We start from the raw sequence: 114,532 nt of genomic DNA on the forward strand, positions 1-114,532 counted from the left end.
GGCCGGGACGCGTGTACGGCAACCGTGTGGGGAAGCGACGGGACACCGTTACGGGCGGTAGGGATTCGTTACGCTCCGTGCTTGGGTCGGTCGTATGCACAACCGAACCAGGCTCGAAGCCGTCGCCGCCGTCGCCGTCACCACCCTGCTGGCGGCGGCCGGACCCCTGTCCGCCACGGCCCAGTCCGCCGCACCCGCTCCCGAACTCGCTCCGCTGCACCGGTCGGCGAACGCCGTTCCGGGGCGCTACATCGTGACACTCTCGGACACTGCCGACTCCGCCGCGATGACGGGCGAGGTCGGTGTCAAGGCGCTCTTCACCTACAGCTCCGCGCTGCGCGGGTTCGCCGCCGACCTGAGCGCCGAGCAGTTGCGGCAGGTCCGGCTGCTGCCCGGTGTCGTGGCCGTCGAGGAGGACGCGACCGTCAAGGCGGTCGCCGGCGCCCCGTCGTCGCTCGCCCCGGCCGCCTCCTGGGGCCTCGACCGGATCGACCAGCGGAGACTGCCGCTCGACGACGGCTTCACCGCGGGCGGCAGCGGCCAGGGGGTCAACGCGTACATCCTCGACACCGGCATCGACTACGCGCACAGCGAGTTCGGCGGCCGGGCCACCTTCGGCTACGACGCCGTAGGGGACGGGCGCAGGGGGCAGGACTGCCAGGGACACGGCACCCATGTCGCGGGCACCGTAGGAGGCAGGACGTACGGTGTGGCCACCGAGGCGTCTCTGGTGAGTGTCCGCGTGCTGGACTGCGAGGGCGGGGGCACCGCGTCGGAGGTCATCGCCGGGATGGACTGGGTGGCGGCCAACGCCGTGCAGCCGGCCGTGCTCAACGCCTCCCTCGGCGGCGGCAGGTCCATCGCCGTGAACAACGCGGCCGACGCGCTCGCCGACAGCGGCGTCCTGCCGGTCGTCGCGGCCGGCAACGAGGCGCAGAACGCCTGCAACGTCTCTCCCGCGTCCGCGGAGCGCGTGCTCACCGTCGGCGCGACGAACTCCTCCGACCAGGAGACGGACTTCTCCAACCACGGCGCCTGCCTGGGGCTCTACGCCCCGGGCGCCTCGATCGTGTCCGCGAGGCTCGGCGGCGGCAGCGTCTCGCTGAACGGCACCTCGATGGCCTCGCCGCACGTGACAGGCGTCGCCGCCCTCTACAAGTCGGAACACCCGACGGCGAACGCGACCGAGGTGGCGGGCTGGATCATCGACAAGTCGACCAAGGGGTTGGTGACCGGCATCAGCCCCGGCTCGCCCAACCGTCTGCTCTACACCGGCGGACTCTGACCCGGCGCCCCGGCCCCGCCCTGGCACGACGCACGCCGGCGGGGCCGGGCGAGTCCCGGCCCCGCCGTGGCGGTGCGTGCGGTCGGGCCGGCCTCGGGCCGGACGGTCTCCGGTCGGGCGGCCTCCGGTCAGGCGGCCGGGGCCGCGGCCTTGATCGCGGAGATGTCGAAGGTCAGCTTGACCTTGTCGCTGACCATCACGCCACCGGCCTCCAGCGCCGCGTTCCAGGTCAGGCCCCAGTCGGAGCGCAGGATCTGGGCGCCGCCCTCGAAGCCGACGCGCTCGTTGCCGTAGACGTCGGTGGCCGCGCCCTGGAACTGCAGGTCGATGCTGAGCGGACGCGTGACGTCCTTGATCGTCAGGTCGCCGGTGATCCGGTAGCGGTCGCCGCCGAGCTGCTCGGCGGCGGTGGAGCGGAACGTCATCTTCGGGAAGTTCTCCGCATCGAAGAAGTCGCCGCTGCGCAGGTGGCCGTCACGGTCCGCGATGCCCGTGTCGACGGACGCGATGGCGACATCGATGGAGGCGGAGGAGCGGGACGGGTCCGTGCCGTCGAGACGCAGGGTGCCCTCGTGCTCGCCGAAGCTGCCGCGGACGTTGGTGACCATGGCGTGCCGGACGGTGAAGCCGATGCTGCTGTGCGCCGGGTCGATCGCGTACTCGCCGGTCAGCGCCGCGAGCGCGGGGTCCACGGTGGCGACGGCGGTGGTGGTGGTGTCGTCCTTGCGGTTGAAGAGGCCCATGACTGCTCCTTGGGGGACGGGCGCCGGGGGAGTCCCCGCGCTGTTGTTCAAGCTTCAACGATTTCGACTGTAGAGGCATTCCGTTGAAGATTCAACATCTGTCGAGGTATGGCGCTCGTCACACAAAGACGTGCGGGCGTCCGGCCCCCCGGACCGGACGCCCGCACGGGCTGCTGTGGAATACGCGGGATCAGGACCCGACGCTCACCGTGAACCGCTTCGGATTTCCGTCGTGCGCCGCACCCGAGACGTCCGGCTGCCCGTCCGGGCGGACGTCGTCGTAGGGGAAGGCGTAGCCGATGGGCGCGGCGGCGTGGACGGCGCGTGCCCAGTGGTTGGTCGACGGGTCGCGGTAGTAGTCGGCCGCCGTCGCGCCGTTCGGTTGGTCGGGGTGGGTCAGCAGAGTCGTCCGGTTGAAGGCGGCCGAGATCCGCGCCAGCAGCGCCTTCTTGTCGTCCGGGTCGCCCGGGTTGTTGGAGAACGGCCCGTGGTTGCAGGTGAAGACGTCCCGCGACGACGGCTTGGTGAAGGTGTGGCCGCCCGCGAAGGTGAGGACATCGCCGCTGACCCGCCCGGCGATCACGCCCCGCCCGCCCTGGAGGTCCACCCGCAGGTCCTCGGAGCGGTACTTCTCCCAGACCCGGTCGATGTAGCCGTCGAAGGCGTCCCGGAACGGCATCTCGGCCGGGCGGTCGAAGTACGGCGCCATGACGGTCTGCGGGGAGGTCACCCGCAGCACCCGGCCGTCGCCGCCGCGCACGATCAGCTTGTCCCAGGGCTGCCCGTCCTTCGCCGCCTGGGCGGTGAGGTCGTCCGCGATCCTCTCCATGGCCCCGGCCGGCAGCGGGGCGACGGCATGGGTCGCGTCGCCGGTCAGGGTGAGCCCGATGGGCAGTGCGGTGACGAGGTCGACGTAGCTGATGTTGGCGTACAGCTGCTGCGCGTTGAAGGTGAATTCGCAGAACGACCAGGTGCGGCCGTAGTTGGGGTCGGCGGGCGTGGCGAAGGCCGGTTCGACCAGCGACGGGCCGGGGTTGACGAAGAAGTCCAGCCTGCCGTCGCGCACGAAGTACACCCGTGCTCCGAACATCCGCGGCAGCGTGAGGACCACGGGCCCCTCGCCCGCGCCCTTGAGGGGGATGGCGCAGTCGACGCCCAGCGGGGTCTGCGGCGCCGAGGGGTTGGCGGGCTTGTGGACGCTGCCGTCGGCACGCAGCAGCACCCAGTCCCCGGAGCCGTCCTCGTGGCCGGTGACATAGGCGTGGACGGTGCCCGGCAGTGACTTGTTCTCCAGTGCCAGTTCACAGGTGGCGGGCGCGGCTCCGGCGCCGGGGCTGAGAGCGCTTCCCCACGCGGGGTAGCTGAGCGCGGTCGCGGTCGCGGCGGCGCCGGTCAGGAACATACGACGGGATATCACGGGGTGAACTCCTGCTGCTGTGGGGGGGAGTCGTGGGGGACTTCCACTCTTGCGACGGGTCCGGCAGGCGTCAATAGTTATGACTGAGAGCGCTCTCAGTGTGGGGGTGTATTCACAAGTCGTCACGATTAGAGGCCACTTGGACTTACGGACGGCGGTTGTTGGACTGCCGGGCACCCCAGCCGCCGTCTTCGTTGACGCTCCGGAGAGCCGAGGGCTACCCAGTCCCCATGCCTCGTAGATTCCGAGCGGCCTGCGCGCTGGCCGCCGCCCCCTGTGCCGTCCTCGCCCTGGCCGGGCCCGCGTCTGCGGCCCCACCGGACGACGGGCCCGGCGCCGTGTCCGCCTCCGGCGCCGGGCCCGTCCTCAGCTCCGGCAGGCTCACGGTGGCCGTCGCCGACGACTTCCCCCGCGTCCTGTCGTACACCGACCGCGCGTCCGGAGCCTCGCTGCTCGGCAGTACGGTCCCGGTCACCGCGGTGACCCTCAACGGCAAGGCGTACGAGGTCCGCCTCGCGGCCGCGCCCCGCATAGAGTCGTCCGCCGCGCACTACACGCTCGTCTTCCCCGAGCTGCCCGGCGTGGCGATGGACGCCGCGCTGACCGTCTCCGGCCGTGCCGTGACCTTCAGGATCACCGCCGTGCGTGACACCGAGGCCTTCCGGGTCGGCACCATCGACATACCCGGCCACGACCTGGTGTCCGTCGGAAGCACGGACCGGGGCGCGGCCACCGCGTTCACCCGGCTGGACCCGGACTCGACGCGGACCGCCGACGTGTTCGCGGACGTCACCGACGCCACCCCCGCCGACGCCGGCCCCGTCGGCGCCTCGTACGCCATCGTCAGCACCGCCTCCCTCGCCGCCGCCGTCGAGTCCAACTCCTCCTACGACCGGCCCAGCGGCCCGACCGGCGGCGACGACGCCCGCTTCTGGCACCGGGCCCGCAAGGGAGCCGACGGTTCCACGCGCGTCGGCGTCTGGTCCGGCCAGTGGACCTACCGCGGCGACGGCGCTCCGAGGCCGGAGAGCGGCGGGAACCTGCCGTGGGCGAAGGTCGTCGTCACCCCCGACGCCAACGGTGACAAAAAGGTCGACTGGCAGGACGGCGCGGTCGCCTTCCGCACCATCGGCGTCACCGCGCCCGGCAGCGAGGACACCCCGGACCGGGTCGTCACCCACATCCCGTTCAACTTCGCCAGCCAGGCCACCCACCCCTTCCTGCGCACCCTCGACGACGTCAAGCGCATCTCGCTCGCCACCGACGGGCTCGGCCAGCTCGCCGTCCTCAAGGGCTACGGCTCCGAGGGCCACGACTCGGCCCACCCCGACTACGGCGGCAACTACAACAAGCGCGCCGGCGGGCTCGCCGACCTCAACAAGCTGCTCGAGGACGGCGAGAAGTGGGGCGCGACCTTCGGCGTGCACGTCAACGCCACCGAGTCCTACCCGGAGGCGAACGCCTTCGACGAGCAGCTCGTCGACAAGAACAAGCCGGGCTGGAACTGGCTCAACCAGAGCTACTACATCGACCAGCGCCGCGACATCAACAGCGGTGACCTCGCCCGCCGCTTCCAGCAGCTCCGAGACGAGACCCACCCGAATCTGAACTTCCTCTACATCGACGTCTACTACACCCACGGCTGGATCGCCGACAAGACGGTCCAGGCGGTCCAGGACCAGGGCTGGCACGTCGGCACCGAATGGGCCGACAAGTTCGAGCGGGCCTCGCTCTGGTCCCACTGGGCCAACGACCTCGACTACGGCGGCGCCACCAACAAGGGCCTCAACTCGCAGATCATCCGCTTCATCCGCAACGGCGAGAAGGACATCTGGAACAACCACCCGGTCCTCGGCCAGACCGCCCTCGAGGACTTCGAGGGCTGGACCGGCGAGACCGACTGGAACGCCTTCTACGACAACATCTGGCAGCGCGACCTGCCCGCCAAGTACCTCCAGCACGAGCGGATCACCCGCTGGGACGGCAACGACATCCGCTTCACGGGCGGTCTGCGCGGCACCGTCGAGGACGGCCGCCGCACCTTCTACGACGACGGCCGCAAGGTCCTCGACGGCGACCGCTACCTGCTCCCGTGGGACGGCGGCAAGAAGCGGTACCACTACAACAAGGCGGGCGGCACGACCAGTTGGGCCGTGGACGGTCCCGGCTCGTACACCGTGTACGAGCTCACCGACAACGGCCGGGTGAAGACCGGCACCGTCCGCCCGGAGGGCGGCCGGATCACGCTCACCGCGACCGCCGGACAGCCGTACGTGCTCTACCCGCAGCGTGCGCCCGAGCAGCGCGACGCCCGCTGGGGCGAGGGCGGCCCGGTCGCCGACCCCGGCTTCAACGACGCCGCCCTCGCCGGCTGGACGAAGGAGGGCACGGCCCGCCGCGACACCGACGGCCGGGGCCGCAACAGCGCAGCGCTCGGCGGTCCCGGCGCCGCGTCCCTCACCCAGCGGATCACGGGACTGGAGGCGGGGAAGCGGTACTCCGCGTCCGCGTGGATAGAGATCGAACCCGGGAAGTCCCGCCGCACCACGCTGTCCGCCGGCGGTGAGTCAGTGACCGTCGAACGCTCCACGGCGAGGAACCAGGTCGCCGCCTCCGACTGGCACAGCACCTATTTCCAGCGGGCCAAGGTCGCCTTCACCGCACCGGACGACACCGCGACACTGCGGATCGAGTCCGCGCCCGGCAGCGACGCCCGGGTACGGATCGACGATGTGCGCGTCGTCGCAGGCGCGCCCGCCACCCGGCCGGGAACGCTCGTGCACGAGGACTTCGAGGCCGTCGACCAGGGCTGGGGCCCGTTCCTGAAGGGTGACGCCGGCGGGGTGACCGACCCCCGCACCCATGTGAGCCAACTGCACGCCCCCTACACCCAGTCCGGCTGGAACGGGAAGCTGATCGACGACGTGCTCAGCGGGAAGGAGTCCCTCAAGGCCCACGACGAGAACACCGGCCTCGTGTACCGCACGGCGCCCTGGACCGTACCGATGAAGGACGGCCGCAGCTACCGGGTCGAGTACGACTACCAGTCCAGCCACGCCGGCGCCTACGAGTGGGTGACCGGCTACGACCGGGCCACCGGCGGCTCGGTCGAGACCCGGCGCACCCCGGTCGGACAGCAGAGGACCACCGGCCGCTTCTCCGAGACCGTGACCGCGGGCTGCGGCGACACCTGGACCGGACTGCGCAAGCGCGGGGACGCTCCGGACGGCGCCGACTTCGTCATGGACGCCTTCACGGTCACCGACCTCGGCCCCGCGGCGCAGCAGACCGCGTGCGGCACCCTGGCGGTCAGCGCCCCACAGACCCTCGAACCCGGCGACAGGAACGAGATCAAGGCCGTCTTCACCAACGACGAGACCACCGCGGCGGGCGACGTCCGCCTCGGCCTCAGGCTCCCCGAGGGCTGGACCGCGGAGCCGGCCGGACCGGTGTCGTTCGAGACGGTCCCGCCCGGCGCCAAGGTCACCCGAACCTGGCAGGTGACGCCTCCGGCCGACGCCGAGTACCGCACGTACTCCATCGGCGCCGCGGCCGACTACACGGTGGGCGGCTCGGCGCGCGGGCTCACCGCCGCCATCTCGGTCCGCACCCTCCCGCCGCCACCTGCCGCCGACGCCTGGGCCAGCGATCTGGACTGGACGTCCGCCGAGAACGGCTGGGGCCCGGTCGAACGCGATCTGTCCAACGGCGAGACCGGCGCCGGTGACGGCACCCCGCTGCGGATCGGGGGAATGGCGTACGAGAAGGGCCTCGGCAGCCACGCCCCCGCGAAGATCCGCTACTACCTGGGCGGGAAGTGCACGTCCTTCACCGCTCAGGTGGGTGTGGACGACGTGCAGACCTCGCGCGGCAGCGTGCGTTTCGAGGTCCGTGCCGACGGCACGCAGAAGGCCGCCTCCCCGGTGCTGCGCGCCGCCGACCCGGCCTGGTCGCTGACCGCCGACGTCACCGGCGCCGACTACGTCGAGCTGGTCGTCACCGACGGCGGGGACGGCAACGGCAACGATCACGCCGACTGGGGCGCCGCACGCTTCCACTGCGGCGGCTGACGACCCCGGGTGGGCGGCCCGGTACGGTGGGCCGCCCACCCGGATTAACCCGAGCAGCGCACAGCGCCCGGCGTGGCTGTGACGTGACTCTCGGCCGGAGAGCTTGTCGGACCTCAACAAAGGGCCACCGCGCTGAGCTGGTGGTTGGCGCTCTGGGCCCAATGGTTCTGTCCAAGTCCGACAGGAGAACGGGCGCGAGACTGTACGGAGTCAACGGCGGGGTTTCCTTGGTCGGATCCGTAGGGTCGATGCATGACCGTTTTGGACGAGACCACCAGCGAGCCGAGCGACGCACGCGGCCGGGTGGCCGAGCTGCACGAGATCCGTGAGCAGGCGCTGGGCGGACCGAGCGAGAAGGCGACCGAGGCGCAGCATGCGAAGGGCAAGCTGACGGCTCGGGAGCGGATCGCGTTGCTGGTGGACGAGGGTTCGTTCCGTGAGGTGGAGCAGTTGCGCCGGCATCGGGCGACGGGTTTCGGCCTGGAGGCGAAGAAGCCGTACACCGATGGTGTGGTGACGGGCTGGGGGACGGTCGAGGGCCGGACGGTCTTCGTGTACGCGCATGATTTCCGGATCTTCGGCGGTGCGCTGGGCGAGGCCCATGCCACGAAGATCCATAAGATCATGGACATGGCGATCGCGGCGGGTGCGCCGCTGGTGTCGCTGAACGACGGTGCGGGCGCGCGTATCCAGGAGGGTGTGTCGGCGCTGGCCGGTTACGGCGGGATCTTCCAGCGCAACACCAGGGCCTCCGGGGTCATCCCGCAGATCAGTGTGATGCTGGGTCCGTGCGCGGGCGGTGCGGCCTACAGCCCGGCCCTGACGGACTTCGTGTTCATGGTCCGTGACACCTCGCAGATGTTCATCACCGGTCCGGACGTGGTCAAGGCGGTCACGGGCGAGGAGATCACGCAGAACGGCCTGGGCGGTGCGGACGTGCACGCCGAGACCTCGGGCGTGGCGCACTTCGCCTACGACGACGAGGAGACCTGCATCGCCGAGGTCCGCTACCTCCTGTCGATGCTCCCCTCGAACAACCGGGAGAACCCGCCCACTGCCTCGTGCGACGACCCGGCCGAGCGCCGTTCGGACGTACTCCTCGACCTGGTCCCCGCCGACGGCAACCGGCCCTACGACATGGCCAAGGTGATCGAGGAGCTCGTCGACGACGGCGAGTACCTGGAGGTCCACGAACGCTGGGCCCGCAACATCATCTGCGCACTGGCCCGGCTGGACGGACAGGTCGTGGGCATCGTCGCCAACCAGCCCCAGTCCCTCGCGGGTGTGCTGGACATCGAGGCCTCCGAGAAGGCCGCCCGCTTCGTTCAGATGTGCGACGCCTTCAACATCCCGATCCTCACCCTGCTCGACGTACCCGGCTTCCTGCCCGGCGTCGACCAGGAGCACGGCGGCATCATCCGCCACGGCGCCAAACTGCTCTACGCGTACTGCAACGCCACCGTCCCCCGCATCTCGCTCATCCTGCGGAAGGCGTACGGCGGTGCCTACATCGTCATGGACTCCCAGTCCATCGGCGCGGACCTCACCTACGCCTGGCCGACGAACGAGATCGCGGTCATGGGCGCGGAGGGCGCGGCGAACGTCATCTTCCGCCGGCAGATCGCCGACGCCGAGGACCCCGAGGCGATGCGCAAGCGCATGGTCAAGGAGTACAAGGCCGAACTCATGCACCCGTACTACGCGGCGGAGCGCGGCCTCGTCGACGACGTCATCGACCCGGCCGAGACCCGCGAGGTGCTCATCCGCTCCCTCGCGATGCTGCGTACCAAGCACGCCGACCTGCCGTCCCGCAAGCACGGCAACCCCCCGCAGTGATCCTGCGACCGGACTGGAGCCCCACATCATGAGCACTCCCAGCGATCCGTCCTCACTCCTGCGCGTCGAGAAGGGTCACGCCGACCCCGAGGAGCTGGCCGCCATCACCGCGGTCCTGCTGGCCCGCGCGGCCGGCCGGCCCGACGAGACCCCGGCCCACCGCGGCCGCACCACGGCCGGCTGGCGCCGCCTGGAACGCCAGAGCGGCTTCCGCCCCTCCCACAGCTGGCAGGGCTGATCCCCCGACCCGTCAGGCCCCGCACACGACCGTGTGCGGGGCCTGACGCATGCCGCACCGGCCGCTCTGCCATCACGAGGGCGGCCGCCCCTGCTTCCACCTCCCAAGGGCCGGCGGCGCTGCCGTCCGGTTCGACGCCGTACTTGCGAAGTCGCTCCGCCTCCGGGCGCTGTCCCGTCCGTGCCCGCAGCTCCGCCATGATCCAGAGGGCCCCTCTCGTTGCGGTCATCAGCTCGCGCCGGACCCGGCCGGCCCCGCCCACGACGAAGGCCCCGTACTCCACAGGCAGGAGCACGGGGCCTTCGTCACAGGCGTTCGGCGCGCGAGCGCGGGCCGCCGGTGACCGCAGGGACGGTTACCGCAGACGCGCCATCAGTGCGTGCTCGACGAGGGTGATGAGGGCGCTCTTGGCGTCGGCGCGGTGGCGGGCGTCGGTGGTGATGATGGGGGTGTCGGGGCCGATCTGGAGTGCTTCGCGGACTTCTTCGGGGTTGTAGGGCTGGTGTCCGTCGAAGCCGTTGAGGGCGATGACGAAGGGCAGTCCGGAGTTCTCGAAGTAGTCGACGGCGGGGAAGCAGTCGGCGAGGCGGCGGGTGTCGACGAGGACGACGGCGCCGATGGCGCCGCGGACGAGGTCGTCCCACATGAACCAGAAGCGGTCCTGTCCGGGGGTGCCGAACAGGTACAGGATCAGGTCCTGGTCGAGGGTGATGCGGCCGAAGTCCATGGCGACGGTCGTCGTCGTCTTGTCGCCGGTGTGGGTGAGGTCGTCGATGCCCGCGGACGCGGAGGTCATGACGGCTTCGGTACGCAGCGGGTTGATCTCCGAGACGGCGCCGACGAACGTGGTCTTGCCCACGCCGAAGCCGCCCGCCACCACGATCTTCGCGCTGGTGGTTGAGCGGGCAGCACCGCCGCTAGAGCTTGCGAAGTCCACTGAGCACCCTTTCGAGCAGTGTCACGTCTGGCTGGCCGCCGGCGGACTCGTCGCCGCCGGGCTGATGGATGGCGACAAGTCCGGCCTCCGCCAGGTCGGCGACGAGGATCCGGGCAACGCCGAGGGGGATGGAGAGGAGGGCCGAGATCTCGGCGACCGACTTGATCTCGAAGCACAGCCGGCAGATCCGCTGGTGCTCGGGCAACTGCCCCTGCAGCCGGGACGGATCGGCCGTGGTGCTGACCAGCGCCTCGATGGCGAGCTGGTATCGCGGCCGGGTCCGGCCGCCGGTCATGGCGTACGGACGGACCAGCGGGTTGTGCCTGCCGGACCCGCCGCCCGACGCGTTGGAGGGCCCCTGTGCCCGCCGCGGCGACGTCGGCTGGTCCCTGGGTGCTCCTCCGGGGCCCTGCGGCCCCGTGGGCGTACCCGGCTGGTGCTGACCGTACGCAGGGTCGTAGGACGGCTGGTAGGGCGACTGCGGCTGCTGATAGGGCGACTGGGCGCCCTCTCTGCCCGGCGCAGGAGGAAAGTTGAAGCGGTTGTCTGTGTGCTCACCGTGCGGCTGATGACCACCCTCGTAAGGGCGCCCGCCTGGGGGTGTTGCCACGATTCCTCCTCCGACTGCCTGTCGCCGGTCCCTGTCCCTGTGGAGCCCGCGCCACCGCACCTTAACGGTGCGGTGGCGTGAAACGCACTGTCTGTCTACTGATCAAGAAGCACGAACGCTCAGTTGAGCAGGCTTCCCTGGAGCTCCGCACGCAGGTCTGGGGTGAGGACGCTGCCCGCACGGTCGACCAGGAGTGCCATCTCGTAGCCGACGAGGCCGATGTCCGCCTCGGGGTGGGCGAGGACGGCCAGCGAGGAGCCGTCGGAGATGGACATGATGAAGAGGAAGCCGCGCTCCATCTCCACGACCGTCTGGTTGACGGCGCCGCCTTCGAAGATCCGGGATGCTCCCGCGGTCAGCGAAGTCAGGCCGGAGGCCACGGCCGCCAGCTGATCGGCGCGGTCGCGCGGGAAACCTTCGGACATCGCCAGCAGGAGTCCGTCGGCGGAGACCACCACCGTGTGGGACACCCCGGGGGTGTTGTCCACGAAGTTGGTGATCAACCAGTTCAGATTCTGCGCCGCCTGGCTCATCGGGCTCACACTAACGCTCCTGGTTGTAGGTACTGCCCGGGCCGTGGCCCGGTCCGTTCGTGTCCGTTCCCGCGCTGCGTCCCTGCTGGACACCGCGCCGCAGGTTGCTCAACCTGCCGCGCACGTCCTCAGGGGCACGGGAGACCTGTGGGCCGCCCTGCGGGGTCTGCTCGGCCGTGCCCTCGATCAGGTTGGCCTTGGGCACCCGCCGGGGAAGACCGGACGAGGTGACCCCGCCCGCCTTCGGGTCCCGAAGCTTCTCCGCCCGCTGCCAGCGCTCGTCGTTGGCCGAACGCCAGGAGTCGGAGCCCGCCTCGCCGCCGAAGCCGCCCGCGTCGCTGCCGTCCGCTTCCGCGGTCTGCCCGTTCTGCCCCGTGGAGGGAGGCTGCTCGGACCCCTGCGGCCACGGCGACTGCGACTGCGACTGCTGGGCCGGCGGCGTCTGGCTGCCGCCGCGCCGGGGGAGGCCGGCATCCGTCAGCTCGTGGCTGCTGCTCGGAGACGGTCCCGGACGGTCGAAGCCTACGCGGTCCTGACCGTTCGTGGGAACGCCGGCTGAAGATTCCGCTTCGGCCCGGTAATCCGGCTGCTGCGCGTCCTCGTAGCCGCCCTGACCGGCCCACTGCGCCTGCTGGGACTGGGTGTTGTACTGGCCGTCGTACTGCGGCTCGGCGCTCTGCGGTTCCTGGTATGTGGCTTCCGCATATGCCTGGTGCGAATCCTGGCGCCCGCCGTGCTCCGGGTAGCCGCCGGCTGCCGGCCGGTACGCGTCCTCGTAGCCGCCCTGGTACTGGTCGTACCCGGACTGCTGGTTCTGCTCGTACGACGGCTGCTGGTTCTGCGCGTAGCCCTGGGCGTACTCCTGGCCGTACTCGGAGCCGTGCTCCTGCTGAGGCTCCTGGCGCTGCTCGTACGGCATCTCGTCGCGGTACAGCGGCCGCTCGCCGCCCTGTGCCTGGGCCTCCAGGGCCGCGCGGCGCTCCTCGCGCATCAGGGAGCGGCCCACGGGGTCGAGCTGGGCCGAGGAGTCCTCGGAGGGCTGCTCGTAGCGGGAGTCGTCGAAACCGAGCTCCGCCGCGGTCCGCAGCGGGGCGGACTCGTACGACTGCTGCTCCGGGATGATCTGCGAGACCGTGAAGTCGTCCTCCGGCAGCGCCTCGCCACCGCCACCGTGGGTGATGGCGTCGGGGAGCATGACCAGCGAGGTGGTGCCGGCCTGCTCGCCGGAGGGGCGCAGCTGGACACGGATGCCGTGCCGGTCGGCCAGGCGGCCGACCACGAACAGGCCCATGCGCTGGGAGACGGCGGCGTCCACGGTCGGCGGGTTGGCCAGCTTGTGGTTGATGTCCGCGAAGTCCTCGGCGGTGAGGCCGATGCCCTTGTCGTGGATCTCGACCATCACACGGCCGTCGGGCAGCCGGGTCGCGGTGACGCGGACCTTGGTCTGCGGCGAGGAGAACGTGGTGGCGTTCTCCAGCAGCTCGGCGAGCAGGTGCACGAGGTCGGTCACGGCCTGGCCGTGGATCTCGGTCTCCGGGACGCCGGTGAGCTCGATGCGCTCGTAGGACTCCACCTCGGAGGAGGCGGCGCGCAGCACGTCCACCAGCGGCACCGGCTGGTTCCAGCGGCGGCCGGGCTCCTCGCCGGCGAGGATGAGGAGGTTCTCGCCGTTGCGGCGCATACGGGTCGCCAGGTGGTCCAGCTTGAAGAGGTTCTCCAGCTGGTCCGGGTCGGCCTCGTTGTTCTCCAGGTCGGTGATCAGGGTCAGCTGGCCCTCGATCAGTGACTGGTTGCGCTGGGACAGGTTGGTGAAGATCGCGTTGACGTTGCCCCGGAGCATGGCCTGCTCGGCGGCGAGCCGGACGGCCTCGCGGTGCACCTGGTCGAAGGCGCGGGCGACCTCGCCGATCTCGTCCTGGGTGTTGATCGGGATCGGCTGCACACGGGTGTCGACCCGGCCCGGCTCGGTGCGGGACAGCTGGTCGACGAGCATCGGCAGGCGCTGCTCGGCGATCCCGAAGGCGGCGGTGCGCAGCTGGCGCATCGAGCGGCTCATCTGGCGGGCCATGAGGCCGGCCAGGATGAAGGCGGCGAGCAGGGCGATGACGACGATGAGGCCGGTGGTGATGGCGTCGGTGCGGGCGTCGTCGGAGATCTCGGCGGCCTCGGCCACGGCCCGGTCCACGAGGTCGTTCTCGATCTCCGTGTAGCCGTCGAACTTGGCGGTGGCGGCGCCCATCCACGTCTCGGGCGTGACGTCCTGCGTCTTCAGCTTGTCCGGGCTGGTGCCGGAGCCGATCGCGGTCGCCATGCCGGTGAAGACCGAGCCGTCGGGGCCCTTCGGCGGGTCGAGGCCGGCGGCCGCCAGGCGCTTGCCGCCCTCGGTGGCCTTGGCCGTCATGATTTCCTTGAGCCGCGCGGTGTCGGCCTCCGTACCGCCGGAGACGTACTCGCCGATCGCGATCTGCTCGAGGTAGTTGTACGAGTTGAAGGCGATCGTCTGCTTCTCGAGGACGTTCTCGTCCTTGCTCGGCCGCAGCAGCAGGTGCATACCGATCGAGCGCTGCAGCGACGCGGCGGCCTTGGCGAGCTGGACCGCGTAGACGGTACGGCCGTAGCTGGTGACGTTGCCGGTGCCGAGGCCGAGCTCGTTGGCGAACTCCATCAGCACGTGCTGGATCTTGACGTAGCCTTCTTCGGTCTGCACCGGGTCGAGGGCCTTGGTGTAGGCCGCCTTGCGCAGATCGTCGAGCTTCGGCTCCTCCTGCCGGAACAGCTGGAGACGGCGCTCGAGACCCTGCCCGTCGGGCATGTTCTCGACGGCCTCGTCGAACTTGACCGCGGCCGCGTCGGTGGTCTCGTACGCCTCGGTGACGACCGACACCTGGCGGGCGTCCTCGCTGGTGGCCAGCAGCAGGGGCTGTGCGGTCAGGTCACGCTCGTTGAGGAGGGCCTGGCCGTACTCGGAGGCGGCGCGAACGATCAGCGCCGTCTTCTCCGCGTCCTGCGCCTCGCTCCAGGTGTCGATCGACTGCTTGACCTGGAAGCCGCCCATCATCAGGCCGACGAGCACGGGTATCAGCAGGATCGCGTTCAGCCGGGTGGGCACCCGCCAGTTGCGTGGGGACAGGCGGCTGGAACCGCCGCCGGAACCGCCGCTGAAACCGCCGACGGCCGGGGAAGTGCCGGAAGCTCCCGCCGCATCCACAGGCGACGCCGCGGTGCGCGACGGCGGCGGGGTGAAGTTGCCCCGTTCCTGCTGCTCTGCGGAGCTCGTCTTGCTTCGCCTCACTCGACCAACAACCTCTCGGCGTCGGCACCTACGCTGTGCCGTGTTTCGTTCAGAGCCGTACTACTCGGCAGTTCGAGGAATTCCAGCACGTCGAGCGGCTCCATTCCAAACACTCGGAATCAGGGATTCCGAGTGGCTCACGCCCCACATAAAACGGGCATAAAGAACGAGCCCCGTCAAAAGGCGAGGCTCATGTGAGCACAGTGGTACCGCGCGTGTGCGCCGGGTGTCCGCTGCGCTGGAATTCTCTGTCGAAATGTTATGAACACGGAGGCGGGCCGTGTCAAAAGACACAGCCCGCTCCGGCGTCAACTACGACAACTACCGTATTGCGCTGTCTACTTGGCCAATCTACTTGAGCCGGGCCATCAGTGCGTGCTCGACGAGGGTGATGAGGGCGCTCTTGGCGTCGGCGCGGTGGCGGGCGTCGGTGGTGATGATGGGGGTGTCGGGGCCGATCTGGAGTGCTTCGCGGACTTCTTCGGGGTTGTAGGGCTGGTGTCCGTCGAAGCCGTTGAGGGCGATGACGAAGGGCAGTCCGGAGTTCTCGAAGTAGTCGACGGCGGGGAAGCAGTCGGCGAGGCGGCGGGTGTCGACGAGGACGACGGCGCCGATGGCGCCGCGGACGAGGTCGTCCCACATGAACCAGAAGCGGTCCTGTCCGGGGGTGCCGAACAGGTACAGGATCAGGTCCTGGTCGAGGGTGATGCGGCCGAAGTCCATGGCGACGGTCGTCGTCGTCTTGTCCCCGGTGTGCGTGAGGTCGTCGATGCCCGCGGACGCGGAGGTCATGACGGCCTCGGTGCGCAGCGGGTTGATCTCCGAGACGGCGCCGACGAACGTGGTCTTGCCCACGCCGAAGCCGCCCGCCACCACGATCTTCGCGGAGGTCGTCGACCGGGCCGAACCGCCGCTAGAGCTTCCGAAGTCCACTGAGCACCCTTTCGAGCAGTGTCACATCCGGCGTGCCGCCGGCCTCTCCGTTGCCCGGCTGGTGAATGGCCACCATGCCGGCCTCTGCCAGGTCGGCGACGAGGATCCGCGCGACACCGAGCGGCATCGACAGCAGCGCCGAGATCTCGGCGACCGACTTGACCTCCCGGCACAGATGGCAGATCCGCTGGTGCTCGGGAAGCAACCCGGCGAGCAGAGCCGGGTCGGCCGTGGTGCTGACCAGCGCCTCGATGGCGAGCTGATAGCGCGGCCGGGTCCGGCCGCCGGTCATGGCGTACGGACGTACCAGCGGCTGGTCGCCCTCGTCCCCGTACGCGTCTACCGACGTGCCGTACGGATCGTGAGAGGCGGGTGGCGGGGTCATGAATCCTCCGGGCGTGACAGCAAGTGGTCGGCTGTGCCGTCTGGCTGGGCCGGTGGGGGGCCGTTGGCGGCCGTGCAGGGACGGTGCAGTGGCGTACGGGCGAGCCGGTGCGTGGGGTACGTCTCGCCGCTCGAGGATCAGTGCAGAAGGCTCCCCTGGAGCTCGGCGCGCAGGTCCGGAGTGAGGACGCTGCCCGCACGGTCGACCAGCAGTGCCATCTCGTAGCCGACGAGGCCGATGTCGCAGTCGGGGTGCGCGAGCACGGCCAGCGAGGACCCGTCGGAGACGGACATCAGGAACAGGAATCCGCGTTCCATCTCGACAACGGTCTGGCTCACCGGACCGCCCTCGAAGATCCGGGACGCCCCCGCGGTCAGCGAGGTCAGGCCGGAGGCCACGGCCGCCAGCTGATCGGCGCGGTCGCGCGGGAAACCTTCGGACATCGCCAGCAGAAGACCGTCGGCGGAGACCACCACCGTGTGCGACACCCCGGGGGTGTTGTCCACGAAGTTGGTGATCAACCAGTTCAGATTCTGCGCCGCCTGGCTCATCGGGCTCAACTAACGCTCCTGCTGGTGAGAGGGGCCGAGGTCGAAGCTTCCGGTCGTCGAGCTGTTCTGCTGACGGCCTTGCTGGATGCCCCGGCGGAGATTGGTCAGCCGGCCGCGCACGTCGTCGGGCGCGCGCGAAACCTGCGGACCGGCCTGGTGGTTCTGCTCCTGAGCGGTTCCCGCCACAAGGTTGGCGCGGGGGACCCGCCGGGGCAGGCCGGAGGTGGTGACGCCGCCGGCCGCGGGCTTTCTGACCCGCTCGGCCTGACGTACCAACTCGTCGTTGGGCGAGGAGCGCCAGGCACCGCTCGCGTGGGACGCGCCCGCCGGGGTCACCGGGTTCGGCGCGGGGTTGCGCTGCGGCATCGGCTGAGCGGGACGCTCGGCAGGCGCCGGCGCCTGCTCGGCGGACCGGTCGCCGCCGTGCGCACCGCGGAACCAGTTGGTCTCCAGAGTGTCGTACAGCGGGGTACGGCCGTCACCCGGGCCGGCCGGCGGCAGTGCTTCCGGCTGCTGCGGAGCGGGCAGCCCGGCCACCGGCTGACGCGGCGGCGCGAAGCCCGACTCGTCCCGCCGCTGCGGAGCGGGCGGCTGCGGCGCCCCGAGGTCCGGCCGGGCGAACCGGTCCGTGGAAGCCGGGTCCTGCGCGTCCGGACGGCCGTACTGACCGGCGCCGGACGGGTTCGGCGCTCCGAACACGTCGGGGCGTACGAACTGCTCCTGCGCGGCCGGGCGGTCGGCCCGCGGCGGACCGGCGTTGAAGTCGGGACGCGCGAACTCGGCCGTCGAACCGGGGCCGCGGTTGCTGTCGTGGTCCTCGTGACCGCGCGGCGTGTCCGCGGACGGACGCTGCGGCTGCGACGCCTGGTCGCTGCCCCAGCTGGTGGCCTGCGGGCGCTGCGGCCGCGGCGGAACGGGCTTGTCGCGCCGCGGGGCGAGCGGGCCACCGGGCAGCTCCGCGCGGGTGCCACCGGCCGCCGGCAGCTGCCGGTCCCGGTCGCCGCCTGCGGGCCCGGCAGCCTGGAAGCCGTTCTGCGGAGCCTCGTTACGGACCGGGGCGCCCTGCGCGGGGCCGGAGCCGAAGGGATCGCCCTGGCGGGCACCGTCCTGCATGGAGCCCTGCCGGCCGGTGCCCTGGCCGTACTGGCCCTGACCCTGGCCGTACTGGCCCGAGCCCTGGCCCTGGCTGTGCCGGTCCTGGCCGTACTGGCCCGGTCCCTGCTGGCCCTGCCTCTGCTGGTTCTGACTCTGCTGGCCCTGGCCGTGCTGGGCCTGGACGGGACGTCCGGAGCCGTCGCGGGCGGGCAGCGCGACACGAGGCGCCGCACCGGCACCCACCTGACCGCGCGCCGTACCGGCACCGAGCAGGCCACCGGGCGCGTTGCCCGCGCCCGAGGGGGCGCCACCGGGCCGGCCGCCGTTGCCGTTGCCACCATCGGGACCCGATCGGCCGGCGCCGCCGGGCCGGCCGGGCAGACCGGCCGGAGCACCGCCGTCGGCCGGCGCAACGGCGCCCTGGCCGCCCGCACCGGGCTTCGACGGGGCCTTCTTGCCGCCCTGGGCGACGTCCACGGGCAGCATGACCAGCGCGGTCGTGCCGCCGGAGTCGGACGGACGCAGCTGGATACGGATGCCGTGGCGCAGCGACAGCCGGCCGACCACGAACAGACCCATGCGGCGCGAGACCGAGACGTCCACGGTGGGCGGCGACGCCAGCCGCTCGTTGATCGCGGCCAGGTCCTCGGGGGAGAGGCCGATGCCGGTGTCATGGATCTCGACGAGGACGCGGCCGTCGGGCAGCGCGTGACCGGTGACCTTGACCTTGGTCTGCGGGGAGGAGAACGAGGTCGCGTTCTCCAGCAGCTCCGCGAGCAGGTGCACGAGGTCGTTGACGACGCGGCCCGCGACCTCGGTGGCGGGCACGGAGGCCAGTTCGATGCGCTCGTACTGCTCCACCTCGGAGGCGGCGGCACGAAGCACGTCGACCAGCGGCACGGGGCGGGTCCAGCGGCGGCCCGGCTCCTCACCGGCGAGGACGAGGAGGTTCTCGCCGTTCCGGCGCATACGGGTCGCGAGGTGGTCCAGCTTGAACAGCGAGGACAGCTGGTCCGGGTCCGCCTCACGCGACTCCAGCTCCGAGATGAGCGAGAGCTGACGCTGGATAAGACCCTGGCTGCGGCGCGAGAGGTTGGTGAACATCGCGTTGACGTTGCCTCGCAGCAGCGCCTGCTCCGCGGCGAGGCGGACCGCCTCGCGGTGCACGTCGTCGAAGGCCGCGGCCACCTTGCCGATCTCGTCGCGGGAGTGGACACCGACGGACTCGACGGAGGTGTCGACGTCCTGCGGGTCGGACTCCGAGAGCTGCTTGACCAGCTCGGGCAGTCGGTCCTGGGCGACCTTGGTCGCCGTGTCCTGCAGCCGGCGCAGCGAGCGGATCATGGAGCGGGCCACGACGAAGGCGCCGACGAGGGACACACCGAGGACGATGAGGATCAGCGCACCGTTGATGATCGCGTCGCGCTGGGACGCCTCGCGCAGATTGCGGGCCTCGGCCTCCATCTGGCCGAGCAGCGTCTGCTCGATGGTCTTCATCGCGTTGATGCGGACCGAGTAGTCGTCGGTCCAGTCCAGGTGGGACCGCTCGTCCAGTTCCTTGAGAGCGCCCTGTGTGCTCAGCACCCGCTTGGCGTATTGCTCGGCCGCGGTGATCGTCGGGTTCTCGTTCTCCAGCGGAGCCATCAGCTCCTGGGAGTCACCGCCGATGGACTCGTAGATCGACCCGAAGCTCTTGAGCTCCGTCTCACCGTTCTCGAGGGCCGCCTGTCCGTAGAGGCGGTCGTTCTCGGTGAGTCCGGGGACGTCCTTGGTGTCGCCGCCGGGGAGGGCCGCCGCGATCACCGCACGCTGGATGGACGCGTACTCCTTGGCGGACGAGAAGGCCGCGAGGGCGCGGGTCCGCTTGATCATCTCCGGGTTGCTGGTCGCCTGCGCCATGTCCGCGGAGAGGCTCAGCAGCGACTCGATCAGCCGGCTGTAGCTCTCGATGGTCTGCGACTTGGGGATCTTCCCCTTGTAGGCGTTGGTCCGGATGTTCTTGAGGTTGTTGACCTGGACCGCGATCTGGTTGGCGTTGGCCCGGATGGACTCCAGCGCCTCGTCGTCGTCCTTGTTCGGGATCGAGCGCGTGGCGTCGAGGAACGCCTTGCGGGCGCGGTCGGTCTGGGTACGCGGGCCGGAGACCTTGAAGTCGGTGTCGACGGCGCCGTTGACCAGCGGACCGGCGGACAGGTCGCGCTCCTGCTGGAGCGCGTGCGCCAGCTCGGTCGCTTCCGTCGTCATCTTGGTGAGCAGCTGCATGTGATCCAGCTGCTTCATGTCGTCCATGGACTCGTTGATACGGAGTCCGCCCAGCGTGGTCGCCGCGACGACCGGCAGGGTGAGCAGCGACACCAGACGCGTGCTGATGCGCCAGTTGCGCAGCGCTATTCGCGATCCGGTGTCCGTGGGGCCCTTCAGCGGGGCGGGGGAGCCCGCCGCGTCGCCGGGGGGTGTCTTGGCACCGGAAGCCTTGCCGCCGGGCGTCCTGGCACCGGCGCGGCCTGAGCGCTCGCCGCCGTCACCGGACGCCGTCGGTCCCTGGTTGTGGGTGTGCTGGGGTGAGGAGCCGCGGTCGGTTCCACCGCGCGGCTCCTGCTCAGATGCGGCTTCCCCTTGGCCCTGGTGGGCCTGGGGACGCCCCATGCCATCCCTCTTGAAACGTCCCTGCACTAGCGTCGCAACCTCTGGACCAGGCGTCCCTCCGCTTGTACGGCGGGACGGTGTCGGCGTCGTGGGGCATGGATCGAGCCCCATGGTGGTCGTGATTGACCGGCGCTGCTCCCCCCTTCCCGCCGCAACTCGGCGCTGCGTTGCGCCCATGCGCGCCGGCCTTGAACCCGCGGCGGTCCGTGGAATTCCAGCACAGTGCAGGATCTCCAACAAGGGCCCCGTACCGGGCTGTGACCTGTATGACACCGTGTAAGCAACAGGTCACAAGTCGTAGAAGCCGTTCTCGGAGGAAACGGACTTTACGCTATGAGTCGCGTAGGGGTGGGGGGTGTCCCAGTCGCGATGATCAGGAGCGGAATGGTCGCTTCAGGGGCTTAATGTCCGATTCCGGATCGAGGGTCGACGGTCCGGTTTGCCGGAATTGCCTGTCCGCTCGTGAGCAAACTCACACGATGATCGTTGAGTCTTCCTGGCTTTCGACGGGAATTCGCTGTTTAGCCTGACGCTTTACAAGGATCGGCACCCCGTCAACCGCGCTGCTCCGCAGCGCCGCACCCCGACAAGGTCAGACACCACACATGAAGACGACGACGATGTTCCGCAACATAGCCAACCCCCGGCGCACCACCCTCGCCCACCTCAAGGACGCGGAAGAACTCCAGACGCCGGAGCAGCCGGAGCACGCGCTCGATCTTCCCACCCAGACCGCCAACCCGCGCCGCACGATCCTCATGGACGCGCCGGCTTCTTAGGGGCTCGGTTCGCCTCCGGGGCGCTCTGTGCGTGTGCCGACGGTCGATCGTGCTCGGTCCCTCGTTCCTCGGGACCTCCGCGTGTTCTCCCTTTCGGCACCCGCGGGCCCCTTCGGCTCACTCGCCCACGGCGCCGGCCCGGTCGTGAGCGCGGCCCACGGGCACAGTCCGGACGTGTCTCGGCGCTCTGGGGCGGGTCCGGTCGTAGCCGTGGCCGACGGGGCCGTCCGGCGGGTGGACCCGCCGCGGGAGCCCACCGGGCCGACCCGGCGGTAATGGGGACGAAGGGCGACCCCTCACCGCGTTAGCCTGGAGCGTCAGTCTCCGGCCAGCGACCAAGTAGTGAGGGGCGACAGCATCCCGTGCGCATCGCCAGGTTCTCCATCGACGGCAATGTCGCCTTCGGCGCGGTCGAGGACGGGCCCGACGGCCTCGTCCTCGACATCATCAAGGGCATTCCGTACGCCGACTTCGAGCTCTCCGGCACCAAGGTCCCGCTGAGCAAGGTCCGGCTGCTGCCGCCCGTGCTTCCCAACAAGGTCGTGGCCATCGGCCGCAACTACGCGGAACACGCGGCGGAGCTCGGCAACGAGGTCCCCGACGTACCCGTCGCGTTCTTCAAGCCCACCACCTCGGTGATCGGCTCCGGCGACGCCATCGAGTACCCCTCGTTCTCCAACGAGCTGCACCACGAGGCCGAGCTCGCCGTCGTCATCGGCCGCATGTGCCGCGAGGTCCCGCGCGAGCGCGTCAAGGACGTGATCCTCGGCTACACCTGCGCCAACGACGTCACCGCACGCGACGTGCAGAAGCGCGAGAAGCAGTGGGCCAGGGCCAAGGGCTTCGACACGTCGTGCCCGCTCGGCCCCTGGGTGGAGACCGACCTCGACCCCGCCGACGTGACCATCCAGTGCACGGTCAACGGCGAACAGCGCCAACTGGGGCGCACCAGCGAGATGGTCCGGTCCGTCGAGGACCTGATCGTGCACATCACCGAGGCCATGACGCTGCTCCCGGGCGACGTCGTCCTCACGGGCACCCCCGCGGGGGTCGGCCCGATCAACGTCGGCGACGAGGTCGCCGTCACCATCGAAGGTATCGGCACTCTCACCAACAAGGTGATCAAGCGTGGCTAACGACGGCTCCGTCCGCGTACGTTTCTGTCCCTCCCCGACCGGCAACCCCCACGTGGGCCTGGTCCGCACGGCGCTGTTCAACTGGGCCTACGCCCGGCACACCGGCGGCACCATGGTCTTCCGCATCGAGGACACCGACGCGGCCCGCGACTCGGAGGAGTCGTACGAGCAGCTGCTCGACTCGCTGCGCTGGCTCGGACTCGACTGGGACGAGGGCCCCGAGGTCGGCGGCCCGCACGGCCCCTACCGCCAGTCGCAGCGGATGGACATCTACCAGGACGTCGCGAAGAAGCTCCTCGCCGCCGGCCACGCCTACCACTGCTACTGCACCGCCCTCGAGCTCGAGGCCCGCCGCGACGCCGCCCGCGCCGCCGGCAAGCCCTCCGGCTACGACGGCAAGTGCCGCACGCTGACCGCCGAGGAGCGGGCCGCGTACGACGCCGAGGGCCGCGAGTCGATCGTCCGCTTCAAGATGCCCGAGGAGCCGATCACCTTCACCGACCTGGTGCGCGGCGAGCTGACCTTCACCCCGGACAACGTCCCGGACTACGGCATCGTCCGCGCCAACGGCGCCCCGCTGTACACGCTGGTCAACCCGGTCGACGACGCGCTGATGGAGATCACCCACGTCCTGCGCGGCGAGGACCTGCTCTCCTCCACCCCCCGCCAGATCGCGCTCTACAAGGCGCTGATCGAGCTGGGCGTCGCCAAGGAGATCCCCTCCTTCGGCCACCTGCCGTACGTCATGGGCGAGGGCAACAAGAAGCTCTCCAAGCGCGACCCGCAGGCGTCGCTCAACCTCTACCGGGAGCGCGGCTTCCTCCCCGAGGGTCTGCTGAACTACCTGTCCCTGCTCGGCTGGTCCTTCTCCGCCGACCAGGACATCTTCACCATCCCCGAGATGGTGGCGAAGTTCGACCTCGCGGACGTCAACGCCAACCCGGCGCGCTTCGACCTGAAGAAGGCCGAGGCGATCAACGCCGACCACATCCGCATGCTCGACGTGAAGGCGTTCACCGAGGCGTGCGAGCCGTGGCTCCGGGCGCCGCACGCCAACTGGGCGCCGGAGAACTTCGACCGCGCCGCGTGGGAGGCCATCGCCCCGCACGCCCAGACGCGCCTGACGGTCCTCTCCGACATCACGCAGAACGTCGACTTCCTCTTCCTGGACGAGCCGGTCGAGGACGAGGCGTCCTGGACCAAGGCCATGAAGGGCGACCCGGTGGCCCTGCTCACCACCGCCCGCGCCAGGCTCGAGGCCGCGGACTGGAGCAGCCCCGAGTCCCTCAAGGAGGCCGTCCTGGCCGCCGGTGAGGAGCACGGCCTGAAGCTCGGCAAGGCCCAGGCCCCGGTCCGCGTCGCGGTCACCGGCCGCACGGTCGGCCTGCCGCTCTTCGAGTCGCTGGAGATCCTGGGCAAGGAGAAGACCCTGGCCCGCATCGACGCGGCCCTGGCGAAGCTCGCCGCGTAATCCCGCACATCCCTCAGGGGCGGTGGCCGGACAGGCTGCCGCCCCTGAGGCTTGTCCATGCCTGGGGCTAGTGTTCGCGGTGATCCCGAACGACACGGCTCCCTGGGGGACCTCCATGCCCATGCGCGCGCCCGACTTCTCCTGGCACTTCACACCGGGCAACCGGTTCGAGGAGGAGAGCGGGCACATCGGCACCATGTCCCTGGTCACCGGCGGTGAACTGTGGCTGCCCACGGGCAGGGTCGTGGCGTGCGACCCCTTCGTCGCGCTCGGCACCGGTGAGTCCGAGCCGTTCACCGCGGGCGTCGCACCCGGCCGGTATCACGTCGAGTGCGCCGTCGCCACGATCACCGAGCCCGACGAGCAGCTCGCCGACGACGAGCCGCCGCATCTGCGGATCGCCGCCGCCCGCCTGGTGATCAAGGACAGCACGCCGGTCAGCTGGGAGATCGCCCACCAGGCCGGCCAGGACCCGGCGGAGCTGGCCGACGACGAGTTCTTCGCGTACGGGGTCGACGCCGGCACCGGCTGCTTCTACGACGCCGCGTGCGACGAGTCCTTCCCGGACTGCGTGGGCGACGAGGGCCCCCTGTGGGACGCCTTCGACGCGGGCGGTGACTCCTACCTCGGCCCGCACACGATCACCGCCCCCGCCACGGGCCACCAGCTGGTCGCCTTCATGTCCGGCTGGGGCGACGGCGCCTACCCGACCTGGATCGGCCGCGACGCCGACGGCGACGTCGCCTGCTTCGTGACCGACTTCTTCGTCGTCCCCTCGGAGGAGGACCGCGCCGCGTAACCTCGGCGGCATGCCGATCCGCGCCGTGCTCTGGGACATCGACGACACGATCTTCGACTACGCGAGCGCCGACCGGATAGGCATGAGCAAGCACCTGGAGAGCGAGGGCCTGCCCGCCGGTTACGGAACCGTCGAGGAGGCCCTCGTCGCGTGGAAGCGGATCACCGACGTCCACTGGGCCCGGGTCGCCGACGGGCTCACCGACTTCCAGGGGCAGCGGCGCGACCGGGTGCGGGAGTTCCTCGACAGACCCGGCATGAGCGACGCCGAGGCGGACGAGTGGTTCGGGCGGCACGTGGTGCACTACGAGACGGCGTGGGCGCTCTTCCCCGACGCCGTGCCCGTCCTGGACCTCCTCGCGGATGACTATCGTCACGGCATCCTGTCCAATTCGAGCCTCCACAACCAGGAGCGGAAGCTGCGCACGCTCGGCGTGCGGGACCGTTTCGAGACGGTCGTGTGCGCCGTCGAGATCGGGATCTCGAAGCCGGAGGCAGGCGCCTTCCTGGCCGCCTGCGAGGCCATGGGACTGGCTCCCGCCGAGGTCGCGTACGTGGGGGACCAGCCGGACATCGACGCCCGCGGCGCCGTGGAGGCGGGGCTCGCCGGTATCTGGCTCGATCGCGGCGGGCTCGGCGGGCGCCCCGAGCTCGTCAGGATCACCGGGCTCGACGAGCTGCCCGCGCTGCTGCGCGGTGATACCCGTTTTGGAGCGCCGTCGACCTTCGGGTAATGTTCTTCCTGCGCCAAGGAGAGCGGGCCGAAAGCCCGGGAGCCGGAAGCGCAGACCGAACAAGACCCCCGCTCGGGGGTTGAGTTTTGGTGGCCTATGGTGTAATTGGCAGCACGACTGATTCTGGTTCAGTTAGTCTAGGTTCGAGTCCTGGTAGGCCAGCTCGCAGAGCTTATCTGCAAAGCCCCCGTTGTGTAGCGGCCTAGCACGCTGCCCTCTCAAGGCAGTAGCGCCGGTTCGAATCCGGTCGGGGGTACAGATCCATCCCGCGTGATCATCCGGGTCGCACCCGATGCGTCGCACGGTGACAACACCCGGCTGTCGCCGGGTGAGGATCGCTAGGGCCCCCGTTGTGTAGCGGCCTAGCACGCCGCCCTCTCAAGGCGGTAGCGCCGGTTCGAATCCGGTCGGGGGTACTGGTCTAAACCACCATGGGCTATGGTGTAATTGGCAGCACGAGTGATTCTGGTTCATTTAGTCTAGGTTCGAGTCCTGGTAGCCCAGCGCGTCGCAGGATGCACGCCCCCGTTGTGTAGCGGCCTAGCACGCCGCCCTCTCAAGGCGGTAGCGCCGGTTCGAATCCGGTCGGGGGTACGTGAACAGCAGGCCCTCCCCGTTCGGGGAGGGCCTGCTGTCATGTGTAGCGTCGGTACGACTCCTCGGCCTGGGCCAGCCTCCGCAGACTCAGCAGCACCGGCTCGTACAGCACGGTGAGGGCCACGGCCGCCTCCACCTGCTCCTCCTCCCGCTCGTAGCGCTCGGTCAAGTCGAGGTCGGCGGAAGCGACTTCGCCCGCGGAGCGGGCGTACGGCAGCAGCTCCGCCACGTCGCAGGGGTATCCGAGCCGGCGCATGGCACTGATCGCCTCGACCAGCATCCGGTAGGCCGGTGAGTCCGCCCCGGCCCCGCGGCCGAAGGTCCAGCCGAGCCGCTCCAGCAGCTCGTCGGCGGTGCCGCGGGCTGCCTCCGTCACCGGATCCGCCGGGTCGGGTTCGGCGCCGTGCGGAATGGCCCAGGCCGCGGCGCCCAGCCGCATGTGGTGGTCGAGGGAGTCGTCGTCGACCGCGGCCAGCACCTCGCGGGCGGTGGTCACCGGCACCCGCCCCACCTGGATCAGGGCCCGGACCAGACCGAGCCGGCGCAGGTGGCCCTCGCCGTAGTCGGCCCGGGTGGCGCTCAGCCTGTTTCCCGGCGGCAGCAGTCCCTCGCGCAGGTAGTACTTGATCGTGGCGCTCGGCACGCCGCTGCGCTCGCTGAGCTCTGCCAGTCGCATGTGCTTGCTTCCTTTATTGGAGAGTGGCACTATCCAAGTACTCGGATAGCTCCACTATCCAACCATGATCGCAGGGGGAGCGCGATGAACGACCAACCGAACCAGGGGCGCACGACCGCCCGATCACAGGGCGGAGTGACCGTCTTCCTCATCGGGATGCGTATCAACAGCCTTGTCGCGGTGCGCAGTTGGTGGCCCACGCTGATGGCCATGCCCCGGATGCTCAAGGAGCTTTCGAGCGACTCGGGCAGCGGCATGCTCGGATACCGGCTGTTGCTGGGCGGCCCCAGGCTGGTGTGCGTCGTCCAGTACTGGGAGTCGCAGGACAAGCTGCTCGCGTATGCCTCGGCCACCGGCAAGGAGCACCGGCCCGCGTGGGCGGCCTTCAACCGCCGGATGCGCCAGGGCAGGGGCAAGGTCGGCTTCTGGCACGAGACATATGTCGTACCGGCCGGTTCGTACGAATCCGTCTATGTGAACATGCCCGCGTTCGGCCTGGGCGCCGCGACCGGGACCGTGCCGGTGGAACTGCGCGGCGAGCGGGCCGCGGACAGACTGCGGACGGCGGGCTGACGCCACTGCGGCCGGGCCCGCGTCCCGGGCCCGGCCGCAGCGCGGTTGTCGCGGGGCTCACACGGTGAGCGGCACCGGGTGGATCTCGTCCGCCGGGTGGCCCGTGCGCTCGTGGATACGCTGCACGGCGTCGGCGGAGGGGGCTTCGGACAGGCAGTAGACGGTGCCGGTGTCCGGGTCCGCCCACGCCTTCTTGAAGTGGACGCGCTCCTCGCCCTCGATCGCCAGGTCCGCGTTGTGCGCCTCCATCAGCTTCTCGCTCGTGATGCCCACCATTCCGCGGTGTACGTCCATGAACTCGGCCATCGGTCCTGCACCTCCATCGGTCGCCGGTACCTCCATGCTGCACCCGTCCGGGGCGCAGAACACGTCCGGCCGGCCCCTGCGGCGTTGAAGGGGCCGGCCGGTGTGGATGTACGGGACGGAGAGGGGGTCAGCCGCTGCGGCGCAGCGCCTCGCTCAGGCGGGCGGCGGCGTCGATGACGGCCTGGGCGTGCATACGGCCCGGGTGGCGGGTCAGGCGCTCGATCGGTCCGGAGACCGAGACGGCGGCGACGACGCGGTTCGAGGGCCCGCGGACCGGCGCGGACACCGAGGCCACGCCCGGCTCCCGCTCGCCGATCGACTGGGCCCAGCCCCGGCGCCGTACGCCGGACAGGGCGGTCGCCGTGAAGCGGGCGCCCTGGAGTCCGCGGTGGAGGCGCTCCGGCTCCTCCCAGGCCATCAGGATCTGCGCCGAGGAGCCGGCCTTCATCGTGAGCGTGGAGCCGACCGGTACGGTGTCCCGGAGTCCGGACAGCCGCTCGGCGGCCGCCACGCAGATGCGCATGTCGCCCTGCCGGCGGTAGAGCTGCGCGCTCTCGCCGGTGACATCACGCAGATGTGTGAGTACGGGCCCGGCCGTGGCCAGCAGCCGGTCCTCGCCGGCCGCGGCGGCGAGCTCCGCCAGTCGCGGACCGAGAATGAACCGGCCCTGCATGTCGCGCGCCACCATACGGTGGTGCTCCAGTGCCACTGCCAGGCGATGTGCTGTAGGTCGTGCGAGTCCCGTGGCCGCGACCAGCCCCGCGAGGGTGGCCGGACCGGACTCCAGGGCGCTCAAGACAAGGGCTGCCTTGTCGAGGACGCCGACGCCGCTAGAGTTGTCCATGCAACGATACTCGCGTCTCACTCTGTGAAACGCAAGTTCAATTTTCTCCGGAACTTGCCACGCTGTAGTGGCGGCCCGCGGACCAACGGGCACTGCACAAGATCTCTAGATGCGTCGGCGGCACAGCCGGCCGGAGGGAAAGCGATGGGTAGGACACTCGCGGAGAAGGTCTGGGACGACCATGTCGTCCGGCGCGCCGAGGGCGAGCCCGACCTCCTCTTCATCGATCTGCATCTGCTGCACGAGGTGACCAGCCCCCAGGCCTTCGACGGTCTGCGGAAGAACGGCCGCCAGGTGCGCCGCCTCGACCTCACCATCGCGACCGAGGACCACAACACCCCGACCCTCGACATCGACAAGCCCATCGCCGACCCCGTCTCCCGCGCCCAGCTGGAGACGCTGCGCAAGAACTGCGCGGACTTCGGCGTACGGCTGCACCCCCTGGGCGACGTCGAGCAGGGCGTGGTGCACGTCGTCGGCCCCCAGCTGGGCCTGACCCAGCCCGGTACGACCGTGGTCTGCGGCGACTCCCACACCTCCACGCACGGCGCGTTCGGCGCGCTGGCGTTCGGTATCGGCACCTCCCAGGTCGAGCATGTGCTGGCCACCCAGACACTGCCGATGGCCCGCCCGAAGACCATGGCGATCACCGTCGAGGGCGAGCTGCCCGACGACGTCACCGCCAAGGACCTGATCCTCGCCGTCATCGCCAGGATCGGCACCGGCGGCGGCCAGGGCTACATCCTCGAGTACCGCGGATCCGCCATCGAGAAGCTGTCGATGGAAGCGCGGATGACCATCTGCAACATGTCGATCGAGGCCGGTGCCCGCGCCGGCATGATCGCCCCGGACGCGACCACGTTCGACTATCTGCAGGGCCGCGACCACGCCCCGCGGGGCGCGGACTGGGACGCGGCGGTCGAGTACTGGAAGACGCTGCGCACCGACGACGACGCCGTCTTCGACGCCGAGGTCTTCATCGACGCCACCGAACTGGCCCCGTTCGTCACCTGGGGCACCAACCCCGGCCAGGGCGCGCCCCTCTCGTCGAACGTCCCCGACCCGGCTTCGTACGACGACGCTTCGGAGCGCCTCGCCGCGGAAAACGCCCTGAAGTACATGGGGTTGACCGCGGGGCAGCCGCTGCGCGACATCAAGGTCGACACCGTCTTCGTAGGCTCCTGCACCAACGGCCGCATCGAGGACCTGCGCTCGGCCGCCGCCGTCGTGGGCGGCCGCAAAGTCGCCGACGGGGTACGGATGCTCGTCGTCCCGGGCTCGGTACGGGTCGCGCTGCAGGCCGTGGAGGAGGGCCTGGACAAGGTCTTCAAGGAGGCCGGCGCCGAATGGCGGCACGCGGGCTGCTCCATGTGCCTGGGCATGAACCCCGACCAACTGGCTCCCGGTGAGCGTTCCGCCTCCACCTCGAACCGCAACTTCGAAGGCAGGCAGGGCAAGGGCGGCCGTACGCACCTCGTCTCGCCGCAGGTCGCCGCCGCCACCGCGGTCCTCGGCCACCTCGCCTCGCCCGCCGACCTGTCCGAAACCCCTGCGCCCGCCGGAGTCTGAACACGATGGAAGCCTTCACCGCACACACCGGCCGTGCCGTCCCGCTGCGCCGCAGCAACGTCGACACCGACCAGATCATCCCCGCGCACTGGCTGAAGAAGGTCACCCGCGACGGCTTCGAGGACGGCCTGTTCGAGGCCTGGCGCAAGGACGCCGACTTCGTCCTCAACCGCCCCGAGCGGGACGGCGCCTCCGTACTCGTCGCCGGCCCCGACTTCGGCACCGGCTCCTCGCGTGAGCACGCCGTCTGGGCCCTGCAGAACTACGGTTTCAAGGCCGTCATCTCCTCACGGTTCGCCGACATCTTCCGCGGCAACTCCCTCAAGAACGGTCTGCTGACCGTGGTTCTCGAGCAGTCCGTCGTGGACACGCTGTGGGAGCTGACCGAGGCCGACCCGACCGTGGAGATCACGGTCGACCTGGAGAAGCGGCAGGTCCTCGCGCCGGGAGTCACCGCGGACTTCGAGCTCGACGAGAACGCCCGCTGGCGGCTGCTGAACGGTCTGGACGACATCAGCCTCACTCTTCAGAACGAAGCGGACATCGCGGCCTACGAGGCGGGGCGACCCGCCTTCAAGCCCCGCACAATTGAGGTCTGAGCAGCGCTTTTCCCGAACTGCGCCCTCCATCGCAAGATGGGGGGCGCAGCCGTATGTTGAGGCCCTGTCGGGCGACAACTCGCCCCAGATGGCACAATCGGTGCATGGAACGCGACAGCCAACTCGAGCTCTACTCGGAAGTCGCGGCCCGATTGAAGGAAGCGCACACGAAGGTGCGTGAACTGCAAGTACCGGAGGGCGTGAGGACGGCGCTGACCCGGAAGCTGATGGTCGTCACGGCGGCCACGAAGCACGATCTCCCGGGCGCGGCAAGGCGTCTGGACCAGTTGATGAAGGACCTCGACGAGGGCCGTTTCCCTGAAGGTGACTGACCCGAAGAACTCCGCCAAGGTCGACTTCGTTGCGGCACTAGGGTGATTAGCCCGTTTCGTGTTTGATTTGCGGTATATATCTGCCTAACGTGCGAAAAAGCCAGGACGCCATCGTTCCGGCCAAATGTCTCCGAAGGGGAAGACGTGAACAAGGCGCAGCTCGTAGAAGCGATTGCCGACAAGCTCGGCGGCCGGCAGCAGGCCGCGGACGCTGTCGACGCGGTGCTTGACGCGATCGTCCGCGCAACGGTCGCCGGAGACCGGGTGTCGGTCACCGGCTTCGGCTCGTTCGAGAAGGTCGACCGCCCCGCCCGTTACGCCCGTAACCCGCAGACGGGTGAGCGTGTGCGGGTCAAGAAGACGTCCGTTCCGCGGTTCCGCGCCGGTCAGGGCTTCAAGGACCTGGTGAGCGGCTCGAAGAAGCTGCCCAAGGGCGGCGAGGTCGCCGTGAAGAAGGCGCCCAAGGGCAGCCTCTCCGGTCCGCCCCCCACCATCGCCAAGTCGGCGGCCAAGAAGGCCGCGGCGAAGCGGACCGCGGCCAAGAAGACGACGGCGGCCGCGAAGAAGACCACCGCGAAGAAGACCACGGCGGCCGGCAAGAAGGCCGCCGCGAAGAAGGCGCCCGCCAAGACGACGGCGGCCGCGAAGAAGGCGACCCCGGCGAAGACCACGGCCAAGAAGACCACGGCGAAGAAGACCGCCCCGGCCAAGAAGGCCACGGCCAAGAAGGCGCCCGCCAAGAAGACCACGGCACGCAAGACCACTGCCAAGAAGACCACGGCGAGGAAGAAGTAGCAGCGCGGGCGCGACGCCCCCACGAGCAAACAGCACACAAGTAAGCGGCACCAGGCCGCACAGCCACTCACGCGCCGGGCCGGTCTCCTGCTGGGAGACCGGCCCGCGGCGTGTTCGGCCCCGGCCGGTTCAGAACGTGTACAGCGTCACCAGTGTGATGCGGCGGCTCTCGCCCTCGCCCTCGGTCTCGATCCGCACCCGCTGCCCCGGCCGCAGCAGCCGCAGACCGCCCGCGTCGAAGGCCGCCGCGTCGAACTCGACCGGGGTTCCGTCGTCCAGCAGCACACTCCCGCTGCGGGTCTCCGGGTCGTATGTGTACGAGGTCGCCTGCATGCCCGCCAGCCTAGTGGTCCGCCGCCGGGCGGGTTCCGTGAGGACCGGCCGCCGGTGGACTCTCCGCGCGGCGCCCGACGCGTACGGTGCGGGCGCCGGCCGCGAGGCGCCGCGCGGTGTGGGGGCCCACGCCCAGCGCGAGCGCGGCCGCCAGATCGTCCGCGGTGTCCACGTCCTGCCGTACGGAATCCACAGCGCCGGAGGCGATTTCCACCGCGCCGGAAGCCAAATGCGCACGGCGTGAAGGGCCGCCGAAAGCAGGGCGCAATTCACTGCCGGGCCGGGCGCAGAGCAATGTTGTGCCGATTCCGGCCGCATCCGTCAGAAATGCCCGGGTAAATACCGAAGCGGCAGTCAGCGCCCTGCCCAATTCGGCACTGCGCAATGCGGGCAGGTCGGCGTTGAGCGCCGCGACCGCTGCCGAGGGACGCGCCGAACGCACCATGCCGGCCCCGTACGCCAGCGCCGCGTTCAGACCGGCGGCCGGGGCGTCCGGCACGATCCTCGCCCCCAGCGCGGCCAGCTCCGCCGCCGCGGCCCGGTCGTCCGTGACGACCACCACATCCCGCACGCCGGAGCACGCCAGCGCCGCCGCCACGGTGTCCTGGGCGAACGCGAGGGCCAGCCGGGGGCGCAGCCTGCCGTCCGCCGCCCCCGCCAGTCTGCTCTTCGCCAGGGCCAGTGGTTTCAGCGGTACGACCAGGGACCAGAGGAGGGCCGGCACGGGGACCGGCTTCGTGTCCGGGGCGAGCTCCGAGTCCATGCGCATCGGGCCCATTGTCGCCCGGATCCCAGAAGGCCCCGGGGGAGGGGCGGTGGCCGGGGCGTACCGTGTTCTCGACAGACCAGAGGCCTGGGGCGACACTTGACCCCCGGCAGCCAGGCAATGGCCCGGTCGTAAGAGGAAGGTGTCCGAGTGTCCCGCCGTAGAATCGGCTTCTGGTACCGCCTGGCCGCGGTCATCTCAAAGCCGCCGCTGTTGCTTCTGTTCAAGCGGGACTGGCGGGGAATGGAACACATTCCGGCCGAGGGCGGATTCATCACCGCCATCAACCACAACTCGTACCTCGACATGTTCTCGTACGGGCACTTCCAGTACAACACCGGACGGGTTCCGCGGTTCCTTGCCAAGGCCGCGCTCTTCAAGGCCCCCGTCGTCGGGACTCTGCTGCGGGGCACCCGCCAGATCCCCGTCTACCGAGAGTCCTCCACCGCCGTCGGCGCGTTCCGCGCCGCCGTGGACGCCGTCGAGCGCGGCGAATGCGTCGCCTTCTACCCAGAGGGCACCCTGACCCGCGACCCGGCCATGTGGCCGATGACCGCCAAAACGGGTGTGGCGCGGGCCGCCCTGCAGACCAGGGCGCCCGTCATTCCCGTCGCCCAGTGGGGAGCCAACTTGGCGATGCCGCCGTACGCCAAGGAGAACAAGGTCCGGCTCTTCCCGCGCAAGACGCTCCAGGTGCAGGCCGGCCCCCCGGTCGACCTCAGCCGCTTCTACGGCATGGAGCCCACGCCCGACGTCCTCAAGGCCGCCACCGAGGCCATCATGGCCGCGGTCACGGAGCAGCTCGAGGAGCTGCGCGGCGAGAAGGCGCCTTCGAAGCCGTTCGACCTGCGCGAGATCCGCGCGGAGCAGCGCCGCAAGGCCGCCGGGGAGGAAGTGAAGTGACACAGTCCGTCAAGGCGGCCGTCTTCGGGACGGGCTCGTGGGGCACGGCGTTCGGCATGGTGCTCGCCGACGCGGGCTGCGAGGTCACCCTCTGGGGCCGTCGCGCGAACCTGGTCGACGCCGTCAACACCACCCGTACCAACCCCGACTATCTGCCCGGGATCGAACTCCCGCAGAGCCTCCGGGCCACCACCGACCCGGCCGAGGCCCTGCACGGAGCGGACTTCACCGTCCTCGCCGTCCCCTCACAGACCCTGCGCGCCAATCTCGCCGTATGGGCGCCGAAACTGCCCGCCGGCACGGTCCTCGTCTCCCTCATGAAGGGCGTCGAACTCGGCACCGCCAAGCGGATGAGCGAGGTCGTCGAGGAGGTCGCGCAGGTGCCGTCCGAGCGCGTGGCCGTGGTCACCGGCCCCAATCTCGCCAAGGAGATCGCCCAGCGCCGGCCCGCCGCCGCCGTGGTCGCCTGCCGTGACGAGGCGGTCGCCCAGCGGCTCCAGACCGCCTGCCACACCCCGTACTTCCGTCCGTACACCAACACCGACGTCGTCGGCTGCGAACTGGGCGGCGCGGTCAAGAACGTCATCGGCCTCGCGGTCGGCATCGCCGACGGCATGGGCCTGGGCGACAACGCCAAGGGTTCCCTGATCACCCGCGGCCTCGCCGAGACCACCCGCCTCGGCCTGGCGATGGGTGCCGACCCCCTCACCTTCTCCGGGCTCGCCGGGCTCGGCGACCTGGTCGCCACCTGCTCGTCGCCGCTGTCCCGCAACCACACCTTCGGCACCAACCTGGGCCGCGGGATGACGCTCGAGCAGACCATCGCGGTCACCAAGCAGACGGCCGAGGGGGTCAAGTCCTGCGAATCGGTGCTGGACCTGGCCCGCAGGCACGGCGTCGACATGCCCATCACCGAGACGGTCGTCGGCATCGTCCACGAGGGGAAGCCGCCGGTCGTTGCGCTCAAGGAGTTGATGTCCCGCGCCGCCAAGCCCGAGCGACGCTGACGTCGTTCGGACCAGCGGGTAGTCTCATCGCGATATGAGCACCGAGAACCTCCCCCAGAGCCCCGAGCAGCCGCTCCGCAAGCCGCGCGTGGCGGTCGTCTTCGGCGGCCGCAGCTCCGAACACGGGATTTCCGTGGTCACCGCGGGCGCGGTGCTGCGGGCCGTCGACCGGACCAAGTACGACGTCCTGCCGATCGGCATCACCGCCGACGGCCGGTGGGCGCTCACCGCCGACGAGCCCGAGCGCATGGCGATCACCGACCGCCGCACGCCGAACGTCGACGAGCTCGCGGAGTCCGACGAGGGCGGCGTGGTCCTCTCCGTGGACCCGGGCAGCCGTGAGGTCGTCTACAGCGAGCCCGGCTCCGTGCCCAAGGTGCTGGGCGAGGTCGACGTCGTCTTTCCGATGCTGCACGGCCCCTACGGCGAGGACGGCACCCTCCAGGGCATGCTGGAGCTCTCCGGCGTCCCGTACGTCGGCTCCGGCGTGCTGGCCTCGGCCGTCGGCCAGGACAAGGAGTACATGAAGCGCGTCTTCGTCTCCTTCGGCCTGCCGGTCGGCCCCTACGAGGTGGTCCGGCCGCGTGAGTGGGCGAACGACCCGGCAGCCGCCCGCAAGAAGATCGTCGACTTCGCCGGTGAGCACGGCTGGCCGCTGTTCGTGAAGCCCGCCCGCGGCGGCTCGTCCATGGGCATCACCAAGGTCGACTCCCTCGCCGGCCTCGACGACGCGATCGCCGAGGCACAGCATCACGACCCGAAGGTCCTCGTGGAGTCCCTGCTGCGGGGCCGCGAGATCGAGTGCGGCGTGCTCGAGTTCGAGGACGGTCCGCGCGCCAGCGTGCCGGCCGAGATCCCACCGGTCACCGCCCACGACTTCTACGACTTCGAGGCCAAGTACATCGACTCGGCGGCCGGCCTGGTGCCCGCGCCGCTCACCGAGGAGCAGACCGCCGAGGTGCAGCGGCTCGCGGTCGCCGCGTTCGACGCGGCCTCGTGCGAGGGCCTGGTCAGGGCGGACTTCTTCCTCACCGAGGACGGCGAGTTCGTCATCAACGAGATCAACACCATGCCGGGCTTCACGCCGATCTCGATGTACCCGCGGATGTGGCAGGAGAGCGGCGTGACCTACCCCGAGCTCGTGGACCGGCTGATCCAGGCCGCCCTCAGCCGCTCGACGGGGCTGCGGTAGGCCGACGCCCCGACGGGGCGGCACGGATCAAAGCGAGGCCGGGACCGTCTTCTTGACGGGCCCGGCCAGATCGGCCAGTGGGCCGATGTCGTGCATGTACTGCTTGCCCAGGGTGACCTCCACATACGTCTCGCGGTACGTGGTGGTGAACCGGGGACCGGCGTCACGCTCCTCCAGCAGCCAGTTGACCCCGTCCACCTCGACCCCCTGGCCCTGCGGATCGCTCATCCCCACCGGCCGGGGGACACCGCAGCGCAGTACGATCGCGGCGTCGCCCCAGCGGGCGGTGAATTCGGACGACGGCTCCGGGTCGTCGCGGTCCTGCCCGGCCACCGAGTCCGGCAGCTCCCCGTCCAGCGCACGGCACAGGGCTGCCTCCTCGGCCGGGGGGCTGGGAACCGCGATCGACGCCGACGCGTCGGTGGAGGAGCAGCCCGTGGCAGCGGTCAGCACGGCGACAGCGGACAGGAACAGGGACCGGCGGGCGAAGGACGTCACCGGCCAAGCGTAGACGGGGGCTACAGGTGCACTACGGGGCAGGTCAGAGTCCGGGTGATGCCGTCCACTTGCTGGACCTTGGCGACCACCATGCGACCCAGGGCGTCGACGGTGTCGGCCTGTGCGCGCACGATCACGTCGTACGGGCCGGTCACATCCTCGGCCTGGATCACACCGGGGATCTTCGCGATGGTCTCGGCGACGATCGACGCCTTGCCCACTTCGGTCTGGATGAGGATGTACGCCTGTACCACGGAGCCTCCAGGGCGGCACGAGGATCATGTCCCCTACCGTCGGTGGGGAGATCCCGGGAAGAGGGGTCGCCACGGTATCGCGTCGTCGCGGCCTGCGGGGAGACCCTCGCGGCGGACGGCGCCCGCAGCGTGGCGTACGGCGAGCAGAAGTTGACGTGTCCGATGACGGTACCGACAGCGGTGGCGGTTCGCGACCGCGTGCACAGTGCGGGGCGTCCACGACAAGGAGAGGTGACTCGGTGAAGGGAACTGTGGGCGAGTTGGGGGAGTTCGGCCTCATCAGGGAGCTCACCTCCAAGCTCACCACCACCCCCGCGGTACGGCTCGGACCGGGCGACGACGCCGCGGTCGTGGCCGCGCCCGACCGACGGGTCGTGGCCAGCACGGACATCCTGCTGGAAGGGCGGCACTTCCGCCGCGACTGGTCGACCGCGTACGACGTGGGACGCAAGGCCGCCGCGCAGAACCTGGCGGACATCGCGGCGATGGGCGCGGTCCCGACCGCCCTGCTCCTCGGGCTCGTCGTCCCGGCCGAACTACCGGTGACCTGGGCCACCGAGCTCATGGACGGTATCCGCGACGAGTGCCAGGTCGCCGGAGCGGCCGTCGTCGGCGGCGACGTCGTGCGCGGCGACACCATCACCGTCGCGATCACGGCCCTCGGGGACCTGCGGAACCACGAGCCGGTGACCCGCGCGGGCGCGCAGCCCGGCGATGTCGTCGCCTACACCGGCTGGTTGGGCTGGTCCGCGGCCGGCCACGCGGTCCTCTCGCGGGGTTTCCGCTCCCCGCGCGCCTTCGTGGAGGCCCACCGCCGGCCCGAGCCGCCGTACCACGCGGGCCCTGCGGCCGCCGGACTCGGCGCCACCGCCATGTGCGACATCAGCGACGGGCTCGTCGCCGACCTCGGGCACATCGCGGAGGCCAGCAAGGTCCGGATCGATCTGCGGTCCGGGCTGATCGACATCCCCTCGCAGATGAACGACATCGGCCAGGCCGTCGGCGTCGACCCGCTGCAGTGGGTGCTTACCGGGGGAGAGGACCACGCGATCGTCGCCACCTTCCCGCCGGACGCCAAGCTGCCCGCCCGCTGGAAGATCATCGGCGAGGTGCTCAACCCGTCCGCGCTGCCGCAGGTGACCGTCGACGGGGCGCCCTGGACGAACAAGGGCGGCTGGGACCACTTCGGGGATATCGAGGACGGCAAGTAGATTCCGGGTATGGACATACCCCCTCGCGTGCTCACCGTCGCCGGTTCCGACTCCGGCGGCGGTGCGGGCATCCAGGCCGACCTCAAGACCATGCTGGCCCTCGGTGTGCACGGCATGAGCGTGCTGACCGCGGTCACCGCGCAGAACTCCCTGGGAGTCCAGGGCGCGTGGGAGCTGCCCGCCGAGGCGGTGCGCGCCCAGTACCGGAGCGTCGTCGACGACATCGGCGTACAGGCCGTGAAGACCGGCATGCTCTCCTCCGCCGGACTCGTCGAGACCGTCGCCGAGCTCCTCGCCGGCACGGACGCACCCGTCGTCGTCGACCCGGTGGGCGTCTCCAAGCACGGCGACCCGCTGCTCGCGGCCTCCGCGCTCGACTCCGTACGGACCAAGCTGCTGCCCGCGGCGACCGTGGCCACGCCCAATCTGGACGAGGTGGCCCAGCTGACCGGCATCGAGGTGCACGACGAGACGGGCATGCGGCAGGCCGCCGACGCCGTGCTCGGTTTCGGGCCGCGCTGGGTCCTGATCAAGGGCGGCCATCTGCCCGGTGACGCCGTGGACCTGCTCACCGACGGCGGCGTGGAGCTGTGGCTGCGCGCCACGCGCCACGACAACCGTCACACGCACGGGACGGGATGCACGCTCGCGTCGGCGGTGGCATCGGGACTGGCGCAGGGCCTGACCGTGCCGGCGGCGGTACGGACGGCCAAGGAGTACGTCACCGGGGCGATCGAGGCCGGCTTCGCGCTGGGCGCGGGCATCGGACCGGTGGACCACGGCTGGCGCTTCCGGACGGCGCCGTAGAGCCTGCCCGGTGGATCGCCGGACCGGTGGCCGGTGGACCGGGGCGGGAAAAGGCGAAAGCCGGTCCACCGAGGTGGACCGGCTTCCAAGGCAACCGCAGGGGCTGCGCTACGACGAAGCGTCGGCGGGATCATCCCCGCGAACGCGGGGAGCATCACTTAGCGCGAGACCTTGCCGGCCTTGATGCACGAGGTGCAGACGTTGAGCCGCTTCGGCGTCCGACCGACCACTGCACGCACACGCTGGATGTTCGGGTTCCAGCGACGAGACGTACGGCGGTGCGAGTGCGAAATGTTGTTGCCGAAGCCCGGCCCCTTGCCGCAGACGTCGCAGTTGGCAGCCACGGGTCACTCCAAAGACTTCAGATGCACTTACAGTGAAATCCGGCGCGCCGGATTCAGAGGTCTGAAGTGGCTTGCCGGGGGAATGGCCCGATTCTCATCGGGCAACTGGAGCAGCATACATCCACTGTCTCCGAGAGAAGAAACTAGCACGCCCCCGCCCGCCCCCGGCCCGCCGCCGGACCCTGCCCCGGTCTACGCTGCGGGGCGAACCGCGGTCCACGACCTGCGGCCCACGGCCCGCAGCCCCCGTGCGGCCGACCAGGCCCTGCCCGGCCGCACAAGGAGGATCACCCGGTGCCGCAGAGTCTCGACGCCCCGGCCGTACGCGCCTGGTGCTCACTGGCGCTGGAGTCCCTGGGCCGGGAGCGCGAGGAGATCGACGCGATCAACGTGTACCCCGTCGCGGACGGGGACACCGGCACGAACCTGTATCTGACCGTCGAATCGGCCGGCCAGGCCGTGGAAGCGGTGTTCGCCGCCCACGAGACCGGCGGCTCGGCACCCGACCTCACCGATGTGATCCGGGCGATGGCCCACGGGGCGCTCATCGGCGCCCGCGGGAACTCCGGCACCATCCTGGCGCAGCTCCTGCGCGGCATGGCCGAACGGATCGGTGACGGGGACCATCTCGCCGCGGCCCTGCGGCGGGCCGCCGAACTGGCCCGCGAGGCCGTCGCCCACCCCGTCGAGGGGACCATCCTCAGCGTCGCCGGGGCGGCGGCGGACGCGGCTTGCGCGGCCTGCGCTGCGGAGACGGCCGGCGGGACGGCCGGCACCGCCGATGCCGTACGGGCGGCGTACGCGGGCGCCCGCGCCGCGCTGGACGCCACGCCTCAGCAGCTCGCCGTACTGGACCGGGCGGGGGTCGTGGACGCGGGCGGGCGCGGACTCCTGGTGGTCCTCGGCGCCCTGGTCCAGGCGGTCTGCGGTGAGGCGCCGCAGGTTCCCGCGCTCGCCCACCACCGGCCCACCCGACCGGTCCCGCAGCCCGCGGCGGACGCGCAGTCCTGCGCCGGCGGCGGCCCGGCCTTCGAGGTGATCTACCTCCTCGAGGCGGACGACGAGGCCGTCGCCCGGCTCCGCACCCGCCTGGACCGCCTCGGCGACTCCCTCGTCGTCGTCGGCGGCGACGGCCTGTGGAACGTCCACGTCCACGTGGACGACGCCGGCGCGGCGGTGGAAGCGGGCGTCGAGGCCGGCCGGCCGTACCGGATCCGCATCACGCACTTCGACACGGCGGCGGAGCCCGGTCCGGACCCGCGCGAGCAGGCGCAGCGGGGGGTCGTCGCCGTCGTGCAGGGAGAGGGACTGGCGGCCCTGTGCGGCGAGGCCGGCGCCACCACGGTCCTCGCCCGCGCAGGGGAGCCGCCGGCGAGCGGCGAACTCGTCGAGGCGATCCGCCGGGCGCACGCCCGCGAGGTGGTTCTCCTCCCCAACGACACGGCCCTGCGCCACACGGCCGCCGCGGCGGCCGAACAGGCCCGCGCGGAGGGCGTCCGCGTCGCCCTCATCCCCACCCGCTCCGCGGTCCAGGGCATCGCCGCCCTCGCGGTCCACGCACCGGACCGCCGCTTCGACGAGGACGTCGTCGCCATGACGGCCGCCGCCGGCGCGACGCGCTACGCCGAACTCGCCGTGGCGGAGAGCCGGTCCTGGACCTCGGCGGGCGTCTGCCAGGCCGGAGACGTACTGGGCCTGATCGACGGCGACGTCGCCGTGATCGGCAAGGACCTCACGGAGACGGCCGTGACCCTGTTGGACCGCATGCTCTCCTCCGGCGGCGAACTGGTCACGCTCGTCCTCGGCGGGACCGCGCCGGAAGGCCTGTCGACCCGCCTGGAGACGCACGTCCGGGAGAGGTACCTGGCGGTGGACACGGTCGCGTACGAGGGCGGCGACCGGGCGACGCCGCTGCTGATCGGGGTCGAGTAGCGGGCGCGTGGCGCCTGCGGGGGCGGCTACGGGTGCGGGCGTGTGGCGCCTGCTGCGGGCTGTTCCCCTCCCCGCCCCTTCCCGCTGTACCGATATGCGGCTCCGCTGCGTGGCGGGGCAGGCCCCGGACCCTCGGGCCGCCCTGCGCGCGGCGTTCGGGGCTCCGTCCCGGGCCCTCGGGCCGCCCCTGCGGGCGGTGTTCGGGGCTTTCCCCGGCCCCCGGTACCGCGCTTCGCGCGGTGGCCTCGAACTCCCCCTACGGCCTGGCGGCCGTGGGAGGTGCCCCCCAGCCGGGCTGGATTTCGCTGCGCGAAATCAGCCCCGCCGGCGTTTGAGGCGCGGAGGTACGGGGGCGGAGCCCCCGGAAACACCGCGCGGAGCGCGGTGGTCGGGTCCTGGGGGTCCCCCACGCCGCCAGGCGTAGGGGGAGGAGCCGGGGAGGAGCCCGGTTCGGGAAGGGGGGTGGGGGAACGCCCGCGCAGCGGCCCCGTGACTACGCCGCGCCCACCTGCTCCAGCACCGCCCGCGCCTCCGCGCACCGCGACGACGGCACCTCCCCGTCCCCGTCCGCGTACACCGCCAGGACCGCCCGCGCCAGCCCCCTCGCCGCCGCGGCGTCGGACAGGTCCGCGTGGAGCCACGCCGCCATGAGCTGCGCGCCGGTACGCAGGTCGGTGAAGTCCTCGCCCGCCTCCTCGAAGGCCGCCACCGCCCGCAGCACGAAGCCGACCGCCTCCTCGTACGCGGCCCGGCGACGCGGGCCTTCCGGCTCGTCGCAGGAGCTCGCGATCAGGTCGCCGGTCTGGCGATGGGTGTCCGCCAGTTCGGCGCGCAGCCGGGCCAGGACGTCCGCGTCCCCGGCGGAGCCCGCCGCGGCGAGGGCCGACTCGCACTCGGTCGCCGCCGCGGCCATCAGTTCACGCGCCGCGCCTACACCCGCCTGCCCCTCCCGCACGGCGATCCACGCCCGTACCCGCAGGGTGCGCACGAGCGCGTGCACGTCGCCGAGGTCGCGCCACAGGTCGCCGGCCCGCCGGTAGGCCAGTTCGGCCTGCGGGTCGAGCCGTGCGCGGTACAGCGCCTGGCCCGCCAGGTTCGCGAGCATCGCGTGGTCGCGCTGCTCCGGCCAGCCCTGTGCGATGTCCGCCGCCTTCAGCCAGTGCTCGGCGGCCTCGCGCGGCTCGTTCAGTGCGGTGCAGCAGTCGCCCAGCCACCACAGCGTCTGCACGATCACCCCGTCGCCGTGGTCCTCCGCCGTCAGGTCGGACAGTACGGACTCCAGGACCGCCGCGGCTTCGGCGGTCCGCCCGAGCTGCAGCAGGAAACCGCCGAGCCGGTGCCTGGCGTACGCCCCGCTGCCGGCGCTCTCGCCCGCCTCATCGGCCCAGTGAGCCGCTTCGAGGGCGTGGTCGGCCGCCTCGTCGAGCTTGCCGATGTCCGCGAGCGTCTCGACGAGCTGCAGGTGGAGGCGGGCCCGGCCGCCCGGGGCGGCGAAGGGGGCGGCGTGCTCCAGGGCGGCCCGCGAGGCACGCTCGGCGGTCTCCAGGTCGCCGAGGTGCCGGCTGACGCCGGCCAGCTGGGTCTCGGCCTCCACGGCGTACCAGGGCCGGCCCGCCTGGACGTACGCCTCGGCTGCGCGCGCGTACAGCTGTGCCGCCCCTGCCGCGTCGCCGCGGAAGGCGGTGACGTTGCCCGCGTGACCGAGCGCCTCGCCGATGACGACACCGACGCCGGGGTCCTGCCGCTCCGGCTCCGCGAAGGCGAGGAGCGCCTGCACGGCCTCGTCCAGGGACGTGACGGCCGCTTCCGCGGCCTCCCGCACCCGCATGTCGCTGATCATGTCGTTGAGGATCCGTACCCGGCACAGCAGCGCCCGGCCGGTCTGCCGTGCGGTGGACCGGCCCTCGGCGTACAGCGCCAGCGACCGGTCGCAGGGTTCCTGCACCGCGGCCAGCGCCTCGCCGAGCCGGCCGTCGAGGCCGATGCAGAACGCGGCCCTCGCCAGCGCGGACGCCGCGCGTCCGGGTTCACCGGCCGTCTCGTACAGCCCGGCCGCCGACGTGAAGAGACCGACCGCCTCGGCCGGTGGTGTGGCGGGGTCCATCCCCCGGTGTTCCTCGCTCTCTGCCCGTTCCAGGGCGTCGAGTTCGACGCCGCCCCGGTCGGCGGCCGCGGTCACGGCGGCCCATGCGGCCGTCGCGTCCGGGTGCTGCGCCTCCGAGAGCCGGCGCGCCTCGGCCAGCAGCTCCGAGAGGCCGGCGGGTCCGGCGACGGGCGTGCTCTTTGCTGCGGACGCGGACGCCTGACGCGGCACGGACACCGGCCGTGCCGCCCGGACACCCAGCGGCAGCCGTTCCAGCAGCGGCGCACGGTCCATGCGTTCGGCGCTCTGCTCGCCGAAGTACGGCGTGCCGTTGCGTGCGTCGAAACGGGCGGCGATGGCCCGCGCCTCCGTACGGGCGTGGACGGCGAGTTCCCGTGCCGTCCAGGAGCGGCTCCCGGGGCCCGGCACGCTCTGCTCGCCGTGCCCGAGGGCGGTGAGCCGGTCGGTGAGCAGCGCGGTGACCTCCAGATAGCTGAGCAGACTGCTCGGCTCGCCGGTGTCCGTGAAGTACGCGGGCCGCTCGGCCAGGATCTCCAGCCCCCGCGCCTCATTGCCCGTCAGCGCGCAGAACTCGACGTGCCGGGCGGTCGCGCTGCGCATGCTCTCCTTGGTGCGGACCAGCCGGTAGCCGCGCAGGTGGTTGGCGCGGGCCTCCTCCGCGCGCCCCAGCCGCAGCAACGGCAGCAGTGACGCGGAGAGCACGGCGTGCGGCTCGTGCGCGCAGGTGAACTCGCTCTCCAGCACCGGCCGCCAGCTGACGAGCGCGCCCTCGTCGTCGCCGCGGTGCGCCTGCCAGGACCCCTGCGCGTGCAGTTCGCAGGCGTGGCAGTCACTCTTGTCGTCCCGGTCGGCGGCCTGCCAGGCGTCGTACGCGCGCTGCGCGCGCTCCATGTCGCCGAGGTGCCGGGCGATCCGCAGTTCGCCCTGCCGCACCGCGCGCTCGGAGTGGCCCGCGAGCCGGTAGCGGTGCTCCATCTCCGCCTGCCACTTCTCGATCGAGGCGAGCGGGATGTGCGGCTGGTCGATCATGCCGCTGGAGACCCACTTGAACATCCAGAACAGCGAATGGACCTGCCGCCCGCCGAAGTCCTCCGGCCGGTCGTCCCACATCCGCAGCAGCCTCGCGAAGGGGACGAACATCTTGTCCGCCTCGGAGCTGTAGTTGTAGACCTGCATCAGATGGTCGAGGCCGTCGATGACCAGCGACGTGTCGCCGAGCTGCTCGATCTCGGCGAACAGCCGCTCCGCGCGGGCGTTGCGCTCGGGGCCCTCCGGCTGCGCGTAGTTGTCGTTCAGCGCCTGCCGCAGCGCGTCGGCGTCCCAGGGGGTGTCGGGGCTCATCGGCCGTTCTCCTGATCGTGGGTGGCCCACTCCAGCAGGCCCATGAACGCGCGGTTGAGGAGCGCGGAGTCGGCCGGCCGCAGCGGCCGCTGCGCCATCAGCAGCGCCTGCCCGTACAGTGCCTCGGTCGCCGTCCCGGCCAGCTCACCGTCGAGGGAACTGATCCTGCGGATCAGCGGGTTGAGGTGGTTGAGCACCAGCCGGGCGCGCGGCGCGCTGCCGCGCAGCGATCCGAGGATGCCCGCCCACAGGTCGTCCGCGCGGGCCTCCTCCTCCGCGCGCGCCTGCTCGTGGCGGGCGGCCCGGTCGTCGAGGTGGAGCGCCGGGACGGTCAGCGGGTGGAAGGCGCGCAGCGCCACGTCGCAGCCCAGCGGGTCGAGCCTGGCGCGGGCCGCGGCGAGGAACCCGGCGAGGGCCAGTTCCTCCGCCGGGTCGACGGCGTCGAGGTGCGCGGTGACCGTGTCGGCGTCGAGCTCGGCGACCACCGTTCCCGGCCGGACCTGCGGCAGCCGCTCCACCAGCTCGGCGTCGTACGTGTAGCCGCCGTTGACCAGCCCGATGCCCTGCGCGGAGGCGATCGGCGCGACCTGCCGGTACTCCTCGACCGTCCGCGCGAAGTGCACCACGCGGTGCCGCTGGGCGAACTCCTCCAGCGACAGCTGCCCGTCCGTCGTCTCGAACGGCAGCCACGGCAGCATCGTGCGCAGCATGTCCGTGTCGTGCCGGGCCAGCGACTTCACGCCCAGGTGGTGGACGGACAGGAACTGCGCCAGCCGCTCCGGGGCGCCCGCGGCCAGGGAGGTCAGCCACTCCCGGATGCGGCCGCCGAGGGCCTCCCGTACGGCGGCGAGCGTCTCGTCCGCGTACAGCGACTCGCGGGACGCCGTGGGCCGCAGACTGTCGGTGTCGATGACGCACCGTACGAAGAACGCCCACTCCGGCAGGAGTTCGTCCGCCCGGTCGGTGAGCAGCATGCCCTTGAGGTGCACCCGGTGTCCCGAACGCTGCGCCGGACTGACCGCCGACGGCAGCACGTACGCGACCCCGCGCACCCCGGCGACCGGCAGGTCGAGGTCCACCGAGTCGAGCGGGGTGAAGCCGAACAGCTCGTGGCAGTGGCGGGCGAGGGCCACCCGCCGCGCCGCCGGACCCGGATACGTACGGTCCCACGGCGCCGGCAGCTCGCTGACGGGCGTGTCGCCGACGCGGACGTCGTAAGGGAGCAGCGAACCGAAGTCCCGCGCCAGGGCGGTCACCCGCTGCTCTGTGAGCCAGTCGGCGCTCCCGGGCCGGGCGGTGAGGTACACGGTCGTGCCCGGCTCGGGGCGGGCGCTGTGGGGCAGGACGCGCACGGTGTACGAACCGTCGTCGCGGGCCGACCACTCCACGGGAGGCGCGTCGGGCGTGCGGGCGCTGCGGCTCACCACCCGGATCTCGGCCGCGACGACGAAGCAGGCGAGCAGCCCGATGCCGAACTGCCCGAGGAACTCGGCCCGCGCGGACTCGAGCCCTTCCCGCTTGGAGCTGCGGCCGATGGTCGCGAGCAGACTGTGCACATCCGTCTCGGTCAGGCCGATGCCCGAGTCCTCGACGCGCAGTCCGCCGTCCGCGGCGTACAGCCGCACCCGCGCGGGTGCGGCTGGGTCCTCGGCACGCCTGGCGGTGATCGCGTCCACCGCGTTCTGCAGAAGCTCCCGCAGATAGACCTTGGGGCTGGAGTAGAGGTGATGGGACAGCAGGTCCACCAGGCCGCGCAGATCGACCTGGAACATGTGCGGTGCTGCCGCATCCGGTGTGGTCGCGTGCGGTGTCGTCGTACCGCCGGACGGTGTCGTCTCAGATGTCATCGTCGCTGCGCCGGTGGGGGGTGGGGCGACGGCGCGGGTCGGGCGATCCCGTACGGGCGGTGATCGCGGAGAAGGGGTGGGGGAGGGATCATCGTAGGGGTCACGGCGCCGCCTTGACCAGGACTTATCAACAGGTGCGCGACGACTGTCGGTGGTGTGGTGTGCAATGGAACGCGTGCCCGCGCTCGACGAACCCCTCAAGAAGACGCTCGGCGCCGCCACCGCGAAGGTGATGGCCGAGCATCTCGATCTGCACACCCTCGGTGATCTGCTGCACCACTACCCGCGGCGGTACGCGGAGCGCGGGGAGCTGACCTCCCTGTCGGAGCTGCCGCTCGACGAGCACGTCACGGTCGTGGCGCAGGTCGCCGACGCGCGGATCCACACCTTCAACCAGGGCCGCGGCCGGCGTCTGGAGGTGACCATCACCGACGGCAGCGGTCGGCTCCAGCTGGTCTTCTTCGGCAAGGGCGTCCACAAGCCTCTGGGGGACCTGCTGCCGGGCACCCGCGCGATGTTCGCCGGCAAGGTGTCCGTCTTCAACCGCAAGCTGCAGCTCTCCCACCCGGCGTACGAGCCGCTGAGCGGCGGCGCGAGCGCGGCCGACGCCGTGGACGCCTTCGCCAATCAGCTCATCCCGATCTACCCGGCCTGCAAGCAGCTGGAGTCGTGGAAGATCTCCAAAGCGATCGACGCCGTGCTGGACCGCGCCGTCGAAGCCGTGGACCCGCTGCCGCCTGCGCTGCGCGAGGGCCGCGGCATGACGACCCTGCCCGACGCCCTGCGCAAGATCCACCGGCCGCGCACCAAGGCGGACATCGCCGAGGCCAGGGAGCGGCTCAAGTGGGACGAGGCATTCGTCCTCCAGGTCGCCCTCGCCCGCAGACGGTACGCCGACACCCAGCTGCCCGCAGTGGCCCGCCGGCCCGTCCCCGGGGGACTCCTCGACGCCTTCGACGCCGAGCTGCCCTTCACGCTCACCGAGGGCCAGCAGTCGGTCAGCAAGGAGATCTTCGACGATCTGGCGACCGAGCACCCGATGCACCGCCTCCTCCAGGGCGAGGTCGGTTCCGGGAAGACCATGGTCGCCCTGCGGGCGATGCTCGCCGTCGTCGACGCGGGCGGCCAGGCCGCGATGCTCGCACCCACGGAGGTCCTGGCCCAGCAGCACCACCGGTCGATCACCGAGATGATGGGCGAGCTGGCGGAGGGAGGCATGCTGGGCGGTTCCGAGCAGGGCACCAAGGTCGTTCTGCTCACCGGCTCCATGGGGGCCGCTGCCCGCCGCCAGGCGCTGCTCGACCTGGTGACGGGCGAGGCCGGGATCGTCATCGGCACCCACGCCCTGATCGAGGACAAGGTGCAGTTCCACGACCTGGGCCTCGTCGTCGTCGACGAGCAGCACCGTTTCGGCGTGGAGCAGCGGGACGCCCTGCGCTCCAAGGGCAAGCAGCCGCCGCACCTGCTGGTCATGACCGCCACGCCCATTCCGCGTACGGTCGCGATGACCGTCTTCGGCGACCTGGAGACGTCCGTCCTGGACCAGCTGCCGGCCGGCCGCTCCCCGATCGCCAGCCATGTGGTGCCCGCCGCCGACAAGCCGCACTTCCTCGCCCGCGCCTGGGAGCGGGTGCGCGAAGAAGTCGAGAACGGCCACCAGGCGTACGTGGTCTGCCCCCGGATCGGCGACGCGGAGGACGAGAAGCCGAAGAAGAAGTCGGCGGAGGACGAGGCGGAGAAGCGCCCGCCGCTCGCCGTCGTCGACGTCGCCGAGCAGCTCGCCAAGGGCCCACTGAGCGGCCTGCGCGTCGAGGTGCTGCACGGGAGGATGCAGCCCGACGACAAGGACGCCGTGATGCGCCGCTTCGCCGCGGGCGAGGTGGACGTTCTGGTCGCCACCACCGTCATCGAGGTCGGGGTGAACGTCCCCAACGCCACCGCCATGGTGATCATGGATGCCGACCGGTTCGGCGTCTCGCAGCTCCACCAGCTGCGCGGCCGCGTCGGCCGCGGCTCGGCCCCCGGGCTGTGCCTGCTCGTCACCGAGATGCCCGAGGCCAGTCCGGCGCGTCAGCGGCTGACCGCCGTCGCCGCCACCCTCGACGGCTTCGAACTCTCCCGTATCGACCTCGAACAGCGCCGCGAGGGCGATGTGCTCGGCCAGGCGCAGTCCGGTGTGCGCTCCTCGCTGCGGATGCTCGCCGTCATCGAGGACGAGGAGGTCATCGAGGCGGCCCGCGAGGAGGCGGTCGCGGTCGTCGCCGCCGATCCGGAGCTCTCGGACCTGCCCGGACTGCGCACCGCGCTGGACGCCCTGCTCGACACGGAGCGCGAGCAGTATCTCGACAAGGGCTGAGAGACTGGGCACGTCGGCCCGTACCGACGACCGGGTCCGCACGGACCCGCCCGTACCTGTGTCAGCCCGCACAGCCCGCACAGCCCGCACAGAGAGGCAGAGAGGCCCTTCATGACCCGCGTGATCGCCGGCACCGCCGGCGGACGCCGCCTCGCCGTCCCGCCCGGCACCGGCACCCGCCCCACCTCCGACCGGGCCCGCGAAGGGCTGTTCTCGAGCTGGGAGTCCCAGCTCGGCTCCATCGAGGGCATCCGCGTCGCCGATCTGTACGCGGGCTCCGGCGCCGTCGGCCTGGAGGCGCTGTCCCGTGGCGCGTCCCACGCCCTGCTGGTCGAGGCCGACGCCCGCGCCGCCTGCGTCGTACGGGAGAACGTACGGGCGCTCGGCCTGCCCGGTGCGGAGGTCCGTACCGGCAAAGCGGAACAGATCGTCACGGGACCGGCGCCGGAGCGCCCCTACGACGTGGTCTTCCTTGACCCGCCGTACGCCGTCACCGATGACGGACTGCGCGAGATCCTGCTCACACTCCGCCTTCAGGGCTGGCTCGCCGACGATGCTCTCGTCACCGTGGAGCGCAGCACAAGGGGCGGGGAATTCAAGTGGCCAGAGGGCTTCACGCCACTGCGCTCCCGTCGTTACGGCGAGGGGACGCTTTGGTACGGTCGCGCCGCCACGTGCGAAGACGCACCATGACCGGACCGGAGAGCGAGGGACCTCAGTTGCGCCGCGCAGTCTGTCCCGGGTCGTTCGACCCCATCACCAACGGACACCTCGACATCATCGCCCGCGCCTCCAAGCTGTACGACGTCGTACATGTCGCGGTGATGATCAACAAGTCAAAGCAGGGGCTGTTCACGGTCGACGAGCGGATGGCGATGATCCGCGAGGTCACTGGTGAGTACGGGAACGTCGTGGTGGAGTCCCACCACGGCCTCCTCGTCGACTTCTGCAAGGAGCGCGACATCCCCGCGATCGTCAAGGGGCTGCGCGCGGTCAGCGACTTCGACTACGAGCTGCAGATGGCCCAGATGAACAACGGCCTCTCGGGGGTGGAGACCCTGTTCGTCCCCACCAACCCGACCTACAGCTTCCTCTCCTCCAGCCTGGTCAAGGAGGTCGCGGCCTGGGGCGGCGACGTCTCCCACCTGCTGCCGGCGACGGTCCACCGGGCCCTCGTCCAGCGGCTCGCGGAGAAGGGCTGACTGACCGTCACCCGGTGTCGGACGGCCGCGGACAGCCCGTACAGTCGTCCCCGTCCGTGACGGAAATCCGCAGGAGAGAGTGGCGAACCACGGTGGACGTGCAGAAGAAGCTCGACGAGATCGTCGAAGTGGTCCAGAGCGCCCGCTCCATGCCCATGTCGGCGTCCTGCGTGGTCAACCGCGCCGATCTGCTCGCCATGCTCGAAGAGGTGCGTGACGCGCTGCCCGGCTCCCTGGCGCAGGCCCAGGAGCTCATCGGCGGCCGCGAGGAACTGGTCGAACAGGCCCGCCGCGAGGCCGAGCGGATCATCGAGTCCGCGCACGCCGAGCGCGGCTCCCTGATCTCCGACACCCAGGTCGCCCGCCGGTCCCAGGACGAGGCCGACCGCATCCTCGCGGAGGCCCGCCGTGAGGCCGACGAGATCCGCGCGGAGGCCGACGACTACGTCGACTCCAAACTCGCCAACTTCGAGGTCGTCCTCACCAAGACCATCGGCTCGGTCGACCGCGGCCGCGAGAAGCTCCTCGGGAGGGGCCCCGGTCTCGACGAGCAGGGCTACGCCGACGAGGACGCGCCGGAACACAGCAGCGACCCGCAGACGCTCATCCAGCGCGCCGACCAGTACGTCGACGCCAAGCTCGGCGCCTTCGAGGCCGTGCTCTCCAAGACGCTCGACGCCGTCGGCCGGGGCCGCCAGAAGCTGCACGGACGTATCGCCACGGACGATCTCGGTGCGCACATGGCAGCGCAGGACGCCGCGGGCCACCAGCACACGAGCGACGCGGACTACCTCGCCGGTCTCGCGGAGATCGCCGACCCGGCCCCCGAGCGTGAGCAGCAGGACGCCTACTCCTACGCCCAGCCGCAGCCCGAGCCGCAGATGCCCGCCGTCCAGCCGGACCCGTACCCGTACCAGCCGCAGGAGGCGTACGCGGGCTACCAGCAGCCCGACCCGTACGCGGCCGGCGGCTACGGCGGCCAGGAGCAGGGATACGGGCAGTACCCGCACCAGGACGCGTACATCTACGAACAGCCCCAGCCGCAGCCGCCCGTCCCGCCGCAGCACCCGCCGCAGGCCGCAGCGCTGGACGAGACCAGCTTCTTCGACACCGGCATGATCGACCTCGAGCAGCTGAACCGCTACGAGCAGGGGCGCTGAACGGCCCGGATTGGGATCGTCGCGGCTGTTGAAGTACCCTGGTCCTTCGGTCGCGCGTAGCTCCGCGATCCCGGCTGCCCGCTTCGCACCACGAACCGGGACGGCCCTCCCCACGAACCGAAAGCAGGAAGACCCCTGAGCACGCGCCTCGACCATCGCAACCCCCTCGTGTTCGACACGCACGAGCTGGGGCGGCGGCCCGGTGCGCTCCAGCGGATCTCCCGCACGGTGGACGCTCCGAACGACCTCGGCATCGCCGATGTCGTCGGTGTGCCGGAAGGCGCGCCGGTGGAGCTGGACCTCCGCCTCGAGTCCGTCATGGAAGGTGTGCTCGTCACAGGCACCGCCCGTGCGAGCGCCGAGGGGGAGTGCGTAAGGTGTCTGGAGCCGCTGCGCCATGAGGTCGCCGCGGACTTCCAGGAGCTGTTCACGTACCCCGACGCCGACGACAGGGGCCGCACCGCGGAGCCCGTCGACGACGAAGAGGACGAGGACAGGCTCTTTCTCGAGGACGGCCTGTTCGACCTCGAGCCCGTGCTGCGTGATGCGGTGGTGCTCGCACTGCCGATGCAGCCGGTGTGCCGGGAGACCTGTGAAGGCCTGTGCCCCGAGTGCGGGGTCAGGCTGGACGAGAACCCGGACCACCACCACGACGCCGTCGACATCCGTTGGGCGGCACTGCAGGGACTCGCCGAGACCATTCAGGACGGCGAGAAGGACAACATGGGCGGCGCCGAAGCGGGCGTCGACGAGAAGCAGGAGAAGTAGCCGTGGCTGTTCCGAAGCGGAAGATGTCGCGCAGCAACACGCGCCACCGCCGGTCGCAGTGGAAGGCTGCGGTCCCCACCCTGGTTTCGTGTGAGCGTTGCCAGGAGCCGAAGCAGCAGCACATCGCGTGCCCCAGCTGCGGCACCTACAACAAGCGCCAGGTCCTCGAGGTCTGAGCGGCCGGTGAGAGGCGCGATGTCTGAGTCCAGCAAGACGGACAATGCCTCGTCCCACACGCTTCTGGAAGGGCGGCTCGGGTATCAACTCGAGTCCGCCCTTCTGGTGCGTGCGCTGACCCATCGTTCGTACGCGTACGAGAACGGCGGTCTGCCCACCAACGAGCGCCTCGAGTTCCTCGGGGACTCCGTGCTCGGCCTGGTGGTCACCGACACGCTGTACCGCACCCACCCTGACCTGCCCGAGGGCCAGCTGGCCAAGCTGCGGGCCGCGGTGGTCAATTCGCGTGCGCTGGCGGAGGTCGGCCGCGGTCTGGAACTCGGCTCCTTCATCCGGCTCGGCCGTGGTGAAGAGGGCACGGGAGGCCGGGACAAGGCATCCATCCTCGCCGACACCCTTGAAGCGGTGATCGGCGCGGTCTATCTCGACCAGGGCCTCGACGCGGCGTCCGAGCTGGTACACCGGCTCTTCGACCCGCTGATCGAGAAGTCCTCCAACCTCGGTGCCGGCCTGGACTGGAAGACCAGCCTCCAGGAGCTCACCGCGGCCGAGGGCCTGGGTGTTCCGGAGTACCTGGTCACCGAGACCGGTCCGGACCACGAGAAGACCTTCACTGCTGCCGCCCGCGTCGGTGGTGTCTCGTACGGCACCGGCACCGGCCGCAGCAAGAAGGAAGCGGAGCAGCAGGCGGCGGAGTCCGCGTGGCGGGAGATCCGTACCGCCGCGGACCAGCGCGCGGCAGCGGCCCGGGCCGCCGCCGCGAGCGGGACGGCCGCCACCGACGGAGGGGACGCCGACGCCCCGTCCGACACGGCGCAGACGGACCGGGCCTCGGCCTGAGTCCGGCACTCCGCCGAACGAAAAGCAGTACCGGTGCGGCCCCCGCCTTCCTGGATGCCGTTGGCTAATTCGCCCCGTTGAGCTTGTGCTCGGCGGGGCGAAGTGCTGTCAGGTGGGAGGTGCGGGTTCGGGCTCGGGCCCTGTTGGTGCTCCAGGCGTCCATGCGTGCGAGGTTGATCGCGGTCGCGGTGAGTTGGTGCTGGAGCCGGGTCTTGGCGAGCCCGTGGTAGCGGCATTGGCGCAGGCCGGTGACTCGGACGGCGTGGGAGATGGTGCCCTCGATGCCGTTGCGGGCCGCGTAGCGTTCCCGCCACTCGGGGGTTCCCTCTGCGGCGCGGGCCTGCCGGATTGCTTCGTGTTCGGCGCGGGGCCGGAGCGTGATCTCCCGGTGGGGCCGGGTGGTTGAGTTGATGCACTGGGGCCGGGAGGGGCAGGAGCGGCAGTCCTTGGGTGAGAACTGGATCCGGATGACAGGGGTGCCGCGGTGCGAGAGCGCGTCACGCCACTGGCTGGTGGTCATGCCGTTCGGGCAGGTCACGGTCTTGTTGTCCCAGTCCACGGTGAACGCATCCTGCCCGTAGGGTCCGGCGGCCTGGGCGGTGGTGTTGCCTGCGATGGGGCCGGTCAGGGTGACGTCGTGCCGGGTCTGGGCGGTGACGATGCGGGGACCGTCGAGGTAGCCCGCGTCCAGCAGGTGTTCGCCGGGCAACAGGTCTTTGTCGGCGAGACTGTCGTGGACGGTGTCGGTGGCCTTGATGTCGGGGACGGTGGCGTCGCTGGTCAGCACGTTCGTGATCAGGTGAACAGTGTCCGGGTCGCAGGTCTCGGTGAGATGGACTTTGAACCCGTCCCATTTGATGTCGCGCTTCACGCTCGCGCGGGCCTCGGTGTCATAGGGACTGACCAGGCGCAAAGCGCCCGGCGGGCACTCTTTTGGGTCCCGCCACCTCACCTCGCCCTCCATGTCGACCGCGTACTGCTGCACCCACGCGCGACGCAGAATCTGGACGGCGGGCAGCTCGCGCAGCCAGCAGGGCGCGTGAGCGGCGTGCACGTTGGTGAGCAGGCGCATTCCGTCCCGGCCGGTCTGTTCCGCCAGCTCAGTGCGCCTGCCGCGGCCCGAGGGCAGCCAGTAGTCCTCCGGCCGGGCGGCATACCGGTCGAACCATGCCGGATCGGCATGGCCGGTCAGCCACTCAGGGGCGGCTGCCGCGACCGCGTTGAGCGCCGCCCGCAGTGTCTCGATGACGAACTCCAGCCGGTTCAGCGACCGGATCGCGGCCAGCACATGCGTGGAGTCCGTCCGCGCTCGCCCCGGCGGCTTCAGCACACCCGCCTGCCGGGCGGCGTCCAGGACCCGGTCGAAGACCATTTGCCCGGCCTCGGCCTCGACCAGCCGGGCACGGAACTCGCACAGCACGGAGTAGTCGAACCCCGCATCGGTCAGTTCCAGGCCCAGGGCGTACTTCCAATCGATCCGGGCCCGCACCGCCAAGGCCGCCTGCCGGTCGGGCAGGCCCTCGGCGAACTGGAGCACCGACACCAGCGCCAGCCGGCCCGGCGACACCGCGGGCTTCCCCCGGGCCGGGAACAGACCGGCGAACTGCTCATCGGTGAACAGCACCCCCAGCTCGTCCCGGAGCCGGATCGCCAGACTCCCCTTCGGGAATGCCGCCCGAGCCACCCGCACCGTCTCCGCCGGAACATCCCCCGGCTCCTCCGGCTGCATCGACATCGACACCCTCCCCAAACGACAACGTCGGCCTTCAAGACCACAACCAGGTTTTGAAGGCCGACGTCACGCCCGGCCCCGGATTAGCCAACGGCATCCTTCCTGGCGGGGGCCGCACCGCCTTTCCGCCCTGTGTCCCCCTGTTTCCCGCCGCTCTTCCCGCCCGTCGGCGCCCCGCCGCGGGGCGGTACGCTGCGGGCGTCACCCGAGTGAGTCGCTGAAGGAGACCCGTGCCCGAGCTGCCCGAGGTGGAAGTCGTACGCCGGGGCCTGCAGACCTGGGTCAGCGGGCGCACGATCGCCGAGGTGCAGGTGCTGCACCCGCGAGCGATCCGCCGGCACCTGGCCGGGGCGGAGGACTTCGCCGCGCGGCTCCGGGAGCGGACCGTCGGCGACGCCGGCCGGCGCGGCAAGTACCTCTGGCTTCCCCTCGCGGACACCGACACCTCGGTCCTCGGCCACCTCGGCATGAGCGGCCAGCTCCTCGTGCAGCGGCAGGGCACCGCCGACGAGAAGCACCTGCGCGTCCGCATCCGCTTCGCGGATCCGCTCGGCACGGAGCTGCGCTTCGTCGACCAGCGCACCTTCGGCGGTCTGTCCCTGCACGAGAACGCGCCCGACGGGCTGCCCGACGTCCTCGCGCACATCGCCCGCGATCCGCTGGACCCGCTCTTCGACGACGCGGCGTTCCACGCGGCGATACGGGCCCGCCGGACCACCGTGAAGCGCGCCCTGCTCGACCAGTCGCTGATCAGCGGCGTCGGCAACATCTACGCGGACGAGGCGCTGTGGCGGGCCAGGATCCACTACGAGCGGCCCACCGCCACGCTCACCCGCCCCCGCTCCGCCGAACTGCTCCAGCATGTCCGCGACGTCATGACGGCGGCCCTCGCGGTCGGCGGCACCAGCTTCGACAGCCTGTACGTCAACGTGAACGGGGAGTCCGGCTACTTCGACCGGTCTCTCGACGCCTACGGCCGGGAGGGCGAGCCCTGCCGGCGCTGCGGCACCGCGATGCGCCGCCGCCCCTGGATGAACCGGTCCAGCTACTTCTGCCCGCGCTGCCAGCGACCGCCGCGCACCGCTTCCTGACGACACCGCCCCGGCCGCCGGCCCGGGCACCTGTGCGAGAGGGCCCCGACACCGAGGTGTCCGGGGCCCTCCTCACGGAACGCGTATGCGGTTCAGTAGCCGAAGTTCTGAGTCCACCACGGGCCGCCGTCACCCATGTGCACACCGACCCCCATCGTCGTGAAGTCGCAGTTCAGGATGTTCGCGCGGTGACCCTCGCTGCTCGTCCACGAGGCCATGACCGCCTCGGCGTCGGCCTGGCCGCGGGCTATGTTCTCGCCGCCGAGACCGCTCACGCCGGCCTTCTCCGCACGGTCCCACGGTGTCTCGCCGTCGGGGTTGGTGTGGTCGAAGAAGCCGCGGTCCGCCATGTCCTTGCTGTGGGCGCGGGCCAGGTCGGAGAGGGCACCGCTCGCCTTCAGCGGGCTGCAGCCGACCTTCGCGCGCTCCGCGTTGACCAGGTCGAACACGTCGGCCTCCGCTGCGGCGGCGGCCGAGGTGGCGGGGGCGGCCGTCCGTGACGGGGGCGCGGTGGGCTGCGGGGTGCGGGTCACCTCGCGCGTCGGCTCCGGGGCCGGCTTCTTCTTCGCCTCGGGGGGCCGCGTCGTCTCCTTGGACGGCGCCGCAGAAGGCGAGGTCCGGGGCTTCTCGGGCGTCCTGGGCGTCTTCTTGGGTTTCTCCGCCGTCTTCGACGGCTTGGGAGAGGCCGACTTGGAGGGGGTCTTCGACGGCTTGGGAGAGGCCGACTTGGACGGGGTCTTCGACGGTGCGGCGCTGCGGCTCGGTGTGGTGGACGGGCTCGCCGTCGGATCGGAGGTCGCATCGCCCTGCGCCTGCAGCCTCGACGGCACCTCGCTGCGCATCTCGGCCTGCAGGTCGGAGCCCGCGCCCACGGTGTACCGGTCCTCGCCGCCGGGCAGGACGCCCGTGGTCACGGCCACGACACCGACGGCCAGGGCGGCAGACGCCCCGAGCAGTCCGGTGCGTACAGGCAGCCCCGCCCGCTTCTTCCGGCGGACACCGCCGCCCCGGTGCCTGCCTGCCGAGCCTGCCGCCTGGTCGGTTGCGGCCGGCGCGGGGGCTGAGCGTCGATGGCGACCCATCTGCTGTGCCTTCCTGGTGCGCGACGTCGAGCGTCAAAACGGACTCACCCGTTCGAGTGAGGCTGATTGCGTCCGGACTGTACGCCATGCGGCACGGGGGCGAGGCGATGCGGAAGCAATCGGCCGGATACCGTGCAGGCATGAACGACACCGCACGACTGACCGCCTGGGTACGCGGTCGAGTACAGGGCGTGGGCTTCCGCTGGTTCACCAGGGCAAACGCTCTGGAGATCGGGGGGCTCACCGGGTTCGCCCTCAATCTCGACGACGGAAGAGTGCAGGTGGTGGCCGAGGGGTCACGTGAGAATTGCCACCGTTTGCTGGAGTGGCTTCGCTCCGACGACACACCCGGCCGCGTCGACGGAGTCACTGAGATCTGGGACACGCCCCGGGGCGGTTACCCGGACTTCGCCATCCGGTGACGAGTGCCGCGGCATACCCCCGATGGGTGCCGGCGGAAGGCGTCCCGGGCACCGGTCGAGGGCGGAAACCCCCTGGTGGTTGCCAAGAAGTGGCTCGCCGTGCCAGGCTGCGCCAATAAGGTGATCGTCACGCCCCCAGGGCCCCGCAGGTCAGGCAGCGCCGCAGTCTTCAGCGGCCGTACGCCCCCGGGCCGCCCGCCGATACGGGGCGTGATCGTGTTGACCGTCAAACTTTTTGGTGAGACTCTGGAAGCCCCGCGCACCTCAGCTGTTTGGCAGTAGGAAAAACGCAGCACGGCAAGCAGTACAACGAAGACTGCCGAGCACCGCGGGTGCGAATCCCTCACGACCCACACCGCTTCGGTCGGTCACTCAGTGTGGAGGACCATCCATCATGGCAAAGGCGCTTCTCGGTTACGTCGGTGGTTCCGACCCGCGACTCCTCGCCGAGATGCGACGGCTTCAGCAGCGTGTCCAGGACCTCGAATCCGAGCTTGTACGGATCCAGTCCGAGAACGACGCGCTCAACGCTGCCGTCGCTCAGCACCCCGGAGAGTCGCTGCTCGACGACATGGACATCGACGTACCCCGGGCGGAGCCGGCGCTCACCTGAGCACGGCGTCCGTCAGAGTTATCGCGCAGCAAGATATGCAAGGGACGCCTCGGCGTCCCTTCTTTCTTTTCTGCCCCGCTCCGCCCCCGTATGCCGAAGTGGCTTCTTCAACATCTGATGTGCCCTGCATGTTCAGGGGTGAAACCGCAAGTGAAAGGTAGAGTCCGGCGGCGTGCACCTCAAGGCCATGACCCTGCGCGGTTTCAAGTCGTTCGCCTCGGCCACCACCCTGCGGTTCGAGCCCGGGATCACCTGTGTCGTGGGACCGAACGGCTCCGGCAAGTCCAATGTCGTGGACGCGCTGTCCTGGGTCATGGGCGAGCAGGGTGCCAAGTCGCTGCGCGGCGGCAAGATGGAGGACGTCATCTTCGCCGGGACGACCGGCCGGCCGCCGCTCGGCCGCGCCGAGGTCTCCCTGACCATCGACAACTCCGACGGCGCCCTGCCGATCGAGTACGCCGAGGTCACCATCACGCGGATCATGTTCCGCAACGGCGGCAGCGAGTACCAGATCAACGGCGACACCTGCCGCCTCCTCGACATCCAGGAACTGCTGTCCGACTCCGGCATCGGGCGCGAGATGCACGTCATCGTCGGCCAGGGCCAGCTCGATTCCGTCCTGCACGCGGACCCGATGGGGCGCCGGGCCTTCATCGAGGAGGCCGCCGGTGTCCTCAAGCACCGCAAGCGCAAGGAGAAGGCGCTGCGGAAACTAAACGCGATGCGGGCGAACCTGGCCCGTGTCCAGGACCTCACCGACGAACTGCGCCGCCAGCTCAAGCCGCTCGGCCGGCAGGCGGCGGTGGCGAGACGGGCCGCCGTCATCCAGGCCGACCTGCGCGACGCCCGGCTCAGGCTGCTCGCCGACGATCTCGTACGGATGCGCGAGGCACTGCGTACCGAGGTGGCCGATGAGGCGGCGCTCAAGCAGCGCAAGGAGGCGGCGGAGGCCGAGCTCAAGGCGGCCCTGACCCGTGAGGCGGACCTCGAGGACGAGGTGCGGCGGCTCGCGCCCCGGCTCCAGCGCGCCCAGCAGAGCTGGTACGAACTCTCCCAGCTCGCCGAACGGGTGCGCGGCACGATCTCCCTGGCGGACGCCCGCGTGAAGAGCGCCACCGCGCCGCCGGTGGAGGAGCGGCGCGGCCGCGACCCGGAGGACATGGAGCGCGAGGCCGCCCGTGTCCGCGAGCAGGAGGCGGAGCTCGAGGCGGCGCTGGAGGCGGCGGAACGCGCCCTGGAGGACACCGTCGCGCACCGCGCGGAACTCGAGCGGGAGCTGATCGCCGAGGAGCGGCGTCTCAAGGACGCGGCGCGGGCCATCGCCGACCGCCGCGAGGGGCTCGCCCGGCTCAGCGGGCAGGTCAACGCGGCCCGTTCGCGCGCGGCGTCGGCCCAGGCCGAGATCGACCGGCTGGCCGCCGCCCGCGACGAGGCCCGGGAACGTGCCGTCGCCGCGCAGGAGGAGTACGAGCAGCTCAAGGCTGAGGTCGACGCGCTCGACGCCGACGACTCGGAGCTCGCCGGACGGCACGAGGCGGCGAAGCGTAAACTGGCCGACGCGGAGGCGGCGCTGAGCGCTGCCCGCGAGGCGCTCACCACGGCGGAACGCGAGCGCGCGGCCGTGGCCGCCCGTCGCGAGGCGCTGGCGCTGGGCCTGCGGCGCAAGGACGGGACCGGGGCGCTCCTCGGCGCGCACGACCGGCTCAGCGGCCTGCTCGGCCCGGCCGCCGAGCTGCTCACGGTGACGCCCGGCTACGAGATCCCGGTGGCGGCCGCGCTGGGGGCCGCGGCGGACGCGGTGGCCGTAGCCGACCCGTCCACGGCGGCCGAGGCGATCCGACTGCTCCGTAAGCAGGACGCCGGCCGCGCGGCGCTGCTCCTCGCCTCCGGGGACGACGCGCACGGTGCGACCGCGAACGATGCGGCCGCGGACGGCCACGGCGGCCCCCAGGACCCGCAGGGGCCGCACGGGATCGACGCCGTGGGGCTCGTGCGCGGACCGGCGGAGCTGATGCCCGCCGTGCGGCGGCTGCTGCGCGGGACGGTGGTCGTGGGAACGCTCGAGGACGCGGAGGATCTGGTGTACGCGCGGCCCGGGCTCACCGCCGTGACCGCCGAAGGGGACGTGCTCGGGGCGCACTTCGCGCAGGGCGGGTCCGCCGGGGCTCCCAGCCTGCTCGAGGTGCAGGCCTCCGTCGACGAGGCGGCGGCCGAGCTCGAGGAGCTGGCGGGCCGGTGCGACGAGCTGGCCGCGGTCCAGCGGCAGGCCACCGCACGCCGCGCCGAATGCGCCGCGCTCGTGGAGGAGCTCGGGGAGCGGCGGCGCGTCGCCGACCGCGAGAAGTCGGCCGTCTCCGGACGGCTCGGCCGGTTGGCCGGTCAGGCCAAGGGCGCGGCCGGCGAGGCCGAGCGGACCGCCGCGGCCGCGGCGCGGGCCCAGGAAGCACTGGAGCGGGCGGCCCAGGAGGCGGAGGAGCTGGCCGAGCGGCTGCTCGTCGCCGAGGAGGCCCCGGTCGAGGAGGAGCCCGACACCCATGTGCGCGACCGGCTCGCCGCCGACGGTGCCAACGCCCGCCAGACGGAGATGGAGGCCCGCCTCCAGGTCCGTACGCACGAGGAGCGGGTTAAAGGCCTCGCGGGGCGCGCGGACGCGCTCGACCGGGGTGCGCGCGCCGAGCGCGAGGCGCGGGCCCGCGCGGAGCAGCGGCGCGCCCGGCTGCGGCACGAGGCCGAGGTCGCGGCGGCCGTCGCCGCCGGCGCCCGTCAGCTGCTGGCCCACGTCGAGGTGTCGCTGGTGCGGGCCGAGGCCGAGCGCACCGCGGCCGAGGCCGCCAAAGGGGAGCGGGAGCGGGAGCTGACCGCAGCCCGCGGCGCCGGACGCGACCTCAAGAGCGAGCTCGACAAGCTGACCGACTCGGTGCACCGCGGGGAGGTGCTGGGTGCGGAGAAGCGGCTGAGGATCGAGCAGCTGGAGGCGAAGGCCCTGGAGGAGCTCGGTGTCGAGCCGGCCGGGCTGGTGTCCGAGTACGGCCCGGACCAGCTCGTTCCGCCGTCGCCGCCCGCGGAGGGCGAGGAGCTGCCCGAGGACCCGGAGCACCCCAGGAACCAGCCGCGGCGTTTCGTCCGCGCGGAACAGGAAAAGCGCCTCAAGTCGGCCGAGCGGGCGTATCAACAGCTCGGAAAGGTGAATCCGCTCGCACTGGAGGAGTTCGCGGCGCTGGAGGAGCGCCACCAGTTCCTGTCGGAGCAGCTCGAGGACCTGAAGAAGACGCGCGCCGACCTTCTCCAGGTGGTGAAGGAGGTGGACGAACGCGTCGAGCAGGTCTTCACCGAGGCCTACCGGGACACCGCCCGCGAGTTCGAGGGCGTCTTCTCCCGGCTCTTCCCCGGCGGGGAAGGGCGGCTCGTACTGACCGACCCCGACAACATGCTCACCACGGGTGTGGACGTCGAGGCGCGGCCGCCCGGCAAGAAGGTCAAGCGGCTGTCGCTGCTGTCGGGCGGGGAGCGGTCACTGACCGCCGTGGCCATGCTGGTGTCGATCTTCAAGGCCCGGCCGAGCCCGTTCTATGTGATGGACGAGGTGGAGGCGGCGCTCGACGACACGAACCTCCAACGGCTGATCCGCATCATGCAGGAGCTCCAGGAGAGCTCGCAGCTGATCGTGATCACGCACCAGAAGCGGACCATGGAGGTCGCGGATGCGCTCTACGGCGTCTCGATGCAGGGCGACGGCGTCTCCAAGGTCATCAGCCAGCGTCTTCGCTGACGCTCCGCTGCCGCCTGTCCAACTCTTCATTACTTGAAAGCAAGCCGACTCGCCGTCACGTAAAGCTGATTCCAGTCAAGGTCTTGACTTCGAAACTTGAAGGCATAGTCTCTGCAACGTTGCTTTTACCTTCAAGTGGTGCGCGACCTGTACCTGTGCGCCACTTGAGGGGCTCGCCCCCCACGCCCGGCGACGCGGCCGGGCGCCCCCAGGAGTACACGTGACCAGCACTGCGCAGCCGCCACCGGAATCCGGGGCCCGCACGGCCCACCCCGACCACCTCGGGCATGTCATCTTCATCACGGCCGCCGCCGCGATGGGCGGTTTCCTCTTCGGTTACGACAGCTCAGTGATCAACGGCGCCGTCGAAGCGATCCGCGACCGCTACGAGATCGGCTCCGGAACACTCGCCCAGGTCATCGCCGTCGCCCTGATCGGCTGCGCCGTCGGCGCCGCCACCGCCGGCCGGATCGCCGACCGCATCGGGCGCATCCGCTGCATGCAGATCGCGGCCGTGCTGTTCACCGCCAGCGCCATCGGCTCCGCGCTCCCGTTCGCGCTCTGGGACCTCGCCCTGTGGCGGACCGTCGGCGGCTTCGCCATCGGCATGGCCTCCGTGATCGGCCCCGCCTACATCGCGGAGGTCTCCCCGCCCGCGTACCGCGGACGGCTCGCCTCCTTCCAGCAGGCCGCGATCGTCATCGGCATCGCCGTCTCCCAGCTGGTGAACTACGGCGTCCTGCAGCTCGCCGACGGCAAGCAGCGCGGTGAGATCGGCGGCCTCGAGGCCTGGCAGTGGATGCTGGGCGTGGAGGTCGTCCCGGCTGTGCTCTACGGACTGCTGTCCTTCGCGATCCCCGAGTCGCCCCGCTTCCTCATCTCCGTCGGCAAGGTGGGCCGGGCGAGGCAGGTCCTCTCCGAGGTCGAGGGCAAGAAGGTCGACCTCGACGCCCGCGTCGCCGAGATCGACCACGCGATGCGCCGTGAGCACAAGTCCACTTTCCGCGATCTGCTCGGCAGTCGCTTCGGCTTCCTGCCCATCGTCTGGATCGGCATCGGGCTCTCGGTCTTCCAGCAACTCGTCGGCATCAACGTCGCCTTCTACTACTCGGCGACCCTGTGGCAGTCCGTGGGCGTGAACCCTTCCAGCTCGTTCTTCTACTCGTTCACCACGTCGATCATCAACATCATCGGCACCGTGATCGCGATGGTGCTGGTCGACCGGATCGGCCGCCGGCCCCTCGCACTCATCGGCTCCACCGGTATGGCGATCGCGCTGGCCCTGGAGGCCTGGGCCTTCTCCGCCGACCTCGTCGACGGCAAGCTGCCCGAGACACAGGGCGTCGTGGCCCTGATTGCCGCCCACGCCTTCGTGCTCTTCTTCGCGCTCTCGTGGGGCGTCGTGGTCTGGGTCCTCCTCGGCGAGATGTTCCCGAACCGCATCCGCGCCGCCGCCCTCGGCGTCGCCGCCTCCGCGCAGTGGATCGCCAACTGGACCATCACCGCGAGCTTCCCGAGCCTCGCGGACTGGAACCTCTCCGGCACCTATGTGATCTACACGGTCTTCGCCGTGCTCTCGATCCCCTTCGTACTCCGGTACGTCAAGGAGACGAAGGGCAAGGCGTTGGAGGAGATGGGCTAATCCCCGCTGCCCCTCTCCTCGGCACGGAAACTGCCCCGGCTCAGCGCGTGAGCCGGGGCAGTACCCGTTCGCACAGCAGCCGGAGGCTGCGCCTGCCCTCGTCCAGTGGCATACCGCCGCACAGCGGATGCAGCACCAGGCCGGCGGCGCCCAGCCCCACGCACTCGTCCGGTGTCACGATCCGGTACACACCCTCGCCGCGCAGCTCCTCGACCGTCGTCGCCGAGGAACGCACCGCGGAGCGGATGCCGTGCGACTGCCAGGAGGCATAGGTCCGCGCCTCGTGCAGGAAGTGTTTCCCGTACAGCGCCCACGCGCGGTCCGGGTCCTGTGAGAGGTGCAGCAGCGGCGTCTTCTCCGCGGGCATCATGCAGAACCCCCCGGTCCCGTACTCGGCCCGCCGCTCCTCGTAGTACGCCTCCAGTTCCGGCAGATGGGCGCTGGGGAAGAACGGCAGCCCGAAGCGGGCCGCCCTGCGCGCCGCCGCCCGTGAGGACCCGCCGACCAGCAGCGTCGGGTGCGGCCGGCTGTACGGGCGCGGGGTGACCCGCACGGTACGGCCCCGGTACCTGAAGCTCTCACCGGTCCAGGCCGCCAGCAGCGTCTCGAGCAGCTCGTCCTGGAGCGCCCCGCGCCGGGTCCAGTCCACGCCCAGCTGCTCGTACTCCCGCGGCCGGTAGCCGATGCCGGCGACGGTGACCAGCCGGCCCTCGCCGATCAGGTCCAGCACGGCGAGATCCTCCGCCAGCCGCAGTGGGTCGTGCAGCGGGCCGATGATCGCGGAGATCGTCACCGCGATACGGCGGGTGGCTCCGAGGACCGCGCCGGCGAAGGTCAGCGGGGACGGCAGCCAGTTGTCGCCGGCGCCGTGGTGCTCCTCGGTCTGGACCGTGTCGACGCCGTGGCCGTCGGCGTAGGCGGCCATCTCCAGGGCCGCCCGGTAGCGGGCCGCGAGGGTCTTCGGTGTCGCGGCAGGGTCGGCCAGGTTGAACCGGACCACCGTGAAGGCCATGGGACGTCCCCCTCCGCCGGGTGTGGGCATGGCGAAGGGGGACGTTAGCTGACATGGCGTCAGATGGGCAGGGGTGCGGCCTCCCGCTCGGACGCGGCCTCCTCAGGTCCGGCCGCCGGTCCCGCCGTCGCGGCCGGCGTCCGCGGCAGCACGGCGTACAGCGCCGCCGCCAGCACGATCGTCGCGGCCCAGCCCAGCCCGTTCTCGCCGATCCACGACGAGGCGAGCGGACCGGCGAACCAGTCGACCCTGGTGAACAGCAGCCCCACCACCAGCGCGACGGCCCACGCGATCATCGCCTGCCAGGCGAACCCGCCGCGGTACCAGTAGGCGCTGGTGCGGGTGGTGTCCATCAGCGCCTCGCCGTCGTAAACGGGCCTGCGCAGCATGTCGACGCCGAAGACCCCGATCCATGCGGAGAACGCCACCGCCAGCAGAGTCAGGAACGAGACGAACGAGCCGATGAAACTGGTGGCCACGACCATCAGCAGGAAGCCGAAGACCAGGCTGATCAGCGCGTTGACGCTGACGGCCCAGGCCCGAGGCACCTTGATGCCCAGGGTCTGCGCGGTGAAGCCGGCCGAGTACATCGACATCGAGTTGATCAGCAGCATGCCCACGAGCGCGATGAGCAGGTACGGGACCGCGAGCCACATCGGCAGGATCTCGCCGATGAAGGCGACCGGGTCCTGGGCGCTCGCCAGGTCGGGTGTGGCGACCGCCATCACCGCGCCCATCAGCACCATCGGCAGGACGACGATGCCGGCGCCGCCGACGGTGGCGCCCACCATCGCCCGGCCGGACGCGGTGCGGGGCAGGTACCGGGTGAAGTCCGGGCCCGAGGGAACCCAGCTGATGCCGCCCGCCGCGATGGTGCCGATACCGGCCACCATCATCGCCGTCGAGCCGGCCGGCTTGTCGAAGACGGCGGACCAGTCGGTACGGGCGACCAGGTAGACCAGGACCAGCACGCTGAACGCGCCGAACAGGTACGTCGACCACTTGCTGCACACCTGCAGGGCGTTGATGCCGAGACCGGAGACGAGGAACGTGCAGGCGACGAAGAGCAGCAGCGTCGTGACGATCAGGGCCGTGTTGCCGCGGACGCCGAAGAGCAGATCCAGCACGGTCAGCACCGCGTAGGCGCCGGTGACCGCGTTGATCGTCTCCCAGCCCCAGCGCGCCACCCAGATCAGCGAGCCGGGGAAGAGGTTCCCGCGCTGCCCGAAGACGGCGCGCGACAGGGCCATGCCGGGGGAGCCGCCGCGCTTGCCCGCGATCGAGATCAGGCCCACGATCCCGTACGAGAGGACGGGGGCGGCGACGGCGACGACCAGCACCTGCCAGAAGTTGAGACCGTTGAAGACGATCAGGCCAGCGCCCATCGTCAGCAGCAGCACGCTGATGTTGGCGGCGACCCAGGTGGGGAACAGCTCACGGACGTGACCGGTGCGCTCGCCGTCGGGGACGGGTTCGAGGCCGCGGGTCTCTATCGCGCCTTCGGATTCGGAGGCGTGGGGCATGGAAGGGCTCCGTAGCGGGGTGGGGGACACCGGAGGGGGCAGCCGGGAGAGGACCCGGAACCCCCAAGCATCGTACGAACAGCCCAAAACGTCCAAATGGGTGAGGTCGGCTTTGTGGGATCGTCCGAGGGCCTCGTGCGCGGGCGCCGGTGGCCGATACTGGACCGCGTTATGGAAATCGTCATCCTTGCCGTAGTCATCGCCCTGGTCGCGATCGGCGTGATCAGCGGCCTCGTAGTCAGCAGCCGCAAGAAGAAGCAGCTGCCCCCGCAGGCGCCGCCGAGCTCGCCGACCATCACTGCTCCGCCCGCCGAACCACATGTCGGCGACGAGGCGGAGACACCGCGGGAGGAACCCCGCCGCACCATCGAGGAGGTCGACCTCCCGACGGCCGAGGAAGCCGTCGAAACCCCTGTGGCCGTCGAGGACCCGGTCGTCGCCGAGGCCCCCGCGCCCGCCGTCGAGATCCCGGAGCCGACCGCCGGCCGGCTCGTCCGGCTCCGTGCCCGTCTCGCCCGTTCCCAGAACACCCTCGGCAAGGGGCTCCTCACGCTCCTGTCCCGTGAACACCTCGACGAGGACACCTGGGAGGAGATCGAGGACACGCTGCTCACCGCCGACGTCGGCGTCGCCCCCACCCAGGAGCTCGTCGAGCGGCTGCGCGAGCGGGTGAAGGTGCTCGGCACGCGTACGCCCGAGCAGCTGCGCACCCTGCTCCGCGAGGAGCTGCTGCACCTCGTGGGCACGGACGCCGACCGCGCGGTCAAGACCGAGAGCGGTCTCGACACGCCCGCCGTCGTCATGGTCGTCGGTGTGAACGGCACCGGTAAGACCACCACCACCGGCAAGCTCGCCCGCGTTCTCGTCGCGGACGGCCGCTCGGTCGTGCTGGGCGCCGCGGACACCTTCCGCGCCGCCGCCGCCGACCAGCTGCAGACCTGGGGCGAGCGCGTCGGCGCCCGCACCGTACGGGGGCCCGAGGCCGGCGACCCGGCCTCGGTCGCGTTCGACTCGGTCAAGGAGGGCATCGCCGAGGGCGCGGACGTCGTACTCATCGACACCGCCGGCCGGCTGCACACCAAGACCGGCCTGATGGACGAGCTCGGCAAGGTCAAGCGGGTCGTGGAGAAGCACGGTCCGCTGGACGAGGTCCTGCTCGTCCTGGACGCCACCACCGGCCAGAACGGCCTGGTGCAGGCGCGGGTCTTCGCCGAGGTCGTCGACATCACCGGCATCGTGCTGACCAAGCTGGACGGCACCGCCAAGGGCGGCATCGTCGTCGCTGTCCAGCGCGAGCTGGGTGTGCCCGTCAAGCTCGTGGGTCTGGGCGAGGGCGCGGACGACCTGGCGCCGTTCGAGCCCGAGGCGTTCGTCGACGCGCTGATCGGCGACTGACCGGGGCCGTTCGCCTCGCCCGCGGGGGAAGCGCCGTACCGGAAAGCGCCCGGCCGACATGGCGGCCGGGCGCTTTCGCGCGCGAGGGGTCAGGACCGGCTGCGGTGGCAGATGTACGCCAGCGTGCCGAGCAGCAGCCGGGCCTCGGGCGGAGCGGTGGCCGTGTCGGGGGACGGGGGCCGCAACCACCGGACCGGGCCCAGTCCGCCGCGGTCCGACGGCGGGGCGGTGATGTGGTCGCCGGGGCCCAGGCAGCGCAGGTCCAGGTCGGCGTCGTCCCAGCCCATCCGGTAGAGCAGCCGGGGCAGTCCGGCCGCCGCGCCGGGAGCGACGAAGAACTGGCAGCGGCCGTCGGGCGTGGCGGTGACGGGGCCGAGCGGCAGGCCCATGCGCTCCATCCGAACCAGTGCGCGGCGGCCCACGGGAGCGGCCACGTCCAGGATGTCGAAGCTCCGCCCGACCGGCAGCAGCAGTGACGCGCCGGGCACGTCGGCCCATGCCTTGCCCGCCTCGTCGAGCGTCGCGCCTGCCGGGACCTCGAGTGCGAAGTCGAGCGGGTGTGCGCCGGGGGCCGCGCAGCGGGCGTCCCCGCAGGAGCACTTGCCCGAGGCGGCGCGTGCGCCCGGGATCACCGCCCAGCCCCACAGGCCGGTGTACTCGGCCACCACGGTGGCCTCTGTCGTGCGCCCGCGGCGCCGGGAGCCCGTCCGGATCTGTCCGATCCCCCGGGTGCCGCCGATCGTGAAGCCCATGCCCCCTCCAACGGGTCGTAGGCGCGGGTGGTTACGACCCGGATCTCCCCTGTGACTCTCCGTGATGCCTGTCCGGAGTGCCGACGGTGTGCGGTGGTGCGCGGGGGAGTGTGGAACGGGGCACGCGCCCGAGCGCGCAACGCTCCCACAGCTCCTGATCGTCATATGTCAAGTGAATCGCGCCTGGCCGTAAGTGAGTTCACTCGGAGGGGTGGCGAATGGTGGCGTTTCTGCAATCCCACTCGCTGAGGCCGTGATCGAAGGATTACCGTCGGTGCATCAACCTGCAATTGCAGTCCGCCTCCGGGTATGCCGGAGGCAAAGCGGTTTCCTGTTCGACGGGTGCGACAGCGTCACCACAGGCCGCGATCGGCGTCATTCTGGTAGGGGTTCGGGCAATTGAGGCATCGACGGACGGGGACATTCCAGTGAGCGGCAGCGGCGCAGACGGTACGAACGCCGGCAAGCGCCCCAACGAGCAGTTGAGTTCCTGGTTCCTGCGCAGCGGCTGGTCGAAGGGCGAGCTCGCCCGGCAGGTGAACCGCCGGGCACGCCAGATGGGCGCCCACCACATCAGCACGGACACCTCCCGGGTGCGCCGGTGGCTGGACGGCGAACAGCCGCGTGAGCCCATCCCCCGCATCCTGTCCGAGCTCTTCTCCGAACGCTTCGGCAGCGTCGTCACCGTCGAGGACCTCGGGCTGCGGACCGTCCACCAGTCACCCTCGGTGTCCGGCGTGGACCTCCCCTGGGCCGGTGACCAGACGGTCACACTGCTCAGCGAGTTCTCCAGAAGCGATCTGATGCTGGCGCGCCGCGGCTTCCTCGGCAGCTCGCTGTCCATCGCCGCGGGATCCGCCCTCGTGGAGCCGATGCAGCGCTGGCTCGTCCCCGTGCCGGTGCCGGAGGCCGCACAGCAGGAGCCGCCCGTCCCCCTGCGGCGGGGAGCCCGTCTCTCCAAGCCCGAACTCGACCTGCTCGAGGCCACCACCGCCATGTTCCGCCAGTGGGACGCCCAGTGCGGCGGCGGCCTGCGCCGCAAGGCGGTCGTCGGCCAGCTCCACGAGGTCACCGACCTGCTCCAGGAGCCGCAGCCCCCGGCCACCCGGCGCCGCCTCTTCAGGACCGCCGCCGAACTGGCCGAGCTCGCCGGGTGGATGAGCTACGACGTGGGCCTGCAGCCCACCGCCCAGAAGTACTTCGTCCTCGCCCTGCACGCCTCCAAGGAAGCGGGCGACAAGCCGCTCGGCTCGTACATCCTGTCCTCGATGAGCCGCCAGATGATCCACCTCGGCCGCCCCGACGACGCCCTCGAACTCGTCCACCTCGCCCAGTACGGCAGCCGTGACTGCGCCACCGCGCGCACCCAGGCCATGCTGTATGCGGTGGAGGCCCGCGCCTACGCCAACATGGGCCAGCCCAGCAAGTGCAGGCGGGCGGTCCGGATGGCCGAGGAAACCTTCGCCGACGTCGGCCTCGACGGCGAGCCCGAGCCCGACTGGATCCGCTTCTTCTCGGAGGCCGAGCTCCACGGGGAGAACTCCCACTCCTACCGGGACCTGGCCTATGTCGCCGGCCGAAGCCCCACCTACGCCTCCCTCGCCGAGCCCGTCATGAAGCGTGCCGTCGAGCTCTTCGGCCAGGACGACGTGCACCAGCGGTCGTACGCACTCAATCTGGTGGGCATGGCCACGGTCCATCTGCTCAAGAAGGAACCGGAACAGGCCACCGCCTTCGCCGACCGGGCGCTCACCGTCGCCAAGCGGGTCCGCTCCGAGCGGGTCAACACCCGGCTGCGCAAGACCGTCGACACGGCCGCCAGGGACTTCGGCGACGTCGCCGAGGTCGCCCGGTTCACCGACCACCTCACCGCCCAGCTGCAGGAGACCGCGGAAGCGGTCTGACCGGCGGCGGCACACCGGACCCCGGCCACGACACCCACCCCGAACCGCCCGACTCGGCTCCCCCCGTGCCAAGTCACCCGGGCGGGTGTCGTGGCCGGTTCGCACTGTGCGCAGAGGATACGCTCGGTGACCCCGGGCGACACCCGCGTTCATGACGGCGTAACACGCCGGACCTCTTCGTCACCGTCACGAAACATCGTGCGGCATCTGCGGAAACGGCGCTCCGCCAGTCTCATGCGGCATAACGGCCCGCCCTTCCGCCGCACAGGCTCCGCCCGCACGCGGCCGCACGACGACGAGGAGACGCCGATGCCCCCAGGCATCTCGACCCTTGCCGCAGACGCCCCAGAGCTGTCTGCCGCCAACACAGGGTTCATGCTCATCTGTTCCGCCCTGGTGATGCTCATGACGCCGGGACTGGCCTTCTTCTACGGAGGCATGGTCCGCGTCAAGAGCACCCTGAACATGCTGATGATGAGCTTCATCAGCCTCGGGATCGTCACCATCCTGTGGGTGCTGTACGGCTTCAGCATGGCCTTCGGCACCGACATCGGCTCGATCGTCGGATGGAGCTCGGACTACGTCGGCCTCGGCAACATCGGCGTCACCGAGCTGTGGGACGGCTACACCATCCCCGTCTACGTCTTCGCCGTGTTCCAGCTGATGTTCGCGATCATCACGCCGGCGCTGATCAGCGGTGCCCTCGCCGACCGGGTCAAGTTCACCGCCTGGGCGCTGTTCATCACGCTGTGGGTCACCGTCGTCTACTTCCCGGTCGCGCACTGGGTGTGGGGCGCGGGCGGCTGGCTCTTCGAGATGGGCGTCATCGACTTCGCCGGCGGCACGGCCGTCCACATCAACGCCGGTGCCGCGGCGCTGGGCGTCATCCTCGTCATCGGCAAGCGCGTCGGCTTCAAGAAGGACCCGATGCGCCCGCACAGCCTCCCGCTGGTCATGCTCGGCGCGGCCCTGCTGTGGTTCGGCTGGTTCGGCTTCAACGCCGGATCGTGGCTCGGCAACGACGACGGCGTCGGTGCGGTCATGTTCGTCAACACCCAGGTCGCCACCGCCGCCGCCATGCTCGCCTGGCTCGTCTACGAGAAGATCCGCCACGGCGCCATCACCACCCTCGGTGCCGCTTCCGGCGCCGTCGCCGGCCTCGTCGCCATCACCCCGGCGGGCGGCTCCGTCTCCCCGCTCGGCGCGATCGCCGTCGGCGCCATCGCCGGTCTGCTCTGCGCCATGGCCGTGGGCCTCAAGTTCAGGTTCGGCTACGACGACTCCCTCGACGTCGTCGGCGTCCACCTCGTCGGCGGTGTCATCGGCTCCCTGCTGGTCGGCTTCTTCGCCACCGGCGGCGTGCAGTCCGATGCCAAGGGCCTCTTCTACGGCGGTGGCCTCGACCAGCTCGGCAAGCAGGCCGTCGGCGTCTTCGCCGTCCTCGCCTACTCTCTGGTGGTCTCCGCCGTCCTGGCCTTCCTCCTCGACAAGACCATCGGCATGAGGGTCGACGAGGACGTCGAGGTCTCCGGCATCGACCAGGTCGAGCACGCCGAGACCGCGTACGACTTCAGCGGAGCGGGCGGCGGAGCCGGCTCCCGCAAGGCCGTGCCCGCGACGGGCGAGACCGTGGCAGCCGCAGCGCAGAACAAGAAGGTGGACGCATGAAGCTCATCACCGCAGTCGTGAAGCCGCACCGGCTGGACGAGATCAAGGAGGCCCTCCAGGCCTTCGGAGTCCAGGGGCTCACCGTCACGGAGGCCAGCGGCTACGGCCGGCAGCGCGGCCACACCGAGGTCTACCGGGGCGCCGAGTACACCGTCGACCTCGTCCCCAAGATCCGCATCGAGGTGCTGGTGGAGGACGACGACGCCGAACAGCTCCTGGAAGTGATCGTCAAGGCAGCCCGCACCGGGAAGATCGGCGACGGCAAGGTCTGGAGCGTCCCGGTGGACACGGCGGTACGCGTGCGGACCGGCGAGCGCGGGCCCGACGCCCTCTAGAACGTCCGACACACCGTGAGCGAGCCTCCGGGCGCTCCAGCGTCGGCAGGAGCGCCCGGAGGCGAGCGCACACAGGAAAAGGGAGCTGCCGGGTGAGCCTGGACGTGACCGGAGAAACCGAAGAATCGGGACCCAGCGGCTACGCGGCGGCCCGGCTGCTCCTTCTCAACGAGAAGGAGCGGTCCGGGCCGCCGCGCCGTGCGGCCCTCGCCCGGCTGACGGACACCTGGCTGTCCGCGCTGTTCACGACGGCCGCTGCGGAGCAGGGCGTACGGGGCGCCGCCCTCGTCGCCGTCGGCGGCTACGGCCGCGGCGAACTCTCCCCGCGCAGCGACCTCGACCTCCTGCTGCTCCACGACGGCAGCGCGTCCCCCGCCGCCGTCGCCGCGATCGCCGACCGGATCTGGTACCCCGTATGGGACCTGGGCCTGGCCCTCGACCACTCCGTACGCACCCCGGCAGAGGCCCGGAAGACCGCCGGTGAGGACCTCAAGGTGCAGCTCGGACTGCTCGACGCCCGGCCCGTCGCCGGCGACGCCGGGCTCGTCGCCTCGCTGCGTACCACCGTCCTCGCGGACTGGCGCAACCAGGCGCCACGGCGCCTGCCCGAGCTCGACGAACTCTGCCGCGAACGGGCCGTCCGCCAGGGCGAACTGCAGTACCTCCTCGAACCCGACCTGAAGGAGGCCCGCGGCGGACTGCGCGACGTCACCGCGCTGCGCGCCGTCGCCGCCTCCTGGCTCGCCGACGCCCCCCGCGAGGGACTCGCCGAGGCCCGCCGCACCCTGCTCGACGTACGCGACGCGCTCCACCTCACCACCGGGCGCGCCACCGACCGCCTCGCCCTCCAGGAACAGGACCAGGTCGCCGCCGAACTCGGCCTCCTCGACGCCGACGCCCTGCTGCGCCAGGTGTACGAGGCCGCACGGACCGTCTCGTACGCCGCCGACGTCACCTGGCGCGAGGTCGGCCGCGTCCTGCGCTCCCGCGCCGTGCGGCCGCGGCTTCGCGCCATGCTCGGAGGCCGGGCGCCGCAGCCCGAACGCACCCCCCTCGCGGAGGGCGTCGTCGAACTCGACGGCGAAGCGGTCCTCGCCCGCACGGCCCGGCCCGAACGCGACCCGGTGCTCCCGCTCCGCGCGGCGGCCGCCGCGGCCCAGTCCGGCCTGCCGATCTCCCGGCACGCCGTCCGGCGCCTCGGCGAGGCCATGACCGCCCGGCCGCTGCCCGTGCCGTGGCCCGCCGAGGCACGTGAGGAACTCGTCACCCTGCTCGGCGCCGGAGAGCCGACCGTCGCCGTGTGGGAGGCCCTGGAGGCGGAGGGGCTGATCACCCGGCTCGTCCCCGACTGGGAACGCGTCCGGTGCCGGCCCCAGCGCAACGCCGTCCACACCTGGACCGTCGACCGGCACCTCGTCGAGACCGCGGTCAAGGCGTCCGAGCTGACCCGCCACGTCGGCCGCCCCGACCTGCTGCTGGTCGCGGCCCTGCTGCACGACATCGGCAAGGGCTGGCCCGGGGACCACTCCGTCGTCGGCGAGACCATCGCCCGGGACGTCGCCACCCGGATCGGCTTCGACCGCGCCGACGTAGGCGTCGTCACCACCCTCGTCCGCCACCACCTGCTGCTCATCGACACGGCGACCCGGCGCGATCTCGACGACCCCGCGACCGTCGCCTCCGTGGCCTCGGTCGTCGAGTCCGCCTCCACACTGGAACTGCTGCACGCCCTGACCGAGGCGGACGCCCTCGCGACCGGTCCGGCGGCCTGGTCGTCCTGGCGCGGCTCGCTCGTCGCGGATCTCGTGCGGCGCGTCGCCGCCGTGCTCGCCGGAGACGTCCTGGCAGAACCGGACCAGGCAGCGCCCAGCGTCGAACAGGAACGCCTCGCGGTCGAAGCCCTGCGCACCGGCGAACCCGTGCTCGACCTGCACACCCGGCCCGAGGCTCCGGCGGAGGACGGCGGGCCGGAACCCGTCGGCGCCGAACTGCTCATCGCGCTGCCCGACCAGCCGGGCGTCCTGCCCGCGGTCGCCGGAGTCCTCGCGCTGCACCGGCTCACCGTCCGCGCAGCGGACCTGCGGGCGATCGACCTGCCCAGCGCGGCCGGCGACGGGGCCGTCCTGCTCCTGAACTGGCGCGTGGCGGCCGAGTACGGCTCCCTGCCGCAGGCCGCCCGGCTCCGCGCGGACCTCGTCCGCGCACTCGACGGCGACCTGGACATCGCCGGCCGCCTCGCCGAACGCGAGGCCGCCTCTACCCGGCGGCGCGGCGTCAAGGCGCCGCCGCCCAGAGTGACGGTCGCGCCGGCCGGTTCACGTCTGGCCACGGTCATCGAGGTCCGCGCCCAGGACGCACCGGGCCTGCTGCACCGCATCGGGCGGGCCCTGGAGGGCGCGGCGGTACGGGTCCGCAGCGCCCATGTCTCGACGCTGGGCGCGAACGCGGTGGACACGCTGTACGTCACAGGACCGGACGGCGCTCCGCTCGGCGACGCGGAGGCGGCGGCGCTGGCCAAGGAGGTGGAGGAGGCTCTGCGGTGAAGCTGCGGCCTGCTCGGCGGCTCGCCGGGCACGGCGTGCTTCCCGCGTGCGGGGCCCGGTTCCCGCCCCCCGATCCGGTGGGCAGGGACGATTCCCTTGCCGGGCCCGATACTCTGGAGGGCGATCCACCGCCCCCGACTCCTGAGGACCGACGCCGCCGTGTTCGACACTCTCTCCGATCGCCTCTCAGCGACCTTCAAGAACCTGCGCGGCAAGGGGCGCCTGTCCGAGGCCGACATCGACGGTGCGGCTCGGGAAATCCGGATCGCGCTCCTCGAAGCGGATGTCGCTCTTCCCGTGGTCCGGGAGTTCATCAAGCAGGTCAAGGCCCGCTCACTCGGCGCCGAGGTCTCCAAGGCGCTGAACCCCAGCCAGCAGGTCATCAAGATCGTCAACGAAGAGCTGATCGGGATCCTGGGCGGGGAGACCCGCCGTCTGCGGTTCGCCAAGACCGCGCCGACCGTGATCATGCTCGCCGGTCTCCAGGGTGCCGGTAAGACCACCCTCGCCGGAAAGCTCGGTCTCTGGCTGAAGAACCAGGGCCACTCGCCCCTGCTCGTCGCCTGTGACCTCCAGCGCCCCAACGCCGTCAACCAGCTGTCGGTCGTCGCCGAGCGCGCCGGTGTCGGCGTCTACGCGCCCGAGCCGGGCAACGGCGTCGGCGACCCGGTCCAGGTCGCCAAGGACTCCATCGCGTACGCGCGCGGCAAGCAGTACGACATCGTGATCGTCGACACCGCCGGCCGCCTGGGCATCGACCAGGAGATGATGCAGCAGGCCGCGGACATCCGGGACGCGACCTCGCCCGACGAGATCCTCTTCGTCGTCGACGCCATGATCGGTCAGGACGCCGTCAACACCGCGGAGGCCTTCCGCGACGGGGTCGGCTTCGACGGCGTGGTCCTGTCCAAGCTGGACGGCGACGCCCGGGGCGGTGCGGCGCTCTCCATCGCGCACGTCACCGGCAAGAACGTCATGTTCGCCTCCAACGGCGAGAAGCTGGACGACTTCGACGCGTTCCACCCGGACCGCATGGCGTCCCGCATCCTCGGCATGGGCGACATGCTCTCGCTGATCGAGAAGGCCGAGCAGACCTTCAGCCAGGAAGAGGCCGCCAAGATGGCCTCCAAGCTGGCGAGCAGCAAGGGCAAGGAGTTCACGCTCGACGACTTCCTGGCCCAGATGGAGCAGGTCCGCAAGATGGGCTCCATCAGCAAGCTGCTCGGCATGCTGCCCGGCATGGCGCAGATGAAGGACCAGATCAACAACATCGACGAGCGTGACGTGGACCGTACGGCCGCGATCATCAAGTCGATGACGCCGGGTGAGCGCGACGACCCGACGATCATCAACGGCTCGCGCCGTGCCCGTATCGCCAAGGGTTCCGGCGTCGAGGTCAGCGCGGTGAAGGGCCTGGTGGAGCGGTTCTTCGAGGCGCGCAAGATGATGTCGCGGATGGCCCAGGGCGGCGGCATGCCCGGTATGCCCGGGATGCCGGGCATGGGTGGCGGCCCCGGCCGGCAGAAGAAGCAGCAGAAGCAGGCCAAGGGCAAGCGCAAGAGCGGCAACCCGATGAAGCGCAAGGCCGAGGAGCAGGCGGCGGCCGCCCGCCGCGAGCAGGCGGCGCAGGGCGGTGCCTTCGGGCTGCCGGCCGGTGAGCCCGGCAAGGACTTCGAGCTGCCCGACGAGTTCAAGAAGTTCATGGGCTGACGTCCGGGAAACTCATGGGCCGACGCCGGCCCGCGACGCGGCAGAGGGCCCGCGACCGTCACGGTCGCGGGCCCTCGTCGCACCGTGGTCAGGGCGTGCGGGCGATCAGATAGCGGAAGACGTTGGGCATCCACACCGTGCCGTCGGGCCGCCGGTGGTCGTGGAGCGCCTCGGCGATCTCCTTCTCGACCTGTGCCCGGTCGTTCTCCCGCACAGCGCCGTCGTAGAGCCCCGTCGACAGCAGTCCCCGCACCGCGCTGTCCACGTCGGCATAGCCGAAGGGGCAGGCCACCCGGCCCGAGCCGTCCGGGTTGAGCCCGGCGCGCCCGGCGACGTCCTCCAAGGCGTCGCGGTGGGCGGGGCGCCGGCGTTCGCCGGCCACACGCAGCACCTCGGACGTGGCGCACCGGTCCGGCGGGCCCCACGCGGTGAGCACCACGACGCTCCGGCGCTCGGCGAGGCCGACCGCCTTCCGCAGCGCCTTCTCCAGCCGCTTCGCGTCGCCCGCGCCGGAGCCGATCGGCTCCAGGGCGGTGATGAGGTTGTACGCGGGCCGGCCGGGCCCCGCCGCCGCGGCGGCATCGCCGTCGAGCAGCCGGGTCGTCGGGCTGCCGTCCAGGCGTTCCCGTGCGAGGGCGAGCCGGTCACGGTCCGTGTCGACGCCCGTCACGGTCGCCCCGCGGGCCCTGGCCATCAGCAGGGCGAGTCCGGAGCCGCAGTCCAGACCCAGGAGCTGTGTACCGGTGCCCACCTCGAGACGTTCGTAGACCGCTTCGTAGAGCGGCACCAGCATGCGTTCCTGGATCTCGGCCCAGTCCCGGGCGCGTGTGCTTGCCTCCGCAGAGTGCGCCGACGCCTTGTGGGGTCGGTGCCGGACGAGCGTGGATGTCATCGAAAGCGCCCCAATCCGCCGAGAGGTCGGTCTGTTCCCTGAAGGTCAGCCCCCGTGTGCGTACGCTCCGCGCTTCCCTGTATGCCAGAGAACTCCGCAGGCGTCCCCACGTCCAGGGGTTGTGCGGCACTGCTTCTGCGCCCGGGGCGCGGGGCCCCGGCGACCTGGCTGATTCACGCCCAGGTCCGGTGTCGCCGTACGATGCCCGCCATGGCTAAGGCACCCGTTCTCACGCCCCGGTCGGAAGACTTTCCGCGGTGGTACCAGGACCTGATCAACAAGGCCGAACTGGCGGACAACGGACCGGTGCGCGGCACCATGGTCATCCGACCGTACGGCTACGGCCTGTGGGAGCGGATGCAGCAGGAGATGGACGCCCGCATCAAGGACGCGGGTGCGTCGAACGCCTATTTCCCGCTCTTCATCCCCCAGTCTTACCTGACTCGCGAGGCTGAGCACGTCGAGGGCTTCGCGCCCGAGCTCGCGGTGGTGACACACGGCGGGGGCAAGGAGCTCGACGAGCCGGTCGTGGTGCGCCCCACGTCCGAGACGATCATCAACGACTACTTCTCCAAGTGGGTGCAGAGCTACCGGGACCTGCCGCTGCTGATCAACCAGTGGGCGAACGTCGTCCGTTGGGAGATGCGGCCCCGGGTCTTCCTGCGGACGACCGAATTCCTCTGGCAGGAGGGCCACACCGCGCACGCCACCTACGAGGACGCCAGGGACTACGCCGCCCACATCCACCGGAACGTCTACGCGGACTTCATGGTGAACGTCCTCGGCATCGATGTGCTCCTCGGGCGCAAGACGCCCCGCGAGCGGTTCGCCGGTGCGATCAACACCCTCACCCTGGAAGGGATGATGGGCGACGGCAAGGCCCTGCAGATGGGCACGAGCCACGAGCTCGGCACCAACTTCGCCAAGGCCTTCAACACCTCGTACCTCTCCAAGGACGGTCAGCAGGAGCTGGTCTGGCAGACCTCCTGGGGAACATCCACCAGGATGGTCGGCGGGCTGATCATGTCCCACGGCGACGACAGCGGTCTGCGCGTGCCGCCCCGCCTGGCGGCCGTCCAGGTGGTGGTCATGGCCATCAAGGGCGACGAGGCGGTCGCCAGGGTCCGTGAGATCGGCGAGACGCTCAAGGCCGCCGGCCTGCGGGTGCACGTCGACGACCGGGTGGACACGCCGTTCGGCCGCCGTGCGGTCGACTGGGAGCTCAAGGGTGTGCCGGTACGGATCGAGATCGGGCCGAGGGACCTTCAGGCGGGCACCGCGGTGCTGGCCCGCCGCATTCCGGGAGGGAAGGAGCCGGTGAGCATCGAGTCGCTCGTCGCGCTGCTGCCGAAGACCCTGGAGGACGACCAGGCGCTGCTGCTCGAGCAGTCCCGGGTGCGGCGCGAGTCGCGTACGAGCGACGTCGCCACGATCGAGGAGGCGGCCGAGGCCGCGGCCGCGGGCGGATGGGCGCGTATCCCGTGGGCGACGCTGGGCGAGGAGGGCGAGGCGAGGCTCGCCGAGCAGGCGGTCTCCGTGCGCTGTCTCGTCGCGGAGGACGGGTCGGTGCCCGACGCGGACGACGCTCCGGGTACTGTCGCCGTCGTGGCCCGCGCGTACTGAGCGCCGCCCGCTCCGCGGCCGGCGCCGCTACGTACCGCCTTGCGGTGAGCCGCGAGGATTCTCCGCAGATCGGCGCACCCGACCGCGATCGGGACGCATCAACGGCAAGTGACGGGAACTGACGGGTACGTGCAAATTATTTGGGATGGCCCGGAATGGAACCCGACGGCCCTCCGGCTCGTTATCACGACGTGAGCACGACACCACCTGTTCTCGCCGCAGAGCTGGCACAGGCGTGGGCCGACATTCAGCGGCACCACCCCGAGCTGCCGGATCTTGCCGCGCCCGAATCCCTGATCGGAGAGTCCTCGTCCGCCTGCGGCGCCGAACTCTCCTTCGAGCGACTGCTCCATGAGGCAGTCCACGGCATCGCCGCCGCGCGAGGAGTCCGCGACACCTCGCGTGCCGGCCGCTACCACAACCGCCGCTTCCTCGCGATCGCCGAGGAGATGGGCCTCGACCACGTGGAGGAGCCGCACCCCAGCAGCGGTTTCTCGCTGGTCGCGCTCAACCCGGAGGCGAAGCGGCGGTACCGCCCCACGATCGAGCGGCTGCAGCGCGCCCTGAAGGCGCACACGGTCGCGACGGCTTCCGACACCAAACGCAGCTTCCGCGGGCCGGCCGCACGGCACGGCTCCTCGGGGGGCGGCGTGCGGGTCAAGGCCGTCTGCGACTGCGGTCGCAACGTCAGAGTCGTCCCCTCGGTCCTCGCCCAGGCGCCGATCGTCTGCGGGGGCTGCGGAAAGCCGTTCCGGATTCCGGAAGCCGTGGGCGCGGCGAGCTGATCGCCCGCGCCCGCGGGGCACGCAGGCCACCGGTGAGGCCGGCGGCCTGCGCGCCGCGCTGCCGTCGGGGTGCGTGTGCCTGCCCGGGCGGGTGAAGAACCGCCGCGGGTGTGTGGCACAATGACTAGCTGTACTCGACAGCCGCACAGGAACCCTCTCGCCTCCGGCTGACGCGTCCATCGGGCACTGACGAGTACCGCAACCCCACGTGGCATCCCGTTGTGCCCAACCACGTCAAGACCAGGAGACACCACTCCCGTGGCAGTCAAGATCAAGCTGAAGCGTCTCGGCAAGATTCGCCAGCCCCACTACCGCATCGTCGTCGCCGACTCCCGTACCCGCCGTGACGGCCGGGCCATCGAGGAGATCGGTCTGTACCACCCGACGTACAACCCGTCGCGCATCGAGGTCGACTCGGAGCGTGCGCAGTACTGGCTGTCCGTCGGCGCCCAGCCGACCGAGCCGGTCCTGGCCATCCTGAAGCTCACCGGCGACTGGCAGAAGGTCAAGGGTCTGCCCGCCCCGGAGAAGCCGCTGCTGGCCCCGGCGGCCAAGGAGGACAAGCGCGCCTCCTTCGACGCCTTCGCCAAGGCCCTCGAGGGTGACGACGCCAAGGGTGAGGCCATCACCCCCAAGGCGAAGAAGGCCGACAAGAAGGCGGACGAGGCTGCTGACGCGGCTGCGTCCACCGAGTCGACCGAGGCCTGAGCATGCTCGAGGAGGCTCTCGAGCACCTCGTGAAGGGCATCGTCGACAACCCGGACGATGTGCAGGTCGCTTCCCGCAACCTGCGCCGCGGGCGTGTGCTCGAGGTCCGGGTCCACCCCGACGACCTCGGTAAGGTGATCGGCCGCAACGGCCGCACCGCGCGCGCCCTGCGCACCGTCGTGGGCGCCATCGGCGGCCGTGGTATCCGCGTCGACCTCGTCGACGTGGACCAGGTCCGCTGAACAAGTTGGCTGTTTTTGCTTAGATGCGCCGGCTCGGGCCGGGGAGGGCCGTCGGCCCTCCCCGGCCCGTAGTCGTATCGAAGGAGACATTCAGGTGCAGCTGGTAGTGGCGAGGATCGGCCGCGCCCACGGCGTCAAGGGCGAGGTCACCGTGGAGGTGCGCACGGACGAGCCGGAGCTGCGGCTCGGGCCCGGCGCCGTGCTGGCCACCGACCCGCCCACCGTCGGGCCGCTGACCATCGAGACCGGCCGGGTGCACAGTGGACGGCTGCTGCTGCGCTTCGAAGGCGTGGCCGACCGCACCGCGGCGGAGGCGCTGCGCAACACCCTGCTGATCGCCGAGGTGGACCCGGAGGAACTGCCCGAGGACCCCGACGAGTACTACGACCACCAGCTGATGGACCTGGACGTGGTGCTCGCGGACGGGACGGCGGTCGGCCGGATCACCGAGATCAGCCATCTGCCCTCGCAGGACCTGTTCATCGTCGAGCGGCCCGACGGCAGCGAGGTGATGATCCCGTTCGTCCACGAGATCGTCACCGAGATCGACCTGGAGGAGCAGCGGGCCGTGATCGACCCGCCGCGAGGGCTGCTCGACGAGGGTGAGGCAGAGGTCGCCTCCGGCCGGGACGACGCCGCGAAGGGCGAGTCCTGATGCGGCTCGACGTCGTCACGATCTTTCCCGAGTACCTGGAACCGCTGAACGTCTCCCTGGTGGGCAAGGCCCGGTCCCGCGGACAGCTCGGCGTCCACGTCCACGATCTGCGCGAGTGGACGCACGACCGGCACAACACCGTCGACGACACCCCGTACGGCGGCGGCCCCGGCATGGTCATGAAGACGGACCCGTGGGGCGACGCCCTCGACGACGTCCTGGCGAGCGGTTACGAGGCGGGCGCCCACGGCCCCGTGCTGGTGGTCCCCACCCCCAGTGGACGTCCCTTCACCCAGGAACTCGCCGTCGAGCTCTCCGAACGTCCCTGGCTGATCTTCACCCCCGCACGTTACGAGGGCATCGACCGCCGGGTCGTCGACGAGTACGCGACCCGGGTACCGGTCTTCGAGGTGTCCATCGGGGACTACGTGCTGGCCGGCGGCGAGGCGGCCGTGCTGGTCGTCACCGAGGCCGTCGCGCGCCTGCTGCCGGGCGTCCTCGGCAACGCCGAGTCCCACCGGGACGACTCCTTCGCGCCCGGCGCGATGGCTAACCTGCTGGAAGGCCCCGTCTACACCAAGCCGCCCGTCTGGCGCGGGCGAGAGATCCCCGAGGTGCTGGTCAGCGGTCACCACGGGAAGATCGCGCGCTGGCGGCGGGACGAGGCACTGGCCCGCACGGCCGCCAACCGGCCCGACCTGATCGAGCGCTGCGACCCGGCGGCCTTCGACAAGAAGGACCGGGAGACCCTGTCGATACTGGGTTGGGCGCCGGAGCCCGGCGGCCGATTTTGGCGCAGGCCCGAGGCCGTGGAAGAATGAGCCGTTGCCGTACGTCCGGCCGGCGCCCCTGCCACAGGGGGAACGACGCCCGCCGGACGAGCGAGCACCTTTTTCTCATCACGACATTCCGCTGATGACCTGTGGCATCGGCGAGGAAGCAGACCACCATGGCTCACCTGCTCGACACCGTCAACGCGGCTTCGCTCCGCAGCGACGTCCCGGCCTTCCGTCCCGGTGACACCGTGAACGTCCACGTTCGCGTCATCGAGGGCAACCGCTCCCGTATCCAGCAGTTCAAGGGCGTCGTCATCCGCCGCCAGGGCGCGGGCGTGAGCGAGACCTTCACGGTCCGCAAGGTCTCCTTCTCCGTCGGCGTCGAGCGCACCTTCCCGGTGCACAGCCCGATCTTCGAGAAGATCGAGCTCGTCACCCGCGGTGACGTCCGTCGCGCCAAGCTGTACTACCTCCGTGAGCTGCGCGGCAAGGCCGCGAAGATCAAGGAGAAGCGCGACAACTGAGCCTGAGCTCACAGCCGCGACGACGCTTCGGTTCCACCGGTCACAGGGCGGCCGGATAGGCTCTGCCCCCGATGGACACCCAAGCACAGCACACGGAGCGCGACCGCTCTTCCACCCCCGCGCACGGGGCCGGGGAAGAGGGGTCGCGCTCCGTGCGTCGTTCCCGCCTTTCCCGGCGGGGCGGCCCGCGACGCTCGCCGATGTCCCTGCGTGCGGCCGGCCTGACCGGCGCCGCCTGCGCGGTCTTCCTGCTCCTGCTGAGTCACTTCGTGCTCCAGCCCTTCCAGATCCCCAGCGGCTCCATGGAACCCACGCTCCAGGTCGGGGACCGGGTGCTGGTGAACAAGCTGGCGTACGGTTCCGGTGCAGGGCCCCGACGCGGTGACGTGATCGTCTTCGACGGAACGGGCTCCTTCGTGCAGGAGGAAGTGACGGAAAATCCCGTCAGTTCCGTAGTACGAGAGGGGCTCGCCGTGTTCGGACTCGCCGAGCCGGCCGAGACCGACTTCGTCAAGCGGGTGGTGGGCGTGGGCGGTGACCGGGTTGTCTGCTGCGACAAGGGGGGCAGGGTCGAGGTGAACGGTGTTCCGGTCGACGAGACGTACCTGCACCCCGACGGCGTGCCGTCGGAGGTGGCCTTCGACATCGTGGTCCCCGAGGGAACGCTCTGGGTCATGGGAGACCACCGCAGCAACTCGCGCGACTCCAGGGACCACCTCGGCAGTCCGGGCGGCGGCATGGTGCCCGTCGACATGGTGATCGGCCGGGTGGACTGGATCGGCTGGCCCGTCGGCCGCGCGTCGGGCATCGACACGACGGAAGCCTTCTCCGGCGTACCCGACGCGCCCCCGGGCGGCGCCCATGGGTAACCGCGGGCGCAGTCCGAGCCACCGGGCGGACACCCGACTGCCGACCGGCACACGCCCCACCGACGGGGCGCGGCCGCTGCCCGGCCGGGCCGAACGGCGCCGGCTGGCGAAGAAGGTCAGGAGAAAGCGCCGCCGCTCCGCCGTCAAGGAGATACCGCTCCTGATCACGGTCGCGCTGCTCATAGCCCTGGTGCTGAAGACGTTCCTGGTGCAGGCCTTCGTGATCCCGTCGGGCTCGATGGAGCAGACGATCAGGATCCAGGACCGGGTGCTGGTGGACAAGCTCACCCCGTGGTTCGGCTCGAAGCCCGAGCGGGGCGACGTCGTCGTCTTCAAGGACCCCGGCGGCTGGCTGCCGCCGGAGGAGAAGGCGAAGAAGGACGACCCGATCGTCGTCAAACAGGTCAAGCAGGCCCTGACCTTCATCGGGCTGCTGCCGTCGGACGACGAACGCGACCTGATCAAGAGGGTCGTGGCAGTCGGCGGCGACCGGGTGGTGTGCTGCGACAAGGAGCGCCGGGTCACCGTCAACGGCGTCCCGCTGAACGAACCGTATCTCCATCCGGACGGCGTTCCCTCCACGATGCAGTTCGACGTGCAGGTGCCAGAGGGGCGGCTCTTCGTGATGGGGGACCACCGGTCGAATTCCGCTGATTCCCGTTTCCACCTCGACGAGGAGGGCAATGGCACGGTGGCGGAGGAGCAGGTCGTCGGCAGGGCGGTCGTGATCGCCTGGCCGCTGGACCACTGGCGGAGGCTGGAGGAGCCCGAGACGTACGCATCGGTACCCAACGCGCGCGCCGGGTCGACGGCGGCACAGCCCCCGTCGAATAGTCTGTCCTCCCAGGACCACAACGGAATGGTCCTGCTCCCGACCCCTGCGGAACTCCCGCTCGTTATGGGAGTGGTGGGCCTGTACCTGATATGGCACAGGCGGTTCGCACGGAGTGAGGAGTGGATGTGGGGGACGTGGCGGTCGGCGCACGGTCCGGGCACGACGATCCCGAGGAGAGGCGCGGGCTCCCCGAGACGCCCCCGGACATGACGGACGACGCGCCGCCGGCGGGCGGCGGCGACGGTGACTCCCCGGAGGGCAGCGGTACGGACCGGAAGAAGCAGAAGTCCTTCTGGAAGGAACTGCCGCTCCTCGTCGGTATCGCACTGCTTCTGGCGCTGCTGATCAAGACGTTCCTGGTGCAGGCGTTCTCGATCCCGTCGGAATCGATGATGAACACCCTGCAGCGGGGCGACCGGGTGCTGGTGGACAAGCTCACTCCGTGGTTCGGGTCGGAGCCCGAGCGCGGCGAGGTGGTCGTCTTCCACGACCCCGGCGGCTGGCTGGAGGGTGAGCCGACCCCGGAGCCGAACGTCGTGCAGAAGTTCCTGAGCTTCATCGGCCTGATGCCGTCCGCAGAGGACAAGGACCTCATCAAGCGGACGATCGCCATCGGCGGCGACACGGTGGAGTGCAAGAAGGGCGGCCCGGTCAAGGTCAACGGCAAGGCCCTCGACGAGCCGTACGTCTTCCCCGGCAGCTCGGCCTGCGACGACATGCCGTTCGGGCCCTTCAAGGTGCCGGACGACAAGATCTGGGTGATGGGCGACAACCGCCAGAACTCGCAGGACTCCCGCTACCACATGGAGGACGTGAACCGGGGCTTCGTCCCGGTCGACAAGGTCGTGGGGCGTGCCGTGGTGGTCGCCTGGCCGCTGGACCGCTGGTCCACGCTGCCGGTGCCGGACACCTTCGACCAGCCCGGGATCGGTTCCGTGGCCGCGGCGCTGCCCGCCGCGCCCGCCGCGCTCGGTCTGGCCGGCGCGGTGCCGGTGGTCCTGTGGCGCAGGAGGCTGACCGCCGGGCGTACCGCCGGGTAGGGTGCCGCCCAGATCGCCGATCCCCGAGTGCCGGATTCTCAGGGATCGAATCTCCGAGGTGGGGAGCGCCGGGATGGGCGGAACGGGACGTGACGACGACGGCCGCGGACGGCTCGGCAGTGCGCTGTCGGGACTGGCCGTGGCCGTCGGCTGTGTGCTCTTCCTCGGGGGCTTCGTCTGGGGAGCCCTCGTCTACCAGCCGTACGCCGTGCCGACGGAATCGATGGCGCCGACCGTGAACTCGGGCGACCGGGTGCTGGCCGAGCGCATCGACGGCGACGAGGTGCGCCGCGGGGACGTCGTCGTCTTCCGCGACAAGCAGTGGGGCGACATGCCCATGGTCAAGCGAGTCGTGGGCGTGGGTGGTGACGAGATCGCCTGCTGCGCCGCGAACGGCCGGCTGACCGTCAACGGCGAGGCCATCGAAGAACCGTATCTGCTGCAGGACGACCAGCCCGCGTCACAGGAATTCACGGCGACCGTGCCCGAGGGGCAGCTCTTCCTGCTCGGTGACGAGCGCCTGGGCTCGCTCGACTCGCGGTCGCACCTGCAGGACCCCGGTCACGGCTCCGTACCCCGCTCCGCGGTGTCCGCCCGGGTCGACGCCGTGGCGTGGCCCCTCGACGGCGGCATCGTCGAGCGCCCCGAGGGCTTCGCCGGCCTGCCGGGAGGGGTGTCGCAGCCCGGGCCGGTCAAGCTCATGGCCGGGGCGGTGGTCGCCGGTGCCCTGCTGATCTTCGGCGGGGCGGCGTACGGGCCGGTGGCGGGCCGCCTCGGGCGCAGCCGGCGCGGCAAGGCGGTCTCCCGTGGCGTCTGACGCCCCATTGACCCGGCTGCGCAAGGTCTCCAGGGTCGTGCTCCTCGACCCGCAGGACCGCATCCTGCTCCTGCACGGGTACGAGCCGGCTGATCCGGCCGACGACTGGTGGTTCACCCCCGGCGGCGGTCTGGAGGGCGACGAGACGCGGGAGGAAGCGGCGCTGCGGGAGCTCGCGGAGGAGACCGGGATCACCGACGTGGAACTGGGGCCGGTGCTGTGGCGGCGGCACTGCTCGTTCCCGTTCGACGGCCGCCGCTGGGACCAGGACGAGTGGTACTTCCTGGGGCGTACGGCTCAGACCGTGACCGCGCCCGGCGGGCTGACGGAGCTCGAGCGGCGGAGCGTCTCGGGCCTGAGGTGGTGGACCTCCGCGGAACTGTCGGCGGCGCGTGAGACGGTGTACCCGACCAGGCTCGCCGAGCTGCTGCGCACGCTGCTCGACGAGGGACCTCCGAGTGCCCCGGTGGTCCTGGACCCGGAAATCGTCTGAGGACCCAGGGTGACTGGCGCACAATGGGGGGACGCAAGGCTGAAGGGGAACATGCCATGAGCGCCGAGGACCTCGAGAAGTACGAGACCGAGATGGAGCTGAAGCTCTACCGGGAGTACCGAGATGTCGTCGGGCTGTTCAAATACGTGATCGAGACCGAGCGGCGGTTCTACCTCACCAACGATTACGAGATGCAGGTGCACTCGGTTCAGGGCGAGGTCTTCTTCGAGGTGTCGATGGCCGACGCCTGGGTCTGGGACATGTACCGGCCGGCCAGGTTCGTCAAGCAGGTCCGGGTGCTCACCTTCAAGGACGTGAACATCGAGGAGCTGAACAAGAGCGACCTCGAGCTTCCGGGGAGCTGAATCCCCTCCCGGTCCGCTCCCGGACGACTCCCGGTCCACTCCCGCGGGTGACGCCGTTGTCCACAGTCCAAGGGTTGTCCACAGTTCTCGACCAAGATCCACATTGAGGGGTCCCAAGCGTCAGAGTCGGTGCCGGAGGTGGTGCCGAAATGAACGCGACGGGGGCACTGGGACGGTACGGAGAGGACCTGGCGGCACGGCTGCTGACCAGGTCCGGCATGCGCCTGCTGGCGCGGAACTGGCGCTGCGGGCGGACCGGGGAGATCGACATCGTCGCGCGGGACGGTGACACGGTCGTCGTCTGCGAGGTCAAGACCCGCAGAGCGGGTGCCTACGAGCATCCGATGGCCGCGGTCACGCCGGTGAAGGCGCGTCGTCTGAGACGACTCGCCGAGTGCTGGGTCGAGCGGCACGGCGGCGCCCCGCCAGGGGGCGTGCGCATCGACCTCGTCGGCGTGATGCTGCCCAGGCGCGGCGCGGCAGTCGTCGAACATGCCCGCGGGGTGGCCTGATGGGGTTCGCGCGAGCGTGTTCCGTGGCCCTGGTGGGCGTCGAGGGCGTGGTGGTCGAGGTGCAGGCCGACCTGGAGCCGGGGGTGGCCGCCTTCACGCTGGTGGGCCTGCCCGACAAGAGCCTGGTCGAGAGCCGCGACCGGGTCAGGGCGGCGGTGGTCAACTCGGGTTCCGAGTGGCCGCAGAAGAAGCTCACCGTGGGGCTCAGTCCGGCGTCCGTGCCGAAGGGGGGCAGCGGTTTCGATCTCGCTGTGGCATGTGCCGTCCTCGGGGCGGCCGAGCGGATCGACCCGCGGCAGATCGCCGACCTCGTGATGATCGGGGAGCTCGGGCTCGACGGCCGGGTCAGACCGGTGCGCGGGGTGCTCCCTGCGGTGCTCGCGGCGGCGGAAGCGGGGTACGAACACGTCGTCGTGCCCGAACGGACCGCGGGAGAGGCATCACTCGTACCGGGGATCTCCGTCCTCGGCGTGCGCAGCCTGCGCCAGCTGATCGCCGTGCTCGCGGACGAGCCGGTGCCCGACGAGGAAGCCGTCGAGGAAGGCAGACCCGACGCCATGCTGGCGGGCCTGCTGGTGCCGGGCGCCGGTGTCGGGACGGGACTGTCGGCAGCCCCGGGCGAAGGGCCGGACCTGGCCGATGTCGCGGGCCAGCACCGGGCGCGCACCGGACTGGAGGTCGCGGCGGCCGGCGGCCACCATCTGATGCTCTCCGGCCCGCCCGGCGCCGGGAAGACCATGCTGGCCGAGCGGCTGCCCGGTGTGCTGCCGCCGCTGAGCCGCCGGGAATCACTCGAAGTGACGGCGGTGCACTCGGTGGCGGGCATCCTCCCGCCGGGAGAACCGCTGGTGCGGACCGCTCCGTACTGCGCCCCGCACCACTCGGCGACGATGCAGTCGCTGGTGGGCGGGGGCAACGGCCTGCCGAAACCGGGTGCCGTCTCGCTCTCCCATCGGGGCGTGCTCTTCCTGGACGAGGCCCCCGAATTCTCCGGCAAGGCGCTGGACGCGCTGCGGCAGCCACTGGAGTCCGGCCATGTCGTCGTGGCGAGGAGCGGGGGAGTGGTGTGCCTGCCCGCGAAGTTCCTGATGATGCTGGCCGCCAACCCCTGCCCGTGCGGCCGGCACACCCTGCACGGCGCCGGCTGCGAATGCCCCGCCTCGGTCATCCGGCGGTACCAGGCCAGACTGTCGGGCCCGCTGCTGGACCGCGTCGACCTGCGGATCGAGGTCGAGCCGGTGAGCCGGTCCGACCTCCTCGGCCAGGGCGGCCGCGGCGAGTCCACGGCAGTGGTCGGCGACCGGGTCCGGGAGGCCAGGGCACGCGCCGCCGCCCGGCTGGACGGCACACCCTGGAGCGTCAACAGCGAGGTCCCCGGCCATGAACTGCGGACCCGCTGGACGGTCGCCGCCGGTGCCCTGGCGGCTGCCGAGCGGGACGTGGAGCGCGGTCTGCTCACGGCCCGCGGCCTCGACCGGGTGCTGAGAGTCGCCTGGACCGTCGCCGACCTCGCCGGCCGGGACCGGCCCGAGCCGTCCGACGTGGCCCTGGCGCTGGAGCTGCGGACCGGCATCGCCAGAGGCGTACCGGCGGTCGCGGGTACGGGAGCGGGAGGCGGGTCGTGATGCCGCCGGCGGCACCGAACGGACCACCGGACGCACGGGAGCGGACGGCGCGCGCCGCCCTGACGCGCATCCTCGAGCCGGGTGACGAGCACGGCGGACGATGGCTGCGGGAGTTCGGGGCGGAGGACCTGCTGTGTCGGCTGACGTCGGAGGACTGCGCGGCCGGGGCACTGCCCGGCGTCACCGGGCGACGGGTCCGAGGACTGCGGGCGCGTGCCGTCGGGGTGGAACCGGAGCGGGATCTGGACGCGGTCCGCGCGGCCGGCGGCCGGTTCGTCGTCCCGGGCGACGCGGAGTGGCCGAGCCAGCTCGACGATCTCCACGACGCCAGACCCGTCGGCCTGTGGGTGCGGGGCCGGCCCGACCTGAGGATGTGGGCGCTGCGCTCGGTCGCGGTGGTCGGGTCACGGGCGTGCACACCGTACGGGGCGCACATGGCGGCCTGTCTCGGCTCCGGCCTCGCGGAGCGCGGCTGGGTCGTGGTGTCGGGGGCGGCGTTCGGTGTGGACGGCTCCGCACACCGCGGCGCGCTGGCGGCGGGCGGAGCCACGGTCGCGGTCCTCGCCTGCGGTGTCGACGTCGTCTACCCCCGCGGACACGGCCAATTGATCGGACGCATCGTCGAACAAGGGCTCGTCATCGGCGAGTTGCCGCCGGGCGACCACCCGACGCCCAGCAGGTTCGTCATGCGCAACCGCGTCATCGCCGCGTTGACCAGGGGCACCGTCGTCGTCGAGGCCGAGTACCGCAGCGGCTCCCTGGTCACCGCGCGCAGCGCCCAGCGGCTGGGCCGCTGCACGATGGGAGTGCCGGGCCCCGCGACCAGCGGTCTGTCGGCAGGCGTCCACGAACTGCTGCGCGGCGAGAGCATGCTGGTCACCGACGCGGCGGAAGTGATCGAACTCGTCGGCGACATGGGCGAGCTGGCCCCGCGGCGCACCGGCCCGGTGGTGCCCAGGGACCTGCTGGACCCGGCCGGCAGACGGGTGCTCGAAGCCCTGCCGGCCGGCGGCGCACTCGCCGTCCGGGACGCCGCCCGCGGCGCGGGAACGACGGTGGACGAGGCCCTCGGCAAGCTGTACGAACTGCATTCACTCGGATTCGTGGAACGCGACGGTGAGGGATGGAGGTTGACGCGGCGACCCCGCATTGGTTCGAACGCACGGCGAGGCGGTGCTTGACCTGGAGCATTCGGGTGAAAAGGTGAAGCCGATGACCTCTGCAGGCCGGTCGGCGGGACCTGAGGGGCCGGTGCGCTGGGCATCGGCCCCGGTTCGAAGGTGTGGACGAGAACGAATACCCGAGCAGGGTTCCAGTCGCCCCGCTTCACGCTCCTTGCCCACCGCGACCGTGTAGTCACGCTACGCTCACCGGGTTCCGGGCCCAGACGGCCCCTCCGCTCCCTTCACAGCAGAACGGCTCAAGGCAACGCATGCCCCAGCACACCTCCGGGTCTGACCGCGCGGCAGCGCCACCCGCTGCCCGTGGCGCCGTACGGCCCGCCGCACCCTCGTCGCTCGAGGAGCTGTGGCGGTCGTACAAGGCCACGGGTGACGACCGGCTGCGGGAACAGCTGATCCTGCACTACTCGCCGCTGGTCAAATACGTGGCAGGCCGGGTCAGTGTGGGCCTGCCGTCCAACGTCGAGCAGGCGGACTTCGTCTCCTCCGGGGTCTTCGGGCTCATCGACGCGATCGAGAAGTTCGACATCGACCGGTCCATCAAGTTCGAGACGTACGCCATCACCCGCATCCGCGGTGCGATGATCGACGAACTGCGGGCCCTGGACTGGATCCCCCGGTCGGTGCGGCAGAAGGCGCGGGCCGTCGAGCGGGCGTACGCGACGCTCGAGGCGCAGTTGCGGCGTACTCCTTCCGAGTGTGAGGTCGCGGCCGAGATGGGTGTCGCGGTCGAGGAACTGCACGCCGTTTTCAGTCAGTTGTCGCTGGCGAACGTCGTGGCCCTCGAGGAGCTGCTGCACGGCGGCGGTGAGGGCGGTGAACGCCTCAGCCTCATGGACACCCTCGAGGACACCGCCGCCGACAACCCGGTGGAGGTGGCCGAGGACCGCGAACTGCGCAGGCTCCTCGCCCGTGCCATCAACACCCTGCCCGACCGTGAGAAGACCGTCGTCACGCTCTACTACTACGAGGGCCTCACACTGGCCGAGATCGGGCATGTCCTCGGCGTCACGGAGAGCAGGGTCAGCCAGATCCACACCAAGTCGGTGCTGCAGTTGCGGGCGAAGCTGGCCGACGTGGGACGGTGACTCTGGGATCGCCGGGGCGGCATCCGTAGAGTGGGGGCGTGCCAAGGATTCGAGCGGCCTCCGTGGCCGAGCACCGGACGATGCAGCGAAGCGCCTTGCTGGACGCCGCGCGCTCCCTCCTGTCCGAAGGCGGTACGGAGGCGCTGACCTTCCCCGCCCTCGCGGAGCGCACCGGCCTGGCGAGGTCCTCCGTCTACGAGTACTTCCGCTCGCGCGCCGCGGTCGTGGAGGAGCTCTGCGCGGTGGACTTTCCTGTCTGGGCGGCCGAGGTCGAGGCCGCCATGGGGCGGGCCGGGACGCCGGAGGGCAAGGTCGAGGCGTTTGTGCGCAGCCAGCTCGAGCTGGTCGGGGACCGGCGGCACCGGGCCGTCGTCGCGATCTCGGCGAGCGAACTGGACGCGGGGGCCCGCGAGAAGATCCGGGCCGCGCACGGTGGGCTGATCGCGATGATCGTCGAGGCGCTCGGCGACCTCGGCCAGGACCGGCCACGGCTGACCGCGATGCTGCTGCAGGGTGTCGTGGACGCCGCGGTACGCCGCATCGAGCTCGGCGCGGCCGAGGAGCCCGACGCCATCGCGGAAGCGGCCGTCGCCATGGTGCTGGGGGGCGTGCGGGGCGTACGCGACTGACCGGGCGGGGCCGGACGCCGACGCCGGCCAGGCCCGATCGCCGCAGGGCGCGATGTGCCGCCAGGCAGGCGAGCAGCAGCAGTCCGGCGTGCAGGGTCCGTGCGGTCCCTGCGACCCCCGCGGCTCCTGCGACCCCCGCGGCTCCTGCGACCCCCGCGGCTCCTGCGGTACCCGCCGTCCCTCCGATGCCCGCGGTTCCTGCCGTGCCCGCCGTCCCTCTGGTACCCGCCGTCCCTCCGGTGCCTGCCGTTCCCGCGGTTCCCGCGGTTCCCGCGGTTCCCGCGGTTCCCGCGGTTCCCGCGGTTCCCGCGGTTCCCGCGGTTCCCGCGGTTCCCGCGGTTCCCGCGGTTCCCGCGGCAGCCGCCGGGCCGGTGCCCGGCCCTGGCTCTCCCCCCGGCTCCATACCCGACCCCGACCCAAGCCTCGGCTCCGTGGCGGCAGCCGGCATCGGCGCCGGCCCGGTGGCGGCAGCCGTCGGGCGGGCGTGGGCAGTGGGACGCGTCGACGGGGCCGGTACGCCGAAGACCGGCAGTAGCCGGGAGGGCGGGCGGCGCAGCATCCACGGTGGCAGCAGCGACAGCGGGTCCAGGTACACGGTGCCGCGCCGCAGCCCCCAGTGCAGACAGGCCCCGCAGTGCGAGGCCCCCGGCTCGACAACGCCGACCGTCTCGCCGGCGCGCACCTCGGCGCCCTCCTCGACGAGGGCGCGGACGGGTTCGTAGGTCGTGCGCATCGGCGGGTCACCCGTACCGGTGAGGCTGATCGACACCACACCCCGGCCCGCGACGGACCCGGCGAAGGACACGGTGCCCGGCGCCGCCGCGCGCACGGGTGTGCCGGCCACCGCGGCCAGGTCCACGCCCCGGTGCCCCGGTCCGTACGGAGAGCTGGGCGGCTCCCACCCGCGTACCACCACGGGCCGCGGCGGTCCGACGGGCCAGCTCCGGGCCCCACCGTCGTCGGGCGGCGGGCCGGCCGCGGCCGCCCCCACGGGCAGCGCGGGCAGCGCGGGCAGCGCGGGCGGTGAGGGCGGTGCGGACAGAAGCAGCACCCCGAGCACCGTCCAGCAGGCCGTGGCAACGGCTGCCGCAGCCGTGAAAAACGTACGGTTCATGGACGCAACCGTCCCGCGGACGACGCTCCGCCCGCTGATCATGGTCCGGTTCTGTGGACAACGCCCCCGTTGTGGACAGCGCCGTCACCCGGTGCGTCAGCGGTCCCGTACACTTCTTCTGGCGATCCGGGTCACCGGGTCGACTTCGCACGCCCCGCCACCACACCCTCAACGGTCGGTGGCCGCGCCCCTCGGTCCCTTGCGGCACGGCGCGTCGGGGCGTCAGGACACAACCGAGAAAAACAAGGAGATACGGCCATGGCCGTCGTCACGATGCGGGAGCTGCTGGAGAGCGGCGTCCACTTCGGTCACCAGACCCGTCGTTGGAACCCGAAGATGAAGCGCTTCATCTTCACGGAGCGCAACGGCATCTACATCATCGACCTGCTCCAGTCGCTGTCGTACATCGACCGCGCCTACGAGTTCGTCAAGGAGACCGTCGCGCACGGCGGCTCCATCATGTTCGTCGGCACCAAGAAGCAGGCCCAGGAGGCCATCGCCGAGCAGGCGACGCGCGTCGGGATGCCGTACGTCAACCAGCGTTGGCTGGGCGGCATGCTCACCAACTTCTCCACCGTCTACAAGCGTCTGCAGCGCCTCAAGGAGCTCGAGCAGATCGACTTCGAGGACGTGGCCGCCTCTGGCCTCACCAAGAAGGAGCTCCTGGTCCTCTCGCGTGAGAAGGCCAAGCTGGAGAAGACCCTCGGTGGTATCCGCGAGATGCAGAAGGTGCCGAGCGCCGTCTGGATCGTCGACACCAAGAAGGAGCACATCGCCGTCGGTGAGGCGCGCAAGCTCCACATCCCGGTCGTCGCGATCCTCGACACCAACTGCGACCCGGACGAGGTCGACTACAAGATCCCGGGCAACGACGACGCGATCCGCTCCGTAACCCTGCTCACCCGCGTGATCGCCGACGCCGTCGCCGAGGGCCTCATCGCCCGCTCCGGCGTCGCCACCGGTGACTCCAAGCCGGGCGAGAAGGCCGCCGGTGAGCCGCTCGCCGAGTGGGAGCGTGACCTCCTCGAGGGCGAGAAGAAGGCGGACGGCGACGAGGCCGCCAAGCCCGCCGAGGCTCCCGCCGCCGAGGCCGCTGAGGCACCGGCCGCCGAGGCGCCCGCCGCCGAGGCCGAGAAGCCGGCGGACGCCGAGCAGGCCTGACCCTCACGGTTCGGTTGCTGACGGCGGGGGCGGTGCCACCAGGCACCGGCCCCGCCGCTCACCCGTAGATCTTCGACTTTCGACTTCTCAGAGAGATTCAAGGACATGGCGAACTACACCGCCGCTGACGTGAAGAAGCTCCGCGAGCTGACCGGCGCCGGCATGATGGACTGCAAGAAGGCGCTCGACGAGGCCGACGGCAACGTCGACAAGGCCGTCGAGGCCCTGCGCATCAAGGGCCAGAAGGGCGTCGCCAAACGCGAGGGCCGCTCCGCCGAGAACGGCGCCGTCGTCTCCCTGATCGCCGACGACAACACCTCCGGTGTGCTCGTCGAGCTGAAGTGCGAGACGGACTTCGTCGCCAAGGGCGACAAGTTCCAGGCCGTCGCCGGTGCGCTCGCCGAGCACGTCGCCAAGACCTCCCCGGCCGACCTCGAGGCGCTGCTCGCCTCCGAGATCGAGGCCGGCAAGACCGTCCAGGCGTACGTCGACGAGGCCAACGCCAACCTCGGCGAGAAGATCGTCCTGGACCGCTTCGCGCAGTTCTCCGGCGCCTACGTCGCCGCCTACATGCACCGCACCATGCCCGACCTGCCCCCGCAGATCGGTGTCCTGGTCGAGCTGGACAAGGCCGACGCGGACCTCGCCAAGGGCATCGCGCAGCACATCGCCGCCTTCGCGCCGAAGTACCTCTCCCGTGAGGACGTTCCGGCCGAGGTCGTCGAGTCCGAGCGCCGCGTCGCCGAGGAGACCACGCGCGCCGAGGGCAAGCCCGAGGCCGCGCTCCCGAAGATCGTAGAGGGTCGCGTCAACGGCTTCTTCAAGGAGGCCACCCTCCTCGGCCAGCCGTACGCTCTGGACAACAAGAAGACCGTTCAGCAGATCCTGGACGAGGCCGGCGTCACCCTGAAGCGCTTCAGCCGCATCAAGGTCGGCATCTGAGTCCGTACACGACGGACCACCGGACCCCGGTAGGGTCTGAAGCAGTCGTCGGCGTACGCGCCCGACGATCGCAGATCTGACGAGGAGGCCATTGCCGTACGGGAAACCGCAAGGACCCACTGGCAATGGCCTTCTTCGTATGTGCACGAGGAGATCTCCATGAATCAGGGCGCCGCACAGAGCGACGACAACCACGGCAAAAAGTACGGACGCTTCATGCTGAAGCTGTCCGGCGAGGCGTTCGCCGGTGGCGGAGGCCTGGGCGTCGACCCCGACGTCGTACACGCCATCGCCCGCGAGATCGCCGCGGTCGTACGCGACGGGGCGGAGATCGCGGTCGTCATCGGCGGAGGCAACTTCTTCCGCGGGGCCGAGCTGCAGCAGCGTGGCATGGACCGGGCCCGCTCCGACTACATGGGCATGCTCGGCACGGTCATGAACTGCCTCGCCCTCCAGGACTTCCTGGAGAAGGAAGGCATCGACTCCCGCGTCCAGACCGCCATCACCATGGGCCAGGTCGCGGAGCCGTACATCCCGCTCCGTGCCGTGCGCCACCTGGAGAAGGGCCGTGTGGTCATCTTCGGCGCCGGTATGGGCATGCCGTACTTCTCCACCGACACCACCGCCGCGCAGCGGGCCCTGGAGATCGACGCAGAGGCCCTGCTCATGGGCAAGAACGGTGTGGACGGGGTCTACGACTCCGACCCCAAGACCAACGCGGACGCGGTGAAGTTCGACGCGCTGGAGTACGGCGAGGTGCTGTCGCGCAACCTCAAGGTCGCCGACGCCACCGCGATCACCCTCTGCCGTGACAACGCCCTGCCGATCCTCGTCTTCGAACTCCTCACCGAAGGCAATATCGCTCGGGCCGTCAAGGGTGAGAAGATCGGCACGCTCGTGAGCGACCGGGACACCCGAGCCTGATCCGGGGCGTCCCAAGAGGGATGGACAAAGTCCTGCCGGTCGGACACCGTGCAGGCAACACGCGACGCAGGTTCCGCCGGCCCAGTGGTACGAGCCGGGCCAACCTCAAGACACGCAGGAGCAAGTGGTGATCGAAGAGACCCTCCTCGAGGCCGAGGAGAAGATGGAGAAGGCCGTCCTGGTCGCCAAGGATGACTTCGCCGCGATCCGCACCGGACGTGCGCACCCGGCGATGTTCAACAAGATCGTGGCGGACTACTACGGTGCCCTGACCCCGATCAACCAGCTGGCCTCGTTCTCCGTTCCCGAGCCGCGGATGGCCGTCGTCACGCCGTTCGACAAGACCGCGCTGCGCAACATCGAGCAGGCGATCCGCGACTCCGACCTCGGCGTCAACCCGAGCAACGACGGCAACATCATCCGCGTGGTGTTCCCGGAGCTGACCCAGGACCGCCGCAAGGAGTACATCAAGGTCGCGAAGACCAAGGCCGAGGACGCCAAGATCTCGATCCGCTCCGTGCGCCGCAAGGCCAAGGAGACCATCGACAAGCTGATCAAGGACGGCGAGGTCGGCGAGGACGAGGGCCGCCGCGCGGAGAAGGAGCTCGACGACACCACCGCGAAGTACGTGGCGCAGGTGGACGAGCTGCTCAAGCACAAGGAAGCCGAGCTGCTCGAGGTCTGATGAACGACTCTTCCTGGGGGGCCTCGCACGGCGCCGGATACGCCGGAGCGTGGCCGCCGCCCGACCAGGGGCCCCTCCCGGCGGGTCCCGCCCACGATGGGCATGACGCACGGTATACATCAGAGACGCAGCCCATGCCCATCGTGCCGGACTTCCCCGACGCAGGCAGAGACGCCGCGGGCCGCCGCGGTGAAGACCGCGAGGACCGTGACCGGGGGGCCGCTCGGCTGGGCGGCCCCCTGTTCCGTGACGAAACGCCGCAGGAGCCCATGCCCACCCCGCCGCCACCGGGCGAGCCCACCCCGCAGCCGCCTCCGCGGCGCGAGCCTTCGCAGAAGAAGCGAGCCGGACGGGACCTGCGTGCGGCGATAGGGGTCGGCGTCGGGCTCGGCGCGGTGATCGTCGCCTCGCTCTTCTTCGTGAAGGCCGTTTTCGTCGGTGTGATCGCGGTCGCCGTCGTCGTCGGTCTGTGGGAGCTGACCTCCCGGCTCGAGGAGCGCAAGCAGATCAAGGCGCCCCTGGTGCCGCTCGCGGTCGGCGGCGCGGCGATGGTCGTCGCCGGTTACGTCCGCGGCGCGGAGGGCGCCTGGGTCGCGATGGCACTCACCGCCCTCGCGGTTCTGGTCTGGCGGATGACCGAACCGCCCGAGGGCTATCTGAAGGACGTCACGGCCGGCATCTTCGCGGCGTTCTACGTCCCCTTCCTGGCCACCTTCGTCGCCCTGATGCTGACGGCGGACGACGGCCCGGAGCGAGTGATCACCTTCCTGCTGCTGACGGTGGTCAGCGACACCGGGGCCTACGCGGTGGGCTGGCGCTTCGGCAGGACCAAGCTCGCGCCGCGCATCAGCCCCGGCAAGACCCGCGAAGGGCTGCTCGGCGCGGTGTCGTTCGCGATGGCCGCGGGCGCGCTGTGCATGCAGTTCCTGGTCGACGGCGGCACGTGGTGGCAGGGCCTGCTGCTCGGCCTCGCCGTCGCGGTCAGTGCGACGCTCGGAGACCTGGGCGAGTCGATGATCAAGCGGGACCTCGGCATCAAGGACATGGGCACCCTGCTCCCCGGGCACGGCGGCATCATGGACCGGCTGGACTCGCTGCTCCCGACGGCTCCCGTGGTGTGGCTGCTGCTGGTGCTCTTCGTCGGGTCGGGCTGAGCGGCGGATTCGTCCGCGAGGGCTCGTCGTCCACAGGACGGCGGGCCCTTTCTTCTTTCTCTGCTCAGTCTCGCAGCCCCGAAATCGGCCCCGCCGCAAGGGGAATTGCCTGCTTACACCTCTTTTCTGAGGGAATTTTCTCTTTAGGATGGTAATGGCGTATTTCCAGGAGGTGAGCGGATGTCTACAGGAACCCTTCTCGCGATCATCATCCCGGTTGTCGCAGTGGTGGCCGCGTTGGCGGCGTTCGGCTTGTACACCATGCGCCGGCGCCGTCTGCAGCAGCGCTTCGGCCCCGAGTACGAGCGGACCGTCGAGGACGCGGGCGGCCGGGGCGCTGCCGACCGCGAACTGAGCGCCCGGGAGAAGCGGCACGACGCCCTGGACATCAGGCCGCTGGCTCCTGCCGTCCATGACCGCTACGCCCAGGACTGGCAGAAGGTCCAGGGCGAATTCGTGGATCATCCCGAGCAGGCGGTGCAGGAGGCGGACCTCCTGGTGACCTCGCTCATGCGGGAACGCGGCTATCCCACCGACAACCTCGAGCAGAAGGTGCAGGACCTGTCCGTCGAGCACGGCAGGACCGTGGAGCACTACCGCGCTGCCCACGACGTCAATGAACGCAGCCGGCAGCACAGGGCGAACACCGAACAACTGCGTGCCGCGATGGTGCACTATCGCGCGCTGTTCGACGAACTGCTCTCCGACGGCGGGCCCAGCCAGGCCCGCGCATGAGCGCCTCGGACATCGGAACTCTTCGACCATCAGGACGGAGGAGAGATGGAACGCGAACACACCCCGGGGCCGGCCGAGAGCGGCCTGTCCACGGACGACCTCGCCGCACCCCAGGAAAGGGACCTGGGCGACCGGCCCGAGGCACAGTCCCAGGGCTATCCCGGTGAGGCCGCCGGCGCGACGTCAGAGGCCGAGGCGGTGCCGCCGGCCGCTTCGACCGTCCCACGGGAGCCGGAACCCGCGGCGGACACCCAGGGCACGTCCGCACAGGAGGACATGCCGCAGCTGTTGACCGCGGAGGACGAGACAGGATTCCGCACCCGCTGGCAGGAAATCCAGAACCGGTTCGTCGACGACCCGCGTGAGGCCGTCCATGAGGCCGACGGCCTGGTGGCCGATGTCATGCAGGCCTTGGCCTCCACCTTCTCCCAGCACAAGAAGGACCTGGAGGGGCAGTGGAGCCAGGGCGAGGAGGCCGACACGGAGGACCTGCGCCGGGCCCTGCGGAAGTACCGCTCGTTCTTCAACCGTCTGCTGTCGAGCTGAGGAGCCGCAGCTTCGGCCTGCACCAGTGACCTCCGGGGCGAGCCGGGCTCCCGGCCGCCCCGGCCGCCCCGGCCGCCCCGGCCGCGTCGGCGTGGCCGGGGCCGGTGCGTGCCGCTGCGGCGGGCGCACTCGTTCGCCGCGTCCGACGACACCGACGCACCCGTGACCTTCAGCTCCTGAAGTGACCGAGGATCCACACGGCTGCGCGTGCGGTGCCGGTGTCGCAGGCTGGTGTCATGAGCGACTTCACAGGCCCTGCCATCGTCGTCTTGCCCGTGAGCCCCGGCGATCCGCCGTTCCGCCTCGTCCAGATCCGAGGCGAGACCGCAGGCGTGGCCCACGACATGCTGGACGTGATCCGGCTGGCGCACCACGCGGGACTGGAACATGTGGACGTCGACGACCCGGCGGTCGTGAGATGGGTCGGCGGCGGCAAGTACAAGTGGGCACCGTGATCGTCACGACCGTCGACGACCACCCTCCGGGCCGACGGTCGCAGGTCGCAGGTCGCAGGTCGCACGAATCGATCTGCGACACTGGAGAAACCATGCCCAAGCCCGGAGAACTCACTTTCGTCGCGCCCCGCGGAGCCAAGAAGCCCCCGCGGCACCTCGCCGACCTCACACCCACCGAGCGCAAGGAAGCCGTCGCCGCGATCGGCGAGAAGCCGTTCCGTGCCAAGCAGCTGTCCCAGCACTACTTCGCGCGGTACGCGCACGACCCCGCGCAGTGGACCGACATCCCCGCCGCGGCCCGCGAGAAGCTCGCCGGTGAGCTGCTGCCCGATCTGATGTCCGTCGTACGGCACATCTCCTGCGACAACGACACCACCCGCAAGACGCTCTGGCGCCTGCACGACGGCACGCTCGTCGAGTCCGTGCTCATGCGCTACCCGGACCGGGTCACCATGTGTATCTCCTCGCAGGCCGGCTGCGGGATGAACTGCCCCTTCTGCGCCACCGGCCAGGCCGGTCTCGACCGGAACCTGTCGACCGCCGAGATCGTGCACCAGATCGTCGACGGCATGCGGGCCCTGCGGGACGGTGAGGTCCCCGGAGGGCCGGCCCGGCTGTCCAACATCGTCTTCATGGGCATGGGCGAACCGCTCGCCAACTACAAGCGGGTCGTCGGAGCCGTCCGCCGCCTCACCGACCCCGAGCCGGACGGCCTCGGCCTCTCGCAGCGCGGCATCACGGTCTCGACCGTCGGCCTGGTGCCGGCGATGCTGCGGTTCGCCGACGAGGGCTTCAAATGCCGCCTCGCGGTGTCGCTGCACGCCCCGGACGACGAGCTGCGCGACACCCTGGTCCCGGTCAACACGCGCTGGAAGGTCCGTGAGGTCCTCGACGCCGCCTGGGAGTACGCGGAGAAGTCCGGCCGCCGGATCTCCATCGAGTACGCGCTGATCCGCGACATCAACGACCAGGCGTGGCGCGGCGATCTCCTCGGCCGCCTCCTCAAGGGCAAGCGGGTCCATGTGAACCTGATCCCGCTGAACCCGACGCCCGGCTCCAAGTGGACGGCCTCCCGTCCCGAGGACGAGAAGGCGTTCGTGGAGGCCATCGCCGCGCACGGCGTGCCGGTCACCGTCCGGGACACCCGCGGTCAGGAGATCGACGGGGCCTGCGGGCAGCTGGCGGCGCAGGAGCGGTGACCGTAGGGCCGTCGGCCATGGCTGATACTGTGCCCTGTGCATTCGCACAAACGAACAACAAAACATTCCGACAGGGGAGCGCACCACAGCGCTGAGAGTGCGGCAAGGCCTTCACGGTCACGGGCCGCAGACCCTCGGACCTGATCCGGGTCATACCGGCGTAGGGAGTCAGCATCATCATGAACAGCCAGCTTCGGCGTGCCGTCGGTACGGCACTGGTCGGCGCCGTCGGCATATCGACGCTCGCCGCGTGCGGCGGGGAGTCCACCGAGTCCGGGTCCGGCGACGGGAGCAAGCCGAAGACCGTCACGCTCGTCAGCCACGAGTCCTTCGCGGCGTCGGAGGCGGTGCTGAAGGAGTTCACCCGGCAGACCGGCTACACGGTCAAGGTGCTCAAGAGCGGCGACGCGGGCACCGCGCTCAACAAGGAGATCCTCACCAAGGGCTCCCCGCAGGGCGACGTCTTCTTCGGTGTCGACAACACCCTGCTCTCCCGCGCTCTCGACAACGACCTCTTCACGCCCTACGAGGCCAAGGGCCTCGACCGGGTCGCGGAAGAGGTGCAGCTCGACGCGGACAAGCACCGTGTGACGCCCGTCGACACCGGCGACATCTGCGTCAACTACGACAAGAAGTTCTTCGCCGACAAGAAGCTCGCGCCGCCGCAGACCTTCGCCGACCTGGCGAAGCCCGAGTACAAGAACATGCTCGTCGTCGAGAACGCCGCCACCTCCTCACCCGGCCTCGGCTTCCTTCTCGGCAGCGTCGGCGAGTACGGCGAGTCGGGCTGGCAGGGCTACTGGAAGAAGCTCAAGGACAACGGCGTCAAGGTCGTCGACGGCTGGGAGCAGGCGTACAACGAGGAGTTCTCCGGGTCCGCCGGTGGCAAGAAGGCGGGCGCCGACCGTCCGCTCGTCGTCTCGTACGCCTCCAGCCCGCCCGTCGAGGTCCTCTACTCGGACCCGCAGCCGGCCGAGGCGCCGACCGGTGTGGCCACCGGCACCTGCTTCCGCCAGATCGAGTTCGCGGGCCTGCTGACGGGAGCGAAGAACGAGGAGGGCGGCAAGGCGCTGCTGGACTTCCTGATCAGCAGGAAGTTCCAGGAGGACATGCCGCTGAACATGTTCGTCAACCCGGTCGTCAAGGACGCGGAGCTGCCGGAGCTGTTCACCGAGCACGGCGCGGTGATCGAGAAGCCCGAGACCGTCGACGCGGCCACCATCGCGAAGAACCGTGAGCAGTGGGTCCGGTCGTGGTCCTCGCTCGTCGTGAAGTAGCCGGCTCCCTGCGCGGGAACGCGGCACGGCTGGGCCTGATGGCCGGCCCTGTCGCGTTCTTCGCCGTCTTTTTCGCCTACCCCGTCTCCGCGATCGTCGCGCGCGGTCTCCACGCGGACGGGGCCTGGCAGTTCGGCCGGTTCGGCGAGGTGCTCGGCCGGCCGGACATCCTGTCGGTGCTGTGGTTCACCACCTGGCAGGCGCTCGCCTCCACGGCGCTGACGCTGCTGATCGCCCTCCCCGGCGCGTACGCCTTCGCACGCCTCGACTTCCCGGCCAAGCGACTGCTGCGGGCGGTGGTCACCGTGCCGTTCGTGCTGCCGACCGTCGTCGTCGGCACGGCGTTCCTGGCGCTGCTGGGGCGCGGCGGGCTCCTCGACGAACTGTGGGGCATCCGGCTGGACACCACCGTGTGGGCCATCCTCCTCGCGCACGTCTTCTTCAACTACGCCGTGGTCGTCCGTACCGTCGGCAGCCTCTGGTCCCAGCTCGACCCCCGCCAGGAGGAGGCCGCCCGGGTCCTGGGCGCGGGGCGCTTCGCCGCCTGGCGGCGGGTGACGCTGCCCGCCCTGGTGCCGTCGCTGGCCGCCGCCGCCCTGATGGTCTTCCTCTTCACCTTCACGTCGTTCGGTGTCGTGCAGATCCTCGGCGGCCCCTCCTTCTCCACCCTGGAAGTGGAGATCTACCGGCAGACCGCCGACTTCCTGGACCTGACGACGGCGGCCGTGCTGACGATGGTGCAGTTCACGGCGGTCGGTGCGGTCCTCGCTGTGCACTCCTGGACCCTGCGCCGGCGAGAGAGCGCACTGCGGCTCGTCGACCCGGCGCGCACCGCCCGGCGGCCGCGCGGCGCGGCCCAGTGGGCGCTGCTCGGCGGCGTCCTGGCCACCGTGCTCGTCCTCCTGCTGGCGCCGCTCGCGGTGCTGGTCGAGCGTTCCTTCGACACCCCGGCAGGATACGGGCTCGACTACTACCGGGAGCTGGCCACCGTGGACCCGGCCGGCGGCGCCTTCCTCGTGCCGCCGATCGACGCCGTGTGGAACTCGCTCCGGTACGCCGTGGCCGCCACGGCCGTCGCGGTCGCGGTCGGCGGGCTCGCCGCGGCGGCGCTCACCCGCAGGGCCGGGCGGCTGGTCCGCGGCTTCGACGCGCTGCTGATGCTGCCGCTCGGGGTCTCCGCCGTGACCGTGGGCTTCGGCTTCCTCATCACCCTCGACGAACCGCCGCTCGACCTGCGGGCCTCATGGATCCTGGTGCCCCTCGCGCAGGCACTCGTCGGTGTGCCCTTCGTCGTCCGCACGATGCTGCCGGTGCTGCGCGCCGTGGACGAACGGCTGCGGGAGGCCGCCGCCGTGCTGGGCGCGTCACCACTGCGTGCCTGGCGCGAGGTGGACCTGCCGCTGGTGCGCAGGGCCCTGCTGGTCGCCGCCGGGTTCGCCTTCGCCGTCTCCCTGGGCGAGTTCGGCGCGACGGTCTTCATCGCCCGGCCGGACAATCCGACCCTGCCCGTCGCCGTCGCCCGCCTGCTGGGCCGGCCCGGCGAGCTCAACTACGGGCAGGCGATGGCACTGAGCACGATCCTGATGGTGGTGTGCGCGGCGGCTCTGCTCCTGCTCGAACGCCTCCGCACCGAATCCACGTCCGAGGAGCTGTGATGACGCTGCTGGAACTTCAGGGCGTGAGCGTACGGTTCGGGGCGCGGACCGCGCTCGACACGGTGGACCTCCAGGTCGCCGAGCACGAGATCGTGTGTCTGCTCGGGCCGAGCGGCAGCGGCAAGTCGACGCTGCTGCGGGCGGTCGCCGGGCTCCAGGACATCGACGCGGGGCGGGTGCTGCTCGACGGCGCCGACCAGGCGGGTGTGCCGGTGCACCGGCGCGGGGTGGGGCTCATGTTCCAGGACCACCAGCTCTTCCCGCAGCGGGACGTCGGCGGCAACGTCGCGTTCGGCCTGCGGATGCACGGGGCGAACCGCGGCGCACAGGCACGCCGGACGAACGAATTGCTGAACCTCGTGGGGTTGCCGGGTGCGCACCGGCGATCCGTCGCGGCGCTGTCGGGGGGCGAGCAGCAGCGGGTGGCTCTCGCCAGGGCGCTGGCCCCCGAGCCGAGGATCCTGATGCTGGACGAGCCGCTCGGCCAGCTGGACCGCGGGCTGCGGGAACGGCTCGTCGTCGAACTGCGCGGCCTGTTCGGGCGCTTGGGTACGACCGTCCTCGCCGTCACCCACGACCAGGGCGAGGCCTTCGCGCTCGCCGACCGTGTCGTCGTCATGAGGGACGGCCGGATCGCACAGGCGGGGACGCCGCCGGAGGTCTGGCAGCGGCCCGCGTCGGAGTTCGTCGCGCGCTTCCTCGGCTTCGACAACGTGGTGGCCGCGACCGTCGCCGGCACGGCCGCCGACACGGTGTGGGGCAAGGTCGCCGTGCCGGACGGCTCACCGCAGGGAGCGCGCACGGTGCTCGTACGGCCCGACGGGGTGCGGATCACCGATCCGGCGCAGGGCCTGCGGTGCACGGTCGTGGCCCGCACCTTCCGCGGCGGCCATGTCGCCGTACGGCTGCGGCCGGACGACGGCCCCGAGCTGGAGGCGGAGTGCTCGCCGGCACGGACGCCCGGCGAAGGAGACACGGTGGGCGTGGTGTTCGCCGCCGACGACGTCGTGGTCCTCGGGCCGGAGGTGCCCTAGGGGGCCGTCGGACCTGGCGTGGCCGCGAGCAGCCGTCGCAGGGCGCCGGGAGCCTCCTCGACCGAGTCGACGAGCGCGATGCGCCCCTCCATCGACCTGCCGCGCGCCAGGGACCGGAGCAGCGGCCAGGCGGGCAGGTGCTCCGTCCAGTGGGACCGGTTCACCAGCACCATGGGGGTCGGTTCGCCGCGGGACCCGTAGTAGTTCGGGGTCGCGTTGTCGAAGATCTCCTGCAGGGTGCCGGCGGCGCCCGGCAGGAAGATCACGCCCTTGTCGCAGCGGGCCAGCAGACCGTCCTCGCGGGTGGCGTTGGCGAAGTACTTGGCGATGTGGCCCGCGAAGGCGTTGGGCGGCTCGTGACCGTAGAACCAGGTCGGGATCCCGACCGAGTCGCCGCCCTGCGGCCAGCGCTCCCGCACCTCGAAGGCGGCCTGCGCCCAGTCGGTGACGGACGGCACGAACAACGGCGTCTTGGCGAGGAGCAGGAGCGCGTCGTCCAGCATCCCGTCCGGGTGCGGCGCCGTGTACGCGCCGAGGTTGGCGGCCTCCATCGCGCCGGGCCCGCCGCCGGTGGCGACCGTGAACCCCGCACGGGACAGCTCGCGGCCGAGACGAGCGGCACCGGCGTACGCGTCGGTGCCACGGCCCATCGCGTGCCCGCCCATGACCCCCACGACCCCTGCGCCGGCGAGGAGTTCGTCGAGCGCGTCGGACATCGCGTCGTCGTGGACGGCGCGCAGCATCGAGGCGAAGATGTCGCCGTCGGCCTTGGTCCGCTGGAACCAGGCGTAGGCGAGGGCGTCCGGCGTCGCCTCGTAGCCGCCGTCCGCGAGGCCGGCGAAGAGGTCGTCGGGGGAGTAGAGCTGCCCGCGGTACGGGTCGAAGGGCAGGTCGGGCACGGGCGGGAAGACCAGTGCGCCGTCCGCGCGTACCTTGGCGGCGGCCTCGGGCTCCATCCGGCAGCCGAGGAACACCGCGGCGGTGGTCTCGACGCGGAGCAGGTCGGCGGTGCGGGCGGTGAGGTCGAGCGACTGCAGGCGGTACCCGACGAGCGAACCGCGGGCGGCGACGTGGTCGAACTCTTCGAGGGACTCGATCTCACGGTCGTGCGGGGTGGCCGTCATGCGCCCACGATAGGCGGCGGCGGGTCTTTCCCCCCACCCCGCCCCTTCCCACGACCGAACCCGCGCCTCGAGCGCCGGCTGGGCCGGACCTGCCCGTCCCGTCGGGGCTGCGCAACCGGGCGGTCGCCTTGAGCGAAACGGTTCAGCGGATCGGGGACGCGGCGGTGTCAATCGCCGCACGCCCGGGACGCCGTGGTGCGAAACGGGTCAGCGGGTCAGCGGGGCGGCGGCGAGAGCGCCCACCGTGAGGGTCAGGGGGGCGAAGACCGTCACGAGGATGCCCACCCGCAGCGCCGCCGCCTGGCGCAGGACCGCCAACGAGGCGCCCAGGGTCCGCAGCGCCGTCGTCGCCTCCGAGCGGGCCGCTCTCGCGTCGAGCGCCGACGTCAGCAGCGTCGCCGCCGTGCAGGCGACGACCAGCGCCGCGCCCAGGGCCGTCATCGGGCCCCAGGGCCGCGGGGCGGAGCCGTACGCGGCGGTCGCCGCGACCGTGCCGGAGGCCACCGCGCACATCACGCCGATCGGGCGCCCGACGCGGCGGGACTCCTCCATGAGGATGCGGCCGGCCAGCAGGCGGGTCGCGCCGGGACCGGCGGACTGCAGGAGGCGGCCGCACAGGTGGGTGACGGCCGGGCCGGCGAGCCAGAGGCCCAGTACCGTGAGGGTCCAGCCCGCCAGTACTCCGGCAGACCGCCCCTCGTCGCCCGTGGTGCTCGCGTACGTCTCGACGGCCAGGCCGACCGCGACGAGTGCGACGCCCCAGGGCAGCCCGGCGGGGGTGCCGTCGGGTTCCTCCGCGTCCGGCGCCGTGTTCCGCGGCCGCAGGACCACCGCGGCAGCGGCGGTGGCGACGAGCGGCACGATCGCCAGCAGCGTGAGGACGGCGGGCAGCGGAAGCGGCTGCTCCGCGGCGAGCAGCTCGGCCGCGGCCCCGTCGAACGGCAGCCCCGACAGGTCGCCCCGCAGATGCAGGAAGAACAGCAGCGCGATCATGCTGCCGAGGGTGCAGGACAGGGCGGTGGAGGCCGCGGCGAGCGCGGTGAGGCGGACGGGGCCGAGCCCGACGGCTGACAGACCGGTCCGCGGCCGGGTTCCGGGGTCCGTACGGGCCACGGCGACGGCGAGGTACACCGTCGCGGCGAGGGGAAGCGCGCACCACAGCAGACGCGCCACGGCCTCCGGTGCCCCGGGATGCGACAGCGCGTGCATCAGCGTGCACAGCAGCAGAAAGCCGACACCCGCCGACGCCCCCGCCACCATCAGACGGCGGAGGAGTACCAGCGGATGCGCCCCGCGGGCTAGACGGAGAGCGAGCACGCGTCCCGGCCTTCCGCGTCCTCGATCACGGGGGAGCCCACGCGCCGCCCGTCGGCGATCGTGATCGTACGGTCGGCGAGGGCCGCGATGTCCGCGTCGTGCGTGGCGAGCACCATGGTGATCCGGTGCGAGCGGACCGCGGCGGCCAGCGTGCGCAGTACGTGCGCCCGGTCCAAGCTGTGCAGCGACGCCGTCGGCTCGTCGGCGAAGAGCACGGACGGCGTGGTGACCAGGGCCCGCGCGACGGCGACACGCTGCTGCTCGGCCCGGAGCAGCGTGCACGGGCGCCTGCCCGCGCAGGGGCCGATGTCCAGTCGCTCCATCCACTCCATCGCCGTGGCCTTCGCGGCCCGGCGGGAGACGCCCGCGAGCAGCAGCGGCAGGGCCGCGTTCTCCCACGCCTTCAGCTCCGGTACGAGCGTCGGCTCCGGATCGATCCAGCCGAACCGGTCGCGTCGCAGCCGTTCGCGCACCATGGCGGACATCGTGTGCACGGGGGTGCTGTTGAACCACACCTCGCCCTCCTGCGCCACGAGCCGGCCGGACAGGCACTGCAGGAGCGTGGTCTTGCCGCTGCCGCGCGCTCCGTGCACGGCGAGGATCTCACCCTCCCGCACGCCCAGGGAGACGCCGACGAGGGCAGGGGAGCCGCGGTGGGCGTGGCGCAGGGATCGAGCCCAGATCACATCGTTGTCGGGCGGGGCCACCATGACGTACACCTCGGTTCTGATCAGATTTCCGGCCCCCCGTACGGGGGAACGAAGACAGGGCCGATCGGTCACTGGGCACGCTAAGGAGTCACTGCCTGGCTGCGGGGAAGCACGCGGCCCGGGCACCGTCCATCTCACTCGGATGGAGGTACCCGGGCCACGGGCCGTACGCGGGGAGGGAGGGTCGGGTCAGAGCTTCGCCCAGGCCTCCGTGAGGACGTTGCGCAGGATCTGCTCGATCTCGTCGAACGTCGACTGGCCGGAGATCAGCGGCGGCGCCAGCTGGACGACCGGGTCGCCGCGGTCGTCGGCCCGGCAGTACAGACCGTTGTCGTACAGCGCCTTGGAGAGGAAGCCGTACAGGACGCGCTCGGTCTCCTCGTCGTTGAAGGACTCCTTGGTGACCTTGTCCTTCACCAGCTCGATGCCGTAGAAGAAGCCGTTGCCGCGGACGTCGCCGACGATCGGCAGGTCGTGCAGCTTCTGCAGCGTGGAGAAGAAGGCGCCCTCGTTGTCGAGCACGTGCTGGTTGAGGCCCTCGCGCTCGAAGATGTCGAGGTTGGCGAGGCCCACGGCCGCGGAGACCGGGTGGCCGCCGAAGGTGTAGCCGTGCAGGAAGGTGTTGTCGCCCTGGTAGAACGGCTCGGCGATGCGGTCGGAGACGATGCAGGCGCCGATCGGGGAGTAGCCCGAGGTCATGCCCTTGGCGCAGGTGATCATGTCCGGCACGTAGCCGAACTTGTCGCAGGCGAACATCGTGCCGAGCCGGCCGAAGGCGCAGATGACCTCGTCGGAGACGAGCAGCACGTCGTACTGGTCGCAGATCTCGCGGACCCGCTGGAAGTACCCGGGCGGCGGCGGGAAGCAGCCGCCCGCGTTCTGCACCGGCTCGAGGAAGACCGCGGCGACGGTCTCGGGACCCTCGAAGAGGATCTGCTGCTCGATCTGGTCGGCGGCCCAGCGGCCGAAGGCCTCGGGGTCGTCGCCGTGGACCGGGGCGCGGTAGATGTTGGTGTTCGGCACCTTGTGCGCGCCGGGGACCAGCGGCTCGAAGGGGGCCTTGAGGGCCGGCAGGCCGGTGATGGACAGGGCGCCCTGCGGAGTGCCGTGGTAGGCGACCGCGCGGGAGATGACCTTGTACTTGGTGTGCTTGCCCTGGAGCTTGAAGTACTGCTTGGCGAGCTTCCAGGCGGTCTCGACGGCCTCGCCGCCGCCGGTGGTGAAGAAGACCTTGTTGAGGTCGCCCGGTGCGTGGTGGGCGAGGCGCTCCGCGAGCTCGACGGCCTTGGGGTGCGCGTACGACCACACGGGGAAGAACGCGAGCTCCTGAGCCTGCTTGTACGCGGTCTCCGCGAGCTCGTGGCGGCCGTGCCCCGCGTTGACCACGAAGAGGCCGGAGAGGCCGTCCAGGTAGCGCTTGCCCTTGTCGTCGTAGATGTAGGTGCCCTCGCCACGCACGATGGTGGGCACGGGTGCGTGCTCGTACGACGACATGCGGGTGAAGTGCATCCACAGGTGGTCGTAGGCGGACTTTGACAGGTCGCTGCGGTCCTTGCTCACGGCTATCGGGTTCCCCACATATAGGTCTGCTTCTTGAGCTTGAGGTAGACGAAGCTCTCGGTGGAGCGCACGCCGGGGAGCGCACGGATCCGTTTGTTGATCACTTCGAGCAGGTGGTCGTCGTCCTCGCAGACGATCTCCACCATCAGGTCGAAGGAGCCCGCGGTCATCACCACGTACTCGCATTCGGCCATGGCCGTCAGCGCGTCCGCGACGGGGTCGAGGTCGCCCTCGACCTTGATGCCGACCATCGCCTGGCGTCGCAGGCCCACGGTGAGCGGGTCGGTGACGGCGACGATCTGCATCACGCCTTGGTCGAGCAGCTTCTGGACGCGCTGCCGCACGGCTGCTTCGGAAAGGCCGACGGCCTTGCCGATCGCGGCGTACGGACGGCGGCCGTCCTCCTGCAGCTGTTCGATGATCGCGAGGGAGACCGCGTCGATCGTCGGGGTCGACGAACCGCTCGCGGTTCCGTTCCTGGAGTCTGCGCTACGACTGGCCACGGCCTCACTGTGCACCGCGACTCGTCTGTCTGGCAAGTCCTGAGCGATGAAATTCGTTGTTGAAGGGCCCGAATCTCACTGAATCCGAAGTTGCGGGCTTGCGGGCCTGTTGAAAAGCTCAGCGAAGAGATTAGGGTGGATGTCTCACCCATCGGACACGACAGGAGGGGTGGCACCAGTGACCACCGAGCTGCGTCGACTGCGCAACTACATCAACGGGGAGTTCAAGGACGCCGCCGACGGCCGGACGATCGACATCGTCAACCCCGCCACGGGCGAGGTGTACGCCACGTCGCCGCTCTCCGGGCAGGCCGACGTCGACGCAGCCATGGACGCTGCCGCGGCAGCCTTCCCCGCCTGGCGCGACACCACGCCCGCCGAGCGCCAGAAGGTGCTGCTCAAGATCGCCGACGCGTTCGAGGAGCGGGCCGAGGACCTGATCGCGGCCGAGTCGGAGAACACGGGCAAGCCGATCGGGCTCACCCGAACCGAAGAGATCCCGCCGATGGTGGACCAGATCCGCTTCTTCGCGGGCGCCGCGCGCATGCTGGAGGGCCGCTCCGCCGGTGAGTACATGGAGGGCCTGACCTCCATCGTCCGGCGCGAGCCGGTGGGCGTGTGCGCCCAGGTCGCGCCGTGGAACTACCCGATGATGATGGCCGTCTGGAAGTTCGCCCCGGCGCTGGCCGCGGGCAACACCGTCGTGCTGAAGCCGTCGGACACCACGCCCGCGTCGACCGTGCTGATGGCCGAGATCATCGGCGCGATCGCACCCAAGGGCGTCTTCAACGTCGTCTGCGGCGACCGTGACACCGGCCGCGCGATGGTCGAGCACCCGACCCCCGCGATGGCGTCCATCACCGGCTCCGTGCGCGCGGGCATCCAGGTCGCCGCGTCCGCGGCCAAGGACGTCAAGCGGGTCCACCTGGAGCTCGGCGGCAAGGCGCCGGTCGTGGTCTTCGAGGACACCGACATCGACAAGGCCGTCGAGGACATCTCGGTGGCGGGCTTCTTCAACGCCGGCCAGGACTGCACCGCGGCGACACGCGTGCTCGTCCACGAGTCGATCCACGACGAGTTCGTCTCCGCGCTCGCCAAGGCGGCGGCGGAGACGAAGACCGGCGCCCCGGACGACGAGGACGTGCTGTACGGCCCGCTGAACAACGCCAACCAGCTGGACCAGGTCACCGGCTTCATCGACCGGCTGCCGGCGCACGCCAAGGTCGAGGCGGGCGGTCAGCGGGTCGGCGACAAGGGCTACTTCTACGCCCCGACCGTCGTCTCCGGTCTGAAGCAGGACGACGAGATCATCCAGAACGAGGTCTTCGGCCCGGTCATCACCGTCCAGTCCTTCTCCGACGAGGCACAGGCCCTCGAGTGGGCGAACGGCGTGGAGTACGCGCTGGCGTCCTCGGTGTGGACCAAGGACCACGCGCGGGCGATGCGCATGTCCAAGTCCCTCGACTTCGGATGCGTGTGGATCAACACCCACATCCCGCTGGTGGCGGAGATGCCGCACGGCGGCTTCAAGAAGTCCGGCTACGGCAAGGACCTTTCGGCGTACGGCTTCGACGACTACACGCGCATCAAGCACGTGATGACGTCGCTCGACGGCTGACCCCGGCCCCTCCCGTACGGGAAACGACAACGCGCCCGGTGCACTGTGCACCGGGCGCGTTGTCGTGCGGCGGGCCTGCGGCGGGGCTGCTGCGGGCGCTGTGGCGGGCAGGTCCGGGACGGTGGGCCGGAAGGCGCCCCTCCGCGCGGTCCCTGGCCCAGACTGGGGATCATGAACGACGAGCGGATGAACGCGACTGTCACGTACGGCCTTCTCGCCGCCTGGGCGCTGCACGACCTGGAGGAGCTGGCCACCGGGCCGCGGTGGGTGCGGGAAAACGTCCCCGCGCTCCGTGAACGGTTCCCGCAGGTCCCCGAACGGGCCTGGCGGGTCGTGGAAACGGTCGACGAGCGCGAGTTCACCGCGGCGGTGGGAGTGATGGGCCTGATCGTCGGCGCGGCCTCCGTCGCCGGGCACCGCACCGGCGGCCGGTCGGCCTTCTACCAGGGCGCGGTCGACGGGTTCGGGCTGCACGGCCTGGTCCACCTCGCCCAGGCGGCAGCCGTTCGCGGTTACACCCCCGGGTCGGTGACCTCGCCGCTGATCGTGGTGCCCTTCGCGCTCTGGGCCCGGGGGCGGCTCCGGCGTGCCGGCGTGCTGCGGCCCGCCCGGGCTCGGGATGCCGTGGCGGGACTGGCGGTGGCCGCGGGTGCGACCGCAGTCGCCCATCTCGTCGCCCGGAGGATCAGCGGCACCCGATAGTTTTGAACATGTTCACTTCTGCCTTAGGCTGCCCGCATGAGCGAGCGAGCAGCCCTCTTGCGGGGGATACGCGTGTGGTTGGCCGTCTTCGTCGTGTGTCTGGTGCTCAGCGGGGTGACCGCCTTCCCCCTGGTGACGGAACTGCGCTGGCTCGAGGACCTGTTGCGGTCCCCTGCCTCGCCCGTCCCCGAGCAACTGCCCGCCCTCATGGAGTGGATCGGGCGGGTGCGGGAAGGGCTCGACGCCACCGAGGAGACGTATCCCTTCATCCTCTACGGCACGGACTGGCTCGCCTTCGCCCACCTGGTGATCGCCGTCGCCTTCTACGGGCCCTACCGCGACCCCGTCCGCAACATCTGGGTCGTGGAGTTCGGCATGATCGCCTGCGCCGGGATCATCCCGCTCGCCCTGATCTGCGGCCCGATCCGGGGCATCCCGTTCTGGTGGTCGGTCATCGACATGTCCTTCGGCGTCTTCGGGGTGATCCCGCTGTACCTGATCCGCCGCAGGATCAAGCGGCTCGAAGCGCTCACGGCACCGGTGCCCGCGGGGGTACCGGCGCCGTCGGCGGCCTGAGATCACCGGTCTTCCGGCGTGCCGAACGTGGTGAAAATGACGTTCGTCACGACCGGATTGGCCTCCCGCCCCTTCGCGTCCGTGGAATTGATGCTGTACACCAGGGTGCGCGACAGGTCGCGGGTGCCGCCGATACCCGTGTTGTAGCCCCAGCGGCCGCCGGACTTGTCCCAGATTTCGCGGCTGCCCAGCGGCCAACGGGTCAGCCCGACGCTGTAGTTCGCGGTCCCCTCCCGCAACTGCGGCACGGTGAACATCTCCTCGAGCAGCGGCCCGCGCACCACCCGTCCGTCGAACAGCGCCCGCGTGAAACGCTCCAGGTCGGCCGTGGTGGAGATGATGTCGCCCGCGGCCCAGCCGTCCGTGGTGCCCCAGACGCTGACATCGCGCCGCTCCTCGCCGCCGTCCACGGACTCGAAGACCTGGTAGCCGTGGTTGTGCCGGCCGTGGATACGCGGGTCGGAGCCCGGGAAGTAGGTGTCGCGCACTCCGAGCGGCCGCAGGACGCGCCGGACGACCTGGTTCTCGTAGGTGTCACCGGTGACGCGCTCGATCAGGAGCCCCGCGATCGTGTAACCGATGTTGAGGTAGTGCTGCCGCTCGCCCGGGGCGAACTCCCGCTCCTTGGACGTCGCCGACCGCACCATCTCGCGCGGATCGTGCAGTTCGAAGCGGTTCCGGTACGCGTCCTCGACGTCGTCGCCCTCGAAGTCGGGGGCCGGGATGCCGCTGGTGTGGTTCAGCAGCTGGCGCACGGTCACGTCCTTGTACGCCGCGGGGATCAGGTCCGGAAGGTAGGAGCGGGCCGTCCGGTCAAGGTCGATCCGCTGCTCGGCGGCCAGATGGAGAACCGTCGCCGCGGTGAAGACCTTCGTCACGGAGCCGGCGCGGAACCGTCCGGCAGGGTCGGCCGGACGCCCCGTCCGCAGGTCGTGCACTCCGGCGCTGCCCCGCCAGATCCCCTCACCGCCGACGCGGACCAGGCGGCCGTGGCCCGGGCCGTCGCCGGGTCGCGCACCGCATCGATCGCGGCGCGAAGAGCGGCCGCGTCCGGCCCGGACGACCGGGCGGCGACGGGTGCGTCGGCCGCTGCGGGGAGGGCGGCCGGGCCCCCGGCGAGGCCCAGAACGAGCGCTGCGGCGAGGACAGTACGGCTACGGGCCTTCATGTGGATCTCCAGGATGTGTGACGTCTCGTGGCGGACGTGACTCATCCTGCTGACCGGAGCGGCCGCGCGGATCGCCGGAGCGGGCGGGCTTCGAGGGCTCAGATGCTCGCCGGTGCGGGGGAGCCGCCGGCACAGTCTCCCCCGTGCGGGGGAGTTCCGGCCGTTATGAGCCCGCTCTCGTAGGCGCAGATCACCGCCTGGATCCGGTTCCTCAGCCCCAGCTTGGCCAGCACGTTGCCCACATGGGTCTTCACCGTGTGCTCGCTGACCACCAGCTCCGCGGCGATCTTGCCGCCCAGCCAGTGGTTCCAGACGCGGGCGTTGTGAGCCGTGTCGGTGCGCATCCGGTCTCTCACCTGCGAGGTCTCTTCGGGGAGCGTGAGTCGTCCAGGACGGCCCTGAGGGCGTCGACCCTGTTCGTGGTGATCGAGTCGACGCCGCAGCCGATCAGTCGCCGCATGGTACGACGGGTGTCCGCAGTCCAGGCGGAAATCAGCAGACCGTCCCGGTGGACACGGTCCGTCAACTCCCGCCCCACCAGGCCGAACCGGTAGTTGAGCCAGCGCGGCTTCACGGCGTCCAGCAGCGCGGGCCGCGGCGGGGCGAGTGTCGTCCAGGTCATCGCGATCTCCGCCGAGGCGTCGGCCGCCCGTACCGCGAGCATCGTCGCGGGGCCCGCGCAGTAGTAGACGTGTTCGC

102 protein-coding genes, 5 tRNA genes, 4 pseudogenes and 1 riboswitch (1 of these 112 only partly in view) are annotated in these 114,532 nt (G+C 71.0%); of the genes and pseudogenes, 76 read left to right on the top strand and 35 right to left on the bottom strand.

Translation table 11 applies throughout. The features are described from left to right. The first annotated feature begins 94 nt into the window (after positions 1-94). Positions 95-1,285, top strand: coding sequence for a S8 family peptidase (locus OGH68_RS26180; protein ID WP_264247436.1), 1,191 nt, complete (start codon positions 95-97; stop codon positions 1,283-1,285). A 128-nt stretch (positions 1,286-1,413) separates the two neighbouring features. Here OGH68_RS26180 and OGH68_RS26185 read toward each other — a convergent pair whose 3' ends face one another. Beyond that, the gene (locus tag OGH68_RS26185; protein ID WP_264247437.1) at positions 1,414-2,028 is read right to left on the bottom strand and encodes a YceI family protein; all 615 of its coding nucleotides are present in this window, start codon (positions 2,026-2,028) and stop codon (positions 1,414-1,416) included. Positions 2,029-2,218: 190 nt separating this feature from the next. Next, complete coding sequence (locus OGH68_RS26190) at positions 2,219-3,430, bottom strand: glycoside hydrolase family 64 protein (protein ID WP_264250304.1); 1,212 nt, start codon at positions 3,428-3,430, stop codon at positions 2,219-2,221. Between the two features lie 245 nt (positions 3,431-3,675). Between OGH68_RS26190 and OGH68_RS26195 the strand changes: the two genes are divergently transcribed. From OGH68_RS26195 to OGH68_RS26205, 3 genes are all read left to right on the top strand, one after another. Continuing rightward, a complete protein-coding gene (locus OGH68_RS26195; RefSeq protein WP_264247438.1) occupies positions 3,676-7,515 on the top strand; it encodes an endo-alpha-N-acetylgalactosaminidase family protein in 3,840 nt (1,279 codons plus the stop codon). A 252-nt stretch (positions 7,516-7,767) separates the two neighbouring features. Further along, entirely contained in the window at positions 7,768-9,351 is a 1,584-nt protein-coding gene (locus tag OGH68_RS26200; RefSeq protein WP_264247440.1) for an acyl-CoA carboxylase subunit beta, read from the top strand. A 28-nt stretch (positions 9,352-9,379) separates the two neighbouring features. After that, positions 9,380-9,589, top strand: a complete 210-nt coding sequence (locus tag OGH68_RS26205; RefSeq protein ID WP_264247441.1) for an acyl-CoA carboxylase subunit epsilon — start codon at positions 9,380-9,382, stop codon at positions 9,587-9,589. A 355-nt stretch (positions 9,590-9,944) separates the two neighbouring features. On the opposite strand, the gene OGH68_RS26210 is transcribed toward OGH68_RS26205, so the two are convergent. From OGH68_RS26210 to OGH68_RS26245, 8 genes are all read right to left on the bottom strand, one after another. Further along, positions 9,945-10,526, bottom strand: coding sequence for a GTP-binding protein (locus OGH68_RS26210; RefSeq protein WP_050791473.1), 582 nt, complete (start codon positions 10,524-10,526; stop codon positions 9,945-9,947). Next, positions 10,507-11,136, bottom strand: coding sequence for a DUF742 domain-containing protein (locus OGH68_RS26215; protein WP_264247443.1), 630 nt, complete (start codon positions 11,134-11,136; stop codon positions 10,507-10,509). The genes OGH68_RS26210 and OGH68_RS26215 overlap by 20 nt, the downstream gene beginning before the upstream one ends. A 119-nt stretch (positions 11,137-11,255) precedes the next feature. After that, positions 11,256-11,669: a roadblock/LC7 domain-containing protein gene (locus tag OGH68_RS26220; protein WP_005311461.1), complete on the bottom strand. Its 414-nt coding sequence runs from the start codon at positions 11,667-11,669 to the stop codon at positions 11,256-11,258. Positions 11,670-11,679: 10 nt separating this feature from the next. After that, on the bottom strand, positions 11,680-14,961 hold the full coding sequence (locus OGH68_RS26225) for a nitrate- and nitrite sensing domain-containing protein (RefSeq protein ID WP_264247445.1): 3,282 nt from the start codon (positions 14,959-14,961) through the stop codon (positions 11,680-11,682). A 351-nt stretch (positions 14,962-15,312) separates the two neighbouring features. Next, the gene (locus OGH68_RS26230) at positions 15,313-15,894 is read right to left on the bottom strand and encodes a GTP-binding protein (RefSeq protein ID WP_050791472.1); all 582 of its coding nucleotides are present in this window, start codon (positions 15,892-15,894) and stop codon (positions 15,313-15,315) included. Further along, positions 15,875-16,279, bottom strand: coding sequence for a DUF742 domain-containing protein (locus tag OGH68_RS26235; RefSeq protein ID WP_005311458.1), 405 nt, complete (start codon positions 16,277-16,279; stop codon positions 15,875-15,877). The genes OGH68_RS26230 and OGH68_RS26235 overlap by 20 nt, the downstream gene beginning before the upstream one ends. Before the next feature lie 137 nt (positions 16,280-16,416). After that, positions 16,417-16,830 carry a roadblock/LC7 domain-containing protein gene (locus tag OGH68_RS26240; RefSeq protein ID WP_005311457.1) on the bottom strand — a complete coding sequence of 138 codons (414 nt, stop codon included), beginning with the start codon at positions 16,828-16,830 and terminating at the stop codon, positions 16,417-16,419. A gap of 9 nt (positions 16,831-16,839) precedes the next feature. Continuing rightward, complete coding sequence (locus tag OGH68_RS26245) at positions 16,840-20,571, bottom strand: sensor histidine kinase (RefSeq protein ID WP_264247447.1); 3,732 nt, start codon at positions 20,569-20,571, stop codon at positions 16,840-16,842. Between the two features lie 605 nt (positions 20,572-21,176). Here OGH68_RS26245 and OGH68_RS26250 point away from each other — a divergent pair. The 10 genes from OGH68_RS26250 (at position 21,177) to OGH68_RS26295 (ending at position 26,083) form a co-directional block, all read left to right on the top strand. Continuing rightward, positions 21,177-21,350 (top strand): hypothetical protein, encoded by a 174-nt coding sequence (locus OGH68_RS26250; protein ID WP_264247448.1) that lies wholly within the window; start codon positions 21,177-21,179, stop codon positions 21,348-21,350. 362 nt (positions 21,351-21,712) lie between these two features. Next, positions 21,713-22,486, top strand: coding sequence for a fumarylacetoacetate hydrolase family protein (locus OGH68_RS26255; RefSeq protein ID WP_264247449.1), 774 nt, complete (start codon positions 21,713-21,715; stop codon positions 22,484-22,486). Beyond that, positions 22,479-23,957 (top strand): glutamate--tRNA ligase, encoded by a 1,479-nt coding sequence (gltX, locus tag OGH68_RS26260; RefSeq protein WP_264247450.1) that lies wholly within the window; start codon positions 22,479-22,481, stop codon positions 23,955-23,957. The genes OGH68_RS26255 and gltX overlap by 8 nt, the downstream gene beginning before the upstream one ends. Before the next feature lie 115 nt (positions 23,958-24,072). Then, the gene (locus OGH68_RS26265) at positions 24,073-24,756 is read left to right on the top strand and encodes a DUF4241 domain-containing protein (protein ID WP_264247452.1); all 684 of its coding nucleotides are present in this window, start codon (positions 24,073-24,075) and stop codon (positions 24,754-24,756) included. A gap of 10 nt (positions 24,757-24,766) precedes the next feature. After that, positions 24,767-25,489 (top strand): HAD family hydrolase, encoded by a 723-nt coding sequence (locus OGH68_RS26270; RefSeq protein ID WP_264247453.1) that lies wholly within the window; start codon positions 24,767-24,769, stop codon positions 25,487-25,489. A 90-nt stretch (positions 25,490-25,579) separates the two neighbouring features. Beyond that, positions 25,580-25,651: transfer RNA gene (locus OGH68_RS26275), tRNA-Gln, on the top strand. Positions 25,652-25,672: 21 nt separating this feature from the next. Then, a tRNA-Glu gene (locus OGH68_RS26280) sits at positions 25,673-25,745 on the top strand. A gap of 87 nt (positions 25,746-25,832) precedes the next feature. Then, a tRNA-Glu gene (locus OGH68_RS26285) sits at positions 25,833-25,905 on the top strand. 16 nt (positions 25,906-25,921) lie between these two features. Further along, positions 25,922-25,993, top strand: a tRNA-Gln gene (locus OGH68_RS26290). A 17-nt stretch (positions 25,994-26,010) separates the two neighbouring features. Continuing rightward, positions 26,011-26,083 (top strand) — tRNA-Glu (locus tag OGH68_RS26295). A 40-nt stretch (positions 26,084-26,123) separates the two neighbouring features. Here the strand turns inward: OGH68_RS26295 and OGH68_RS26300 are convergent. Then, entirely contained in the window at positions 26,124-26,762 is a 639-nt protein-coding gene (locus tag OGH68_RS26300) for a MerR family transcriptional regulator (protein WP_264247454.1), read from the bottom strand. An 84-nt stretch (positions 26,763-26,846) separates the two neighbouring features. On the opposite strand from OGH68_RS26300, the gene OGH68_RS26305 reads away from it, so the two are divergent. Beyond that, on the top strand, positions 26,847-27,335 hold the full coding sequence (locus OGH68_RS26305) for a DUF4188 domain-containing protein (protein ID WP_264247455.1): 489 nt from the start codon (positions 26,847-26,849) through the stop codon (positions 27,333-27,335). A 57-nt stretch (positions 27,336-27,392) separates the two neighbouring features. On the opposite strand, the gene OGH68_RS26310 is transcribed toward OGH68_RS26305, so the two are convergent. After that, positions 27,393-27,641: an SCO4226 family nickel-binding protein gene (locus OGH68_RS26310; protein WP_264247456.1), complete on the bottom strand. Its 249-nt coding sequence runs from the start codon at positions 27,639-27,641 to the stop codon at positions 27,393-27,395. A 127-nt stretch (positions 27,642-27,768) separates the two neighbouring features. Continuing rightward, positions 27,769-28,485, bottom strand: coding sequence for an IclR family transcriptional regulator NdgR (ndgR, locus tag OGH68_RS26315; RefSeq protein WP_026278050.1), 717 nt, complete (start codon positions 28,483-28,485; stop codon positions 27,769-27,771). 144 nt (positions 28,486-28,629) lie between these two features. On the opposite strand from ndgR, the gene leuC reads away from it, so the two are divergent. The 4 genes from leuC to OGH68_RS26335 all read left to right on the top strand — a co-directional run bounded on the left by leuC (position 28,630) and on the right by OGH68_RS26335 (position 31,780). Next, positions 28,630-30,054: a 3-isopropylmalate dehydratase large subunit gene (gene leuC, locus OGH68_RS26320; protein ID WP_264247457.1), complete on the top strand. Its 1,425-nt coding sequence runs from the start codon at positions 28,630-28,632 to the stop codon at positions 30,052-30,054. Between the two features lie 5 nt (positions 30,055-30,059). Then, positions 30,060-30,653, top strand: a complete 594-nt coding sequence (gene leuD, locus OGH68_RS26325; RefSeq protein WP_264247458.1) for a 3-isopropylmalate dehydratase small subunit — start codon at positions 30,060-30,062, stop codon at positions 30,651-30,653. Between the two features lie 104 nt (positions 30,654-30,757). Continuing rightward, positions 30,758-30,985: a hypothetical protein gene (locus tag OGH68_RS26330; RefSeq protein ID WP_264247459.1), complete on the top strand. Its 228-nt coding sequence runs from the start codon at positions 30,758-30,760 to the stop codon at positions 30,983-30,985. 144 nt (positions 30,986-31,129) lie between these two features. Further along, on the top strand, positions 31,130-31,780 hold the full coding sequence (locus OGH68_RS26335; protein ID WP_264247460.1) for an HU family DNA-binding protein: 651 nt from the start codon (positions 31,130-31,132) through the stop codon (positions 31,778-31,780). A gap of 129 nt (positions 31,781-31,909) precedes the next feature. Here OGH68_RS26335 and OGH68_RS26340 read toward each other — a convergent pair whose 3' ends face one another. Both OGH68_RS26340 and cofC read right to left on the bottom strand, forming a co-directional pair. After that, positions 31,910-32,113 carry a hypothetical protein gene (locus OGH68_RS26340; protein ID WP_264247461.1) on the bottom strand — a complete coding sequence of 68 codons (204 nt, stop codon included), beginning with the start codon at positions 32,111-32,113 and terminating at the stop codon, positions 31,910-31,912. A 10-nt stretch (positions 32,114-32,123) separates the two neighbouring features. Further along, positions 32,124-32,882, bottom strand: coding sequence for a 2-phospho-L-lactate guanylyltransferase (gene cofC / locus OGH68_RS26345; RefSeq protein WP_264247462.1), 759 nt, complete (start codon positions 32,880-32,882; stop codon positions 32,124-32,126). 147 nt (positions 32,883-33,029) lie between these two features. On the opposite strand from cofC, the gene OGH68_RS26350 reads away from it, so the two are divergent. Genes OGH68_RS26350 through OGH68_RS26360 form a run of 3 tightly spaced genes read left to right on the top strand, consistent with a single transcriptional unit; the run spans position 33,030 to position 35,981 of the window. Beyond that, positions 33,030-33,782 (top strand): lysophospholipid acyltransferase family protein, encoded by a 753-nt coding sequence (locus OGH68_RS26350; protein WP_264247464.1) that lies wholly within the window; start codon positions 33,030-33,032, stop codon positions 33,780-33,782. Beyond that, on the top strand, positions 33,779-34,789 hold the full coding sequence (locus OGH68_RS26355) for an NAD(P)H-dependent glycerol-3-phosphate dehydrogenase (RefSeq protein WP_264247465.1): 1,011 nt from the start codon (positions 33,779-33,781) through the stop codon (positions 34,787-34,789). The genes OGH68_RS26350 and OGH68_RS26355 overlap by 4 nt, the downstream gene beginning before the upstream one ends. Before the next feature lie 34 nt (positions 34,790-34,823). Beyond that, positions 34,824-35,981, top strand: a complete 1,158-nt coding sequence (locus tag OGH68_RS26360; RefSeq protein ID WP_264247466.1) for a D-alanine--D-alanine ligase family protein — start codon at positions 34,824-34,826, stop codon at positions 35,979-35,981. A gap of 27 nt (positions 35,982-36,008) precedes the next feature. On the opposite strand, the gene OGH68_RS26365 is transcribed toward OGH68_RS26360, so the two are convergent. Further along, on the bottom strand, positions 36,009-36,479 hold the full coding sequence (locus OGH68_RS26365) for a DUF3515 domain-containing protein (RefSeq protein WP_264247467.1): 471 nt from the start codon (positions 36,477-36,479) through the stop codon (positions 36,009-36,011). A gap of 20 nt (positions 36,480-36,499) precedes the next feature. Continuing rightward, positions 36,500-36,733, bottom strand: coding sequence for an Lrp/AsnC family transcriptional regulator (locus OGH68_RS26370; RefSeq protein ID WP_264247468.1), 234 nt, complete (start codon positions 36,731-36,733; stop codon positions 36,500-36,502). Positions 36,734-36,972: 239 nt separating this feature from the next. Here OGH68_RS26370 and OGH68_RS26375 point away from each other — a divergent pair, with 239 nt between their 5' ends. Continuing rightward, positions 36,973-37,944: a thiamine-phosphate kinase gene (locus OGH68_RS26375; protein WP_264247469.1), complete on the top strand. Its 972-nt coding sequence runs from the start codon at positions 36,973-36,975 to the stop codon at positions 37,942-37,944. Between the two features lie 9 nt (positions 37,945-37,953). After that, positions 37,954-38,751 carry a bifunctional hydroxymethylpyrimidine kinase/phosphomethylpyrimidine kinase gene (thiD, locus tag OGH68_RS26380; RefSeq protein WP_264247470.1) on the top strand — a complete coding sequence of 266 codons (798 nt, stop codon included), beginning with the start codon at positions 37,954-37,956 and terminating at the stop codon, positions 38,749-38,751. A gap of 158 nt (positions 38,752-38,909) precedes the next feature. Here the strand turns inward: thiD and rpmB are convergent, their stop codons facing one another. Further along, positions 38,910-39,095: a 50S ribosomal protein L28 gene (gene rpmB / locus OGH68_RS26385; RefSeq protein WP_003957616.1), complete on the bottom strand. Its 186-nt coding sequence runs from the start codon at positions 39,093-39,095 to the stop codon at positions 38,910-38,912. A 294-nt stretch (positions 39,096-39,389) separates the two neighbouring features. Between rpmB and OGH68_RS26390 the strand changes: the two genes are divergently transcribed. Then, complete coding sequence (locus OGH68_RS26390; protein WP_264247471.1) at positions 39,390-41,027, top strand: DAK2 domain-containing protein; 1,638 nt, start codon at positions 39,390-39,392, stop codon at positions 41,025-41,027. Positions 41,028-41,520: 493 nt separating this feature from the next. Here the strand turns inward: OGH68_RS26390 and OGH68_RS26395 are convergent, their stop codons facing one another. Together OGH68_RS26395 and OGH68_RS26400 are read right to left on the bottom strand one after the other, a co-directional pair. After that, the gene (locus OGH68_RS26395; protein ID WP_264247472.1) at positions 41,521-44,472 is read right to left on the bottom strand and encodes a tetratricopeptide repeat protein; all 2,952 of its coding nucleotides are present in this window, start codon (positions 44,470-44,472) and stop codon (positions 41,521-41,523) included. Continuing rightward, complete coding sequence (locus tag OGH68_RS26400; RefSeq protein WP_264247473.1) at positions 44,469-46,319, bottom strand: HSP90 family protein; 1,851 nt, start codon at positions 46,317-46,319, stop codon at positions 44,469-44,471. The genes OGH68_RS26395 and OGH68_RS26400 overlap by 4 nt, the downstream gene beginning before the upstream one ends. Before the next feature lie 166 nt (positions 46,320-46,485). Here OGH68_RS26400 and recG point away from each other — a divergent pair, with 166 nt between their 5' ends. The 7 genes from recG (at position 46,486) to rnc (ending at position 52,822) form a co-directional block, all read left to right on the top strand. Beyond that, positions 46,486-48,675 (top strand): ATP-dependent DNA helicase RecG, encoded by a 2,190-nt coding sequence (gene recG, locus OGH68_RS26405; RefSeq protein ID WP_264247474.1) that lies wholly within the window; start codon positions 46,486-46,488, stop codon positions 48,673-48,675. A gap of 111 nt (positions 48,676-48,786) precedes the next feature. Next, a complete protein-coding gene (rsmD, locus tag OGH68_RS26410) occupies positions 48,787-49,368 on the top strand; it encodes a 16S rRNA (guanine(966)-N(2))-methyltransferase RsmD (RefSeq protein ID WP_264247475.1) in 582 nt (193 codons plus the stop codon). Positions 49,369-49,394: 26 nt separating this feature from the next. Further along, positions 49,395-49,877 (top strand): pantetheine-phosphate adenylyltransferase, encoded by a 483-nt coding sequence (gene coaD, locus OGH68_RS26415; RefSeq protein WP_264250305.1) that lies wholly within the window; start codon positions 49,395-49,397, stop codon positions 49,875-49,877. A gap of 92 nt (positions 49,878-49,969) precedes the next feature. After that, a complete protein-coding gene (locus OGH68_RS26420) occupies positions 49,970-51,037 on the top strand; it encodes an ATP synthase F0 subunit B (RefSeq protein ID WP_264247476.1) in 1,068 nt (355 codons plus the stop codon). Between the two features lie 135 nt (positions 51,038-51,172). Next, a complete protein-coding gene (locus OGH68_RS26425; protein WP_264250307.1) occupies positions 51,173-51,805 on the top strand; it encodes a YceD family protein in 633 nt (210 codons plus the stop codon). A 2-nt stretch (positions 51,806-51,807) separates the two neighbouring features. Then, positions 51,808-51,981: a 50S ribosomal protein L32 gene (gene rpmF, locus OGH68_RS26430; protein ID WP_026165248.1), complete on the top strand. Its 174-nt coding sequence runs from the start codon at positions 51,808-51,810 to the stop codon at positions 51,979-51,981. A gap of 19 nt (positions 51,982-52,000) precedes the next feature. Then, entirely contained in the window at positions 52,001-52,822 is an 822-nt protein-coding gene (gene rnc / locus OGH68_RS26435) for a ribonuclease III (RefSeq protein ID WP_264247477.1), read from the top strand. A gap of 64 nt (positions 52,823-52,886) precedes the next feature. Here the strand turns inward: rnc and OGH68_RS26440 are convergent, their stop codons facing one another. Then, a complete protein-coding gene (locus OGH68_RS26440) occupies positions 52,887-54,557 on the bottom strand; it encodes an IS1182 family transposase (RefSeq protein WP_264247478.1) in 1,671 nt (556 codons plus the stop codon). A 227-nt stretch (positions 54,558-54,784) separates the two neighbouring features. Here OGH68_RS26440 and mutM point away from each other — a divergent pair, with 227 nt between their 5' ends. Next, positions 54,785-55,645, top strand: a complete 861-nt coding sequence (gene mutM / locus OGH68_RS26445) for a bifunctional DNA-formamidopyrimidine glycosylase/DNA-(apurinic or apyrimidinic site) lyase (protein WP_264247479.1) — start codon at positions 54,785-54,787, stop codon at positions 55,643-55,645. Positions 55,646-55,737: 92 nt separating this feature from the next. Here the strand turns inward: mutM and OGH68_RS26450 are convergent, their stop codons facing one another. Then, positions 55,738-56,727 carry a CAP domain-containing protein gene (locus OGH68_RS26450; RefSeq protein ID WP_264247480.1) on the bottom strand — a complete coding sequence of 330 codons (990 nt, stop codon included), beginning with the start codon at positions 56,725-56,727 and terminating at the stop codon, positions 55,738-55,740. 140 nt (positions 56,728-56,867) lie between these two features. Between OGH68_RS26450 and OGH68_RS26455 the strand changes: the two genes are divergently transcribed. The 4 genes from OGH68_RS26455 (at position 56,868) to OGH68_RS26470 (ending at position 63,173) form a co-directional block, all read left to right on the top strand. After that, a complete protein-coding gene (locus OGH68_RS26455) occupies positions 56,868-57,149 on the top strand; it encodes an acylphosphatase (RefSeq protein ID WP_189473382.1) in 282 nt (93 codons plus the stop codon). Positions 57,150-57,543: 394 nt separating this feature from the next. Next, the gene (locus tag OGH68_RS26460; protein ID WP_264247481.1) at positions 57,544-57,762 is read left to right on the top strand and encodes a hypothetical protein; all 219 of its coding nucleotides are present in this window, start codon (positions 57,544-57,546) and stop codon (positions 57,760-57,762) included. Between the two features lie 172 nt (positions 57,763-57,934). After that, positions 57,935-61,531, top strand: a complete 3,597-nt coding sequence (smc, locus tag OGH68_RS26465; RefSeq protein WP_264247483.1) for a chromosome segregation protein SMC — start codon at positions 57,935-57,937, stop codon at positions 61,529-61,531. 220 nt (positions 61,532-61,751) lie between these two features. After that, positions 61,752-63,173: a sugar porter family MFS transporter gene (locus tag OGH68_RS26470; protein WP_264247484.1), complete on the top strand. Its 1,422-nt coding sequence runs from the start codon at positions 61,752-61,754 to the stop codon at positions 63,171-63,173. A gap of 40 nt (positions 63,174-63,213) precedes the next feature. Here the strand turns inward: OGH68_RS26470 and OGH68_RS26475 are convergent, their stop codons facing one another. Together OGH68_RS26475 and OGH68_RS26480 are read right to left on the bottom strand one after the other, a co-directional pair. Further along, a complete protein-coding gene (locus OGH68_RS26475) occupies positions 63,214-64,185 on the bottom strand; it encodes an LLM class flavin-dependent oxidoreductase (protein ID WP_264247486.1) in 972 nt (323 codons plus the stop codon). 59 nt (positions 64,186-64,244) lie between these two features. Then, entirely contained in the window at positions 64,245-65,708 is a 1,464-nt protein-coding gene (locus tag OGH68_RS26480) for a cytosine permease (protein ID WP_264247487.1), read from the bottom strand. A 171-nt stretch (positions 65,709-65,879) separates the two neighbouring features. Here OGH68_RS26480 and ftsY point away from each other — a divergent pair, with 171 nt between their 5' ends. Beyond that, positions 65,880-67,103, top strand: coding sequence for a signal recognition particle-docking protein FtsY (ftsY, locus tag OGH68_RS26485; RefSeq protein WP_264247488.1), 1,224 nt, complete (start codon positions 65,880-65,882; stop codon positions 67,101-67,103). Positions 67,104-67,192: 89 nt separating this feature from the next. Here the strand turns inward: ftsY and OGH68_RS26490 are convergent, their stop codons facing one another. Beyond that, positions 67,193-67,855, bottom strand: coding sequence for a bifunctional DNA primase/polymerase (locus OGH68_RS26490; RefSeq protein WP_264247489.1), 663 nt, complete (start codon positions 67,853-67,855; stop codon positions 67,193-67,195). 428 nt (positions 67,856-68,283) lie between these two features. Here OGH68_RS26490 and OGH68_RS26495 point away from each other — a divergent pair, with 428 nt between their 5' ends. From OGH68_RS26495 to ffh, 5 genes are all read left to right on the top strand, one after another. Next, positions 68,284-69,759 carry a hypothetical protein gene (locus OGH68_RS26495; RefSeq protein ID WP_264247490.1) on the top strand — a complete coding sequence of 492 codons (1,476 nt, stop codon included), beginning with the start codon at positions 68,284-68,286 and terminating at the stop codon, positions 69,757-69,759. A gap of 309 nt (positions 69,760-70,068) precedes the next feature. Next, entirely contained in the window at positions 70,069-71,427 is a 1,359-nt protein-coding gene (locus OGH68_RS26500; RefSeq protein ID WP_264247491.1) for an ammonium transporter, read from the top strand. Beyond that, a complete protein-coding gene (locus tag OGH68_RS26505) occupies positions 71,424-71,762 on the top strand; it encodes a P-II family nitrogen regulator (RefSeq protein ID WP_264247492.1) in 339 nt (112 codons plus the stop codon). Before OGH68_RS26500 ends, OGH68_RS26505 begins: the two co-directional genes overlap by 4 nt. A gap of 92 nt (positions 71,763-71,854) precedes the next feature. Beyond that, positions 71,855-74,305, top strand: coding sequence for a [protein-PII] uridylyltransferase (locus OGH68_RS26510; RefSeq protein ID WP_264247494.1), 2,451 nt, complete (start codon positions 71,855-71,857; stop codon positions 74,303-74,305). A gap of 159 nt (positions 74,306-74,464) precedes the next feature. Continuing rightward, on the top strand, positions 74,465-76,015 hold the full coding sequence (ffh, locus tag OGH68_RS26515; protein ID WP_264247495.1) for a signal recognition particle protein: 1,551 nt from the start codon (positions 74,465-74,467) through the stop codon (positions 76,013-76,015). An 88-nt stretch (positions 76,016-76,103) separates the two neighbouring features. Here ffh and OGH68_RS26520 read toward each other — a convergent pair whose 3' ends face one another. Next, positions 76,104-76,907, bottom strand: a complete 804-nt coding sequence (locus OGH68_RS26520) for an SAM-dependent methyltransferase (RefSeq protein ID WP_264247496.1) — start codon at positions 76,905-76,907, stop codon at positions 76,104-76,106. Between the two features lie 210 nt (positions 76,908-77,117). Here OGH68_RS26520 and proS point away from each other — a divergent pair, with 210 nt between their 5' ends. From proS to OGH68_RS26610, 18 genes and pseudogenes are all read left to right on the top strand, one after another. Next, positions 77,118-78,530 carry a proline--tRNA ligase gene (gene proS / locus OGH68_RS26525; protein WP_264247497.1) on the top strand — a complete coding sequence of 471 codons (1,413 nt, stop codon included), beginning with the start codon at positions 77,118-77,120 and terminating at the stop codon, positions 78,528-78,530. 191 nt (positions 78,531-78,721) lie between these two features. After that, positions 78,722-79,315, top strand: a complete 594-nt coding sequence (locus OGH68_RS26530) for a hypothetical protein (RefSeq protein ID WP_264247498.1) — start codon at positions 78,722-78,724, stop codon at positions 79,313-79,315. A 258-nt stretch (positions 79,316-79,573) separates the two neighbouring features. Then, positions 79,574-80,023: a 30S ribosomal protein S16 gene (gene rpsP, locus OGH68_RS26535; protein WP_264247499.1), complete on the top strand. Its 450-nt coding sequence runs from the start codon at positions 79,574-79,576 to the stop codon at positions 80,021-80,023. Positions 80,024-80,025: 2 nt separating this feature from the next. After that, positions 80,026-80,265: an RNA-binding protein gene (locus OGH68_RS26540; protein WP_005311361.1), complete on the top strand. Its 240-nt coding sequence runs from the start codon at positions 80,026-80,028 to the stop codon at positions 80,263-80,265. Between the two features lie 94 nt (positions 80,266-80,359). Continuing rightward, the gene (gene rimM, locus OGH68_RS26545) at positions 80,360-80,920 is read left to right on the top strand and encodes a ribosome maturation factor RimM (RefSeq protein WP_264247500.1); all 561 of its coding nucleotides are present in this window, start codon (positions 80,360-80,362) and stop codon (positions 80,918-80,920) included. Beyond that, positions 80,920-81,741: a tRNA (guanosine(37)-N1)-methyltransferase TrmD gene (gene trmD, locus OGH68_RS26550; RefSeq protein ID WP_264247501.1), complete on the top strand. Its 822-nt coding sequence runs from the start codon at positions 80,920-80,922 to the stop codon at positions 81,739-81,741. The genes rimM and trmD overlap by 1 nt, the downstream gene beginning before the upstream one ends. A 128-nt stretch (positions 81,742-81,869) precedes the next feature. After that, positions 81,870-82,220: a 50S ribosomal protein L19 gene (rplS, locus tag OGH68_RS26555; RefSeq protein ID WP_264247503.1), complete on the top strand. Its 351-nt coding sequence runs from the start codon at positions 81,870-81,872 to the stop codon at positions 82,218-82,220. A 71-nt stretch (positions 82,221-82,291) separates the two neighbouring features. Continuing rightward, on the top strand, positions 82,292-83,089 hold the full coding sequence (gene lepB, locus OGH68_RS26560) for a signal peptidase I (protein WP_264247504.1): 798 nt from the start codon (positions 82,292-82,294) through the stop codon (positions 83,087-83,089). Beyond that, a pseudogene (gene lepB, locus OGH68_RS26565) lies at positions 83,082-84,171 on the top strand (signal peptidase I). The gene lepB (OGH68_RS26560) and the pseudogene lepB (OGH68_RS26565) overlap by 8 nt, the downstream one beginning before the upstream one ends. After that, entirely contained in the window at positions 84,059-84,964 is a 906-nt protein-coding gene (gene lepB, locus OGH68_RS26570) for a signal peptidase I (RefSeq protein ID WP_264250308.1), read from the top strand. Before lepB (OGH68_RS26565) ends, lepB (OGH68_RS26570) begins: the two are co-directional and overlap by 113 nt. A 73-nt stretch (positions 84,965-85,037) precedes the next feature. Further along, positions 85,038-85,781: a signal peptidase I gene (gene lepB / locus OGH68_RS26575; RefSeq protein ID WP_264247505.1), complete on the top strand. Its 744-nt coding sequence runs from the start codon at positions 85,038-85,040 to the stop codon at positions 85,779-85,781. After that, positions 85,771-86,274 (top strand): NUDIX hydrolase, encoded by a 504-nt coding sequence (locus OGH68_RS26580; RefSeq protein ID WP_264247506.1) that lies wholly within the window; start codon positions 85,771-85,773, stop codon positions 86,272-86,274. Before lepB (OGH68_RS26575) ends, OGH68_RS26580 begins: the two co-directional genes overlap by 11 nt. Positions 86,275-86,330: 56 nt before the next feature. After that, a complete protein-coding gene (locus OGH68_RS26585) occupies positions 86,331-86,639 on the top strand; it encodes a DUF2469 domain-containing protein (RefSeq protein ID WP_005311352.1) in 309 nt (102 codons plus the stop codon). 149 nt (positions 86,640-86,788) lie between these two features. Then, positions 86,789-87,151: a YraN family protein gene (locus OGH68_RS26590; RefSeq protein WP_264247507.1), complete on the top strand. Its 363-nt coding sequence runs from the start codon at positions 86,789-86,791 to the stop codon at positions 87,149-87,151. Further along, entirely contained in the window at positions 87,151-88,776 is a 1,626-nt protein-coding gene (locus OGH68_RS26595; RefSeq protein ID WP_264247508.1) for a YifB family Mg chelatase-like AAA ATPase, read from the top strand. Before OGH68_RS26590 ends, OGH68_RS26595 begins: the two co-directional genes overlap by 1 nt. Further along, on the top strand, positions 88,776-89,957 hold the full coding sequence (gene dprA, locus OGH68_RS26600; protein WP_264247509.1) for a DNA-processing protein DprA: 1,182 nt from the start codon (positions 88,776-88,778) through the stop codon (positions 89,955-89,957). Before OGH68_RS26595 ends, dprA begins: the two co-directional genes overlap by 1 nt. A 251-nt stretch (positions 89,958-90,208) precedes the next feature. Further along, positions 90,209-91,045 carry an RNA polymerase sigma factor WhiG gene (gene whiG, locus OGH68_RS26605; RefSeq protein WP_264247510.1) on the top strand — a complete coding sequence of 279 codons (837 nt, stop codon included), beginning with the start codon at positions 90,209-90,211 and terminating at the stop codon, positions 91,043-91,045. 62 nt (positions 91,046-91,107) lie between these two features. Then, positions 91,108-91,674 (top strand): TetR/AcrR family transcriptional regulator, encoded by a 567-nt coding sequence (locus tag OGH68_RS26610; protein WP_264250309.1) that lies wholly within the window; start codon positions 91,108-91,110, stop codon positions 91,672-91,674. A 505-nt stretch (positions 91,675-92,179) separates the two neighbouring features. On the opposite strand, the pseudogene OGH68_RS26615 reads toward OGH68_RS26610, so the two are convergent. Continuing rightward, positions 92,180-92,788, bottom strand: a pseudogene (locus tag OGH68_RS26615) (M23 family metallopeptidase); the annotation flags it as partial. 258 nt (positions 92,789-93,046) lie between these two features. Between OGH68_RS26615 and rpsB the strand changes: the two are divergent. The 12 genes from rpsB to OGH68_RS26675 all read left to right on the top strand — a co-directional run bounded on the left by rpsB (position 93,047) and on the right by OGH68_RS26675 (position 104,555). Next, entirely contained in the window at positions 93,047-93,949 is a 903-nt protein-coding gene (gene rpsB, locus OGH68_RS26620; RefSeq protein WP_264247512.1) for a 30S ribosomal protein S2, read from the top strand. 105 nt (positions 93,950-94,054) lie between these two features. Then, positions 94,055-94,891, top strand: a complete 837-nt coding sequence (gene tsf, locus OGH68_RS26625) for a translation elongation factor Ts (protein WP_264247513.1) — start codon at positions 94,055-94,057, stop codon at positions 94,889-94,891. Positions 94,892-95,050: 159 nt separating this feature from the next. Beyond that, positions 95,051-95,815 (top strand): UMP kinase, encoded by a 765-nt coding sequence (pyrH, locus tag OGH68_RS26630; RefSeq protein WP_264247514.1) that lies wholly within the window; start codon positions 95,051-95,053, stop codon positions 95,813-95,815. 127 nt (positions 95,816-95,942) lie between these two features. Next, positions 95,943-96,500 carry a ribosome recycling factor gene (gene frr, locus OGH68_RS26635; protein ID WP_005311329.1) on the top strand — a complete coding sequence of 186 codons (558 nt, stop codon included), beginning with the start codon at positions 95,943-95,945 and terminating at the stop codon, positions 96,498-96,500. After that, the gene (locus OGH68_RS26640) at positions 96,500-97,654 is read left to right on the top strand and encodes a phosphatidate cytidylyltransferase (RefSeq protein ID WP_264247515.1); all 1,155 of its coding nucleotides are present in this window, start codon (positions 96,500-96,502) and stop codon (positions 97,652-97,654) included. Before frr ends, OGH68_RS26640 begins: the two co-directional genes overlap by 1 nt. 180 nt (positions 97,655-97,834) lie before the next feature. After that, positions 97,835-98,389, top strand: coding sequence for a hypothetical protein (locus OGH68_RS26645; RefSeq protein WP_264247516.1), 555 nt, complete (start codon positions 97,835-97,837; stop codon positions 98,387-98,389). Positions 98,390-98,434: 45 nt separating this feature from the next. Further along, positions 98,435-98,935, top strand: coding sequence for a hypothetical protein (locus OGH68_RS26650; RefSeq protein WP_264247517.1), 501 nt, complete (start codon positions 98,435-98,437; stop codon positions 98,933-98,935). A gap of 236 nt (positions 98,936-99,171) precedes the next feature. Then, on the top strand, positions 99,172-99,390 hold the full coding sequence (locus OGH68_RS26655) for a hypothetical protein (protein WP_264247518.1): 219 nt from the start codon (positions 99,172-99,174) through the stop codon (positions 99,388-99,390). Between the two features lie 92 nt (positions 99,391-99,482). After that, a complete protein-coding gene (gene rlmN, locus OGH68_RS26660; RefSeq protein WP_264247519.1) occupies positions 99,483-100,589 on the top strand; it encodes a 23S rRNA (adenine(2503)-C(2))-methyltransferase RlmN in 1,107 nt (368 codons plus the stop codon). Positions 100,590-100,651: 62 nt separating this feature from the next. Further along, positions 100,652-100,773, top strand: a riboswitch (TPP riboswitch). Further along, complete coding sequence (locus tag OGH68_RS26665) at positions 100,769-101,866, top strand: thiamine ABC transporter substrate binding subunit (RefSeq protein ID WP_264247520.1); 1,098 nt, start codon at positions 100,769-100,771, stop codon at positions 101,864-101,866. (Overlaps the previous riboswitch by 5 nt.) Before the next feature lie 38 nt (positions 101,867-101,904). Continuing rightward, positions 101,905-103,521: an ABC transporter permease gene (locus OGH68_RS26670; protein WP_264250311.1), complete on the top strand. Its 1,617-nt coding sequence runs from the start codon at positions 101,905-101,907 to the stop codon at positions 103,519-103,521. Continuing rightward, complete coding sequence (locus OGH68_RS26675; RefSeq protein WP_264247521.1) at positions 103,521-104,555, top strand: ABC transporter ATP-binding protein; 1,035 nt, start codon at positions 103,521-103,523, stop codon at positions 104,553-104,555. Before OGH68_RS26670 ends, OGH68_RS26675 begins: the two co-directional genes overlap by 1 nt. On the opposite strand, the gene OGH68_RS26680 is transcribed toward OGH68_RS26675, so the two are convergent. The 5 genes from OGH68_RS26680 to OGH68_RS26700 all read right to left on the bottom strand — a co-directional run bounded on the left by OGH68_RS26680 (position 104,552) and on the right by OGH68_RS26700 (position 109,784). Continuing rightward, a complete protein-coding gene (locus OGH68_RS26680; RefSeq protein WP_264247522.1) occupies positions 104,552-105,679 on the bottom strand; it encodes an LOG family protein in 1,128 nt (375 codons plus the stop codon). The two genes, OGH68_RS26675 and OGH68_RS26680, sit on opposite strands and share 4 nt — an antisense overlap. 207 nt (positions 105,680-105,886) lie before the next feature. Continuing rightward, positions 105,887-106,996, bottom strand: coding sequence for a hypothetical protein (locus OGH68_RS26685; protein WP_264247524.1), 1,110 nt, complete (start codon positions 106,994-106,996; stop codon positions 105,887-105,889). Next, positions 106,978-107,706: an ABC transporter ATP-binding protein gene (locus tag OGH68_RS26690; protein ID WP_264247526.1), complete on the bottom strand. Its 729-nt coding sequence runs from the start codon at positions 107,704-107,706 to the stop codon at positions 106,978-106,980. Before OGH68_RS26690 ends, OGH68_RS26685 begins: the two co-directional genes overlap by 19 nt. A gap of 189 nt (positions 107,707-107,895) precedes the next feature. Further along, a complete protein-coding gene (locus OGH68_RS26695; protein ID WP_264247527.1) occupies positions 107,896-109,284 on the bottom strand; it encodes an aspartate aminotransferase family protein in 1,389 nt (462 codons plus the stop codon). Further along, positions 109,269-109,784 carry an Lrp/AsnC family transcriptional regulator gene (locus tag OGH68_RS26700; RefSeq protein WP_264250312.1) on the bottom strand — a complete coding sequence of 172 codons (516 nt, stop codon included), beginning with the start codon at positions 109,782-109,784 and terminating at the stop codon, positions 109,269-109,271. Before OGH68_RS26700 ends, OGH68_RS26695 begins: the two co-directional genes overlap by 16 nt. Before the next feature lie 163 nt (positions 109,785-109,947). Here OGH68_RS26700 and OGH68_RS26705 point away from each other — a divergent pair, with 163 nt between their 5' ends. From OGH68_RS26705 to OGH68_RS26715, 3 genes are all read left to right on the top strand, one after another. Further along, a complete protein-coding gene (locus OGH68_RS26705) occupies positions 109,948-111,387 on the top strand; it encodes a gamma-aminobutyraldehyde dehydrogenase (RefSeq protein ID WP_264247529.1) in 1,440 nt (479 codons plus the stop codon). A 171-nt stretch (positions 111,388-111,558) separates the two neighbouring features. Continuing rightward, complete coding sequence (locus tag OGH68_RS26710; RefSeq protein ID WP_264247530.1) at positions 111,559-112,089, top strand: HXXEE domain-containing protein; 531 nt, start codon at positions 111,559-111,561, stop codon at positions 112,087-112,089. Positions 112,090-112,125: 36 nt separating this feature from the next. Beyond that, positions 112,126-112,665, top strand: a complete 540-nt coding sequence (locus OGH68_RS26715) for a hypothetical protein (protein ID WP_264247531.1) — start codon at positions 112,126-112,128, stop codon at positions 112,663-112,665. Positions 112,666-112,667: 2 nt separating this feature from the next. On the opposite strand, the pseudogene OGH68_RS26720 reads toward OGH68_RS26715, so the two are convergent. The 3 genes and pseudogenes from OGH68_RS26720 to OGH68_RS26730 form a co-directional block, all read right to left on the bottom strand. Next, positions 112,668-113,833, bottom strand: a pseudogene (locus tag OGH68_RS26720) (serine hydrolase domain-containing protein). Positions 113,834-113,931: 98 nt separating this feature from the next. Beyond that, positions 113,932-114,123: pseudogene (locus tag OGH68_RS26725) on the bottom strand (response regulator transcription factor); the annotation flags it as partial. A 62-nt stretch (positions 114,124-114,185) separates the two neighbouring features. Then, positions 114,186-114,532, bottom strand: the 3' end of a protein-coding gene (locus OGH68_RS26730) for a glycerophosphodiester phosphodiesterase (protein WP_264247532.1). 361 nt of this gene lie beyond the right edge of the window; 347 of the gene's 708 nt are visible here — the last part of the coding sequence; its start codon lies beyond the right edge, outside the window; it ends in the stop codon at positions 114,186-114,188.

The sequence above is a fragment of the Streptomyces peucetius genome (genome assembly GCF_025854275.1).
GTDB classification, from domain to species: Bacteria; Actinomycetota; Actinomycetes; order Streptomycetales; family Streptomycetaceae; genus Streptomyces; species Streptomyces peucetius_A.

Bases quoted from the DNA above. Each gene is read 5' to 3' on its own strand.
- OGH68_RS26180 (WP_264247436.1), top strand. From the start codon at position 95: ATGCACAACCGAACCAGGCTCGAAGCCGTCGCCGCCGTCGCCGTCACC.
- OGH68_RS26185 (WP_264247437.1), bottom strand. From the start codon at position 2,028: ATGGGCCTCTTCAACCGCAAGGACGACACCACCACCACCGCCGTCGCC.
- OGH68_RS26190 (WP_264250304.1), bottom strand. From the start codon at position 3,430: ATGTTCCTGACCGGCGCCGCCGCGACCGCGACCGCGCTCAGCTACCCC.
- OGH68_RS26195 (WP_264247438.1), top strand. From the start codon at position 3,676: ATGCCTCGTAGATTCCGAGCGGCCTGCGCGCTGGCCGCCGCCCCCTGT.
- OGH68_RS26200 (WP_264247440.1), top strand. From the start codon at position 7,768: ATGACCGTTTTGGACGAGACCACCAGCGAGCCGAGCGACGCACGCGGC.
- OGH68_RS26205 (WP_264247441.1), top strand. From the start codon at position 9,380: ATGAGCACTCCCAGCGATCCGTCCTCACTCCTGCGCGTCGAGAAGGGT.
- OGH68_RS26220 (WP_005311461.1), bottom strand. From the start codon at position 11,669: ATGAGCCAGGCGGCGCAGAATCTGAACTGGTTGATCACCAACTTCGTG.
- OGH68_RS26235 (WP_005311458.1), bottom strand. From the start codon at position 16,279: ATGACCCCGCCACCCGCCTCTCACGATCCGTACGGCACGTCGGTAGAC.
- OGH68_RS26240 (WP_005311457.1), bottom strand. From the start codon at position 16,830: ATGAGCCAGGCGGCGCAGAATCTGAACTGGTTGATCACCAACTTCGTG.
- OGH68_RS26245 (WP_264247447.1), bottom strand. From the start codon at position 20,571: ATGGGGCGTCCCCAGGCCCACCAGGGCCAAGGGGAAGCCGCATCTGAG.
- OGH68_RS26250 (WP_264247448.1), top strand. From the start codon at position 21,177: ATGAAGACGACGACGATGTTCCGCAACATAGCCAACCCCCGGCGCACC.
- OGH68_RS26265 (WP_264247452.1), top strand. From the start codon at position 24,073: ATGCCCATGCGCGCGCCCGACTTCTCCTGGCACTTCACACCGGGCAAC.
- OGH68_RS26270 (WP_264247453.1), top strand. From the start codon at position 24,767: ATGCCGATCCGCGCCGTGCTCTGGGACATCGACGACACGATCTTCGAC.
- OGH68_RS26300 (WP_264247454.1), bottom strand. From the start codon at position 26,762: ATGCGACTGGCAGAGCTCAGCGAGCGCAGCGGCGTGCCGAGCGCCACG.
- OGH68_RS26305 (WP_264247455.1), top strand. From the start codon at position 26,847: ATGAACGACCAACCGAACCAGGGGCGCACGACCGCCCGATCACAGGGC.
- OGH68_RS26310 (WP_264247456.1), bottom strand. From the start codon at position 27,641: ATGGCCGAGTTCATGGACGTACACCGCGGAATGGTGGGCATCACGAGC.
- ndgR (WP_026278050.1), bottom strand. From the start codon at position 28,485: ATGGACAACTCTAGCGGCGTCGGCGTCCTCGACAAGGCAGCCCTTGTC.
- leuC (WP_264247457.1), top strand. From the start codon at position 28,630: ATGGGTAGGACACTCGCGGAGAAGGTCTGGGACGACCATGTCGTCCGG.
- leuD (WP_264247458.1), top strand. From the start codon at position 30,060: ATGGAAGCCTTCACCGCACACACCGGCCGTGCCGTCCCGCTGCGCCGC.
- OGH68_RS26330 (WP_264247459.1), top strand. From the start codon at position 30,758: ATGGAACGCGACAGCCAACTCGAGCTCTACTCGGAAGTCGCGGCCCGA.
- OGH68_RS26340 (WP_264247461.1), bottom strand. From the start codon at position 32,113: ATGCAGGCGACCTCGTACACATACGACCCGGAGACCCGCAGCGGGAGT.
- cofC (WP_264247462.1), bottom strand. From the start codon at position 32,882: ATGCGCATGGACTCGGAGCTCGCCCCGGACACGAAGCCGGTCCCCGTG.
- OGH68_RS26360 (WP_264247466.1), top strand. From the start codon at position 34,824: ATGAGCACCGAGAACCTCCCCCAGAGCCCCGAGCAGCCGCTCCGCAAG.
- thiD (WP_264247470.1), top strand. From the start codon at position 37,954: ATGGACATACCCCCTCGCGTGCTCACCGTCGCCGGTTCCGACTCCGGC.
- OGH68_RS26395 (WP_264247472.1), bottom strand. From the start codon at position 44,472: ATGAGCCCCGACACCCCCTGGGACGCCGACGCGCTGCGGCAGGCGCTG.
- OGH68_RS26400 (WP_264247473.1), bottom strand. From the start codon at position 46,319: ATGACATCTGAGACGACACCGTCCGGCGGTACGACGACACCGCACGCG.
- recG (WP_264247474.1), top strand. From the start codon at position 46,486: ATGGAACGCGTGCCCGCGCTCGACGAACCCCTCAAGAAGACGCTCGGC.
- rsmD (WP_264247475.1), top strand. From the start codon at position 48,787: ATGACCCGCGTGATCGCCGGCACCGCCGGCGGACGCCGCCTCGCCGTC.
- rnc (WP_264247477.1), top strand. From the start codon at position 52,001: ATGTCTGAGTCCAGCAAGACGGACAATGCCTCGTCCCACACGCTTCTG.
- OGH68_RS26440 (WP_264247478.1), bottom strand. From the start codon at position 54,557: ATGTCGATGCAGCCGGAGGAGCCGGGGGATGTTCCGGCGGAGACGGTG.
- OGH68_RS26450 (WP_264247480.1), bottom strand. From the start codon at position 56,727: ATGGGTCGCCATCGACGCTCAGCCCCCGCGCCGGCCGCAACCGACCAG.
- OGH68_RS26455 (WP_189473382.1), top strand. From the start codon at position 56,868: ATGAACGACACCGCACGACTGACCGCCTGGGTACGCGGTCGAGTACAG.
- OGH68_RS26460 (WP_264247481.1), top strand. From the start codon at position 57,544: ATGGCAAAGGCGCTTCTCGGTTACGTCGGTGGTTCCGACCCGCGACTC.
- OGH68_RS26475 (WP_264247486.1), bottom strand. From the start codon at position 64,185: ATGGCCTTCACGGTGGTCCGGTTCAACCTGGCCGACCCTGCCGCGACA.
- OGH68_RS26480 (WP_264247487.1), bottom strand. From the start codon at position 65,708: ATGCCCCACGCCTCCGAATCCGAAGGCGCGATAGAGACCCGCGGCCTC.
- ftsY (WP_264247488.1), top strand. From the start codon at position 65,880: ATGGAAATCGTCATCCTTGCCGTAGTCATCGCCCTGGTCGCGATCGGC.
- OGH68_RS26490 (WP_264247489.1), bottom strand. From the start codon at position 67,855: ATGGGCTTCACGATCGGCGGCACCCGGGGGATCGGACAGATCCGGACG.
- OGH68_RS26500 (WP_264247491.1), top strand. From the start codon at position 70,069: ATGCCCCCAGGCATCTCGACCCTTGCCGCAGACGCCCCAGAGCTGTCT.
- OGH68_RS26505 (WP_264247492.1), top strand. From the start codon at position 71,424: ATGAAGCTCATCACCGCAGTCGTGAAGCCGCACCGGCTGGACGAGATC.
- OGH68_RS26520 (WP_264247496.1), bottom strand. From the start codon at position 76,907: ATGACATCCACGCTCGTCCGGCACCGACCCCACAAGGCGTCGGCGCAC.
- proS (WP_264247497.1), top strand. From the start codon at position 77,118: ATGGCTAAGGCACCCGTTCTCACGCCCCGGTCGGAAGACTTTCCGCGG.
- OGH68_RS26540 (WP_005311361.1), top strand. From the start codon at position 80,026: ATGCTCGAGGAGGCTCTCGAGCACCTCGTGAAGGGCATCGTCGACAAC.
- trmD (WP_264247501.1), top strand. From the start codon at position 80,920: ATGCGGCTCGACGTCGTCACGATCTTTCCCGAGTACCTGGAACCGCTG.
- rplS (WP_264247503.1), top strand. From the start codon at position 81,870: ATGGCTCACCTGCTCGACACCGTCAACGCGGCTTCGCTCCGCAGCGAC.
- lepB (WP_264247504.1), top strand. From the start codon at position 82,292: ATGGACACCCAAGCACAGCACACGGAGCGCGACCGCTCTTCCACCCCC.
- lepB (WP_264247505.1), top strand. From the start codon at position 85,038: ATGGGCGGAACGGGACGTGACGACGACGGCCGCGGACGGCTCGGCAGT.
- OGH68_RS26585 (WP_005311352.1), top strand. From the start codon at position 86,331: ATGAGCGCCGAGGACCTCGAGAAGTACGAGACCGAGATGGAGCTGAAG.
- OGH68_RS26590 (WP_264247507.1), top strand. From the start codon at position 86,789: ATGAACGCGACGGGGGCACTGGGACGGTACGGAGAGGACCTGGCGGCA.
- OGH68_RS26595 (WP_264247508.1), top strand. From the start codon at position 87,151: ATGGGGTTCGCGCGAGCGTGTTCCGTGGCCCTGGTGGGCGTCGAGGGC.
- dprA (WP_264247509.1), top strand. From the start codon at position 88,776: ATGCCGCCGGCGGCACCGAACGGACCACCGGACGCACGGGAGCGGACG.
- whiG (WP_264247510.1), top strand. From the start codon at position 90,209: ATGCCCCAGCACACCTCCGGGTCTGACCGCGCGGCAGCGCCACCCGCT.
- rpsB (WP_264247512.1), top strand. From the start codon at position 93,047: ATGGCCGTCGTCACGATGCGGGAGCTGCTGGAGAGCGGCGTCCACTTC.
- tsf (WP_264247513.1), top strand. From the start codon at position 94,055: ATGGCGAACTACACCGCCGCTGACGTGAAGAAGCTCCGCGAGCTGACC.
- pyrH (WP_264247514.1), top strand. From the start codon at position 95,051: ATGAATCAGGGCGCCGCACAGAGCGACGACAACCACGGCAAAAAGTAC.
- OGH68_RS26640 (WP_264247515.1), top strand. From the start codon at position 96,500: ATGAACGACTCTTCCTGGGGGGCCTCGCACGGCGCCGGATACGCCGGA.
- OGH68_RS26645 (WP_264247516.1), top strand. From the start codon at position 97,835: ATGTCTACAGGAACCCTTCTCGCGATCATCATCCCGGTTGTCGCAGTG.
- OGH68_RS26650 (WP_264247517.1), top strand. From the start codon at position 98,435: ATGGAACGCGAACACACCCCGGGGCCGGCCGAGAGCGGCCTGTCCACG.
- OGH68_RS26655 (WP_264247518.1), top strand. From the start codon at position 99,172: ATGAGCGACTTCACAGGCCCTGCCATCGTCGTCTTGCCCGTGAGCCCC.
- rlmN (WP_264247519.1), top strand. From the start codon at position 99,483: ATGCCCAAGCCCGGAGAACTCACTTTCGTCGCGCCCCGCGGAGCCAAG.
- OGH68_RS26665 (WP_264247520.1), top strand. From the start codon at position 100,769: ATGAACAGCCAGCTTCGGCGTGCCGTCGGTACGGCACTGGTCGGCGCC.
- OGH68_RS26670 (WP_264250311.1), top strand. From the start codon at position 101,905: ATGGCCGGCCCTGTCGCGTTCTTCGCCGTCTTTTTCGCCTACCCCGTC.
- OGH68_RS26675 (WP_264247521.1), top strand. From the start codon at position 103,521: ATGACGCTGCTGGAACTTCAGGGCGTGAGCGTACGGTTCGGGGCGCGG.
- OGH68_RS26680 (WP_264247522.1), bottom strand. From the start codon at position 105,679: ATGACGGCCACCCCGCACGACCGTGAGATCGAGTCCCTCGAAGAGTTC.
- OGH68_RS26690 (WP_264247526.1), bottom strand. From the start codon at position 107,706: ATGGTGGCCCCGCCCGACAACGATGTGATCTGGGCTCGATCCCTGCGC.
- OGH68_RS26710 (WP_264247530.1), top strand. From the start codon at position 111,559: ATGAACGACGAGCGGATGAACGCGACTGTCACGTACGGCCTTCTCGCC.
- OGH68_RS26715 (WP_264247531.1), top strand. From the start codon at position 112,126: ATGAGCGAGCGAGCAGCCCTCTTGCGGGGGATACGCGTGTGGTTGGCC.